100 protein-coding genes, 1 tRNA gene and 3 pseudogenes (2 of these 104 cut by a window edge) are annotated in these 115,343 nt (G+C 61.5%); 51 read left to right on the forward strand and 53 right to left on the reverse strand.

Annotated features, from left to right (window positions below):
* The 4 genes from prpC to OX459_RS08310 all read left to right on the forward strand — a co-directional run.
* Positions 1-1,134: the 3' portion of a 2-methylcitrate synthase gene (prpC, locus tag OX459_RS08295; RefSeq protein ID WP_251348232.1), read on the forward strand. 21 nt of this gene lie to the left of the window's left edge; only the last 1,134 of its 1,155 coding nucleotides appear in the window; its start codon lies beyond the left edge, outside the window; it ends in the stop codon at positions 1,132-1,134.
* A 23-nt stretch (positions 1,135-1,157) separates the two neighbouring features.
* Positions 1,158-3,752: a Fe/S-dependent 2-methylisocitrate dehydratase AcnD gene (gene acnD / locus OX459_RS08300; protein WP_289904834.1), complete on the forward strand. Its 2,595-nt coding sequence runs from the start codon at positions 1,158-1,160 to the stop codon at positions 3,750-3,752.
* 61 nt (positions 3,753-3,813) lie between these two features.
* Positions 3,814-5,019 carry a 2-methylaconitate cis-trans isomerase PrpF gene (gene prpF, locus OX459_RS08305; RefSeq protein ID WP_289904545.1) on the forward strand — a complete coding sequence of 402 codons (1,206 nt, stop codon included), beginning with the start codon at positions 3,814-3,816 and terminating at the stop codon, positions 5,017-5,019.
* A gap of 142 nt (positions 5,020-5,161) precedes the next feature.
* The gene (locus OX459_RS08310) at positions 5,162-7,048 is read left to right on the forward strand and encodes a propionate--CoA ligase (protein ID WP_289904546.1); all 1,887 of its coding nucleotides are present in this window, start codon (positions 5,162-5,164) and stop codon (positions 7,046-7,048) included.
* A gap of 44 nt (positions 7,049-7,092) precedes the next feature.
* Here OX459_RS08310 and OX459_RS08315 read toward each other — a convergent pair whose 3' ends face one another.
* Positions 7,093-7,806, reverse strand: coding sequence for a S24 family peptidase (locus OX459_RS08315; protein WP_289904547.1), 714 nt, complete (start codon positions 7,804-7,806; stop codon positions 7,093-7,095).
* Positions 7,807-7,955: 149 nt separating this feature from the next.
* Between OX459_RS08315 and OX459_RS08320 the strand changes: the two genes are divergently transcribed.
* The 17 genes from OX459_RS08320 (at position 7,956) to OX459_RS08400 (ending at position 24,471) form a co-directional block, all read left to right on the forward strand.
* Positions 7,956-8,366 (forward strand): hypothetical protein, encoded by a 411-nt coding sequence (locus OX459_RS08320; RefSeq protein WP_289897414.1) that lies wholly within the window; start codon positions 7,956-7,958, stop codon positions 8,364-8,366.
* A gap of 24 nt (positions 8,367-8,390) precedes the next feature.
* Positions 8,391-8,933, forward strand: coding sequence for a hypothetical protein (locus tag OX459_RS08325; protein WP_289897415.1), 543 nt, complete (start codon positions 8,391-8,393; stop codon positions 8,931-8,933).
* A 337-nt stretch (positions 8,934-9,270) separates the two neighbouring features.
* Positions 9,271-10,476, forward strand: coding sequence for a phage tail tube protein (locus OX459_RS08330; protein ID WP_289904548.1), 1,206 nt, complete (start codon positions 9,271-9,273; stop codon positions 10,474-10,476).
* Between the two features lie 75 nt (positions 10,477-10,551).
* Complete coding sequence (locus OX459_RS08335) at positions 10,552-10,995, forward strand: hypothetical protein (protein WP_070289666.1); 444 nt, start codon at positions 10,552-10,554, stop codon at positions 10,993-10,995.
* Between the two features lie 140 nt (positions 10,996-11,135).
* Positions 11,136-11,339, forward strand: a complete 204-nt coding sequence (locus tag OX459_RS08340; protein ID WP_289904549.1) for a hypothetical protein — start codon at positions 11,136-11,138, stop codon at positions 11,337-11,339.
* 68 nt (positions 11,340-11,407) lie between these two features.
* The gene (locus tag OX459_RS08345; RefSeq protein ID WP_289904550.1) at positions 11,408-14,677 is read left to right on the forward strand and encodes a hypothetical protein; all 3,270 of its coding nucleotides are present in this window, start codon (positions 11,408-11,410) and stop codon (positions 14,675-14,677) included.
* On the forward strand, positions 14,674-16,143 hold the full coding sequence (locus tag OX459_RS08350) for a hypothetical protein (protein ID WP_289904551.1): 1,470 nt from the start codon (positions 14,674-14,676) through the stop codon (positions 16,141-16,143). The genes OX459_RS08345 and OX459_RS08350 overlap by 4 nt, the downstream gene beginning before the upstream one ends.
* A complete protein-coding gene (locus OX459_RS08355; RefSeq protein WP_289904552.1) occupies positions 16,140-17,150 on the forward strand; it encodes a hypothetical protein in 1,011 nt (336 codons plus the stop codon). Before OX459_RS08350 ends, OX459_RS08355 begins: the two co-directional genes overlap by 4 nt.
* Positions 17,147-17,425 (forward strand): hypothetical protein, encoded by a 279-nt coding sequence (locus OX459_RS08360; RefSeq protein ID WP_289904554.1) that lies wholly within the window; start codon positions 17,147-17,149, stop codon positions 17,423-17,425. Before OX459_RS08355 ends, OX459_RS08360 begins: the two co-directional genes overlap by 4 nt.
* Positions 17,422-18,183 (forward strand): hypothetical protein, encoded by a 762-nt coding sequence (locus OX459_RS08365; RefSeq protein WP_289904555.1) that lies wholly within the window; start codon positions 17,422-17,424, stop codon positions 18,181-18,183. Before OX459_RS08360 ends, OX459_RS08365 begins: the two co-directional genes overlap by 4 nt.
* Before the next feature lie 7 nt (positions 18,184-18,190).
* Positions 18,191-19,021 (forward strand): hypothetical protein, encoded by an 831-nt coding sequence (locus OX459_RS08370; protein WP_289904557.1) that lies wholly within the window; start codon positions 18,191-18,193, stop codon positions 19,019-19,021.
* Positions 19,021-20,742 carry a tail fiber domain-containing protein gene (locus tag OX459_RS08375; protein ID WP_289904558.1) on the forward strand — a complete coding sequence of 574 codons (1,722 nt, stop codon included), beginning with the start codon at positions 19,021-19,023 and terminating at the stop codon, positions 20,740-20,742. The genes OX459_RS08370 and OX459_RS08375 overlap by 1 nt, the downstream gene beginning before the upstream one ends.
* 71 nt (positions 20,743-20,813) lie before the next feature.
* A complete protein-coding gene (locus OX459_RS08380) occupies positions 20,814-21,242 on the forward strand; it encodes a hypothetical protein (protein WP_289904560.1) in 429 nt (142 codons plus the stop codon).
* Between the two features lie 14 nt (positions 21,243-21,256).
* Complete coding sequence (locus OX459_RS08385; RefSeq protein WP_289904561.1) at positions 21,257-21,754, forward strand: glycoside hydrolase family 19 protein; 498 nt, start codon at positions 21,257-21,259, stop codon at positions 21,752-21,754.
* Positions 21,751-22,077, forward strand: a complete 327-nt coding sequence (locus OX459_RS08390) for a hypothetical protein (RefSeq protein WP_289904562.1) — start codon at positions 21,751-21,753, stop codon at positions 22,075-22,077. The genes OX459_RS08385 and OX459_RS08390 overlap by 4 nt, the downstream gene beginning before the upstream one ends.
* 128 nt (positions 22,078-22,205) lie before the next feature.
* Entirely contained in the window at positions 22,206-22,385 is a 180-nt protein-coding gene (locus tag OX459_RS08395; RefSeq protein WP_289904565.1) for a hypothetical protein, read from the forward strand.
* A gap of 586 nt (positions 22,386-22,971) precedes the next feature.
* The gene (locus OX459_RS08400; RefSeq protein ID WP_289904567.1) at positions 22,972-24,471 is read left to right on the forward strand and encodes a nucleobase:cation symporter-2 family protein; all 1,500 of its coding nucleotides are present in this window, start codon (positions 22,972-22,974) and stop codon (positions 24,469-24,471) included.
* A 42-nt stretch (positions 24,472-24,513) separates the two neighbouring features.
* Here the strand turns inward: OX459_RS08400 and OX459_RS08405 are convergent, their stop codons facing one another.
* From OX459_RS08405 to OX459_RS08415, 3 genes and pseudogenes are all read right to left on the reverse strand, one after another.
* Entirely contained in the window at positions 24,514-29,556 is a 5,043-nt protein-coding gene (locus OX459_RS08405; protein ID WP_289904568.1) for a diguanylate cyclase, read from the reverse strand.
* 239 nt (positions 29,557-29,795) lie between these two features.
* Positions 29,796-32,063, reverse strand: a complete 2,268-nt coding sequence (locus OX459_RS08410) for a phosphocholine-specific phospholipase C (RefSeq protein WP_251348252.1) — start codon at positions 32,061-32,063, stop codon at positions 29,796-29,798.
* A gap of 528 nt (positions 32,064-32,591) precedes the next feature.
* Positions 32,592-32,696 (reverse strand): annotated as a pseudogene (locus OX459_RS08415) (IS5/IS1182 family transposase); the annotation flags it as partial.
* 331 nt (positions 32,697-33,027) lie between these two features.
* Between OX459_RS08415 and OX459_RS08420 the strand changes: the two are divergent.
* Positions 33,028-33,411, forward strand: a pseudogene (locus OX459_RS08420) (capsid portal protein); the annotation flags it as partial.
* Complete coding sequence (locus tag OX459_RS08425) at positions 33,408-33,623, forward strand: hypothetical protein (protein ID WP_251348253.1); 216 nt, start codon at positions 33,408-33,410, stop codon at positions 33,621-33,623. The pseudogene OX459_RS08420 and the gene OX459_RS08425, both read left to right, overlap by 4 nt.
* Before the next feature lie 367 nt (positions 33,624-33,990).
* Here the strand turns inward: OX459_RS08425 and OX459_RS08430 are convergent, their stop codons facing one another.
* The 4 genes from OX459_RS08430 to OX459_RS08445 form a co-directional block, all read right to left on the reverse strand.
* On the reverse strand, positions 33,991-34,602 hold the full coding sequence (locus tag OX459_RS08430) for a hypothetical protein (RefSeq protein ID WP_289904572.1): 612 nt from the start codon (positions 34,600-34,602) through the stop codon (positions 33,991-33,993).
* A gap of 397 nt (positions 34,603-34,999) precedes the next feature.
* Positions 35,000-35,206, reverse strand: coding sequence for an ogr/Delta-like zinc finger family protein (locus OX459_RS08435; RefSeq protein WP_289904573.1), 207 nt, complete (start codon positions 35,204-35,206; stop codon positions 35,000-35,002).
* The gene (locus OX459_RS08440) at positions 35,203-35,391 is read right to left on the reverse strand and encodes a hypothetical protein (protein ID WP_035825591.1); all 189 of its coding nucleotides are present in this window, start codon (positions 35,389-35,391) and stop codon (positions 35,203-35,205) included. The genes OX459_RS08435 and OX459_RS08440 overlap by 4 nt, the downstream gene beginning before the upstream one ends.
* A 37-nt stretch (positions 35,392-35,428) precedes the next feature.
* Positions 35,429-35,632 carry a hypothetical protein gene (locus OX459_RS08445; protein ID WP_289904575.1) on the reverse strand — a complete coding sequence of 68 codons (204 nt, stop codon included), beginning with the start codon at positions 35,630-35,632 and terminating at the stop codon, positions 35,429-35,431.
* Between the two features lie 296 nt (positions 35,633-35,928).
* Here OX459_RS08445 and OX459_RS08450 point away from each other — a divergent pair, with 296 nt between their 5' ends.
* The 4 genes from OX459_RS08450 (at position 35,929) to OX459_RS08465 (ending at position 40,168) form a co-directional block, all read left to right on the forward strand.
* Positions 35,929-36,372, forward strand: a complete 444-nt coding sequence (locus tag OX459_RS08450; protein WP_289904576.1) for a helix-turn-helix domain-containing protein — start codon at positions 35,929-35,931, stop codon at positions 36,370-36,372.
* 540 nt (positions 36,373-36,912) lie between these two features.
* Positions 36,913-37,665: a DUF4145 domain-containing protein gene (locus tag OX459_RS08455; protein WP_289904578.1), complete on the forward strand. Its 753-nt coding sequence runs from the start codon at positions 36,913-36,915 to the stop codon at positions 37,663-37,665.
* A gap of 428 nt (positions 37,666-38,093) precedes the next feature.
* Positions 38,094-39,113 (forward strand): hypothetical protein, encoded by a 1,020-nt coding sequence (locus OX459_RS08460; RefSeq protein ID WP_289904580.1) that lies wholly within the window; start codon positions 38,094-38,096, stop codon positions 39,111-39,113.
* Positions 39,114-39,199: 86 nt separating this feature from the next.
* Positions 39,200-40,168: a hypothetical protein gene (locus OX459_RS08465; RefSeq protein ID WP_289904582.1), complete on the forward strand. Its 969-nt coding sequence runs from the start codon at positions 39,200-39,202 to the stop codon at positions 40,166-40,168.
* A 113-nt stretch (positions 40,169-40,281) separates the two neighbouring features.
* Here the strand turns inward: OX459_RS08465 and OX459_RS08470 are convergent, their stop codons facing one another.
* From OX459_RS08470 to OX459_RS08570, 21 genes are all read right to left on the reverse strand, one after another.
* The gene (locus OX459_RS08470) at positions 40,282-41,526 is read right to left on the reverse strand and encodes a phage late control D family protein (RefSeq protein WP_289904584.1); all 1,245 of its coding nucleotides are present in this window, start codon (positions 41,524-41,526) and stop codon (positions 40,282-40,284) included.
* Positions 41,523-42,131 (reverse strand): phage tail protein, encoded by a 609-nt coding sequence (locus OX459_RS08475; RefSeq protein WP_099388150.1) that lies wholly within the window; start codon positions 42,129-42,131, stop codon positions 41,523-41,525. Before OX459_RS08475 ends, OX459_RS08470 begins: the two co-directional genes overlap by 4 nt.
* Before the next feature lie 15 nt (positions 42,132-42,146).
* The gene (locus OX459_RS08480) at positions 42,147-45,017 is read right to left on the reverse strand and encodes a phage tail protein (protein WP_289904585.1); all 2,871 of its coding nucleotides are present in this window, start codon (positions 45,015-45,017) and stop codon (positions 42,147-42,149) included.
* On the reverse strand, positions 45,018-45,131 hold the full coding sequence (locus tag OX459_RS08485; RefSeq protein ID WP_071650284.1) for a GpE family phage tail protein: 114 nt from the start codon (positions 45,129-45,131) through the stop codon (positions 45,018-45,020).
* 8 nt (positions 45,132-45,139) lie between these two features.
* Positions 45,140-45,448 (reverse strand): phage tail assembly protein, encoded by a 309-nt coding sequence (locus OX459_RS08490; RefSeq protein ID WP_289904586.1) that lies wholly within the window; start codon positions 45,446-45,448, stop codon positions 45,140-45,142.
* A gap of 38 nt (positions 45,449-45,486) precedes the next feature.
* A complete protein-coding gene (locus tag OX459_RS08495) occupies positions 45,487-45,996 on the reverse strand; it encodes a phage major tail tube protein (protein ID WP_289904587.1) in 510 nt (169 codons plus the stop codon).
* A 58-nt stretch (positions 45,997-46,054) separates the two neighbouring features.
* Positions 46,055-47,230: a phage tail sheath protein gene (locus tag OX459_RS08500; RefSeq protein ID WP_289904588.1), complete on the reverse strand. Its 1,176-nt coding sequence runs from the start codon at positions 47,228-47,230 to the stop codon at positions 46,055-46,057.
* Positions 47,231-47,265: 35 nt separating this feature from the next.
* Entirely contained in the window at positions 47,266-47,748 is a 483-nt protein-coding gene (locus tag OX459_RS08505; protein WP_289904589.1) for a hypothetical protein, read from the reverse strand.
* Positions 47,749-47,750: 2 nt separating this feature from the next.
* Positions 47,751-49,313, reverse strand: a complete 1,563-nt coding sequence (locus OX459_RS08510) for a phage tail protein (protein ID WP_289904591.1) — start codon at positions 49,311-49,313, stop codon at positions 47,751-47,753.
* Positions 49,310-49,930, reverse strand: coding sequence for a phage tail protein I (locus tag OX459_RS08515; protein WP_289904592.1), 621 nt, complete (start codon positions 49,928-49,930; stop codon positions 49,310-49,312). Before OX459_RS08515 ends, OX459_RS08510 begins: the two co-directional genes overlap by 4 nt.
* Positions 49,923-50,834 carry a baseplate J/gp47 family protein gene (locus OX459_RS08520; protein ID WP_289904593.1) on the reverse strand — a complete coding sequence of 304 codons (912 nt, stop codon included), beginning with the start codon at positions 50,832-50,834 and terminating at the stop codon, positions 49,923-49,925. The genes OX459_RS08515 and OX459_RS08520 overlap by 8 nt, the downstream gene beginning before the upstream one ends.
* Positions 50,831-51,175 (reverse strand): GPW/gp25 family protein, encoded by a 345-nt coding sequence (locus OX459_RS08525; protein ID WP_289904596.1) that lies wholly within the window; start codon positions 51,173-51,175, stop codon positions 50,831-50,833. The genes OX459_RS08520 and OX459_RS08525 overlap by 4 nt, the downstream gene beginning before the upstream one ends.
* Entirely contained in the window at positions 51,172-51,834 is a 663-nt protein-coding gene (locus OX459_RS08530; RefSeq protein ID WP_289904598.1) for a phage baseplate assembly protein V, read from the reverse strand. The genes OX459_RS08525 and OX459_RS08530 overlap by 4 nt, the downstream gene beginning before the upstream one ends.
* Before the next feature lie 119 nt (positions 51,835-51,953).
* Positions 51,954-52,766 (reverse strand): hypothetical protein, encoded by an 813-nt coding sequence (locus tag OX459_RS08535; RefSeq protein ID WP_289904600.1) that lies wholly within the window; start codon positions 52,764-52,766, stop codon positions 51,954-51,956.
* Between the two features lie 116 nt (positions 52,767-52,882).
* Positions 52,883-53,380 carry a phage virion morphogenesis protein gene (locus OX459_RS08540; protein ID WP_289904601.1) on the reverse strand — a complete coding sequence of 166 codons (498 nt, stop codon included), beginning with the start codon at positions 53,378-53,380 and terminating at the stop codon, positions 52,883-52,885.
* Positions 53,377-53,568 carry a hypothetical protein gene (locus OX459_RS08545; protein WP_289904602.1) on the reverse strand — a complete coding sequence of 64 codons (192 nt, stop codon included), beginning with the start codon at positions 53,566-53,568 and terminating at the stop codon, positions 53,377-53,379. The genes OX459_RS08540 and OX459_RS08545 overlap by 4 nt, the downstream gene beginning before the upstream one ends.
* Positions 53,569-53,632: 64 nt before the next feature.
* Positions 53,633-53,842 carry a tail protein X gene (locus OX459_RS08550; RefSeq protein WP_289904604.1) on the reverse strand — a complete coding sequence of 70 codons (210 nt, stop codon included), beginning with the start codon at positions 53,840-53,842 and terminating at the stop codon, positions 53,633-53,635.
* Positions 53,842-54,345 carry a head completion/stabilization protein gene (locus tag OX459_RS08555; RefSeq protein WP_289904606.1) on the reverse strand — a complete coding sequence of 168 codons (504 nt, stop codon included), beginning with the start codon at positions 54,343-54,345 and terminating at the stop codon, positions 53,842-53,844. Before OX459_RS08555 ends, OX459_RS08550 begins: the two co-directional genes overlap by 1 nt.
* Before the next feature lie 108 nt (positions 54,346-54,453).
* The gene (gene gpM, locus OX459_RS08560; protein ID WP_289904607.1) at positions 54,454-55,170 is read right to left on the reverse strand and encodes a phage terminase small subunit; all 717 of its coding nucleotides are present in this window, start codon (positions 55,168-55,170) and stop codon (positions 54,454-54,456) included.
* Positions 55,170-56,189, reverse strand: coding sequence for a phage major capsid protein, P2 family (locus OX459_RS08565; protein ID WP_289904609.1), 1,020 nt, complete (start codon positions 56,187-56,189; stop codon positions 55,170-55,172). The genes gpM and OX459_RS08565 overlap by 1 nt, the downstream gene beginning before the upstream one ends.
* A 49-nt stretch (positions 56,190-56,238) precedes the next feature.
* Complete coding sequence (locus OX459_RS08570; protein WP_289904835.1) at positions 56,239-56,673, reverse strand: GPO family capsid scaffolding protein; 435 nt, start codon at positions 56,671-56,673, stop codon at positions 56,239-56,241.
* On the opposite strand from OX459_RS08570, the pseudogene OX459_RS08575 reads away from it, so the two are divergent.
* The 5 genes and pseudogenes from OX459_RS08575 to OX459_RS08595 form a co-directional block, all read left to right on the forward strand.
* Positions 56,584-56,958, forward strand: a pseudogene (locus OX459_RS08575) (capsid portal protein); the annotation flags it as partial. The gene OX459_RS08570 and the pseudogene OX459_RS08575 overlap by 90 nt on opposite strands.
* Positions 56,955-57,170, forward strand: coding sequence for a hypothetical protein (locus tag OX459_RS08580; RefSeq protein ID WP_289904611.1), 216 nt, complete (start codon positions 56,955-56,957; stop codon positions 57,168-57,170). The pseudogene OX459_RS08575 and the gene OX459_RS08580, both read left to right, overlap by 4 nt.
* 284 nt (positions 57,171-57,454) lie before the next feature.
* Complete coding sequence (locus tag OX459_RS08585) at positions 57,455-58,012, forward strand: hypothetical protein (protein WP_289904612.1); 558 nt, start codon at positions 57,455-57,457, stop codon at positions 58,010-58,012.
* Positions 58,013-58,022: 10 nt separating this feature from the next.
* Entirely contained in the window at positions 58,023-58,661 is a 639-nt protein-coding gene (locus tag OX459_RS08590; protein WP_289904614.1) for an SOS response-associated peptidase family protein, read from the forward strand.
* A 362-nt stretch (positions 58,662-59,023) separates the two neighbouring features.
* Positions 59,024-60,358, forward strand: coding sequence for a P-loop NTPase fold protein (locus OX459_RS08595; RefSeq protein ID WP_289904616.1), 1,335 nt, complete (start codon positions 59,024-59,026; stop codon positions 60,356-60,358).
* A 175-nt stretch (positions 60,359-60,533) separates the two neighbouring features.
* On the opposite strand, the gene OX459_RS08600 is transcribed toward OX459_RS08595, so the two are convergent.
* The 5 genes from OX459_RS08600 to OX459_RS08620 form a co-directional block, all read right to left on the reverse strand.
* Complete coding sequence (locus OX459_RS08600) at positions 60,534-61,541, reverse strand: site-specific integrase (RefSeq protein ID WP_289904618.1); 1,008 nt, start codon at positions 61,539-61,541, stop codon at positions 60,534-60,536.
* Positions 61,542-61,709: 168 nt separating this feature from the next.
* Positions 61,710-61,796 (reverse strand) — tRNA-Leu (locus tag OX459_RS08605).
* 102 nt (positions 61,797-61,898) lie between these two features.
* Positions 61,899-64,196 (reverse strand): TonB-dependent receptor, encoded by a 2,298-nt coding sequence (locus tag OX459_RS08610; RefSeq protein WP_289904836.1) that lies wholly within the window; start codon positions 64,194-64,196, stop codon positions 61,899-61,901.
* Between the two features lie 399 nt (positions 64,197-64,595).
* Positions 64,596-64,991 (reverse strand): nuclear transport factor 2 family protein, encoded by a 396-nt coding sequence (locus tag OX459_RS08615; RefSeq protein WP_289904619.1) that lies wholly within the window; start codon positions 64,989-64,991, stop codon positions 64,596-64,598.
* 11 nt (positions 64,992-65,002) lie between these two features.
* Positions 65,003-65,215 (reverse strand): hypothetical protein, encoded by a 213-nt coding sequence (locus tag OX459_RS08620; protein WP_010399127.1) that lies wholly within the window; start codon positions 65,213-65,215, stop codon positions 65,003-65,005.
* A 267-nt stretch (positions 65,216-65,482) separates the two neighbouring features.
* On the opposite strand from OX459_RS08620, the gene OX459_RS08625 reads away from it, so the two are divergent.
* Positions 65,483-66,820: a polysaccharide deacetylase family protein gene (locus OX459_RS08625; protein WP_289904620.1), complete on the forward strand. Its 1,338-nt coding sequence runs from the start codon at positions 65,483-65,485 to the stop codon at positions 66,818-66,820.
* Positions 66,821-66,850: 30 nt separating this feature from the next.
* On the opposite strand, the gene OX459_RS08630 is transcribed toward OX459_RS08625, so the two are convergent.
* The 3 genes from OX459_RS08630 to OX459_RS08640 all read right to left on the reverse strand — a co-directional run bounded on the left by OX459_RS08630 (position 66,851) and on the right by OX459_RS08640 (position 68,655).
* A complete protein-coding gene (locus OX459_RS08630; RefSeq protein WP_180278753.1) occupies positions 66,851-67,354 on the reverse strand; it encodes a DUF2939 domain-containing protein in 504 nt (167 codons plus the stop codon).
* 125 nt (positions 67,355-67,479) lie between these two features.
* A complete protein-coding gene (locus OX459_RS08635) occupies positions 67,480-67,926 on the reverse strand; it encodes a DUF2939 domain-containing protein (RefSeq protein ID WP_289904621.1) in 447 nt (148 codons plus the stop codon).
* Positions 67,927-67,962: 36 nt separating this feature from the next.
* Complete coding sequence (locus tag OX459_RS08640) at positions 67,963-68,655, reverse strand: hypothetical protein (protein ID WP_289904622.1); 693 nt, start codon at positions 68,653-68,655, stop codon at positions 67,963-67,965.
* Positions 68,656-68,882: 227 nt separating this feature from the next.
* Here OX459_RS08640 and OX459_RS08645 point away from each other — a divergent pair, with 227 nt between their 5' ends.
* Together OX459_RS08645 and OX459_RS08650 are read left to right on the forward strand one after the other, a co-directional pair.
* Complete coding sequence (locus OX459_RS08645) at positions 68,883-69,719, forward strand: hypothetical protein (RefSeq protein ID WP_289904623.1); 837 nt, start codon at positions 68,883-68,885, stop codon at positions 69,717-69,719.
* Positions 69,720-69,733: 14 nt separating this feature from the next.
* Positions 69,734-71,932, forward strand: coding sequence for an acylase (locus OX459_RS08650; protein WP_289904624.1), 2,199 nt, complete (start codon positions 69,734-69,736; stop codon positions 71,930-71,932).
* 12 nt (positions 71,933-71,944) lie between these two features.
* Here the strand turns inward: OX459_RS08650 and OX459_RS08655 are convergent, their stop codons facing one another.
* On the reverse strand, positions 71,945-73,126 hold the full coding sequence (locus OX459_RS08655; RefSeq protein ID WP_289904625.1) for a PLP-dependent aspartate aminotransferase family protein: 1,182 nt from the start codon (positions 73,124-73,126) through the stop codon (positions 71,945-71,947).
* A complete protein-coding gene (locus OX459_RS08660) occupies positions 73,123-74,502 on the reverse strand; it encodes a cystathionine beta-synthase (protein WP_289898406.1) in 1,380 nt (459 codons plus the stop codon). Before OX459_RS08660 ends, OX459_RS08655 begins: the two co-directional genes overlap by 4 nt.
* A 316-nt stretch (positions 74,503-74,818) precedes the next feature.
* Between OX459_RS08660 and OX459_RS08665 the strand changes: the two genes are divergently transcribed.
* Positions 74,819-75,367: a thymidine kinase gene (locus OX459_RS08665; protein WP_289904627.1), complete on the forward strand. Its 549-nt coding sequence runs from the start codon at positions 74,819-74,821 to the stop codon at positions 75,365-75,367.
* Positions 75,368-75,493: 126 nt separating this feature from the next.
* Here OX459_RS08665 and OX459_RS08670 read toward each other — a convergent pair whose 3' ends face one another.
* Together OX459_RS08670 and OX459_RS08675 are read right to left on the reverse strand one after the other, a co-directional pair.
* Complete coding sequence (locus OX459_RS08670) at positions 75,494-75,766, reverse strand: DUF2007 domain-containing protein (RefSeq protein WP_070256715.1); 273 nt, start codon at positions 75,764-75,766, stop codon at positions 75,494-75,496.
* A gap of 51 nt (positions 75,767-75,817) precedes the next feature.
* Entirely contained in the window at positions 75,818-77,788 is a 1,971-nt protein-coding gene (locus OX459_RS08675; protein ID WP_289904630.1) for a methyl-accepting chemotaxis protein, read from the reverse strand.
* A gap of 521 nt (positions 77,789-78,309) precedes the next feature.
* Between OX459_RS08675 and OX459_RS08680 the strand changes: the two genes are divergently transcribed.
* From OX459_RS08680 to OX459_RS08690, 3 genes are all read left to right on the forward strand, one after another.
* On the forward strand, positions 78,310-80,577 hold the full coding sequence (locus OX459_RS08680; protein WP_099667474.1) for a carboxy terminal-processing peptidase: 2,268 nt from the start codon (positions 78,310-78,312) through the stop codon (positions 80,575-80,577).
* Positions 80,578-81,100: 523 nt separating this feature from the next.
* Entirely contained in the window at positions 81,101-82,768 is a 1,668-nt protein-coding gene (locus tag OX459_RS08685; protein WP_289904632.1) for a ShlB/FhaC/HecB family hemolysin secretion/activation protein, read from the forward strand.
* Positions 82,769-82,802: 34 nt separating this feature from the next.
* On the forward strand, positions 82,803-89,690 hold the full coding sequence (locus OX459_RS08690) for a YDG domain-containing protein (protein ID WP_289904634.1): 6,888 nt from the start codon (positions 82,803-82,805) through the stop codon (positions 89,688-89,690).
* Between the two features lie 24 nt (positions 89,691-89,714).
* On the opposite strand, the gene OX459_RS08695 is transcribed toward OX459_RS08690, so the two are convergent.
* Positions 89,715-90,656 carry a LysR family transcriptional regulator gene (locus OX459_RS08695; RefSeq protein ID WP_289904635.1) on the reverse strand — a complete coding sequence of 314 codons (942 nt, stop codon included), beginning with the start codon at positions 90,654-90,656 and terminating at the stop codon, positions 89,715-89,717.
* A gap of 114 nt (positions 90,657-90,770) precedes the next feature.
* Here OX459_RS08695 and OX459_RS08700 point away from each other — a divergent pair, with 114 nt between their 5' ends.
* Positions 90,771-91,985: an MFS transporter gene (locus OX459_RS08700; protein WP_289904636.1), complete on the forward strand. Its 1,215-nt coding sequence runs from the start codon at positions 90,771-90,773 to the stop codon at positions 91,983-91,985.
* 163 nt (positions 91,986-92,148) lie between these two features.
* On the opposite strand, the gene OX459_RS08705 is transcribed toward OX459_RS08700, so the two are convergent.
* Positions 92,149-92,832: a pentapeptide repeat-containing protein gene (locus tag OX459_RS08705; RefSeq protein ID WP_289904637.1), complete on the reverse strand. Its 684-nt coding sequence runs from the start codon at positions 92,830-92,832 to the stop codon at positions 92,149-92,151.
* A gap of 308 nt (positions 92,833-93,140) precedes the next feature.
* Here OX459_RS08705 and alaC point away from each other — a divergent pair, with 308 nt between their 5' ends.
* A complete protein-coding gene (gene alaC / locus OX459_RS08710; protein ID WP_289897497.1) occupies positions 93,141-94,358 on the forward strand; it encodes an alanine transaminase in 1,218 nt (405 codons plus the stop codon).
* Between the two features lie 168 nt (positions 94,359-94,526).
* On the opposite strand, the gene OX459_RS08715 is transcribed toward alaC, so the two are convergent.
* Positions 94,527-95,279: an epoxyqueuosine reductase QueH gene (locus OX459_RS08715; RefSeq protein WP_289904638.1), complete on the reverse strand. Its 753-nt coding sequence runs from the start codon at positions 95,277-95,279 to the stop codon at positions 94,527-94,529.
* Positions 95,280-95,388: 109 nt separating this feature from the next.
* Here OX459_RS08715 and metE point away from each other — a divergent pair, with 109 nt between their 5' ends.
* From metE to OX459_RS08735, 4 genes are all read left to right on the forward strand, one after another.
* Complete coding sequence (metE, locus tag OX459_RS08720) at positions 95,389-97,674, forward strand: 5-methyltetrahydropteroyltriglutamate--homocysteine S-methyltransferase (protein WP_289904639.1); 2,286 nt, start codon at positions 95,389-95,391, stop codon at positions 97,672-97,674.
* A gap of 232 nt (positions 97,675-97,906) precedes the next feature.
* Complete coding sequence (locus tag OX459_RS08725) at positions 97,907-98,401, forward strand: hypothetical protein (RefSeq protein ID WP_289904640.1); 495 nt, start codon at positions 97,907-97,909, stop codon at positions 98,399-98,401.
* 11 nt (positions 98,402-98,412) lie between these two features.
* A complete protein-coding gene (locus tag OX459_RS08730) occupies positions 98,413-98,646 on the forward strand; it encodes a hypothetical protein (RefSeq protein WP_289904641.1) in 234 nt (77 codons plus the stop codon).
* Positions 98,646-100,235 (forward strand): TrkA C-terminal domain-containing protein, encoded by a 1,590-nt coding sequence (locus tag OX459_RS08735; protein ID WP_289904642.1) that lies wholly within the window; start codon positions 98,646-98,648, stop codon positions 100,233-100,235. Before OX459_RS08730 ends, OX459_RS08735 begins: the two co-directional genes overlap by 1 nt.
* Positions 100,236-100,247: 12 nt before the next feature.
* Here the strand turns inward: OX459_RS08735 and OX459_RS08740 are convergent, their stop codons facing one another.
* Complete coding sequence (locus OX459_RS08740; protein ID WP_289904643.1) at positions 100,248-101,456, reverse strand: MFS transporter; 1,209 nt, start codon at positions 101,454-101,456, stop codon at positions 100,248-100,250.
* Positions 101,457-101,612: 156 nt separating this feature from the next.
* On the opposite strand from OX459_RS08740, the gene OX459_RS08745 reads away from it, so the two are divergent.
* The 6 genes from OX459_RS08745 (at position 101,613) to OX459_RS08770 (ending at position 106,125) form a co-directional block, all read left to right on the forward strand.
* On the forward strand, positions 101,613-102,200 hold the full coding sequence (locus OX459_RS08745) for a TetR/AcrR family transcriptional regulator (RefSeq protein WP_289904644.1): 588 nt from the start codon (positions 101,613-101,615) through the stop codon (positions 102,198-102,200).
* A 97-nt stretch (positions 102,201-102,297) separates the two neighbouring features.
* Positions 102,298-102,648 (forward strand): VOC family protein, encoded by a 351-nt coding sequence (locus OX459_RS08750; RefSeq protein WP_289904646.1) that lies wholly within the window; start codon positions 102,298-102,300, stop codon positions 102,646-102,648.
* 182 nt (positions 102,649-102,830) lie between these two features.
* Positions 102,831-104,021: an acyl-CoA dehydrogenase family protein gene (locus tag OX459_RS08755; protein ID WP_289904648.1), complete on the forward strand. Its 1,191-nt coding sequence runs from the start codon at positions 102,831-102,833 to the stop codon at positions 104,019-104,021.
* 16 nt (positions 104,022-104,037) lie between these two features.
* A complete protein-coding gene (locus OX459_RS08760; RefSeq protein WP_289904650.1) occupies positions 104,038-105,183 on the forward strand; it encodes an acyl-CoA dehydrogenase family protein in 1,146 nt (381 codons plus the stop codon).
* The gene (locus OX459_RS08765; RefSeq protein ID WP_099667501.1) at positions 105,180-105,677 is read left to right on the forward strand and encodes a MaoC family dehydratase; all 498 of its coding nucleotides are present in this window, start codon (positions 105,180-105,182) and stop codon (positions 105,675-105,677) included. The genes OX459_RS08760 and OX459_RS08765 overlap by 4 nt, the downstream gene beginning before the upstream one ends.
* Positions 105,670-106,125, forward strand: a complete 456-nt coding sequence (locus OX459_RS08770) for a MaoC family dehydratase (protein WP_099667502.1) — start codon at positions 105,670-105,672, stop codon at positions 106,123-106,125. The genes OX459_RS08765 and OX459_RS08770 overlap by 8 nt, the downstream gene beginning before the upstream one ends.
* A gap of 319 nt (positions 106,126-106,444) precedes the next feature.
* Here OX459_RS08770 and OX459_RS08775 read toward each other — a convergent pair whose 3' ends face one another.
* The 8 genes from OX459_RS08775 to OX459_RS08810 form a co-directional block, all read right to left on the reverse strand.
* Positions 106,445-107,368 carry a diguanylate cyclase gene (locus OX459_RS08775; RefSeq protein WP_099667505.1) on the reverse strand — a complete coding sequence of 308 codons (924 nt, stop codon included), beginning with the start codon at positions 107,366-107,368 and terminating at the stop codon, positions 106,445-106,447.
* Entirely contained in the window at positions 107,365-111,834 is a 4,470-nt protein-coding gene (locus OX459_RS08780) for a PAS domain-containing protein (RefSeq protein ID WP_289904653.1), read from the reverse strand. Before OX459_RS08780 ends, OX459_RS08775 begins: the two co-directional genes overlap by 4 nt.
* A 233-nt stretch (positions 111,835-112,067) precedes the next feature.
* Entirely contained in the window at positions 112,068-112,430 is a 363-nt protein-coding gene (locus OX459_RS08785; protein ID WP_289904654.1) for a NirD/YgiW/YdeI family stress tolerance protein, read from the reverse strand.
* A gap of 27 nt (positions 112,431-112,457) precedes the next feature.
* Positions 112,458-113,030, reverse strand: a complete 573-nt coding sequence (locus tag OX459_RS08790) for a prepilin-type N-terminal cleavage/methylation domain-containing protein (RefSeq protein WP_289904655.1) — start codon at positions 113,028-113,030, stop codon at positions 112,458-112,460.
* Between the two features lie 77 nt (positions 113,031-113,107).
* Complete coding sequence (locus OX459_RS08795) at positions 113,108-113,830, reverse strand: hypothetical protein (protein WP_289904657.1); 723 nt, start codon at positions 113,828-113,830, stop codon at positions 113,108-113,110.
* Entirely contained in the window at positions 113,830-114,603 is a 774-nt protein-coding gene (locus tag OX459_RS08800; RefSeq protein WP_289904658.1) for an ABC transporter permease subunit, read from the reverse strand. Before OX459_RS08800 ends, OX459_RS08795 begins: the two co-directional genes overlap by 1 nt.
* Positions 114,603-115,319: a type II secretion system protein gene (locus OX459_RS08805; protein WP_289904659.1), complete on the reverse strand. Its 717-nt coding sequence runs from the start codon at positions 115,317-115,319 to the stop codon at positions 114,603-114,605. The genes OX459_RS08800 and OX459_RS08805 overlap by 1 nt, the downstream gene beginning before the upstream one ends.
* Positions 115,316-115,343, reverse strand: partial view of a hypothetical protein gene (locus tag OX459_RS08810; RefSeq protein ID WP_289904662.1) — the end only. 731 nt of this gene lie beyond the right edge of the window; 28 of the gene's 759 nt are visible here — the last part of the coding sequence; its start codon lies beyond the right edge, outside the window; it ends in the stop codon at positions 115,316-115,318. The genes OX459_RS08805 and OX459_RS08810 overlap by 4 nt, the downstream gene beginning before the upstream one ends.

Genomic DNA, 115,343 nt, shown 5'->3' on the forward strand with positions numbered 1-115,343 from the left:
ACTTTCAAGCCTAAAAAATCCGTTGCCCTGTCCGGCGTCACCGCCGGCAACACGGCGCTGTGCTCGGTCGGCAAGACCGGCAACGATTTGCACTACCGCGGCTATGACATCCTGGACGTGGCCGACAGCTGCGAGTTCGAGGAAATCGCCTACCTGCTGGTGCACGGCAAGCTGCCGACAGCCGCTGAACTGAAAGGCTACAAGGCCAAGTTGAAATCCCTGCGCGGCTTGCCGTCGGCAGTGAAACTGGCGCTGGAAGCGCTGCCGGCCGCCGCCCACCCGATGGACGTGATGCGCACGGGCGTGTCCGTGCTGGGCTGCACCCTGCCGGAAAAGGACGACCATAACGCGCCGGGCGCGCGCGACATCGCCGACCGCCTGATGGCGTCGTTCGGCTCCATGCTGCTGTACTGGTACCACTACAGCCATAACGGCAAGCGCATCGAAGTGGAAACGGACGACGACTCGATCGGCGGCCACTTCCTGCACCTGCTGCATGGCGAAAAGCCGTCGGCGTCGTGGGAAAAAGCCATGCACACGTCGCTGATCCTGTACGCGGAACACGAATTCAACGCCTCGACCTTCACCAGCCGCGTCATCGCCGGCACGGGTTCGGACATCCATTCCGCCATCACGGGCGCCATCGGCGCGCTGCGCGGCCCGAAACACGGCGGCGCGAACGAAGTGGCGCTGGATATCCAGAAACGCTACGACAACGCCGATGAAGCGGAAGCGGACATCCGCGAGCGCGTGGCCAACAAGGAAGTGGTGATCGGCTTCGGTCACCCCGTCTACACGATTTCCGATCCGCGCAATAAAGTCATCAAGGAAGTGGCCCGTTCGCTGTCGCAGGAAGCCGGTTCCACGAAAATGTTCGACATCGCCGAGCGCCTGGAGACGGTCATGTGGGAAATCAAGAACATGTTCCCGAACCTGGACTGGTTCTCGGCCGTGTCGTACCACATGATGGGCGTGCCGACGGCGATGTTTACACCGCTGTTCGTCATCTCGCGTACCTCGGGCTGGGCCGCCCACATCATCGAGCAGCGCATCGACAACAAGATCATCCGCCCGAGCGCCAACTACGTGGGTCCGGAAGACCTGGAATTCGTCCCGATCAAGGACCGCAAATAATGAGCACCGCAATGAGTACCCCCGTGAATACCTTGTACCGCAAATCCTTGCCGGGCACCCAGCTAGACTACTTCGACACGCGTGCCGCCGTCGATGCGATCCAGCCAGGCGCCTACGCCACCTTGCCCTACACCTCGCGCGTGCTGGCGGAAAACCTGGTGCGCCGGTGCGACCCGGCGACCCTGAACGCTTCGCTGAGCCAATTCATCGAACGCCGCCGCGACCTGGACTTCCCGTGGTTCCCCGCGCGCGTCGTCTGCCATGACATCCTGGGCCAGACGGCCCTGGTCGACCTGGCCGGCTTGCGCGACGCCATCGCGGCCCAGGGCGGCGACCCGGCCCTCGTCAACCCCGTCGTGCCGACGCAGCTGGTGGTCGACCACTCGCTGGCCGTCGAATGCGGCGGTTTCGACCCCGACGCCTTCGCCAAGAACCGCGCCATTGAGGACCGCCGCAACGAAGACCGTTTCGACTTCATCGACTGGACCAAGAAGGCTTTTAAAAACGTCGATGTGATTCCGCCGGGCAACGGCATCTTGCACCAGATCAATCTTGAGCGCATGTCGCCCGTGATCCAGGTGCAAAATGGTGTAGCCTATCCCGATACGCTGGTGGGCACGGATTCGCACACGCCGATGGTCGATGCGCTGGGCGTGATCGCCATCGGCGTGGGCGGCCTGGAAGCGGAAAGCGTGATGCTGGGCCGCGCCTCGTGGATGCGCCTGCCGGATATCATCGGCGTCAAGCTGACGGGTAAACCGCAGCCGGGCATCACGGCCACCGACACGGTGCTGGCGCTGACGGAGTTCCTGCGCAAGCAGAAGGTCGTCTCGTCATACCTGGAATTCTTTGGCGAAGGCGCTGCGCACCTGACCCTGGGCGACCGCGCCACGATTTCCAACATGGCGCCGGAGTTCGGCGCCACGGCCGCCATGTTCTACATCGACGCGCAAACCATCAAGTATTTGAAACTGACGGGCCGCGACGACGAACTGGTGAAGCTGGTGGAGCTGTACGCCAAAGAGACGGGCCTGTGGGCCGACAGCCTGGTGGACGCGCAGTACGAGCGCGTCTTGAGCTTCGACCTGTCGTCCGTCGTGCGCAATATCGCCGGCCCGTCGAATCCGCACAACCGCGTGCCGACGTCGGAGCTGGCCGCGCGGGGCATTTCCGGCGTGGTGGAAAACGAGCCGGGCAAGATGCCGGACGGCGCCGTCATCATCGCCGCCATCACCAGCTGCACCAACACGAACAACCCGCGCAACATGATCGCCGCCGGTTTGATCGCGCGCAATGCGAACCGCCTGGGCCTGACCCGCAAGCCGTGGGTGAAATCGTCGCTGGCGCCCGGCTCGAAAACCGTGGAGCTGTACCTTCAGGAAGCGGGTCTGATGCCGGAGCTGGAACAACTGGGCTTTGGCGTCGTGGCGTTTGCCTGTACCTCGTGCAACGGCATGTCGGGCGCGCTCGACCCCGTGATCCAGGATGAAGTGGTGTCGCGCGACCTGTACGCCACGGCCGTCTTGTCGGGCAACCGCAACTTCGACGGCCGCATCCATCCGTACGCGAAACAGGCGTTCCTTGCCTCGCCGCCGCTGGTGGTGGCGTATGCGATCGCCGGCACCATCCGCTTCGATATCGAGAAGGATGTGCTGGGCCATGATGCGGATGGCAAGCCGATTCTGCTCAAGGATATCTGGCCGTCGGACGAGGAAATCGACGCCATCGTCGCTTCCAGCGTCAAGCCGGAGCAGTTCCGCAAGGTGTACATTCCGATGTTCGCCGCACAGGCGGACGACGGCATCAAGGTCAGCCCGCTGTACGACTGGCGTCCGCAGACGACATACATCCGCCGTCCGCCGTACTGGGAAGGCGCGCTGGCTGGCGCGCGTCCCTTGAAAGGCATGCGTCCGCTGGCCGTCCTGGGCGACAACATCACCACCGACCACCTGTCGCCGTCGAACGCCATCATGCTCGATAGCGCGGCCGGGGAATACCTGGCGAAAATGGGCTTGCCCGAGGAAGACTTTAATTCCTACGCCACGCACCGGGGCGACCATCTGACGGCGCAGCGCGCCACGTTTGCCAACCCGACCCTGAAGAACGAGATGGTCATCGAGGACGGCAAAGTGAAAGCCGGTTCGCTCACGCGCATCGAGCCGGAAGGCAAAATCTCGCGCATGTGGGAAGCCATCGAGGTGTACATGGAGCGCAAGCAGCCATTGATCATCATCGCCGGCGCCGACTATGGCCAGGGCTCCTCGCGCGACTGGGCCGCCAAGGGCGTGCGTCTGGCCGGTGTGGAAGCCATCGTGGCCGAAGGTTTCGAACGCATCCACCGTACCAACCTGGTGGGCATGGGCGTCTTGCCGCTGGAATTTTTGGCTGGCGTGAACCGCAAGACCCTGGGCCTGGACGGCAGCGAAACCTATGACGTCGTCGGCGAGCGCACGCCGCGTTCCACCCTGACCTTGCTGATCCACCGCAAGAACGGCGAAACGGTCGAAGTGCCCGTCACCTGCCGTCTCGATACGGCGGAAGAGGTGTCGATCTACGAGGCGGGCGGCGTTCTTCAGCGATTCGCGCAGGATTTCCTCGAGTCGTCCAAGGCAGCGTAAGCAGTTCGTCATTCACCGGGTGGAGCGCAGGCGCGCGCTGCCCGGCTTTTCAGGAAATCCTATGACCCACGTACCCCAAATCAAAATCCCCGCCACCTACATGCGCGGCGGCACCAGCAAGGGCGTGTTTTTCCGCCTGCAGGATTTGCCGGCCAGCGCGCAAGTGCCGGGCGCCGCGCGCGATGCGCTGCTGCTGCGCGTGATCGGCAGCCCAGACCCCTACGGCAAGCAGATCGACGGCATGGGCGGCGCCACGTCCAGTACCAGCAAGACGGTGATCCTGGCAAAAAGCGCCAAGCTTGACCACGACGTCGACTACCTGTTCGGCCAGGTCTCCATCGACAAGCCTTTCGTCGACTGGAGCGGCAATTGCGGCAACCTGTCGGCCGCCGTCGGCTCGTTCGCCATCGCCAGCGGCCTGGTGGACCCCGCGCGCGTGCCTGCAAACGGCATCGCCACGGTGCGCATCTGGCAAGCCAATATCGGCAAGACCATCATCGCCCACGTGCCCATGACGCATAGCGAAGTGCAGGAAACGGGCGACTTCGAACTCGATGGCGTGACTTTCCCGGCCGCCGAAGTGAAACTGGAATTTCTCGATCCGGCGGCAGACGAGGAGGGCGGCGATGGGGCCAGCTCGGCTATGTTTCCTACCGGCAACCTTGTCGATGACCTGGACGTACCCGGCATCGGTGTTTTAAAGGTCACGATGATCAACGCCGGCATCCCGACGATTTTTGTCGATGCGGACGCCATCGGCTACACGGGCACGGAACTGCAGGACGCCATCAATGGCGATCCGGTGGCGCTGGCCCGCTTCGAAACCATCCGCGCGCATGGCGCCTTGCGCATGGGACTCATCGCGCATCTCGATGAAGCGGCGAAACGCCAGCACACGCCGAAAGTGGCAATTGTCGCCAGGCCTGCCGGCTATGTCTCGTCCAGCGGCAAGCAGGTGGCAGCGGGCGAGATCGACTTGCTGGTGCGCGCCATGTCGATGGGTAAATTACATCATGCCATGATGGGCACGGCCGCTGTCGCCATCGGCACGGCGGCAGCCATTCCCGGCACCCTGGTCAACCTGGCGGCCGGTGGCGGTCCCCGTAACTCGGTGCGCTTCGGTCACCCGTCCGGCACCCTGATGGTGGGCGCGGAAGCGGCGTTGGCCGATGGCGTGTGGAGCGTCACCAAGGCCATCATGAGCCGCAGCGCGCGCGTGCTGATGGAAGGGACTGTGCGCATTCCTGGCGACGCCTTTAGCGCATAACCCGCCCAGGCCGGACCGCAACTGGTCCGGCCGATACCTGCCCTGCAAGTGGCGGCACGGAGCGGAGGGTGCTTGCGCGAACAGATCACCAGAACAGGAACGAGCAGCAACTACAACAGATTGCAAGCCTACCGGAGGAGACATGAATTTCGCAGCATTTTATCAACGCTCGATCGACACGCCTGACGTTTTCTGGCGCGAGGAAGCGGACAAGATAGCCTGGCATGCCCCGTTTTCGCAAGTGCTCGATTATTCCCGCCCGCCGTTCGCCAAGTGGTTTGTCGGCGGCACCACCAATTTGTGTCATAACGCCGTCGACCGCTGGGTGGAAAGCCAGGGCGATGCGGCCGCGCTGATCGCCATTTCCACCGAAACGAATACCGAGCGCAGCTACAGCTCTCGCGAACTGCAGCGCGAAGTGGAGCGCTGCGCCGCCATCCTGCTGTCGCTGGGCGTGGTCAAGGGCGACCGCGTCCTGATCTACATGCCGATGATCGCCGAGGCGGCGTTCGCCATGCTCGCCTGCGCGCGCATCGGCGCCGTGCATTCCGTGGTGTTCGGCGGCTTTGCCGCCAATAGCCTTGCCAGCCGCATCGACGATGCGCAGCCCAAATTGGTGTTTTCCGCCGATGCCGGTTCGCGCAATGGCAAGGCGATTGCCTACAAACCGCTGCTCGACGAAGCCATCCGCATCGCCGCGCACAAGCCGCAGCGGGTGTTGCTGGTCGACCGCCAGCTGGTGCCGATGGAACTGACGCCGGGCCGGGACGTCGATTACGCTGCCCTGCGCGAGCAGCACCTGGATGCGCAGGTGCCCGTCACCTGGCTCGAATCGAACGAACCGTCGTATGTGCTGTACACCTCGGGCACGACGGGCAAGCCGAAAGGCGTGCAGCGCGACGTGGGCGGCTATGCGGTGGCGCTGGCGTCGTCGATGCAGTACACATTTTGCGGCAAGCCCGGCGAAACCTTCTTTGCCACTTCGGATATCGGCTGGGTGGTGGGCCATTCCTACATCGTGTATGGCCCGCTGATCGCCGGCATGGCCACCATCCTGTACGAGGGCTTGCCCATCTGTCCCGATGCGGGCATCTGGTGGAGCATCGTTGAAAAATACAAGGTCACGCGCATGTTCTCGGCGCCGACGGCCATCCGCGTGCTGCGCAAGCACCCGGTGGAACTGATGCGCAAATACGACCTGTCGTCATTGAAGGCGCTGTACCTGGCGGGCGAGCCGCTCGATGAAACCACGTCGCAATGGATCTCCGACGAACTGAAAGTGGACATCATCGACAACTACTGGCAGACGGAGACGGGCTGGCCGATCCTCTCGGTGGCCAAGGGTGTTGCCAACACGCCCACGCGCCTGGGCAGCCCCGGCCTGGCCATGTACGGTTACCAGGTCAAGCTGCTCAACGAGGCGACGGGCGAGGAGTGCGGCGCCAACGAGAAGGGCGTGCTGGTGCTGGAAGGCCCGCTGCCGCCCGGCTGCATGCAGACGGTGTACGGCGACGACGCGCGCTTCGTCGACACCTACTGGTCCACCTTCAGCGAACGGCAAGTGTATTCCACCTTCGACTGGGGCGTGCGCGACGCGGATGGCTATTACTTCATTTTGGGCCGCACCGACGACGTGATCAACGTGGCCGGCCACCGCCTGGGCACGCGCGAAATCGAGGAAAGCATCACCAGCCATCCGAACGTGTCGGAAGTGGCGGTGGTCGGCGTGGAAGACAAGCTCAAAGGCCAGGTGGCGATGGCTTTCGTGATCCTGAAGGACCCGCGGGGCTTCGACAGTGTCGAGGCGAAAGCGGTGCTGGAGCGCGAAGTGATGGCCGTCGTCGACCGCCAGCTGGGCGCCGTGGCGCGGCCGGCCCGCGTGCTGTTCGTGCCGCAACTGCCGAAGACGCGCTCGGGCAAATTGCTGCGCCGTTCGATCCAGGCCATCTGCGAAGGCCGCAGCCCGGGCGACCTGACGTCGATGGACGATCCGGCATCGCTGCAGCAGATCCAGGCGGCGCTGGCGTAAGCGCCCTGCCGTGAGCGAAGTTTATCGTTTGATAAACTTCGCTTTCAAATCCGGTCGCTTTCCTTGCGCACGACCCTGCCGACGATCAGGCATTCATTGCCGCGGCACAGCTTGCGGTGGTATTTGCGCTGGTCCGGGTTGTCCGACGTCAGCCACCATTCGCCGATATCGCGCGCCATGCGCTTGACCACCGGTTCGCCTTCGTAATTGATGGCAAACACGATGCCATCGGCCGGCCGGTTATCGGCCGTATTGATGATCACCACGTCGTCCTCGTACAGGGCCGGTTCCATGCTCTCGCCCTTGACCTTGATCGCCACCAGTTTTTCCGGGTGGTAGCCATTGCGCTCGATCCAGCTGCGCGGCACGCTGATGGTGCTGCCGTCGTGCGTTTCCGGTTCGATGGCAAAGCCCGTGATGCCCGCCGACAGGCGCAGTTTCACCTTGCGGATCGGGTAAAAGCGTTCATCTTCTCCATCTTCCACGACCACGGGCTGCACGCCGGCCAGCGTGCGTGCTGCCATGGCCGCCTGGTCGGGCGCCGCGCCCTGGTCGAAATACATGCTGTCCAGTTGCAGGTCCGCTTCCAGCTTGCGCGCGATCTTTTCGCTGAAGGCGCGCCCCTCGCGGTAGGTGGGCGAGAGGATTTGCGAGATGCGCGCCTCGCTCCAGCCGCTGACGTCGGAAATTTTCTTGCGCGTGTTGTCGTAGTGCTCGCGGATCAGGGCCAGCAGGCGGTCGCGTCTGTATTGATACATATTCATCTCCACATTAAACCTGAAATTTACCGTTTGATAAATTACCAAATGCTTGACTTTAACATTAGCGATTGATAAAGTCCACTCATTGCCTGTCGCAAACGCACTACAGCGTTTGCCGGCGGGCAGCACCACGGGAGGTCAGGCAGATGTTGAACAGCAGTCAGTTGGTTGAAAGCAGGGCGGCGCCACGGCAGGGGCGCCAGTTACAGGGACGCAGCAAGAAGTCGCAGCTGCATATCGCCCGCATCGCGCAGTACATCCGCGAGCAGGGCCAGGCCAGCGCGGCGCAGTTGTCCGCCTTGCTGGGACTCGATGCGGGCACCATGAGCCGCTATCTGCGCCACATGTGCGGCCTGGGACAGATCCACCTGGCGCAGCGCCATTGCACGGAGCCGGGGCGCCAGCGGCCCGCCCTGTACGCGCTGGGGGAACAGGACGACGACGTCGATGGCTGGGCCGAATTGCCGCCGCAAGTGCGCCGCACGGCCAGCTGGGCGCGTGGCGCGGCGCGCCGCGATCCGCTGGTGGCGGCCCTGTTTGGCCCGGCGGGTAACTGAAACAAGAATCAACGAGGAGAAATCATGGGGTTTGCAGAAAAATTCATCGCATCGCTGTCGTCGCAGAACCTGCGCGACGATGCCGTCCACCACGACCTGGACGTGATCGCGGCCGCCGCGCTGGCCGGCGACATGGGCGCCTTGCTGTGCCGCGTCAAATACGCGGACGGCACCGTCAGCCGCCTGTTCGAAGGCAATGCGGGCAACCTGGCCCAATTGCTGCGCGCCTGGACGGCGGCCGTGACGCAGAAGGGCCGCGCGCGGCGCTGGGTCAAGGCGCAGACGGCCTGGGATGCGCAGGCGGCCAACACCTTGTACCGCCGCGTGGCCGAAGCGTCGCTCGCGCATTGGCTCGACAGCAAATGCAAGGTCTGCCACGGCACGGGCGTCGTCGCTGCCATGCAGGCCGGCGCGCCGCTCGTCTGCCAGGCTTGCCGCGGCGCCGGCGAAGCGGCCATCAGCTGCTCCGGCGGCTTCGAGCTCGAACGCATCAAGGATATGGTCAGCGAACTGGAAGCCATCTTCCAGTCGCACGGCGCCCGCGCCATGCGCCGCCTCGGCCACTGAAATTTTTTTGCAATATGCCTGGCGCTGAAAAAAACGCCCCTACAATAGAGTCTCGATCACGCAGCAACGGCAACACAGCTAACACCCGCAGTACATCACATGCTTCTCCACTCGTAATAGACGCGCTTTCGGCGCGACACCGATAGGGGAAATCAGCGCAGCGAACGGCCTTCATGGCCCCTTCGCCCACCTTCCGTCCGGTACGGCCCCGCGCCATCCGGACGCAAGCCCGCCGCCTCACCGCGTGCGGGCTTTTTATTTTCCTGGTTATCGGCAGTTCCCCCCCCTCAAGACCGCAGATGCGGTCTTTTTTTTCATCCCACGAAAGGTATTACTTATGGCATCGACAGCAAACGGCATCGACAGCTTGATCGTTATCAGCAAACAAAGCGCCGAAGGCAGCAAGGCTGCCGCCGGCGGCGGCCAGATTTATCCCCGCGTCACGGCCACTTTCGACACGGAAGCGGACAAATACGCAAGCGCCGAAATCGACGCCAGCCAGCAGCAGGGCGATACCCGCCTGGGTAACTTCCGCACCACGGGCGCCATCAAGGCCGAAGCGGCGTGCGGCACGTATGCGCCACTGATGGCTGCGCTGCTGCGCCGCGACTTCACGGCCGGTGGCGTGGCTGCCGCGCAAACCACCATCGCCGCCGCCGCCACCGGCCTGACGCGCAGCGCCGGTTCCTGGCTGGCGGAAGGTTTCCGTGCCGGCAGCGTAGTGCGCATCACCGGTATGACGGCGCCCGCCGCTGCCAACAACGCGAAGAATTTCTTCGTCACGTCGGTGACGGCCACCAACCTGAATGGCCAGTTCATGGATGGCTCGGCGATGATCGTCAAGGCGGCCGGCGACTCGGTCGGCGTGGCGGCGGTCGGCAAGCGCAGTTTCACCCCGTTGACGGGCCACACCACCGACTGGTTCACGGCCGAAGTGCAGGATCCGAAGATCGGCGTGCACCGCAGCTTCGTCGACCAGCTGGTCAGCAAGATGGATATCGCCGTGCAGCCGAACGGCATCACCAGCCTGGACTTCACTCTGATGGGCAAGGCGGAAGGCCCGACCACGGCCGTGCCGTACTTCCCCACGCCGCTGGCCGCGCCGGGCACCGGTAAATTTTCGGGCGCCACGGCGATGCTGTCCGTGAACGGCATCCCGTCGCAGATCTGCACCGGCATGTCCGTCTCGCTGGACGGCCAGGTCAAGGTCGACCCGGTGATCGGCTCGAAGTACGCCACGGCCGCCTCGCGCGGCAAGGTAATGGGTTCGGGCCAGTTCACAGTGCTGCTGCAGGATGCCACCTACCTCGACTACTTCAAGTCCGAGACGGAAATCCCGCTGGCCTACGCCATGGCGTCGGGCACGGCGCCGACGGCCGACGTGCTGGCGCTGGCCATGGGCCGCATCAAGATCACCTCGGCCAAGATCGACGACGGCGAGAAGAACAAGATCGTCACCTGCGCCTTCGACGTCCTGCGCTACAAGGGCGCCGACGCGCAGCACGAAGCGACCACCTTGACCATCCAGGACAGCGCGCTGTAAGCGGCTGACGCTTGCACCGGGGCCGCCGTGATGGCGGCCTTTTTACTTTTCACCTTGATCAAGAAAGCAGCACACATGAACAACGCACAAAAAATCCAGGCAGGTTTCGACATTGGAAATATCCACGCGGCTGCCACTCCCGTCACCTTCGACGTGCCCGTCATCTTCGACGCGGATGGCGAAGCGGTGGCCGGCCTGACCATCGTCGGCAAGAACAGCGAGCAATATCGCCTGGCCAACAACGCCGTGCGCGCCGAAGGCTATAAAAAATCGGCGCGTCGCAAGACGGCCATCGACGCCTCCACCGACGAAGGCGCGGAACTGCTGGTGCAAGCCATCGATGGCAACCAGAAGCGCCTGGCCCTGGCCGTGGTCACGGGCTGGTACGGCTTCACCAGCAACGGTGCGCCCGTGCCGCTCGATGCCGCGCTGCTGGAAGCGGCCTTTGAAAAATACCCGACCTGGCAGGAAAAGGTCACCACGGCGCTGGAAAACGAGTCGAATTTTTTGAAACTCTGACGGCCAGCCTGCTGCGCTACGCCGGGCACCAGTTCGAGCGCGGCGCGAGGGCGGCCGATGGGCATGCCAAGGGCGAGCATATCGACGCGGCCCGGCGCCATCCGCTGTACCGCGCGCCGCCCGAGGAGGCGGTGCCACCCATGCCGTTCGAACTGACCCACGTGTGGGAGTGGTTCGCGCAATTGAACCGCAAGCGCCAGAACGGCATGGCCGTCAACCCCATCGCCAGCACGGAAATCCTCGCCTGGCAGGCGCGCCACGGCATCGCCATCGAACCGTTCGAGCACCAGCTGCTGGACCAGCTCGACGCGCTGTTCCTGTCGCACCAGCATGCGGCGGGCTGACCCGCATTTTTCAACCCGGCCGCCATGCGCGGCTTTTTTATGGGCCAATCATGCCAGAGATAACAGAATTGAAACTTGTCATTGACTTGACGAAGGCGACCGACACCGCGCAGGTACTGAAAGCAATCAGCGAGGCCAGCCTGGCTGCGGCCGAGGGCATGAAGGCGAGCAATACGGAGGCGGAATCGTCGGCGCTGTTGCTGCGCGCCCTGGCGGAGCAGGCACGCGATGCCACCGCCGCCTCGAAGGCCCTGGGGACATGGAATGCCGGCGAGGCGAAGTCGCTGGCCGATGCCTTCAAGGTGGTCAATGGCCTGGGCAATGCCTATACGCGGCTGGCGGCTTTCCGTGCCGCGGGGAGCGCCGCCACCGCCGGCGCAGGCGCCAAATATGGCGCTTTTGCGATTGAAGAGCAGCGCCAGGACAAGCTGGATACGGCAGGCAAAGAGGCCGCCGATGCCAAGGCAAAGGCAGCACCGGCAACTCCGGCAGCCCCTGCACGCAAATATAGCGAGGCGGAATGGAAGGAGGCGGGTGAATTTGCCAAGACGTTCGGTGAAAAGCTGGAGCACGCGTTTGGCAAGGTCGGCGGCACCATCGGAAAAATGACCACTGCCTTGCTGGGCTTCAGGAAGGCGCAGGACGATATCGATTTTAACTTCGCCAAGGAAGTGAAGGAAGACCCGTCCGAAAAAGGGCAGGAAAAGGCGCAGGAAAACAAGAAAAGGGCCACGGTCAAGCAGTATCACGACATGGCGACTGCCGCGAAAGGCTTTTTCAAAGAGAAGTCGGCCGGCTATGAACTCATGGAAAAGGTGGAAAAAGGCTTCCGTGCCTATGAATTTGCCATGAATGCCAAGTCGCTGTTTGAAAAGCTGACGAATATCACCCTGGTGACGACGGCGAAAACAGCAGCGACGACTGCGGAAGTTACAAGTACTGCTGCATCTGTCGCTCCGGTGGCTGCCGCGGAAGCGGCCAAGTCCAGCGCCTACGGAACGTCGGCCCTTGCCGCTTCGCTGGCTGCGCCATTTCCAGCCAATATCGGCGCATTCGCCATGGTGGCCGGCATGCTGATGGCCATCGGCGTCGCCGTTTCCGGCGGTGGTGGTGGCGATACCACTGCCAAGGACAGGCAGGCGGCAACCGGCACGGGCACGGTATTGGGAGACAGCAGCGCAAAGAGTAATTCGATCGCGAATTCGCTGGAAATCATGGAGAAAAACTCCGGACTCGGGCTCGCGTACTCCGCCTCGATGGCTTACTCGCTGCGCCAGGTGGTGGCGGGCATAGGTGGCTTGGGTGGACTGTTGGTGCGCAATTCCGGCGTGACGGGCGCCATGGCGCCGGATACCAAGGGCAGTGCGGCGACGTTTGGCTCTTCCGCACTTGGCGTTGCCATCACGGGCGGCGTCATTGGCCTGACACTCGATAAGCTGACAGGTGGGCTGGTAGGAAAAATCACGGGCGGCATCCTTGGCTCTATCTTCGGAGGTAAAACGACGACGATCGACACGGGCCTGATGTTGAACAAGGCTACGCTGGACGGCATTCAGGCGGGAGGCGTATCGGCCAGTCAGTACACGGATACGAAGACGTCGGGTGGCTGGTTTTCCCGTGACAAGAAACGTACGGCATTGAATGGTCTCGACCGCGAAGCGAACGATCAATTCAGCAAAGTCATTCTCGGCCTGTCCGACACCGTCAAGGCGGCGGCCGGCATGCTGGGAATGGGCGGTGATGCATTCAACGTACGGTTGAAGTCCTTCGTGGTCGATCTGGGCAAGATCTCGCTGAAAGACCTGAAGGGTGACGAGATTCAGAAAGCGCTGGAAGCCGCATTCTCCAAGCTGGGCGACGATATGGCCAAGTTTGGTGTGGGTGGCCTGGAACAGTACCAGAAGGTTGGCGAGGGTTATCTGGAAACCTTGGCGCGCGTTGCGAATGACTACATGCAAGTGACGGATGTGCTGGCCGTACTGGGCAAGTCGTTCAATACGACAGGCCTGGGCGCCGTGAAGTTGAGCGAACATCTGATCGATGCGGCTGGTGGCATCGACAAACTGACAAGTGGTACGGGGTTTTTCGTGGAAAACTTCCTGACCGAGGCGGAACGTCTGGCGCCGATTACCAGGTCGGTCAATGAAGCCATGGGCAAACTGGGCCTGGCTGGAGTGACGACGATGGATGGCTTCAAGGCTGCCGTGCTGTCGGCTGCCGATGGCGTGGCAACGGGCCAGGATGGGGCCGCGGAGCTGTACGCATCCCTGTTGGCCCTTGCCGAGCCGTTCAAGACCGCTGCCGACTATGCCGCCGACCTCAGCGCCGCCACGGGCGAGCTGGCCGCAGTGAGCAAGACGGCCAGCGACATCGCCAGCGAACGGCGCGACTTGCAACAGCAGTTGAACCAGCTGACGCAAAGCGAAGCGCAGTTGCTGGCTGCTCAACGCGCCAGCGTCGCTGAAGCGAATCGGGGGCTGTTCGACCAGATCCAGGCCGTGAAGGCGGTAACCAGCGCGAAGGATGCGCTGGCCAAGGCCTACGAGACGGAATCGGCGGCGGCCAAGTCGGCACTGGAGAAGTCGAAATCGTGGGTGACGACCTTGAACGGGCTCAATGCCAGCATGGCGTTGGGCGCCCAGTCGACGCTGACCCCGGAGCAGAAGTATGCGGAAGCGCGGGCCCAGTTCGAGAAAACCCTGGCGGCTGCGAATGCGGGCGATTCGACGGCGCAATCGGGTTTGTCCGCCGCCGAACAGGCGTTTTTGACGGCATCGCAGGTGGTCAACGCCTCCGACGCCCGCTATGCGGCGGATTATGCCCGCGTGGTGGAAGCGAACAAGGAAGCCTTGAAATGGGCTGCCGCACAGGTCGATGTGCAGCAGGCCAGCCTCGATGCGCTCAATGCCCAGGTATCGGGATTGATCAAGATCAATGACAGCGTGCTGACGGTGGCGCAAGCCATTGCCGGCTTGCGGGCAGCGATGGGCGGTGCGACAGATCTTGGCGTCCAGTTCAGCAATCCACCCGTGATCGCTGCACTGGCGGCGATGACAACCCCGGTCGCGGCGGCAGTCTTCGACCCCGTGCGCTACTCGTCGGCCGCGAACGTCGGTTCCGACGCACTGGTGGCCGAAATCCGCGGCCTGCGCGAAGACAACCAGGCCATGCGAGCCGAATTGGAAGGCTTGCGCGCCGACCAGCGGGCGCAGACGGGCGCCACCATCCAGGCCACCTTTGAATCGAACGCCAACGCCGCCAGGACGGTGGTCGATGGCGTGGACAAATCGTCCCGGGCATCCGCCTGGGCCAATGCAGTGAAAGGAGAATACGCATGACCGATGCGCAATTTCAGGATTGGCTGCAAAGCCCGTCGGCCATCCGCATGGTGCTGATCGAGGCGCAAGTGAATGTGGATGGCAGCGAGGTGACGCGGTATCTCTCTTCCCGACCCTACATCACCGGGCCGGTTGAGGTGCCGGCGAATACCGCGTACCAGCCGCTGGCCAAGGGTGGCCTGGCCTTCACGGAACAGGTCAGCCTGTCCGGCGAGGCGGGGCTGTCGGGCGGCGATATCGAACTCGATAACGCCGATGGCGCGCTCGATGGCTGGCTGGATGACGTCTGGATGAACCGGCCGATCAAGGCATGGGCCGGCGATCCTTCCTGGCCGCGCGCCGCCTTCCAGCTGGTCTTCGACGGCATCATCGCCGACGTGGCCAGTGCGGGACGCGAGTCGGTCAACCTGGTACTGCGCGACAAGCTGCAGCGCCTGAATACGCCGATTTCCGAAGCCAAGCTGGGTGGCACGACGCCGAACAAGGACGCCATCCTGCCGATGCCGTTTGGCGAGTGCCACAACGTGGCGCCCTTGCTGACCAATCCGGCCACCCTGGAGTACGGTTTTCTTGGCGCGGTCGAATCGACGTTCGAGGTGCGCACCAACGGCAAGCCGATCGCCGTGGCCTTGAATGACCAGGCGGGACGCTTCAACCTGACCACGGATCCGTTTTCCACCACGATCACGGCCAGCGTGCAGGGCGACAAGGGCGGCGGCTATGCGCCGCGCATCGCTCCGCTGGTGCAGCGTATCGCCACCGCCTACGGCAAGGCGGCCGACCGTTTTACCCTGGCCGACCTGGACCTGCTCAATCTGGCCGCTTTCGATGCGGCCCACCCGCAACCGGTGGGCCTGTATGTTGCGGACCGCACGAACCAGGCGCAGGCCATCCAGCAACTGGCGGCCAGCGTGGGCGCCCAGGCGATCATGTCGCGCACCGGCCAGCTGCGTCTGGTGCAGATCGCGCTGCCGGCCGCCGGCGTGCCGGTGGAAATCGGGCCGGAACAGATGCGCGAGCGTTCTTTGCGTCCCGCGCAACGTGTGCCCGTGACGGCCGCCGTGAAGATCGGCTTCGACCGCAACTACACGCTGCAGGCGGGTCTGACGACCAGCATTCCGCCCGCGCATGCGGATTTGTACGCCACGGAATGGCTGACGGAGACGGCCGTCGATGCGGCGGTGCGCACCCGTTACCGACTGAGCGACGATCCGGTGCAGATCGATACGTGCCTGAAGACGCGGGCCGACGCCCGTGCGGAAGCGCAGCGGCGCCTGGCCTTGAACAAGGTGCCGCGCACCATTTACGAATTCGATGGAGAACCCGAGATGATGATGCTGGAACTGGGACAGCCCGTACAACTGCGCGCTGAACGCTTTGGCTTGCAGGGTGGCGTACCGGGCGTGGTGGTGCTGCTGTCGCGCTTCTGGCTGACGGGCAGAGTGACGGTGGGGGTGCTGGCATGAGCGCGATTGTGGGGGAACGCGACAGGCTGATCATGAATACCGTGCCGCGCTTCGCGCCGGCCAACGATCGCGTGCTGCTGCTGGCTGCTACGGCACAGGCGTTCAAGGTGGCGGCCACGACAATTGCCGCTCCTGCCAGCATCGATTTCACGGCGGGCCTGGTGAACATGCAGGGTCAGGTGACATTCACCGTCAGCAACGCCAGCGTGCTGACGCGCGTCGGTAACGTGGCAACGCTGGCGTATGCCGGTATGGTGGGCGACAGCGTGACGGTCACGGCGACCATCGTGGTCGACGGCCTGACCTACACGGCCAGCCAGACGGTCAGCAAGATTTTCGACGGCGTGACGGGCAATTCGGCACGGATCTGCTATAGCAAGACCAGTTTGCTGTCCCTGGGCAACGCGCCGGCGACGCTCAGTACGGAGGGGGCAACATCCTATCCGCCGATTGATACCTGGGGCGCCGGCACGGTGTGGGAGGGTTCGCCGCCGCTGTTTGGCGCCGGCGAATCGCTGTACCGTTCGGATGGCATTTTTAATCCGGCCAGCGGCACCACCAAGTGGGCAGCACCGTACCTGAATGCGCTGAAGGTGGGACAGCTGAGTGCTATCTCAATCGACGCAGGCAAGATCGAGGCCGGCGAGTTCAAAGGCGTTAAGATTTACGGCGGTCCAGGTTATCCAACGGCCAGCTACGATTGGCCGTCGAACGGACTGGGGGGCTTCCACCTGAGCGCCCAAGGTTTGAAATTGGGCAATGCGTTAACTGGCGGGTATATCGAACTCAGGAGCGATGGCAGCATCTACATGCCCGGTTTTTCCATTGTGAACCGGCTGGCAGTTTTTTCCGGCGTTCTTTCTGCAGCCCGTGGCTCTTTCGATCTGATTCAAAGCCCGAATCGGCTTGCGGGCCATAATGAAGGATACGACCAGACTGGCGCAGGCCTGTATTTCTACAACGCCGACGGTAGTATTGCGATGGCGATTGGAAAGTGGCCGCGATGAGCATCTGGACATTCAAACCTGATGGTCGGCCCGTGATTACGCCAAACGTCGCCGGTGGAGTGTTCCTGAGCATGCATCAGCAAAACGTCGGTGATCCACTGGTTAAAACGTTTTATGGCGCTACAGGGCTGTCGCTGCGCGTCTACCAGCTAGGCGCTGGCAGTTTCACTTGGATAGCCGGCATCGATGCCGATGCCAATCCCACTCTGACATTCTCCCAGCTGTCTGCCACGCTCAACGGCGGGTCGGCGCTCTTATTGGTATTTGCTGTATGAGTATATTTTTTAATACGGCTGCCGGCCATCGACTGGTCGACGGCGTCAATCTGGTACCGGAGTTTATCGGACGGGTCACGCTTGGCCCGACTCCTATGGTGACAAGCGATGGCGCGGAGTCTGATTATTTGTCCCACTCCTATTCGGGGCGACTGCCGGCAACAAATGGACAACCTTATATGGTTTTTTGGACTTTCCCAGTGACCGACGCTGATATTTGGTGGTGGCCGCAGGATCAGTTTGGATTTGGTGGTTCTGCACTGATTTACACTGGTATCGTGGCGCTCCATGCTGCATCGACTCCAACGCCAAGCGTTCTTCCTGTTGGATATGTCTTCTCTTTGGGGCCAGTGGAAATATCATCGGCGAGTATGGCGACACGATTGTGGAATAGCTCCGGCCAGTTGCTTTTCGACAGCGGTAAGCTGCATTTGGCGCTGCAGCAAGTCGTGAGCGGGCTGGCAGTTGGCTATGCAGAATCAAGTATCGAGCTGCCAGGGATTGTAGCCAACCCTGCATTTTTAGTGCCGTCTATATATCGCGATCGCGAGACTTACAGCCGCGATGCACCACGTGCCAGTTTTACAGAATGGCTGGCCTGTTATCGCCGAACGGGAGCCAGGATTTCGTCTCGCATGGTGCTGGTAAATGATTTTCAGGTCCCGCCAAAGCAACGGGGTGGTTATTTCGAAGACCAAACTTATGGCAATACCAGCGGCCTGGTGCTGCCAGTGCTGGACGCCTCAATCTACGACTAGGAGTTGTATGAACAACTTGCGCATTATCTATGACAACGCCGTCGATCGCGGAGTGTTGACGGCGTCGAGCCAGGCCGGTGCGTTGGGGCCGGCCAATCTGCAGCGTGAAGGAAAATTCAATTTGCTGCGTTCGATTGGCACGGTTCTGACCGTCACGGCGACCTGGCCGTCACCGGAAATTGTCGGTGGCGTGATCCTGCCGTTTTGCAACCTGACGCCGACGGCGACGATTCGCGTTCGCGGCTATGTCGAGCCAGGTGACATCGTGCCCGATTTCGACACCGGCACCGTGCCGGCATGCGAGTACGCGCGTCTGGGCATGTGGAACTGGGGGGCGCTGCCGCTCGGTGTGAATGCATTCAGCTACGGCGGCGGCACGTATGGCCGCAGCTGGTTCCAGATGCGCAGCGTCAAAAAACTGGTGATCGACCTGGCCGACCCGGAAAACCCGGCCAACTACATCGAGGCCGCGCGCCTGGTGGCCGGTGCCTGGTGGAGCCCCGAGCAGAACGCATCTTACGGCGCCGGCGTCACGCCAGCCGATACCAGCATCCTGTACCGCAATAGCGCTGGCGAGCAGAAAGTCGAGCGCGGTGCACTGTACCGAAAACTGTCGATTTTACTCGACCACATGACGCCACTGGATCGGGCCGAGCTCTGGCGCATCATGCGCGGTAATGGCCTCTCGCGCCCGATATTCGTCAGCTTGTTTCCGGACAGCGATGACGTCGAGCTCGAGCAGGCTCACCAGGTGTATGGGCGCCTAGCCAACCTAGCCGCCATCACCACGCCATCTTTCCAGGCATATGCCACCACCATTGAAGTCGAGGAGCTGTAATGACTGATGTTTTTAAATATGGCCAGCAGGATCTGATCTATCAGCTGAACCAGTTGGCTAAGGCGAAGGATATTGTCGATATCCCACAGAATTCCGCGGCGGCGGCCGCGAGCGCTGTGGCCTCGGCGGCTGCAGCAACCGCGGCCGCTGAGTCGGATGGCACTGCGGCCATCGCTGCATCAAAGGCTGCGGCCGCGCTCAAATCGCTCGATGCGCGCTATCTCGGCGCCAAGGCGTTGCCGCCAAACGTTGACAATAATGGCGACTCGCTGCTGGCTGGCGCGACCTACTGGGACACGGTGCTGAACGGCGGCTGCCTGCGAGTATTCCAGGCAGGCGCCTGGGTGACGATCCCCACCAATGTGGCCTCGCAAGTTGTCAGCACGCCGGTGGGCGGAATCGTTGCGACGAACGTACAGGCGGCACTGGCCGAGTTGGATACCAAAAAAGCGGTACGCGCGACGACGCTGGCTGGCTATGGCATTACGGATGCGCTGCCGAACTCATATGTTACGGCTTGGGGCAGCATTACTGGTAAGCCACAGTTTGCAGCGGTGGCCACGTCAGGCAGCAAGGCCGATGTTGGCCTGGGTAGCGTGGACAATACCAGCGATGCGCAAAAGCCCGTCAGCACCGCGCAAAAAACTGCGCTGGACGGAAAGGCCGCTAAAGGCGACAAGGCTGATGCTGGGTTGGATAAAGTAGACAATACCAGCGATATGGCAAAACCCGTGTCAACAGCACAGGCAAAAGAACTTGCGCTTAAAGCGCCCATTAATAGTCCGGTCTTTACAGGAACCGTCCGAATACCGGCGGCCGGGCTGGACTTTGGTACCAGTGGAACGGGTATAAACGCCCCGGCTGCCGGTATGTTGACGATGGTGACGAATGGTTCTGAGCGTTTCCGTTTAACCGATACTGGTGGATTGACGTTCAGCAACTTGAGCTTTTTCCGTGCCAACACACCTGATCTGACGCTGACAGCGCCGTCGACGGCAACTATTATTTCAAGGGGGACCCTTGGGTACGGAACGTTCCTAGCGTCATCGTATGACACTTTACCCGCGATTTATGACTTTGCAAATTCTGCCACTGGAACAGCGGGTCGTATTCTCTGCACAAATGGTACAGAGGCAACGATTTTATGGCAGGTTAAGAAGGCCAACGTCCTCTCTGATGTCATGGCGATGAATGGTGCTTATTTATACCCCACTACAGACAACGCGACGGGGTGCGGCGGTCCTTCAAACCGATTCTCCGTCGTGTATGCCGCAACTGGCGCTATCAACACATCGGATGCTCGTCTGAAAACAGCCATCCGTCCAATGGATGAGGCAGAAATCAGCGCGGCTATCGCTATCGCTGAAAGTGTCGGCACATACAAGTGGCTGGATTCCATCCAGGCCAAGGGGGCCGACGCGCGCCGGCACATCGGCGCCACCGTGCAAGGCATCATGGTCATCATGGAGCAGAACGGCCTCGACCCGTTTGAGTATGGTTTCATCTGCTTCGACTCGTGGGGCGACGAATACGGTCATCGTCCGCCTGTCGACGGTGAAGGTGGCGGCGACGTGCGGGTGAGAGAAGCCGGGGATATCTATTCCTTGCGCAACGATCAGCTTAACCTGTTTATTGCGTGTGGCCTCATGGCTCGTATGGCCAAAACAGAGGCGCGTCATGCTGCGCTGGAGTCGCGCCTCGCGGCACTTGAAGCTATCTAGTCCATATCTTTCATATTTACCTTAAACCCGCCTTGGCGGGTTTTTTCATTTTCACCACCTGAAAGGCAATCATGGCCATCGAAACCACCGCCGCCGGCGGCGCATTGATCAAACTGTTTGGCGTGCCCGTGCTGGCAGGCGCCGCCGCCACGTCGCTGGGCTTCATGTTCATGTGGCCCCAGTCCACCAAGGAGGCATTCATTCGTTTCTGTTCCAGCATCATCATTTCCACCTTTCTCGGCCCCGTGCTCGTGGCCGCCGTGCTGTCGTGGTGGCCCAGCCTGTTCGACAGCGCGAAGACCGTGGCGGGCCTGTATGGCGGCGACCCGGCCACGGGGTTTTTGTTCATCGCCGCGCCGTTGATGGTGGCGGCCGGCTTGCCCGCCTGGTGGGTGCTGGGCGCCTGCGTGCGCTGGTTCGACAAGCGGCGTGGCAAGGATATCGGCGAACTGGCGGCCGATGCGGCCGCGACCGTCAAGGATGTGCGGGGCATGCTGTGACAGGCGCGCAATTGATGCAGATCATGCCGTTGGCCGGCCGCCGCGCTATGCTGTTCTTGGCGCCCTTGAATGCGGCGATGGCCGAATTCGGTATTGATACGCCGCTGCGTCAGGCAGCGTTCCTGGCACAGGTGGGCCACGAATCGGGACAGCTGCGCTATGTGCGCGAGCTGGCCAGCGGCGCGGCTTATGAGGGGAGGGCGGATCTGGGCAATGTGATTGCCGGCGACGGCGTGCGCTTCAAGGGGCGCGGCTTGCTGCAGGTGACGGGGCGCGCCAATTATGCGGCGTGCGGCGTGTCGCTTGGCCTGGACTTGCTGGCGGCGCCGCAGTTGCTGGAGGAAACGATGTTCGCGTGTCGCTCGGCGGGCTGGTTCTGGCAATCGCGAGGCTTGAACCGCCTGGCCGACGCGGGCGACCAGGAAAGGGTGACGCGCCGCATCAACGGCGGCGTGAACGGCATGGCCGAACGCCTGGCCTTGTATGCAGCAGCGCGCAAGGTGCTGGCATGAAGCCGTCGTTGAGCATTATGGCCATGCTGCTGTTGCTGGGGGCAGCCGTGTTTTGCGCGCAGCGCTGGGGACGCGAAGCCGGTCGCGCCGCGTGCGCGGCGCAAGTGCAGGAGGTGCAGGGCCTGTTCGGGCGCCAGACCCAGGCGCTGAATGCGATGCGGGAAGAGGGCGCACGCCGGTCGGCACAGGTGCGGCAGGCGCTGGCCACGGCGCAGGCCGGGCAGGCAGACGCCCAAGCTGCAGCGGCGCGCATCCTGGCGCTGCAGCCCGAAGGTGACGCCTGCCGTGCCGCCGAGGCGCTGATCGCCGGTGAAATGCCATGAGGCCGCCGCCCGCGAGTGCGGGGTGGCGGGCCAGGAGGACGGCAGGGCGGCGGAGTGCCAGGTGCGCCGCCGCACTGTTGCTGATGAGTTTATTGACCGGCTGTGCGGCATGGGCGCCGGCATCAAATGTGGAAACTTGGCCGGTCAGCGTGCCATGCATTGCCACGCGCCCCGCCGCTCCCGTCTTGCCGGCGGTGCCATCCCACGGCATCTTCGAGCAAGTGCAAGCCTTGCTGGCGCGCGAGCAATTGCGTGCCGTCCATGTGCGCCAGCTGGAAACGCTGCTTGATGCCTGCTCTGGTGGCTAAGCGCCTATCCTGGCAGGGAGCGTCTTCTGCTGGCAGCGCATCAGGAGCGCGGACAAGGCTGAGGGGGGACGCGTGGGATCAACGCAGTCCCCGCTTCCGAGTGGTGCCAGCAGGGGGGTATGCATCTACTGGGATAGGCTCTCAGCGCCAGTCGCCAGGTTCCAGCTTCAGACTCCAGTTCTCAACGCCAACGCCAACGCCAACGCCAACTCCAACTCCAACTCCAACTCCAACTCCAGCCATCAGCCATCAGCCATCCGCCATTAGCCATCCGCCATCCGCCATCCGCCATCAGCGGCCTGCCAGCCCCGTCGCCTTGTGCCGCCTTCTGGTGCAGGTGCGGGGCGGTATGCGAGAAAACGGTGCATCTATCGTTAAATTGCCTGATCTCTGCCGATTTTCGGCACGATTCCTGTATACAATCGGTGCTGGCACGATGCGTGCATGGCATACCTTGGTCGTCCCATCCAAGGAGCTTCGTATGCCTCATCCGCCGCCAGTGTCTTCCTGTCGTCCCGTTTCTCTCTTGCTTTTCCCTTTCACCTGCGTCCATCCGGGCCGCGGTAACCCAGGAAATGGAGCGTAAATGGCCACTCCCCGTCTGAAATCCATCCATCGCAGCGTGCCCGGCACGGTGCCTGCCGCGCCATCGCCCGTCGATGAAATCCTGCCGACCGGCAAACTGTTTACGCTGGGCTTGCAGCACGTGCTCGTCATGTATGCGGGCGCCATCGCCGTGCCGCTGATCGTCGGCCGCGCCCTCAAGCTGCCGCCCGAGCAGGTGGCGGCATTGATCAGTGCCGACCTGTTCTGCTGCGGCCTCGTGACCCTGATCCAGTCCCTGGGAATTGGCAAGTACTTCGGCATCCGCCTGCCCGTCATGATGGGCGTGACCTTTGCCGCCGTCAGTCCCATGCTGGCCATGGCGAACAATCCCGCCCTGGGCATCACGGGCATCTTTGGCGCCGTGATCGGCGCCGGCGTCGTTTCCATGCTGATCGCTCCCTTCATCAGCCGCCTGCTAGCCCTGTTTCCACCCGTGGTCACCGGCAGCATCATCGCCGTGATCGGCGTGTCGCTGATGCGCGTGGGCGTCAACTGGACCATGGGCGGGCCGCCCGCCATGGCGCAAATCGCCGATCCCGCCTTCCTCAAGATGGCCGCTGCCGCCACGGCGGCCGGCTTGCCCGCGCCAGCCGGTCCCGTGCCCCTGATCGCCAATCCCGGCTATGGGGCGCTGGATAACATGGGCATCGCCTTCTTCGTGCTGGCTGTCATCTTGCTGGTGGCCAAGTATGGCCGCGGTTTCCTGTCGAATATCGCGGTATTGATCGGCATCATTGCCGGCACGGCCCTGTCGTTTGCGCTGGGCAAGGCCGATTTCGCCAAGGTGGCCGGTGCCAAGGCCTTTGCCATCGTCATGCCGTTCCAGTTCGGCATGCCGACCTTCGACGTGGTCGCCATCGTCACCATGAGCCTGGTGATGATCGTCGTCATGATTGAGTCCTTGGGCATGTTTCTGGCGCTGGGAGAGATGACGGACAAGCGCATCACGCAGGACGACATCAGCCGCGGCTTGCGCGTCGATGGCCTGGGCACCCTGATCGGTGGCATCTTCAATACCTTTCCCTACACCTCGTTTTCGCAAAACGTGGGCCTGGTGGGGGTGACGGGCGTGCGCAGCCGCTGGGTCTGCGTGGCGGCCGGCCTTATCCTGCTCGTCATGGGCGTGATTCCGAAGATCGCGCAGACGGCCGAAGCCGTGCCGGCGTTCGTGCTGGGCGGGGCAGGGCTGGTGATGTTCGGCATGGTCGCCGCCACCGGCATCCGCATCCTGGCCGGCGTCGATTACAAGAGCAACCGCAACAACCTGTTCATCGTGGCCCTGGCTATCGGCTTCGGCATGCTGCCGCTGGTGGCGGAACAGTACGCGCAGCACATGCCGAAGGCTCTGTCACCGCTGCTGCACAGCGGCATCCTGCTGGCCGCCATCGTCGCCGTGCTGCTCAATCTGTTCTTCAACGGCTTGGCATCGCAGGAAAAGGCGCGGGAGCAGGCGCGCGAGCACACCCATGGCAGCGAGTGAATCGCCGCCCCGCGCCATGAAAAAGGGCGTGGGGCGCATGCGTCAGCCAGGCGGCAGAATCCTCAGCACCACGCAATTGCGCCCCGCATCCTTGGCCTGGTACAGCGCGGCATCGGCCAGCCGCAACAGGGCGTCAGGATCGGCGGCGCCCGGCGCCGACTGGACCGCGATGCCGACGCTGATCGTCACCTGCTGCGCTTCCGTACTCGCGTGGACGATGCCCAGGTCTGCGATGGCGCGCCGCAGCGCTTCGCCGATCTGGCGCGCTTCGTCCGCGCCCGTGTTCGGCAACACGATCGAAAACTCTTCGCCGCCGTAGCGCGCCGTCAGGTCGCCTGCGCGTCGCATGCCGGCCGCCAGCGCCTGCGCGACCCGGATCAGGCATGCGTCACCGGCCTGGTGGCCGTGGCGGTCGTTAAAGAGCTTGAAGTAGTCGACATCGAGCATGACGACGGCAAGCGGCTGGCCGACGCGCGTGGCACGCGCACATTCGGTGCGCAGCACGTCGTCGAAATGGCGCCGGTTCGACAGGCCCGTCAGGCCGTCGGTGATGGACAGGGTCGCCAGCTTGCGGTTGGCGTCTTCCAGTTGCCCGGTGCGCTCGGCAACGCGCCGTTCCAGGCTGTCATGCAGCCTGGCGCTGGAGATCGAGATCATCGCCTGCGCGCCGAGCATGCGCAGGAATGCGACGCGTTCTTCCGTAAACGAGGCGTCGGCCAGCCGGTTCTCGAAGTACAGGATGCCGTCGATCCGGCCGCCGTGCCGGATCGGCAGGCACATGACGGCGCGCGGCAGGTTCAGCTGCACGTACGGGTCGGCGGCAAAGCGAGAACCTCGCGTGATGCAGTCTTCGATCACCTCCGCGCCAGTGCGGATGACGTAGCGCAGCAGCGACAGCGGGAATTGCGGGTCGCTGGCGGCGTTCAGGTCCAGCGGGCGCGCCTGCAGGACGGTGACGCCATCGCCATCGATATTGGCCTCCAGCTGGTAGCTGCCTTCGGACAGCAGCAGCAGGCGCGCTACCTGCCCGCCGGCGTTTTCGCACACGATGGCAATGAGGCGTGTCAGCACATTGCGCAGGCCGACTTCGTTCGACAGGATTTGTGCCGCCTTCAGCAGCGACACCAGGTCGAGCGCGGAACTGCCGTGCGTGTGGGAGACGGAATGCCGCTGCGTGCCGCGGCCATCCATCCTCGACAGCAGCGCGGCATGGCGCTCCCGCAGCTGCGCCACCTTGCCCTCCGCGCCCCACTGGCCGTAATGCGCGATGGCGTCCCCGATGAAGACGGCGGCCACGCGCGGCTGCCCCTGGTCGCACCAACATTCGCCGCACAGTTCATTGCCCAGCGCTTGCATGTTGACGTAACCTGCCAGGCCAGCCGCGTCGATCGCCTGCTGGTAAAGGCGCGTGGCCAGCTGCAGATCGTCCCGGTAGCGTGCCATCTCGGCCATCACCAGCAGGTGCTTGGCAGCGCTGTTGTCCGAGCCTTGCCTGGCCCACTCGGCGAGACTCGCTTGCAGCGTGCCGATCACGGCGTACAGATCACCCGCATCGGTGCGCGCGGGAGCGCGCCGCAAGGCGCGGATCAGGATCAGCGCGGCGTAGAAGCTGCACTCGGCCACCTTGGCCTGGCCGCGCATGATCTGCGTGACGATGCCGAGCTGGCCGGCCAGCTGTTCGGCGTCGGCGTTGTCGAACAGGTAGGCGTTGCGTATCTTCCCTTGCAAGAAGTAGGCGCGGTACAGGTGCGAGTCGCCATACCGTGCGAGGAAGCCTGCCTCGCTGAAGGCCGCATCGTCGTAGCTGTCATGGCGCGGCAAGAGGCCCGTCAGGCACTTGATCGGCTGGATCGCGGCGGCGACGCAGCAATCGGCCATCGCCTGCTGGCCGTTGGCGCGCATCAGCGCCAGGTCGTGCTCGATGTCGTGCATCAGGTGCGGCAGGTAGTCGCCGAGGATGATCCGGTCGGTGGCGCGCACGGCGGCCACCACGCCGACCTGCACGAAATCGGCGATTTCCAGCGCCCAGCCAAACGCTTCCTCGTACAGGGCGTCGGAGCTGCGCAGCGGCTGCGTCCAGTGGTTGCTGAGCGCGCCGAACATCAGCCCCGTGAGCGTGCGCGTTTGCAGGTTGGTACGGCGCCTGGCCAGGGCCATCGCCATCGCGCCGAAGTGGTAGCCGCGCGCGATGTCGCCGCTGTACAGCGCCAGCATCATCGCGTAGCCGACATACGCGACAGCGCTGAAATCGCTGTTCCCCCGCTGCATGGACAGGCGCGTCATCGACACCACCATCAGTGCGCTGAGATCCTGCTGGCCGGCGTAGTAGCTGGCCATCCAGAGGCCCTGCATCATCTGCATCGCGGCCACCGCGTCCGGCTCGCACATGTCGGCCGCCGCCAGCAAGGTCTCGGGCGCATGCGCGCCGGGCTGCCGTCCGATGTCGGCGAGAATGTCGGCGAAGCGCGCCTTCATGCGCGCCACCTCGTGCGGAATGTCGATGTCCAGCTGCGCCAGGCCGTCGCGCTGCACGGCGATGGCGTCGAGCAGGCGGCCCTGCAACTGATACTGGTGCGCCTGGATGGCAATGCAGCGTACCTGCTGCAAGGGGCTCAAGGTATGGGCGCGCACCAGTGGATAGATCGTCTCGGCGGCATCGAACTGGCCACACAGGTAGGCCGCTTCGGCGGCGCCCAGCTGCAGCTCGAGCCAGAGGCCGGCGTGGACGTTCCATGCTTCCGCCGGCAGCAGGTCGAGACCGATGCGCATGTGCTCCAGGGTCGACTGGAACGCGGCGGAGCGCCGTGCCTTGACGCCGGCCTGGAGATTGAGCGTCGCCAGATGCACGCGCTCGCCCGCCTCGTCGATCAGCGTGCGGCCGGCGTTGAGCTGCTCGACGATGTCGAACAGCGTCTCGTCCTGGCGCTCCAGCGGCGTATGCAACAGGAGCAGGCGGCCGATGAGAAGATGGTTGGCCGCGCGCGCGCCGGCATCGGCGACCAGGTAGGCTGCCTGCTGCACCCGGTCGTGCAGGAAGCGGTAACTGACGCCGCTGTTGCCCGCGGCGGTGTCGCCATTGACGTATTTATAGCGTTCGTCGAGCGGCTGGATCAAGCCTGCCCTGAGCGCCGGCCATAGGTCTTGCTGCGTTTGCCGGGGAGCGCGGTCCACTGCCAGGGTGAGCGTGTCGAGCGTGAAGCGGTTGCCGCTGGAGGCGGCCAGTTGCAGCAGGTGCTGCGTCACGCCGGGCAGGCGGCGGATTTTCTCCAGCAGTACCTCGACCACGTTGTCGGCGTATCCGGCCTGTTCTATCGCGGGCAGGTCCCAGTCCCAGCAATCGTCGGCGGGCCGGTAGCGCAGGTGGCCCGCCTCGTTGAGCGCGGCGAGGAACTGGTTGAGGAAGAAGGGGTTGCCGGCCGTCTTGCGGTAGCAAATGCTGGTCAGTGGCGCGCAGTAAGGCGCCGCCACGCGCACGGTGGCCGAGACCATTTGCGCCACCTGCGGCTCGGTCAGTGCGCTCAGTAACAGCGTCGACAGGCGCACGTCACGGGCGAGCAGCTTGTCGCGCAGCGCGCTGAGCGGATGCGCGGGGCCCACTTCATTGTCGCGGTACGCGCCGATGAACAGCATGCAGCTCTTGTCGCAGGAGACCATCAGCAGCTCGATCATCCGCAGCGTGGCCGCATCGGCCCATTGCAGGTCGTCGAGGAACAGCACCAGCGGATGCCCGGCGCAGGCGAAGACTTCGACGAAGCGGGGGAAGAGGCGGTCCAGGCGCAGCTGGGCCTGTGCCGGCGCCGCCGCGGGCAGCGGATCGGTGGGGCCGACGATCAAGGCCAGTTGGGGAATCAGCTCGACGATCACGCCCACGCCGCTGCCCAGCGCTTCGTGCAGTTTTGCGGACCATTGCCGCAGCGTTTCTTCCGGCTGATCCAGCAACTGGCGTACCAGCCCCTGGAAGGCCTGGATCAGCGAGGCATACGGCACGTCGCGCTGGAGCTGGTCAAATTTGCCGGACAGGAAGCGGCCGCGCCGGGCGATGATGGGCTTTTGCACTTCGTTGACGACCGCCGACTTGCCGATACCCGAATGGCCGGCCACCAGCAGCATCTCGCGTGTGCCGGCGGCACTGCGCTCAAACGCCGCCAGCAGCGTGGCGATGGCATCCTCGCGCCCGTGCAGCGTTTGCGGCACGAGGAAGCGGCCGTCGTGGTCGGACAGCTTGAGCGCCTGCGCCGGCTTGTTCGCGCGGCAGGCTTCGAGGTCGCTGCGCAAGCCTTGCAGGCTCTGGTAGCGCTGATCGGCATTTTTTTCCAGCAGCCGCTGGATGATCGGCAGCAGCTGGCCAGGCAAGCTGGCCAGCGCCGGGTGCGACCAGTCCGGGCTGCGCGCAATGTGGCAATGCACGAGTTCCATCTCGTCGCCCGTCTCGAACGGCGCCTGGCCGGTCAGCATTTCGTACAAGGTGGCGCCGAGCGCATAGAAATCGGCGCGCCAATCGACCCGCCGGTTCATGCGCCCCGTCTGCTCCGGCGCCATGTAGCGCAGCGTGCCTTCCAGGGTCTGGAGATTGACGATGCCATGGCTTTCGTAGGGCAGTTCACAGGCGATGCCGAAATCGATCAGCTGCAGCAGGCGCCGTTCGGCATTCCACACCAGATTGGAAGGATTGATGTCCTTGTGGATCACGCCCTGACGATGGACCTCGTCCAGCGCCGCGCACAGTTGCAGGGCGATGTCGAAAAAATCATCCAGCGCCAATGCGGGCTGCGACGGAGTACTGCGCCCCGCCACCTGCGCGCGCAACACCTGGTCGAGCGCCAGGCCGCCGGTATCTTCCAGGATCATCGTCCAGCGCCCGCCGTGCAGCTGCAGCGCCAGCGGATGCGCCACGCCAGGATGGCGGCAGCGGCGCGCAATCGCAAATTCGCGCTTGAATTGTGCCAGCTGCTGAAAGGAGGGGAACGGCTGATTCGGCATCTTGACGATCAGCGCAGTGCCATCGGCGGCCCGGGCGCGGTAAACCCGCGAGCGGGCGCCGCTGTGGAGCTGTTTGATGATCTCGTGGTCGAAAAGGGAGCGCATGGGCTGGGCTTAGCGGTACACAGACGGTTGCGGGAGCCTTGAGGCGCACATTTCGGAGTACTAGTTGATTGTTAGTATTATATCAGTAGGGAGTCGAGGGGGGAGAGCGCGGGGCGATGGGGGCTGTTGTAAAAACGTCAGCGGGGGGGGATGGATCGAGATGACAGCAGGAAGCCGCGGCGCATCCCCCGTCGGGGGCATGCGCCGCAGCCTTGTCGATTCAGGAGCAATTTTTTGAGTTATGCACGTCCCAGGGATGGGTCGCTCACGGAATCCTTGCCATTCTCGATACGCCCTGCGACGCGGCGCCGGAAAGTCTTCTGAGTACTGCAGGTCACCGAGAAATCATACCAGTTGCCGCTGTCGGCCAACGACCAGTGAAAGGATCCCACCTCACCGGCACCTACCTCGATGGTCCAGGGGCCATCGCTTCGATAGGCTTCTGCCGAAACCGTGAACAAGCAACGCGCGCTGCTTTTGTTGTGCAGTTTGAGCGCGAGTTCAGTGGGGCTGCACGTCATGTAGCAGGCCTGAATTTCCGGACCTCTGGGGTCACCCTGTTCCTTGAGGTCACCGACAAAGTGGCGATGAAAGCCGTTCGGGCCGAGCACCCACAGGCGGTACGAACCGCCATCGGACGCCGCGTCCCAGTTGCCCTCCAGCGTCTTGCCGGCCTCTACGACATAGCGCCGCGGAATCCGGTCCAGATGCAACTCGTCATACACGTGAAATACCGCGCCAGCCTGGTTGCTGCTGTCGTTGGCAAACACCAGTGTCACTTTTCTTGTGCCGGCGTCGGCGCGGGCCGTTACATGCAATACATACGGCAGGGCACGCGATGGGCGGGTCCCTGCCGCCTGCACCGGTAACTTGGCTGTGGTAGACGCCAACGGCCTCGCCAGCGCGCGCGCCTTGCCCTGGCTTAGTGCCAGCGCATCCACCTCCGCCTTGCTGCCATGCCCGGTGAGCGTTGGCAACACCCCTGCATTCGGGTTGACAAAATTAAAACAAGAGCTCAGGTCGCCACAGACGGCGCGCCGGTAGGCGCTGATCTGCGGCTCGAGGACGCCGAATCGCCTCTCGAGAAATTGCAGTACCGAGGTATGGTCGAAGACCTGCGAGTTGACCCAGCCGCCACGGCTCCACGGTGACACGATCCACATCGGCACGCGCAGTCCTGGTCCGTACGGCCGACCATCAACGCCTGGCTGAAGATTGGTCGCCGGTTGGTGGTTGTGATATTCCACCGCGATATCGGCCGAGCTGAGCGTGGTGGCGCCTGCGACGCTGCCGTCAGGATTGAGCGATGGCGCGCACGGTGGTGGCAGGTGATCGAAGAAACCGTCGTTCTCGTCATAGTTGATCAGCAGCACGGTCTTGCTCCACACCTCAGGATTCGCCGTGAGCGCATCGAGAACCTGCTGGATATACCAGCCGCCCTGGGCCGGGCTGGAGTATCCCGGATGCTCGCAGTAGGCTGAAGGCGCAATGATCCAGGAAACGGCTGGTAGCTTGCCGTTGGAGATGTCTTCGCGGAAGGTTTCCAGGAAGCCGCGAGGCATGGTGTTGTGGAATCCCTTGGCCAACGGGCTGAGGGCGTCGTCGATGCCGGCGTCATAGAAGGGGCCGGCGCGGGTGACATCCTGTCTGATGTCGGAGGAGGGAGCATGGAGCGGACGGCGATTGGCGGGAAGTTTTTCAATTTCAGCACGCCAGTGGCGAAAACTGGTCATTTCGTTGCAACCAAAGTTGTCGACCAGGCTCTGGTACACCTTCCAGCGCACTCCGGCCTTTTCCAGGCGATCCGCATACGTCGTCCAGGTCCATCCTTCGCTCGAAGGTCCGATGTTGTTGCCGACGTTGTACTGGTTGTCGAGTACCGCTATCTCCACTTTCTTGCCATCGATGGGGTTCCGGCCGTTGGGACCGTTTGTGCCAGTAAAATAGAATAGCCGGTTTGCAATTGTCCCCGCGTGGATGCCACAGTGATAGTGGTCGCAGACGGTGAAGGCGTCGGCCAGCGCGCGTTGAAACGGCACCTCCGCCGTATCGAAATATCCCATGGAAAGGGAACCCTTGGAATCTGGCCAACGATTCATCCGGCCATGGTCCCACGCTGCCTGCGAGTCGCCCCATGAGTGCGGTGCGCTGCCAGCGCGTTGCGCATTGCCCTTGGTTTCATCAAGGTGGAAGGGGATATACGTTCCGGCAGGTTTGGTCTGGGTATGGGTCTGGTACATGATGTTGCTTCCGTTCGGCGACGGCGCGACGAATCGGTCACCGTAGCCCCGGACGCCCTTGAAGGTGCCGAAGTGGCTATCGAATGAGCGGTTTTCCATCATGATCATGACGACATGCTCAACATCATTGATCGTCCCCGTGACGTTATTGGCTTCGATCGCCAGGGCGCGCCGGATCGCCGGCGGGAATGCCGACAAGGCGGCAAGGGACGCCATCGTGCCGAACGAATTACGCAGGAACTGGCGTTTGGAATTGTTTGTGGACATGGTGGAGTGGCAGCAGCTAGCGATGTTGGGTGGATAGGTGGTCAGGTGGCGCAGGGCGCCTGGCGAAGCCCGCGCAGGCGGGCAGGTCGACCCTGGAGGTCAACCGGACGCCTGGCGTTCAGCATGTCAGGGAGCGGGGGCGCATTGCGACTTCTCGCACGTCGACGGAGGCGGAGGCTGGCTGGGGCTCAGGGTCGGAGCCGAGGCCGAAGTTCCACCGCCACAGGCCGCCAATGCGCACAGCCATGACAGGGACAGGACGAGCCGGAGGCGGTCACGCGACAGATGCAAGGTTGGGGAAGCTGTTTTCATTTGGGTAGGCAAAAGGTTGATTGCAAACGTAACGACCTGCCTGGATGTGCTGCGTGATCACCCAGTCTTGGCCACTGCCGCAGGTTTGTTCATGGGTATTCCACTGCAATACCCGGAACCAGGGAAGTGCCGCTCAATTCTTTATTAGCAAGGTTGACGTCTCAAAGGGCAGTTTGGCGAGCCGATCCAGCGCATTTGCTGTCGTGCGGTGCCGGGCAACTTGCCCCAAGGGGGCTTGCTGTCGATCAGGGACAGGACGCGGTCGCGTCGGATCAGCTTTTTCTTGGCGGGGGACTCAAGGTCGGAAAAGCTCTTTTGCATGATCGATGGCGCCCTGGGAGAGTATTTATATTGTCTCAGATGAACGCGCCGCAGGGAATGGCGGCCGATGAATTAATCAGTGCTTCTTGAGGAAATCGAATGAACTCTCTAAATCTCATGCAAGAAAATGCATGAACGGGTGAGCCGCAGAAAAAAGTTTGGCAAAGGGGCATGAGCACAATGTTCGTAGCGGTGCGCATTCAACTGCAACAGAGGCGCCAGCTCTCCATGCACATCATTGCTGCTGCTGCATGCATGGAAGTTTATTCGTCCTGCAATCGATGATGTTGATTAAACGCAGCTCTTTAGCATAGGAATCCTCTTATCCCGGGAGGTGGACCGCCTGCACCAGGCCATGCGCGACAGCAGGGGGGCGGGCAACTTCCGCAAGCTGTTCATGCACGCGCCGAGCGGCAAGAAGGACGGCATCCAGATTTTTCCGGTGTCGGACGTGGCTGCCAAGGACGAGTTTTTCAACATCAAGAGCATCACGCGCGACGGCCAGCTGGCCGCGCACCGCGTGCCGCCCCAGCTCATGGGCATCCTGCCGAACAATGCCGGCGGCTTCGGCGCCGTTGAACCGGCCGCGCGCGTCTTCGCGCGCAATGAGCTGGTGCCGCTGCAGTCGCAGTTCATGGCGATCAACGAATGGGCCGGCGTGGAAGTGGTGAAGTTCGCCCCGTATGAGCTGGCCAAGGCGGAGGGCGCGGCATGAGCGACCATATCGACAACACCGACAAGATCATCTTTGCCGAGGTGGCGCGCGGCCTGGCCGCCGTGCGGCGCCGGCCGGGTCTGATGGCGCATGGCTGCTGCCACTACTGCGACGAGGCGCTGGCGCCCGCGCTGCTGTTCTGCGATGTGGATTGCCGCGATGACTACGACAAGGAGCAGGCGGCGAAGGCGCGCGTCGGCCGCCCAGGATGACCGCCACGCCGCGATAGGCCAGCCGCGCCGGAGCGCCCCAGCCATCCCACAAGCCGCCCACGAGGCGTTTTTTTCACGTCCCAAGGATTGATGTTGTACCAGAAGCAAGAAAAAAGCCCATTTCGGCCCGGCGCGCGCAGTTGTCCCTCCTCCACACCTGCCCGCTAGTTAAGGGTCTTTTGACTCAAATTTTCGCCATGGCCGAAGGCGCATGAGGACTGGTGCGGCGGGGCGAAGTGGTGGCATGCGATTTGACGCATTTTGACGCACATTGAGCGGTTTTTATGCGGGTGGTGCGATGGCGTGGGAAGTGCCGTTTCTGTGCCCTCCTTCATGCGTGTTCTGACTCAGCGTGCTCGCGCCCCGCTTACCGGTAAATAGTCAGGTATTTCGCGGGAATATCGAGCGGGTGGAGCATGCCAGCTAGCGCCAGGTTGATCAGCAGGGCGACCACCAGGCCGGCTCCTGCCGGAACGCCAATGGCGAGCCTGCGCACCATTGGCGAGCGCGCTTCGACTTGCCAATATGCGGCACAGCCCAGGTGCGTGAATAGGGCATACACTGCGAAAAAATAATACGGTGCAAAGAACAATTCATATGGCATCAGCACAAAACCGGCTGCGGCATAGTAAAAATTGGTGTCGAGCTTGAGCGCGGCGCGGCCGAACAGGACCGCACCGACATGAAAAAGCAGGAACAGGGCCAGATAAATCCCTGAGCCGGCCTGCAGCCACGCTACGAACCCGCAGCGTTTTTTCCATCCCCGCAGCACCATCCATATTCCGCTGCCACATTGAAACAGCACGCACGCCAACAGCACCGGCTCGACGACGGCATTTCGATAGAGTGGCCGTGTCGCCTCCATGAAGGCGATGTGCGCATGGGCGCCGGCAATGGCCATTAGGTGATTGACAATATGCAGCAATATATAGGCCGCCAGGACACATGCCGACAGGCGGTGAAATTTACGCATTGACATATGAATCCATGAGTGAGTGTGATTTTCCCTATGTTGCGCTGGGGCTCCATACCTCATCGAGGGCTACAGATACTGCACCGAAAATTTTCATTTATTAGTAAATAGGCAATATCGCGCAAGGCGGACATGGCAGCGGTATTCATGAGACTCCCTCGGTTGGCATCAGATGGAGGTAGTATCGTTTGGTTGCTTAAGCAGGTCTTGAACGTTTGCGACACGCAACAATATTTTTATGACGCTATCGGATGCTGTCCGCCTTGTTGCCTGCGCGTGGCGCTAGCCTCTTGTGTCCGAGCCTCGTTGGTGCGCAGCACCGTTTACTTTCCACCGTTGCCGCCAGCCACCGGTGAAAAAGCGGGGCCTTTGACGCGCACTATTTGACAAAAGGACTTGCCGTTCAAGACGGTATCTGACGGATATCCGGCTTGGGCATGGCGGACAGCGAGAGGGTGCGCAGTACTTCCAGGCCTGCCACGAAGGAGTGCCCGCAGTCGGGGTTCTGGCACATGCAGGTGATTTCCTTGAACATGGCGGACATCGTGCGGCTCTTGACGGCGCGGACGGTGTTTTCGCAATGCGGGCAGGGCAGGCCGATGACTCTCATTTCAGCTTTCTTTCCACTTGGTACAGGGCGCGACCGCGACCTGTCATGTTTTTCGACTGTATGCGTAAGCGCGACTTGACGAGCCATTCAGCCGCCTGATCGATACTTGCCAGCCCCTGGCGTTGGCGCACGAGTTCCAGCACCGCGCGCTCTTCGTCATTGAGGTGAATTTGATGGTCTGGCATTTTCTGTAACTTTAGAGTTGCTCAAAAGTGACTCGGTTTAAACGCTGCGACGCTGTACGCTGTCGATAGTGGCGTCATCCAAGGCGATCACGGCCAGGGCTTCACGCATCACGATCTGGCGCACCAGCACCGCAAGCTCTTCGCCCTGGTAGTTGGCGATCGAGGAAACGAGCTGGTGCTCGTAATCGTCCAGGCGCAGCATGACGCGGTGGCTGCGGATACGTTTTGCATCGGGGCACATGACGTTGTCCTTAGTGGGGGGATTGGGATGCGAGTTCGCGCTTGTAGTCGGCGAGGCCCCGCAGGATCAGAAAGCAAAGAAACCAAGCCCTGGAGAGTTCAAGTTTCTCTGCGTAGCCCTCGACCTCGTCCACCTCATCAGGCGTCAGGCGGACGCCGAGTGGCTTAGTCGTGACACCCTTGGCAGTGCGCCTCGCTATGGATACGTTTTTCATAATGTTATGATCTGTAATCGCTATGGTATGGCATAACTATAGCTCTCAAATGAGAGTATTGTAAAGAAGAATTTGCGCACAAATGAGATCAATTGGTGAAATACTAAAAGAAGAGCGTCAACGCTTGGGCATGAATCAAGAAGATTTTGCTGCCGTCGGCGGGCTGAAGCGACGCGCACAAACGCTGTATGAGCAAGACGAGCGTGCCCCGGATGCGCTTTACTTACGAGCGCTGGCAGGGATCGGGGTCGATGTCCACTACATACTTACGGGTGAGAGATTGCAATCAGCCGTTACCTCGGATGAGCGAGAATTGTTGGATGGCTATAGAAGTATGGATGTTCGCGGGAGAGCAGGCGTACTTGGGATGATTGGCGGCATGCGCTCACCAACGCCCCCAGCATCCCAAGCAGGGAATGCACCACACGTTGAAACTCACGGGAAGATTGGGCAAAATTTCGTGGGGAATATCATTGGGCCGCAGACTTTTAATGTGGCCGGCAGTGGACGAAAAAAGGAAAAATAGTCTGCAAATGATTTACCTTCTTATGCTTATTGTAATTGCTGCTTGTTTTTTCTGCATATTACGCATACCGATCAGATGCCTGTAGATGACGTAACGTCAATGTTTGAGCAACTTCGGCTGGATTCGGCCTATTGTGTTGAAAATGTCGAGCGGCAACCATTTTGGGATGTCTGAGACCTCCAAGCAGTCGGTGATCGTTCAATAGCGGCGGTTCTGACCAGTCGAGGCTGTCAGGATTTCTATCTAAACGTCAACGTACCCGCGTTTTTCAACACACTAGGCCAAAACCAGCCATTCACACCAACGTGACAATGTGTGAATTTTCCCTCTTGGCAATTTGTTATTCTCTATTGCTGTTCGTAACCACGAGCCCCAAAGAGCGCGACGTGACGGTATCGTCTTGCGTCTACCTGTTTGTGAAAATTAGCAATGTAACTAACCGAAGACCTTGCATTGTCGCTCCCCTAGGTGAACGGTGATTTACAGTTCACATTAGGCATCGAATCCATCATCTGACATATTTCATAGAAGGATAAAATTTTGTTCAATCGCGATTTATGGGCGGGCGCTTATGCTCGCAATGCTTTCCCAAAGTTTGCGTGCCCTAGGTGCGCTAATGGCCGACTGATCCTCGACGAGGCGAGCCTTGCGGTAAAAGAACCAGCATACTCGGTGGCCGCCAACAAGCACCCTGATTGGGAGCCTGATTGGGAAACTGAGCGCTTCAGCCTGAGGTTGATATGCGATATGCCGGAGTGCGGCGAAGTTGCGCACGTTCTGGGCGACACAACCGTCGCCGAATACTACGATGAAGAGCACAACGCCTGGGGCTTGGTATCGCTACTTCGCACACGAGCGTTCTTTCCCCCGCCTCCTATTATTGCGATCCCAAAGGAAGTTCCTTTCCTTGTGAGCACTGAAATTGATAAATCTTTTGAGCTTTTTTGGGTCGATTTAAGCTCGAGTGCAAATCGCCTTCGTATCAGTGTTGAACTTCTGCTTGACAACTTCAAGATTCCACGAAGCAAGATCGACAAAAGTGGGAAGTCGACCCGCCTTGATTTGAATGCACGAATTTCACTATTCGAGAAAGCTGATCCTGAGCATGCGGCCACGCTTACTGCGTTGAGGATGATAGGGAACCTTGGCTCTCACGGTGGAGAAGTAAACCGAACGCCTCTGCTTGATGCTTTTGAGATCTATGAGGACGCGCTTGCCGAGCTGTGTGGACAAAGAAAGGCTAGGATTGAGCAGCTTCGCCAGAAGCTGATATCGAGTAAAGGCAAGTATTAACAATCACCAGTGACAGCTGACCTTGCGTCCACTCTAGGATGGCGGGGGCAGGTCTGCCATTCAGACATGATCTCAGCCTTGGCGTCTAGACTCACAGCAAACTGTGATGTACTAATTGTAAATACGGCATGACTACCTATGCTGCTTATGCGTGTTGACGCTGAGTTTACGTAGAGACTTCAGCTTGAGGATTCGCATAGCTGGGCCTGTGGCGGAATGGCAGAGCTGACCCTGAAAACCCTGCGAGAGCTTTGGAAAAACATTAAGTCCACCGATTGAGAATAGTTTCAATAAAGTCACTTTTTCGATCCTCCATATTTTGGATTTTGGTTTGAGATTTTACAGAAGCCTAGGTCGTTGGATTGTTCGGTGCATGATTTAAAATGTTAAAATTTGAGCAATATCAAATTGAGAAGAGGAGTTGAAAATTGGACAGTCCATTAAATTCAATATGGAAAGATCGGCCTGATCTTATTCGTGGATACTACGAAATGCTTTCAAATCATCAACGTCTTTGCGATGAGGTTCAATACATTCTTGAGAAAAAAATAAAGCATCTAGGGATTGAGATTGGTAACTTAAGTTCTAGGGCGAAAACTTTGGCGAGTTTTTGTGAAAAAATAAAACGAAAAACGTATGCTAGGCCGTTGGAGGAAATAACAGATTTGTCGGGTGTGAGAATTGTTTTTTTGTACGCTTCTGATAGATTAAAATTGGAGCAGCTAGTTGAACGTGAGTTTGATATTTTAGAAAAAGTTGATAAGCTCAGTGATCAAGGTTTTGAGAAGTTTGGATATGGCGCACTTCATTATATTGTTAAATTAAAGAAGCAGCATGCGGGTGCGAGATATGATGATCTAAGGGAATTTCGTTGCGAGATACAGATTCGGACAATTCTTCAAGATGCTTGGGCAATAGTCGCTCATCATTTATCTTACAAGCATGAAGAGGATATTCCTAAAGAGTTGAAGAGAAAATTATATGCATTGGCTGGTCTATTCGAGACGGCAGATGATCAATTCGAAAGAATAAATTATTTGAGAGGAGAGTATCAAGAAGGCGTTAAGAAATCCATGATCGATAATTCTGAGCTATCGTTGGATGTTGATGTGAATCTTGATAACTTGCTTGGATACATATCGTGGAAATTTCCAGATAGAAGAGAATCCACTGCGGAATCAGCTTCTTCATTATTGGAAGAGTTGAATAATTTTGGATATAAAAAATTAAAAGATATTGATAGTGTGGTTAATGAAACTTGGGATGCCGTTTTGGCTCGAGAGACGAAATATCCACCGCATGAGACAGATAGCGATGAGATAACAAACTATGTTGGAGTCGGGCTAATAAGAAGTGCGTTGGAGCTTGTTAATAAGGAATATCTTAAGTTTAGAAATCCTGATGGGGAAGATGAAACGGTAGATGAATTTTTGGGTTTTATTAAATAATTTTTCGGATGAATTTCAATATTCCTAAATTTTTAGTGGAAAATAGAGAATTGTTTAAATGGTTTTAGAGATTGAGGTTTGATAATATGAATCCCTATTTTAAGACAATGAGCCTTTTTGGTACTTCAAAAATTTCTGAAAAGGATGATAAATATAAATTCATACACGAATATATGTACTTCAGGTCTCTTGAGGAATCAGTTCGGGATAATCACAAGAAGTTGCTGTTAGATTTTGATACATTGGGGAATATTAATTTATCTTCAAATTTTGTTTTGGTTTTTACAATTAAATATCGGCTGCAAAATTCTATTCTAAATCTTCTTAATTCCCATAAAATATTTCTTGATTTTATCGATCGGAGATACAAAACAGATAACGGTAAATTTTTCAAGCGGTTTGGAAAAATAAAATCTTACTATTATGATAATAATTTTGATTATAGGTTTTTAGAGGTTATTAGAAATTATTGTCAACATGCTCGCACTCTGCCATTGGATATTCACGCCGACCTAGAAGGTCGATCTTATTTGTTTGTGGATAAAGCGGAGTTGAAGAAGGATAAGCAAGCTTATGGGAAGATAAAGGCTGAATTGGATGGAAGTAATTTTATCGAGCTAAAATCAGTAATAAGGGAGTGGATTGAGGTTGCAGATCATATCTATGGATTGGTTTTGGATTATTTTGCATATATGGCGAAACCGAATTTAGATGATTATATGGTTAATATTAGTAGGGTGATAAATAGAGGCAAATTTAGTGAGGATGAAGAAGAAATACTGAAAAAATGCAAAGTATTTGTGGTGAATAAAATCATGTATTTTCCAGTTGGTGTAGATACGATATTTCTCTGTGAGGAAATATGCAAACGGTTAGATGGAGGTGACCATAAAAAAAGATATTTAGATGCAAGGGATATTTTTCTATCAATAAGGAGTATGTCAAATACAAATAGAAAATTCAAGTTAATTGGCGTAGATGTCGATAAATTGAAATTTGATACTTTGACAAATAAAAATATGAATAAATTCATGAGATCTGAAGATTTATTTTAGAGTGTTGGTAGGGGTGGTGCGCTAGTTTTGATTTATTAAGTATTTTAATTTTTATGTTGTAAGTTATTTGATTTTTTAAAATGGTGAGCTAAATCAAATGAGCATTAGTCTATTTATATGGATTTCCAAGGTTCATCATTATTCTCGCGGATAATTTCTCGTACTTCTTCAAGACGTTGCCATGTATGTTTGGCAGCCCGCTTGGCCGCCTGCTTACTTTTATAAAGATGATCTAGTGTTTTTAGCTTAATTTTGGTGCCGGCAATTTCTTGACCTGTCTTTTTCTTCTTCGAGGCCACATCTTTCCAATTCGCAAGCACGCCTGTGATACCGTCATCCGGGTCACTTTCCAACTCGCGCTCCGCCTCGACTGCTTCCGTCTTCGTCTCAAACTCCACCCGCGAGGTAAAGCCGTTGCCGCCCAGGCTGTGCGTGACCTTGACCGATAGCCATTCGGTGGCGTCGATCTCGGGCTTGAAGCCCCTTACGGTGACGGGCGATTGCGGGAACACGGCCGGGTTGCCCAGGGCCAGGCTCATTTCGAAGGTGGCCAGGCCGCGCAGGATGCGCTGCCATTCGGCCACGGCCGCCGCGCGTGCGTCCGTTTCGTTGGCGAAGGTGGTGCGTAGGCGCTTGCTGTTGCCGGGCACGCCGGCCACGACGCTGCGGCGGCGCGCGTAGCGTTCGTCATGCCAGAAGGCGCGCACGCCTGTGTAGGCGTCGCTTTCGGCGCTGTGGTAGCGGTGGCCGTCGCCCAGGGCGCGCGTAATGTCGATCACGGGCAGCGCCTTGCCGCTGGCGGTGCGGCTCTGGTTGATGGGGATGAAGAGCAGGGTGTCGTTCTTGACGGTGGCCACCGCGTCGTATTTCCTGCCCAGCCGGCGCAGGAAGGCCGCGTCGCTCTCGTGCGTCTGGTCGATGTGCTCGATGGCCGTGTCGCGCAGGCGCGCCGACACGCCCGATGCCAGCTCGTTGCGGAAGGCAATCGCCTCGATGATGGCGCCCAGGGTGGTTTTGTGAAAGCTGTGCTCCTGCTGTTGTTTAAACGTGTCAATCAGGTTGGCCGACCTAGCGCGCAGGGTGATGGTGTCGGGCGCGCCGCTGTGCTCCACCTCGTCGACGGTGAACTTGCCCATGTCCACCAGGCCGGACGCTTGCCAGCCCAGCGCCAGGGCGATCTGCGCGCCACGCGGTGGCAGGGCCAGCTTGCCGTCGCTGTCGTCCAGTGCGATGTCGAGCTGGTCACTCTCGTCGCCACGGCATAGGGTCAAGGTCAGATTGATCAGCCGAGGCGAGACGATGGCCGTCAAATCCTTGTCCTCGATGCTGACCTTGAAGGCGGGGATATGCTCGCTCATTTGAACTTATCCGCCGCGCTGCCGATGGCGCCGCTGATGCTGCCGCCGATCTTGTCTTTCATCTCGCTGACGACGCCGCCATATTTCGACGTGATGCCGCCGACCACGTTGCCGACTACGCTGCCCACTGCACTCTTGGCTGCGCCCGCGATGCTGCTGGTCATGCCGTCGATGCTGAGCATGTTTTTCAGGTCGCCGATGTCGCCCAGGCCGACCATGGCCAGCACGCCGTCGTCATCGCGCTTGAGTGCAATCGAGAACTCGACGCGCCGCGCGCCGCCGCTGCCGTCGAGGATGGTGCGGCCCTCCGTCATGCTGGTGATGCGGTACGAACCGAGAATGCGGCCCGTGCCCTGGATCAAAATCCACGATTTACCCGTGTCGGCCATCATGCGCAGCGCGTCGAGCGAATACAGGGAGCCGGTCAGTTCCGGCGCCACCCAGCCCGATAGGGTGATGGTGTCGTCGCCTGGCCCCACGTACTGGTGCGCGTCACGCAGGCCCACGCGGGCCGTGCTGGCGTGCTTCCATTCCGTTTGCCGCTGCAGCTCGTGATACGCCAGAGTCGGCAGGCTGAACACGAACATTCCTAAAATCATCATCATGGTGGTTATTCCTTCTTAATCGTGGTCGCGCAGGGACGAGCGGATGCGCGCCGCCTTTTCGCGGTCGCGCTGATCGAGCGCCACACTCACGGCGCGCGCGATGGCCTGGGGATCAGTGCCAGCCTGCACGTGGAAGGTGATTTCGATCTTGTCGCCCTGAATGGTCATGCCGGCGCCGAACCCGCCTTGTGACAACGGCGCGCGCGTGTCGAAGGCGCTGGCTGGCAGGGCGGTGGCCGTGCCGATGGCGATGCCGGCGCCCAGTTGCGTGAGGCGCTGAGCCAGGCCCGACACCTTGGCAATCGGCGCGCCCTCGCTGTGGTCCAGGCCCACGGCCAGGCCTTGCATGGTGTAGTCGCCGAGCTGGGCGAACACGCGGCTCGGGCTGTGGATGCCCAGCTTTTCCTTGAACCAGGCAATGGTGCTGGAACCGGCATTGCTGATGGCATCCTTGACGGCGCCCATGGAGCCGGTGATGCCGTTGACCAGGCCGCGCAGGATGTTGGCGCCGAACTCCGTGAACTGGGCCGGCAGCTTGATGCCGAACCAGCTCATGACGCCAGCGAACGCCTGGTAAAACATGCCGGCCGGCGACCAGTTAATAATCAGAGCCGTGATACCGGCCATGCCGCCGCTGAAGGTGGTTTTCAGCTGCGACCACAGACTTGCAATGAAGCCTGTCAGCGGCGCCAGTCCTTCGACAATGCCGTGCCGGATGTTGGCGGCAAAGTCGGTGAACTTGGCCGGTAGCGCGATGCCGAACCAGCCCAGAACGCCCGCGAAGGCCCGATAAAACAGGCCCAGCGGCGACCAGTTGGCGATCAGGCTATTGATGCCGGTAAAGCCGCCGGCAAACGCCGTCTTGACGTCAGACCACAGGCCGCGAACGAAACCCTTGATCGGCTCCCAGTATTTATAGATCAGAAAGGCGGCGCCGGCGATGACCGTGATGGCAATGCCAATCGGATTCATCAGAAGAGCGCGGCTCAGCCACAGCACGGCCCGGCCCGCCCACATGAAGGCGCCGCCCAGGTTGCGCAGGATGGGCGTGAGCACGCCGCCCGTCACGCCCATCTTGGCGAACATGACGTGCAGCATGGCGTACGGGCCGATCAGGGCGGCAATGCCCAGCATCAGCGGGCCGAGCACCAGCAGCAGGCCGGCGAGGACAGCAAAACCGGCGATCATGACCTTGGCCACGGTCGGGTTGCGCTCCATGAAGCCGTTCAGGCGTGTAATGGCGCTGATCGCCAGTTCCAGCCCCTGTGCATACAGCGGCAGGATTTTCTCGCCCATGGTCAGTTTCAGGTTGGCTAGCCTGGCTGTCGCTTCCAGTTCGGCGCCGCCGGCCTGCTGCTTGCCCAGGTCGTATATCTGCTCGATGTCATACGCGCCTGCGTTCAGCTTGGCATTCTTGTGCATCTGGATGCGCTGCCGGAACATGTCCAGAAACTGATTACCGGCCGTGCGGTTCGAAAACAAACTGCCGATGGTGTCCTCAATTTGCTTGGGATCCGTAATGCCCTTTTTTTCCAGTTGTGGCAACAGCACCTGCTCCAGCCATTCAAACTGGCTGCGTCGGAAAATGTCACTGCCCAGCAGGGCGCCAGGGCCAAGGGTGGCACTCTGCGCCACTTTGTCGTGCTTGACCTGACCTCGATCTTTAATCAGCCCCAGTTTTTCCATGTTGCTGACGGCGCGTTTGGTGGTACGCCCCTGATACAAGTTCGTATAACCGGACATCAGGGCCGTGCCGGCGCGGTGGCCGCCGACCTCCTGCACCAGCGGTTCCATCTGATAATAGAACTGCTTGTCATCCATGATCTTGGCGGCGATGCCGCCCGTCTTGATGAAGTTCAGCCATTCCGTCGGCCCCACGCGCCCGCCTGTGGCCGTGATGACCTTTTGCATCATGTTGGCCTGGTCGTGGAATTTCTCCGAGCTGGCCGTGCCGCCGCGTTGCTCGATGACTTTGAGCAAATCCATGAAGATGCGCTCGTTCTCTTCGCCAGATTCCTTGCCGAAGAATGCCTTGTTGGCAAACTTCATCTTGGCCAGGGTGGGCGCGACCATTTCCGCGTGGTGCAGATCGCCAAAGATCGACATCGCGTCGCGCACCAGTTCCAGGTTTTCGTTCTGGCTGGTGCCGTAGGTCTTCATGTTCTTGGCGAAGGTGATCGCCTGCTGGCTGGTTTCCGGCCCCAGCCCCAGGGCATTCACGCGGGCCTTTTCCAGCTGGTAGTGCTTCGCCTCGTGCAGCCCCTTGGTCACGGGCATGGCCATGACCGCGCCGGCCGCTGTCGCGCCAGCGCCGGCCATGGCAATACTGCCCGCCTTGCTGCGCAGCTTGTCCGCATGCTGGGTGGCGTTGGTGACGCGCTGCTGCTTGGCGGCTGACGCGGCCAGGCGCTTTTGTTGCGACGCCAGCTCAACGTTGGTCAACTGAATACTGTTCTTAAGCCACTCCTGGGCCTTGCCCAGTTGGCGCGTGTCGATGCCGGCCTCCTTGAGGCTGGCGCGCAGGGCGCGGAATTGCTGGCTCTGCTCTCGGCCTTTCAGCGTCAAGGCCTGCGTGACCTTCGTCGCCGCCTTCAAATCACGCGTCATGGCGCGTGTAGGAGACTCGGTCTGTTTTATGCTTGCGGCCAGCTCTTTTACTTTTTTTTGAGCTTCTTTCAGCTCAACCCCCGTCGTTCGAATACCGCTATGCAGTTCGCGGAATTTCCCCAGGTTTCTCTGCTGCGTGTTCAGTTCGCGCAAGCGGTCGCTGGTGGCCTTCAATGCCTTGGCCGTGTCGCTGGAACCGCCCATGATCTTTTTCAGCGGGCCGGTGATCTTGTCCAGTGCCGCAAATACCACCTGTAATTTCAAATCCCGACCAGCCATTTATTCCGCTCCGCTTCGCTGCCGGGCGCGTTCGCGCCAGGCCATCAGTTCATCAATCGTAAAGCCGTCCATCGCTGCCGGCGTCCAGTGGAAGACGCCGGCAATGTCGGCCATGGCGTCTTCTACTTCGCAGGGGATACCGAAAGGCGATCTGCTTTGCTCACCAAAAAAGCGCCCACCTCCGCGCCTACGCTCAGCAGGTCGGCCGGGTCCATGTTGGCGACGTCGTGCGCGGTCAGGGTTGGCTCGGTGATACGCGGCAGCACCATCTGCAGTGCGGTGACGCTCAGGTTGGCCAGATCGATCAGGGACACGCCGCGCAGGGCGCCCGCTTTGGGCTTGCGCACAGTCAGCGAGGTGATGAATGTATCGCCGCGCTTGATCGGCTCGTCCAGTTCGATGACGGCGCTGTTTTGGGTATCGTTTTGCATGGTGTTGTCCTTGTAGGGTGGTGGTGAATTAAAAGGGGTTACAGGCCGATGGCCTTGCGGATGGCCGCGTTGGTGTCGCCGCCGCCGAAGTTCTCGGTGCCGCTCATGAAGTCCAGTTCGATGATGGTGGCGCCGTCGATCATCAGCTTGTAATAGCTGCACGCTATGGTGTATTTGTGGGTGGTGTCGTCGCCCATCTTGGCGCCGCCCATGTCGATTTCCTTGTAACGGCCGCGCACGACCACTTCCACGGCGGCGACCGTGCTGTCATCGTCTTCCTGGTACGCGCCGGCAAAGCGCAGCTGCACGGCGCCGTGCGAGTGCGCGCCGTACTGTTTCAGCGCTTCGGCGATCAGGCCGCCTGCGCTCCATTCCAGCGACAGCGCCTCGTTGCCGAAGTCGACGGACACGGGGCCGCTCATGCCGCCGGCGCGGTACTCTTCCATCTTGCGGCTCAGTTTCGGCAAGGTGACTTCGGGCACCATGCCCATGAAGGACACGCCGTTCTGGAACAGGTTGAAGTTTTTCAGTTTGCGGGGCAAGCCCATAATTTCTCCAGTAGTTCAATGCGCCCGCGCTGGCGCGGGCAGGGTGGTGATTGGACGGTTACGCGGCGATGCGCGAGGCGAAGTCGGCCAGGTAGCGGTCGGTGATGCGCTGCTGGAATTTCAGGTTTTCCAGCGGCGGCACGGGCGTGTAGTCGTAGTCGATGGCCAGCTTGCCGTCTTTCAGCGCTTCCTTGCCGTTGTATTGCTCGTCATACCAGGCGTGGCCGTCGATGATGTAGCCCTGCAGTTTCAAGTCGCGGAACTTGGCGTTGATGCTTTCCAGCAGGTCGCGCACCAGGGACGGATGCAGGGGCAAATCGACAAAGGCGAAATGCGCTTCGGCGATGGTGTCGGCCAGTACCTGGGCCGTGCGCGTGTAGCTCTCGAAATAGAAGAAGCCGCCCGGCTCCTCGCAGGTGCGCGAACCCCAGAAACGGTAGCCGCCCATGTTAATCAGGGTGGTCACTTCCTTGGCGTTGAGCATGCCGGCGTCGGTGGCCGGGTCTTGCAGGTCGAAAAACACGTCCTTGCTGATGCCGGTCGGGCCATTGACGACCACATTTGACAGCGTCTTGTGCCAGCCCGTTTCCTCGTCGATCTTGGCGCGCAGGCCCATGGCATAAGCAACGGCGGAGATGCTGGCCTCTTCGTTGGTGGCGGTATTCCAGTTCACGAAGTCGGGCCAGATCATCATCACTTCACGCTGGCCGAACTGGCCGCGATAGGCGGTGGCCGCGGTGACGGTGGCGCAGCCATAGGCGGACGCATACACGAAGGCACGCAAGCGCTGTGCCACGCTGGCCAGGGCATTGGTGACGGCCTGGGTGTCCAGCCCCGGCGCGCCCAGGATGCGCGGTTTCACGCCGAGCCTGCTTTGCGCGGCCAGCAGCGCCTGGGCGCCCAGGTATTTACCGTCCGGCGACACGCCGCCCACGGCGTTGCTGGTGGTTTCCGCTTCCGTTTCGCCTTCGGCCACGCGTACTACGATGGTCAGGGGTTTGGTTTGCGCGGCGATGGCCTGCAGGCTGCGGTACAAGGTGCCCGTCTTGCCGGCCTTGCCCATGGCGGCCAGGACATTGGTGACGAGCACGGGCGTGTCGAGCGGGAAGGATATGGGGTCGGCATCGTCGGCCGTGGCGATCAGGCCCAGCACAGCGGTGGACACGGTGCGGATGGGGCGCGAACCTTCGTTGATTTCAATGACGCGCACGCCATGGTGGTAGTCGGTGGCCATGTTGCTCTCCTGGTAGGTGGTGAATGTCGGGGGTATTACTGGGTGCTGCCTGCATCATCGAAGGCACGCCGGGCCTCTTGCAGCAAGGCGTCGGCGATGCGCTGGAATTCGGCGCTGACGGCCGCCTGCAGGGCGTCCATATCCTGTGCGGCGGCGACCGTCGCGCAGATGGTGATGTCGAGCAGGCAGGTGCGCGCCGTGGCGATGGCTTGCGCGGTTGCGGCATCGCCGCTGGCCATAGCAGCAAAGCCGATACCGGCCAGGCGGTTGAGGATGCCGTCACGGCGCGCGCGAACGGTATTGAGGTAGATGGCACACACCTGGCCATAGGGAATGGCTGGGGCCGGCGTGATGCGCAGCGTCCCTTTGATAAACTTGAACGATCCGCCGGATGCGCAGGCGGTATGGGCGGCCAGGTGGTCAGCCTCGGATACCTCAAACACATCGGACGGGATGTCCTGGTAATCGATGTTGACGGGGTAAAAGAAACCTGTACTCGGTGAATATCTGACGGGCATGATTAGTTTCCAATCGCAAAATAGGATGGGGTGATGCCGGCCGAAAGCGCATTCCCGTTGTAGGTGTACAGGCGGAAGCCCGTTTTTGTCCTCATACCGGCGTTGATGTTGCTGGGCAGACTGGACCCGCTTCCACCTTGCCCTTCATATCCAGTGAAGACGTGAAAACACGCGTTTGGAAACGGAATCGGAAAGATCACGTCGACATAGCCAGATTCCGGTGTCTGCGCTCCGCCGCCCCATTGCAGGATCATGCCGCCGGGTTGTTTCTGGTAACCGCTCGAAGACACCATTGCCGCAAAGTCGGCATTGCGCCACAGCTCGGCGGTGGAGTCGATGACTTGCCATACAACATCGGACGCTGCAGTGAGCGTGAGGTATTGCCCCGTTTTCAATTCGATGAAAGGGACGCCGCCCACAATGAAGCTGATATTGGCACCCGCTCCTGGGACGATTTTTGCCGTATTGCCACCAAAGCCAAAGAAGTGAATGCACTTGCCTGAATTTGTTGATAAACCAAGATCGCGAGGCTTAGGCAATGTAAAAATCACGTTTGGCGCCGAAAAGTACAGCGCTTTACCGATATCATCAGGAGTCAGGCTGCGGTCCATTCCCACAGCATCATGCCCAATAATATTGCCTTGCGATTGCTGCACAAACTCGGCATTGGCCAGTTTTTTAGACGCGTCGAACTTCGGCAGCGTCGCCACTTCCTTCATGCTGTATTGCGGATGCGGATCGGCCGCCGCTGCGTGCTTGGCCAGCTGCTGATCGCCATAGGCGCGTGCGCTGTTGTCTTGCTGATCGACATAGGCGACCTTGGCCAGGAGCGGATGCGGATCGGCGGCGCCCTGGTGCTTGGCCAGTTGCTGATCGCCATAGGCGCGTGCACTGGTGTCTTGCTGATCGACATAGGCGACCTTCGCCAGCAGCGGATGCGGATCTGCAGCAGCCTGGTGCTTGGCCAGTTGCTGGTCGCCATAGGCGCGCACACTGGTGTCCTGCTGATCGACATAAGCGACCTTGGCCAGCAGCGGGTGCGGGTCAGCGGCGGCCAGGTGCTTGGCCAGTTGCGCATCGTTGTAGGCGCGCACGGTAATGATCTGTTCATCGACATACTGGCGCGTGGCCAGGATGATGGACGGATCGATTTTCAGTTCGATGGCGGCCGTGCTGGCGACGATCAGCACAATGCGCACCACTTGCATGCGGCCGCTGCCCTCGGTCATCAGCGGCTTGTAGCTGGGCGGGCAGTTGGCCACCGCGCACAGGTCGCCGGCTTCGTCGTAGATGCCAAGTTCTCGCATCCACCATCCGCCCACGTTCTCGGGCAATACTTGTTCGGCAATGATCTGGCTGGCGTTGTCCGGGTCTTTGTCCAACTTGTTCAGGTCGGCGCGGTGCACCTCGCGCACCAGCGCCTTTTGTCCTCGGTCGGGAGTCGGCAGGGTGCCGTTGCCGTCGCCCACGGCCATTTTTTTTAGTTTCAGGGTTTGCCCCAGGGCGATGGCGTTGGCCAGCTTGGCCTCGCCCACGTGCGTCAGGATAGCGAAATATGTGCTCATGGATAGATGGTCAGGGTGTCGATGGTATGGGATGCGCCGGCCTGCAACAGCGTGCCGCGCACTTCGATGGTTTCCGCGATCCACGGATAGACGGTCATGACGTCACCGTGGTACGCGGCAATGCCGGTGGAAACCGTGCCGCGACTTTCCAGATAAATGGCCAGGCCGGTCATGTGGCGGCTGACGGGCTTGGCGTCGGCAATCAGGCGTTCCATTTCCTGAAACATGGCGTCCGTGATGCCCGAGTCCAGCACGCCCACATCGAGGCGGAAGGTGCCCGGTACGCCCGGCGGCGTGGTCTGCCACCATTCGGTGATGCGGATCAGGTAGCCCAGGGACTCGACCACGCGGCGCACGGCGGCAATCGTGCCCTTGTGCTTGTGGATGAAATAGGCCGCCTTGATGGCGCCGCGCTTGATCGACTCGGGCCAGGTGTCATCCCAGCGGTCGACGGAACAGGCCCATGCCAGAAACGGCAGCAGGGCAACCGGGCAGCGGTCGGCGCTCCACAGGTCGCGCAGCGGCACGGGCACGTTGACCAGCTCGGCGCAGGCCACGGCAATGGCGCGTTCCAGCGCCGTGGTATTGGGCGGCAATGTCGGCACGGTCTTATTCATCGAGCACCACGACATTCAACTTGATGGCGGTGCAGCGCGCGGCCTGGGTGGCGTTCAGTTCGATATCGGCGGCCGGGCTGGTGAGCACGACCTTGCGCACGCCCTCGACGTGGACGGCGGAGCTGCAGGCGGATCGATAGATGCTGTGGCCAAGCGGGCGGCGCGGCTGCGACACGCGCACGGCGGTGGCGCGAGCGGCGTCCAGCAGAATCGGTACTTCCGGGCCGACGCCGATAAACAAGGTGGCCTCGATTTGGTAATCGATGACCTGAGCGGCCTGCACGCTCAAGCGGTCGCCCAGGGGGCGTACTTCCTCGGCGTTGAGCGCGCGCGCCACCGTGGCCAGCAGCGCGGCGTCGGCGATGCCCGTGTCATTGTTGGCCAGCACCGTGACGATGACGTGCGCCGGCGCGGGGCTGGTGGCGCTCGCGTCCTTGACGCGCCCGTCGCTGCTGCGGGCGTGGAATTCGTAGGAGGCTTTCGGGCCGGCCACGGACAGGCCATCCGGCGCTTCCTGGATGCGCAGGCGGTAGGCATCGTTGTCTTCCATGACGGCGGCCACGGGCGGCAGGGCGTTGGGATTGGCTGGCGTGATGACCAGGCGCGCTACGTTGACGTTGGCACCCAGCTGATCGAGGTCGCCATCGAGGGCAAACGCCAGCATGACGGCCTTGCCGGCCTCGTTGACGCGGTTGCGCAGGATGGTTTCTTGATAGCTGTTCTCTTCCAATAGCTTGGTGGCCGGCTCCGATTCCAGCTCCAGCAGGGCCGTGACGGCCGCCCGCTCGCCTTCCGGCAGCAGGCTGACCAGGTGGGCTTTGCGTGTGGCCAGGACGGCTTCGAAGTCCAGCACCTCAACCACGCTGGGCGCCGGCAATTGGGTCAGGTCGATGGACGTGCTCATACAGTGCTCCCTTGCTTGACGGGCACGGACAGGGTGATGCCCTGGCCATTCGCCGTGCCATCGAGCAGCAGGGCGATGGCGCCGTCCGTGTCGCGCGTGAGCTGCACGCTGGACAGTTGCAAACGCGGTTCCCAGCGGCGCAGGGCAAAGGCGGTGGCGGCATAGATGCGCAACTGCGTCGCGCTGTTCAGGGGCTGGTCAATCAGTTCGGGCACTTCCGAACCATAGCGGCGGCGCCGGATGCGCGAACCCATAGGCGTCGTAATAACGTCGGTGACTGACTGGTACAGGTGGTCCAGGCCCGTCAGGCTGCGCCCGGTGGCGGCGTGCATGCCCATCATGCTTGCGGCCCGCCCGACTGGTCGCCGCCGGCTTTGACGCCGCCGTGCGTGTGCTTGGCCAGGCTGATGGCGCCGGCCAGCACGTCGTCGGTAGCTTTGACAGTCCCTTGCACGGCCATGGCCACGCTGCCAGCGGCGCCGGCCTTGGCGTTCACGCCACCGTTCAGGGTAGTTGCGCCTTCCACGGTGGTGGACTGCTTGACGATCAGGTTTTTCATGACGATCAGGTCGCCCGTGCAGATGGTGCTGGGCGCGTTCGATGTCACCTTGTCGGCCGCAATGGTGGCCGTGCCGCCGGGCAGGGTGGCCGTCAGGGCATGGGCCGCGTGGTCGTATTGCACCACGGTGCCGTCAGGGTAGTGCGTGGTGTAGATGGTGTCGCTGATTTCTGGCGCGTCAAACGCCTGCGAGTACAGAGCGGGCAGGATGATGCCGCGTGTCAGGTCGCCGCCAGGGGAAAAGACGATCACTTGTTCGCCGACAGTCGGCGCCGACCAGGTGCGCGTATTGCCGGCGCGCGGCGTGACCCATTTCAGCCACTCGGTGGTGAGCGTCGGCCCAAGCCGCACGCGCGCCTTGGCCCCTTTGACCTCGGCGATGGTGCCCAGGCGGATCAGGTTTTGTAGCAAGCGGGTGAGGTCGGACAGGTCGGCGTTCATGCAATGCATGTTGCCGAAGTCCGCGTGCGGATGCACGCGGGGGCGGGTTGATATACGGCTTTGTAACTAACTTGCTTTTATTGCGTTGAGGGCACCCGATTTATTTCATATCATTATTCTCAATTTTTACTGCTAGGCGCCTTATATTCATGCGCTGTAAAGTTTGGCGGGTAAGGTGGTCGCTCGGGATTCCAATCGCAGGATTCTTGCATTTGCTTTAGAAAAGAAATTGATGCATTATTGATGTTTGCCAAAATTCCAGAAATTCTAGTCGGATCGATTGTGTTGCTTTCGATGTTTAAATAGTCCATGTTCGAAAAAACACTTTCATTAATTATCATTTTCTCTGCTGTTTTTTCCGTTCTGGCAAGGAGATTTGCATACTCATCACGCAAAAAAGTACATGATGCTACTCCGCTAATACGATCCTGTTCTAACATAGTGGTAAAGTTTATTAAACACAAATATTGAAGTTGCGTATCTTGTGGAATAATTTCAATGTTTTCCCATATTTTCCCTGCATGTTCAGGTATGGTGATGATAAGTTCGGCATAACGTTTAAAGTGAATTCTATTTAATTTATATTTTTTTGTGTGCTGATTTAAATCATAAAGTCTGACATGGCTTTGCTGTCTTAGTGTTTCTGCAATAAGAATCATATTCATTCTTATATTTATTTTTTTCTCATCATCGTCTTGTGAGTTCCTTCGAAAGGTTTCTGCGGCGGCTGCTGAGCTTGCGTAGAAAGAATACAGACTTGCAGCGAGTACCGCCAATCCACCAAGGAATGTCTGAATATCTTTTACCTTTCCACGCATTCCATATATATCAAAAATTGCTAAGATCACAAGGAAGGAAATAGCTACGGAAAGACCTATTCCAGCCCAAAGCGCGTATTCTCGAAATTTAGTGGTTTTTTCTGAAAATTTCATATTTAATTAATTGTGAGTTTTATTCTGAGAATTGGTTGAGAGGTTGAAATAACTAGCATCACACAACTCTAACTCATTTGATAACTGATGTCAGTTGAAGTTTGCATTGAAGCATCTTAGTTTTTTTCCATGTGACGCAGCAGCGATTCGCGTATCAACGTCCGATCCGGTTCACTCAAACCCAGAAACGGCCGCTCCGGGTACTTGTAGACGGGCCCTTTTTTGGTAACGCGGTCTGGCTGGCCAAATTGATGCACATGCGCCACGCGCGCCACCCAGCCAAAGAACCCGACTTCGATCTGATTTCCGGTCGCCCTTACTTTCAGGTGTTTGGTGGTGCGAATCTTGGCGAACATCGCCGCTTTCTGCCGCTTGATGCGCCCGTTCTTCCCCTTGAATTCCTTGCGCCGCTTGCGTGCCGGATAGGCCGCGCCGTCCGGTCCCTGCTGGGCCTTGATGCGCTGCGCCTGGCTGCGGCGCAGGTCGATTGCCACCTTGTGATTGATGGCGCGGCGCTGGGCTGGCTGAAGCTTGGCCAGCAGGGCGCCGGCCCAGGCTTCCAGCGTGTGCAGGGCGCCGGCCCAGGCTTCCAGCGTGTGCAGGTCGCCGCTCATTGCGTGGCCTCGGGCGTGCGCCATTCGGCCAGCAGCTTCTCGCCGGCATACAGCTTCCAGAACTCGTCCGCATAGGCGGGCATGTGCTGTATCTCGGCCAGCATGGCGGCGCCGACCATGCCCAGCGCCGCCTTGAAGCCGTACAGTTTGACCAGGGTGGCGAAACCACCAAACGATTCTGCGGACATTGCTTGATTCTCCGGGGTGAGGGGTGAGAGATTTTTCATGATGGATAAAAGGTGGATTGCTGCGTTAATCCCATAGCTGCACGATGTCAGCAAGCTGGCCCGTGCTGGGCGCCGGCTCGGGCAGGGTGACGACCAGGCCGGCCGGCAGCACGGCGCCGTGGCGCGCCAGCGTGGGATTCATTTCCAGGGTGTGCTCGACGTATCCCGCGCCGTCGCCCAGGTAGCGCCACACCAGGGCGTCTACCGTGTCGTGCTGCTGCGTGCGTACCTGCATCAGATCAATTCCACGGTCAGGTGCGTGCGCCCGACGATATCGGCAATCGCCCATTGCGCGTTGCGCCGCTGCGCGCCGGGCGCCTCGTCCAGCCATTCCATGCTTTTCTTGTCGCTGACGGAGGTGGCCGTGCTGTCGTAGTCGCGGTAACGCTCGATCAGATCGGCTTTCGCCGTGCTGTAGACGGCGCGCCGGTACTGCGCCAGGAAGCGGGATTCGCGGTTGATGCGCGTGGCCGGCACATCGACCAGGGCGGCGATACCTGCGGCGACGTGCATGCCCTGCCAGTCGGCCAGCTCGCGGTTGACCTGCAGGATGGCATCGACCACGGCTTGTACCAGGCGCGCGTCGGTGACGGTGCCGTCCAACCGCATGGCGTCGCGCATATCGGCCAGCGCGATATCGGGAAACCAGCCGTCGTTTTCGATGATGCCTACGGCCGGCGCTGGCGGCGCCGGGGCGGTGCCGGGCGGGATGGACGGGGGCAGGGCCATGAAGGACATACGGGACGCTTTCAAAAATGGGGCGGTGGACGGGGTTCATCAGGCCGAGATTGTTGCCAATGCGTTAGCCAGAATCCCCCCGTGCCGCCGTGCTGCGGGGGATGCTCTTTACGTGGAACCGGCCGCGCGCTTGAGGCGCCGCTCCAGCCGTTCCATATCTTTCTTGACGCCGCAGGAATCCGACAGGGCGCGTGCGCGTTTCAGCTGGGCCATGGCCGTTTCCGCCTGCGCCTCCAGTTCCGGGGCGATGTCGGTGTCGTCGGCCTGATCCAGCACGGCGATCATGGCCAGGCCGATGGCCTTGTGCAGCTTGGCCCGCGCCTGGTCGGGCGCGTCGCTGGCGGCCGTCAACTGTTCCACCTGGCCCAGCACTTGGGCCGCATGCTGCGGGTCGCTGGCCAGCTTGCCGTGCAAATAGCCTTCGGCGAACTCGTCGAGCATCAGGGTGGCGATGTCGCGGCTGTAGGTGTCGGGCAAGGTGAATTTGTGCGCCGGCGCGTATTCGGCCATGACCAGGGCGCGCGCGTATTCGCCCGTGTCGATGTGCCACACCAGCAAGGTGGCAAAGACGTCATCCTGGGCGCCCTTGCCGCCGGCCAGAACGCCGTCGATCCACTGCGTGTAATCCGGCAGCAAGGTGGCCTTGACCTCGATCTTGCGTTCCACGGACTGGATGGATTTCAGGCGGCGCCGGTCGTCGGTCAGCTTGTAGAGCATCATTTCGTAGGCCGTGCCGGTGGTGACGCCTTGCGGCGCGGCGGCGCCGGCCGTACGCTCGGCCAGCATGCGCGCGCGGTGGCGCAGGGCAGGGGACTGGTTGCTCATCACTTGTCTTTCAGCTCGATGTTTTCCACCAGCGCGGCCAGGCCCAGGTCTTCGATCACATAGGCGTCGTTCGACGACTCGTAATTTTCGATGCGGTCGCGCTTGGGCACGTCCTCGACGCGGCGGCGGCGCGCGCCTTCCTGGAAGTAGATCGACAGATTGTCGAAACGCGTGATGAGGATGGCGTTGTCCGGGAAGTAGGGCACGCGCGCGGCCGGCAAGCCGCCGATGCGTTTCTGGCTGATGATAATGTCGGCCGCCAGGGTTTCTGTGGGCGCCTGCTTTGCGTTGACCAATGGGAAATACTTGTCGTTCAGCAGCTTGCGTCCGACGATGGCCACCAGGTTGGTGTCTTCCTGATACCACGGGTCCAGCAGGTTGACGGCATCGGTGACGGCCGCGTCCAGGTTGGCATAGTCCGCATCGGCCGCGTCGCCGATGATGACTTTGCCCGGCATGCCTGCGGCGACCAGGCCCAGCACGCGCTCGGGAGCCAGCTCGCGCAGGTGTTGCAGCCAGCCCTTGTTCACGTCCTGCAGCAGCGGGTTGGCGTCCAGATCGGTGTCGGCCATGGCTTTGACGCCATTGAAGCCGATGACGATGCGATCTAACGCTTGGCGCGTCAAGATGGCATTGGCCACGCGCGACTGGAAGTCGGGGAACTTGGCCCAGGCGTCCAGCTTGGCATAGTTCAAATGCGTGTCGAAGTTGGTTTGCTCGCAGCGGTACTTGGTGCCGTCCAGGGTGGACAGGTCGCGCGTCTTGCGTTCCTTGTCCTTGGTGTTGGTGCGGCCGGCAATCGGGCCGGACACGCCCAGGCCCAGCTTTTCGCCTTCCTGCTCGGCCACGCCGATGATGTTGACTTTTGAGAGGAACTCGCTCGATTCCTGCATCTTCGTTTCCAGCTTCTGCTGCACGTTGGGCGTGACGCTGAAGGTCTTGGCCACGTTGTCCGTGTCGTTCAGTTGGCCCAGGCGGGTTTCATACTGGCCAAAGACCTGGCGCGTTTGCTTTTTCATAAATCATTGCTCCGTTGTTGAATGGGGTGTTGGTGGATGGCGCGGGCGCTTAAAACTCGATCTGCACGGCGCCGTCGTTGCCGGTGGCGGCCGGGCGGCGCGGGCCGTTGCCGGGCGCCTCGTCCATTTGCGCCTTGAAGGCGGCCAGCTCGTCCTGCGTGGCCTTCAATGCCGTTTCGGTTTTTTCCAGGCGGGACATGGCGCCCGTGTAGTTGTCGTTGGCGGTGACGACATGGCCGGCCAGTTCCTGCACGGCTTCGCTGATGTCGGCGAACTGCGCGGCGTCGGCGCCGGATTTATTCGAGAAGCGCGACAGCAGGTTTTTCACGGCGTCGGCCAGCTTGATGCCCTGCAGCTCGTCAAATTCCAGTGTGACCTCGACGGCGGCGGTAACCTGCGCCAGGCCATGCGCGACAGCAAGGGGCCGGGCAACTTCCGCAACCTGTTCATGTACGCGCCGAACGGCAAGAAGGACGGCATCCAGATTCTGCCGGTGTCGGACGTGGCCGCGAAAGACGAGTTTTTCAACATCAAGAGCGTGACGCGCGACGACCAGCTGGCCGCGCACCGCGTGCCGCCCCAGCTGATGGGCATCCTGCCGAACAATGCCGGCGGCTTCGGCGCCGTGGAACCTGCCGCGCGCGTCTTTGCGCGCAATGAGCTGGTGCCCCTGCAGGCGCAGTTCGAAGCGATCAACGAGTGGGCCGGGGTGGAAGTGGTGCGCTTCGCCCCGTATGACCTGGCCACGGGCGGGGAGGGTGCGCAATGAGCGACCACGTCGACAACACCGACAAGATCATCTATGCGGAAGTGGCGCGCGGCCTGGCCGCGGTGCGCGGCCGGCCCGCCCTGGTGGCGCACGGCTGCTGCCACTACTGCGACGAGGCACTGGCGCTCGCGCTGCTGTTCTGCAATGTGGACTGCCGCGACGACTACGACAAGGAGCAGGTGGCCAAGGCCCGCGCCGGCCGCGCAGGATGATCGTCACGCCGCGATAGTCGGCGGGGCAGGGCTGCGACAGCCCAGCCGCGCCGGAGCGCCCCAGCCACCGCACAGGCCGCCCACGAGGCGGCTTTTTCACGTCCCGATGAACAATGTTGCATCGGAGGCAAGAAAAAGCCCCATTTCGGCCCGGCGCGCGCAGTTGTCCCCCCTCCACACCTGCCCGCTATATAGGGGTCTTTTGACTCAAATTTACACCATGGCCGAAGGCGCATGAGGACTGGTGCGGCGGGGCGAACAGGGGGCATGCGATTTGACGCATTTTGACGCACTTTGACGGCTTTTTCGTGCGGGTGGTGTTGCGACGTGGGAACAGTGTTGTTTTCGCGCTGCGCCGCGTCCTGGCGCGGCTCTGGGCTATGTATGGCGTCTCTATGCTGATGATCATTCATCTTCACGCCGACGCATCATCGCCGCGTATTGCGGCCTCAAGAACTCTTGATATGCTGTATGTATGTACAGTATTTTATTTGGGTGTCATGACGATTGTTAAAATGTTAAAGATGCGCCTTGCTGGGGTGGAGGTGCCCAAGCGACGGCTGCATGACCGCTACAACTCGGCACGGCCCGGCACGTTGGAAGTCGTTGAAACGACAGACCAGGGCTTGCACCGGTTGGTGAAGCTGGCCCGCTTCACTTACGGCGAGAGCGGCAAATACGTTGACACACTGTTCGATGTGAATTTGCTCTGGTATCGGGACGGGCGCATGGTGTTGTCAGGGTTTGAGCGCAGCAAAGTGGATATGCAATTTTGCGACTATGCGCAGTCCTGGCTGTGTTTTGTCGGGACGGAGCCGCCGCCAATGCCGGAAGGCAGGTAGAATAAATTGCATGTGCGCCGACTATACCCCCAGCCGTAGCGATCAAATCGAACAGCATTTCGCTGTCCGCTCCCCCCAGTTTGACCTGCCGCCGGAAGCCTGGCCGGGATACATGGCGCCGATCATTCGCGCCTCGCACGAGGTGCCCGGCGAGCTGGAAGTCGCGCCGGCATGTTTCGGGATGGTGCCACATTGGGCCGATATGAAACTGGCGCGCCAGACTTATAACTCCCGCACCGAAACGGTGGCGCAGAAGCCATCCTTCCGCAATACCTGGAAGCGCAAACAGTTCTGCATTATCCCCGCCGATAATTTCTTCGAACCTTGCTATGAGACTGGAAAGCCTGTTCGCTGGCGCATTGAGCGTGCCGATGGGATGCCGGCCGCCATCGCCGGGATATGGGAGTTCCGGCCGCAGGATTTGCTGTTGTCGTTCTCGATGCTGACGATAAACGTCGATGGGCATCCGCTCATGCAGCGCTTCCACAAGCCGGATGATGAAGAACGGATGGTAATGCTTCTCGACCCGGACCAGTATGATGGCTGGCTCGATGGCTCTCTCGTGACCGAAGCAGATTTGTTCCAGCAGTATCCGGCAGAGCGCCTGGTGGCTGTAGCTGATCCGCTTCCGCCGCGTGTGAAAAAATGAACGCGAGCCCGAGCGCTTGAGGTTTCTAGTGACCACGATGAAAGAAATAGCTATTAAAATATGTCGTTTTTCCATTACTAGGTTAAAACATTAAAAAAATATAAATAATGACATTTTTCTTCTTGCGAACTATTTAATTTTCAACAGTTCAGTGCTGGAAATTGAGAGAATCTAACCCTCGATAACAGGCATCACAATTCTTGATGCTTATGAATTCCTGAATTTTTCAGTGAGCGTAGAGCCATTTTTCAATGTGGGTATGGCAATAAAGCTCTGCATGTCTAAAAGCGAGGTTGATATGCCAGCAGCGCACTAATTTTGCATATCTATTTTTTTGTAATATTTTATGCTTGGGAGATTTTATGAATTTTCAGCAATATCCTTTGTCAGTCGTGCGGAGTGAAATGGTTGGGGATGCCCCATTCGAAAATGATAAATTTGGTTTTGAGAATTTAGCAGTAAGAATGGCCGGTTATTTGGATCGTCTAAATGGCGGTGCCGTATTATCTATTAATGCTCAATGGGGGCAGGGAAAAACATATTTCGCTTTAAATTTTTCAAAATATTTGGAAAATAATGGAACTAAAGTAATATATCTTGATGCGTTTAAAAATGATTATGTGGATGATCCATTCATAGTTTTATCTTCTGAAATATCTAAAGTTATATCTAAGGATAAAAGTTCCATTCAGAAATTTCATAAAAAAGCAGGGGCTGTTGCATCTGCACTATTGCCTGCTGCGACTAAGGCAATAGCCAGGTTGGCAAGTAAGGCGATTACGGGTTCTGCTAATTTCTCCGAGGAGGTAATGGAGGAAGTGAGCTCTGCATTAAAGGAGGGTGGGGATTTTGCAGGAAAATGGGCAGAGGATGCGATTAAAAGACACGAAAAAGAAAAAGAATCTTTTGAAGGTTTCCGGGAAATACTTAGATCTTATACTGTTGATGTTTATAATTCAACCAATAAGCCGGTAATATTTTTTATTGATGAATTGGATCGGTGTAATCCAATATTTTCGGTTAAGGTTTTAGAGAGGATAAAGCATTTTTTTGATGTGCCGAATTTGATTTTTATACTTTTAATTCACAAGGATCAATTGGAAAATGCAATAAAAGGTGTTTACGGAAACAATACTAATGCACATTTATACCTAGGTAAATTTCTAAATTTTTCATTCGATCTTCCTTGGATTGGGCGTAGTAATGCCCCATTATTTGATTTTTGCAAGACGGAATTTGATAAGTATAGATTGCCTAATGAGCCCGACATGCATGAATTTATAAGTGTATTTACTTTCTTTGCTCGGCAATTTTCTTTGAGTTTGCGTGAAATTGAAAGAGCAGTGAGTCTATTTGTTTTTTCATTGCCATTGGAGTATGATTTTGAGAAGCTTGCATATTTAATTGTTTTGAAAATAAAATATGGAAATGCATATTTCAAATCTTTAATTGAACGAGGTTTTGATTCGCATGAGTTGGCTATAAGTAGAATTAAAGACCTGAGTAGGGTATATAAGCAAAACTCAACACGTGAAAATAGAGATATTTATGATGAATTAATTAATTGGCATCGATCAATTATTTCTCCAGATGCACAAGAATCCATTGCGTATTTGGGGAAGGTGGGATGGGGGCAAAATCAACAATTTGTTCTGCTGGATGAAATGGCGAAAAAAATTGATTTAACTTTGCGCTGAAGTGTGAGCAGTCTTTGTCGGCATGAGTTCATAACTTAGCAGGATTTCTTCGCTGAGTTGAAAGGAGTTAAAGCAAAAAAGGGCCGTCTTTGGATGGCCTTTTTGCTTTAACTGTTGAAAGCTCACCATCCCCAGAGTCGCCCATGCCAGGAGCTTCTTCCCGTATGTCCGCCCCCTATCCGAGCTTGGCTGCCATATCTTCAGCGCTCTCGTTGTAATAGACCTGGAGCATACGCAAATCTCTGTGGCCGACCATGCGCGCCAGGTCCAGCACGTTCAGTTTTTTTGCCAATCGCGTGATGGCTGCATGCCGGCTGTCGTGGAAGGTCAGTCCCTCGATGCACGACCGTTCGCGCGCCTTGCGGAATAGGGCATCGAGCGAGGCAGTCGAAATGCCGAACAATGGCGCCTCGCCGGAATCCGGCAACAGGGCCAGTAGTTCCAGCGCGCGTTTCGATAGCGGCACGTCTCGCCGCACGCCGTTCTTATTGATAGCGGCGGGGAGGCGGGCGACGGCGCCATCCACCCAGGCAGGCATCAGTCCGCAAATTTCCCCGGCCCGCATGGCCGTCTCGATGGCAAAGAGATAGGCGACCGCCACGGCCTGGCTCTTCGTCGTCACCGGCTCGTCGGCAAAGCCAAGTGCGTTGCACAGGCGCTCGATTTCATCATCGGTTGGAATGCGTTCGCGTGCGGCGGCAGGTTTGGGGCGGCGCACGTCGCTGGTCGGACTGTCCGCAAGCCATTTCCATTCCTTGCGCGCAGTTGTAAAGACGTGGGAAAGCAAGTTCAGCTCACGATTCACGGTGGCGCCACTGACCTTGCTTTCCCCGGTCATGCGCTGATCGCGCCAGGCGCCGAGCAGTTCAGGCGTCACGTTGGCCAGTTTTATATCTCTAATTTTCTCGCGGCCAATGACCACTTCGCCGATGGCATTGAGGCGCAGCCGCTCCCATCGCTCGCCACGTTTGTGGATCGAGACTTCTTCCAGATACCTGTCGAATGCGTCGCCGCAGCTTTTCCCGATGACGATGCCATTGTCGGCGCCGCGCCGGATTTCGGTTTCGCGTTCCGACGCCCAAGCCGCAGCCTCGGCCTTGGTGCTGAATGTTTTAGATTCCCGAGTGCCGTGGATGGCGATCTCTGCCCGCCAACCGCCAACCCGTTTCCTGAATGAAGCCATGCATCCCTCTCGTTGAGGCGTAATCATGGCGTAAATTTGGCGTAATCGCTACTGGTTTTTGTCGGTTTTAATCTGGATTAAGTCGAATTTCCGGACGTAAAAAAAGCCACTAACCCGTTGATTATATAGGGTTAAATGGCTTTTTTGATGTTTCTGAATTCTGTGCGCTGGTGCCCGGAGCCGGAATCGAACCGGCACGCCCTTACAGGCGGGAGATTTTAAGTCTCCAGTGTCTACCAGTTTCACCATCCGGGCAGCGCGGCGAGATTCTAGCACAGGTGATGCCCATAATGCCATCTTGTGCCTGAGCCATGCTGTCCGGTTTGCACCGGACAGCATGGTTTTATCTGCCTGCCGTCAGAACGTCGCCTTGAATTGCACCCCGTACGTGCGCGGTTCGTTGATGATGCCCGTCAGGTTGTCAAAATCGATGGCGCCCAGCGACTGGATCTGGTTGGTGATGTTGCGGCCGTAGGCGGAGATTTCGTATTTGTCCCATTTGTAGCCGACGCGCAAGCCGCCTTCCAGCAGTTCCTTGGCCTTGTATTCCTTCGCTTCATACAGGAAGAAGTTGTAGCTGGTGCGATAGGCCCAGTCCGTGTAGGCGTAGAACTCGCCATTGGCGAGGGGAATGCTGTATTTCAGGGTGAAGTTGGTCTGCCACTCCGGCGCGCGGGGCAGCGGGTTGCCGTCGATGTAGGCCGTACCCTTGAACGGACCGACGGGATCGGTGACGGTGCAGCCGCTGGCGGGGTTGTTTTGTGCATTGCCGCAGCTTTGCACGAACAGTTTCTTGTCCTGGATTTCCGTGTGGTTGTAGCTGCCGCCCAGGGTCATGCTGAGCGAATCGCTGAGATTCGCCTGGAAATCGAGTTCCACGCCACGGCCCGTGGCCTTGTCGGCATTGATCAGCTGGTTCATGTTGACGGCGCCGCTGCCGGCCGTCAGCTGCTTGTCCTTGACGCGGTACTGGAACACGGCCACGCTGAGGCGCGCGCGCTTGTCGAACAGGTCTTGCTTGATGCCCGCCTCGACGGACAGCGCTTTCTCGGCGCCGGCAAACGAAGGGCGGTCAGCCAGGCCGTTCAGGCGGCCCTGCATCGACGGCGCGCGGTAGCCGGTGGCGATGCGCGCGTAGGCATTGGTTTCCGGCGTCAGTACATAGGTGCCGCTCAAGTCCCAGCTGACGTTGTGCGAGGTGTCATGCAAGTTGAAGGGGCCTGCCGTGGTCGCTTCCACGCGCTTGGCCGAGAAATCCTTCTTGTCGCTCGTGTAGCGCAGGCCGGCGCGCAGTTTCAGGGCGTCCGAGACCGTGTAGTTGAGCGAGCCGAAGGCCGCGTAGGACTTCGAGCTCTGGTTTTGCGTGGCGTAGGCGCTGTTTTGCGGATTGCCGGGCGCCAGGCTGTCAAAGCTGATGCTGTCGATCTGGATATCTTCCTTGAAGTAGAACAAGCCGCCTATCCATTGCAGCGGGCCGCGGGCAGACGATTCGGCGCGGAATTCCTGCGAAATCTGCTTGTGGTTGGGGATCACGTCGGCCGTTTCCACGACGAAGGGGATGAAGCCAGGGCCCATCGGCGGGGCGTACACGGCGCCATAGCCGCCGTCGACGTCGGCGCGGCTGAAGAAATCGAGTTTTTCGTAGCCGGTAATCGAATGCAGGGTGACGCCGGGCAAGTCCCATTTCAGGCGCATGCTGCCGCCCTTGGTTTTCAGGTGCTGGCGGTTGATGCCATCGGTCGGGTAGGAGTTGTAATCGAAGTTGTCGACCAGGTCATTCGTGCCCTGTTTCAGGATGTTGGCGCGGAACAAAGTGGCCGTGCCGTCGAGGTTGCGCGCATGCACGTTGAACAGGGCGGTGAAATCGCGCGTGGGCTTGACCAGTACCTGCAGGCGGGCGGCGCTGTCTTCATAGCCTTCGAAGTCGCGCGTGCCGGTAGGGCGCGGGTTGTGCACGCGGTCGTCGCGGCGCTGCGTCTGGCCGGAAAAGCGCAGGGCCACCGTGTCGCTGACGGGCACGTTGAAGGCGCCTTCCAGGTTCTTCATGCCATCCTTGCCGAAACCGCCGCTCAGGTAGCCTTCCGTCTTGAAGACGGGCTTGGCGGAGTCGAACTTGATCACGCCGGCTGGCGAGTTGCGGCCGAACAAGGTGCCTTGCGGGCCGCGCAGCACCTCGACCTGATCCACGTCAAACACGGGAAAACCTTTCAGCATGGCGTTTTCCTGCACCACGTCGTCCATCACCAGGCCCACCGGTTGCGAGGCGTTCAGGTCGAAGTCGGTATTGCCCAGGCCGCGAATGTAGAAACGGGGAAAGGTGCGGCCGTAATCCGATTCGACGGAGACGCTGGGCGAACGGCTGTTGAGGAAGCGGATGTCGGCGCCGCCGGCCGTCAGGGTGTCGAGCTTGTCGCCCTTCAGGGTGGCGATGGACATGGGCACGTCCTTGATGTTTTCCGCGCGCCGCTGCGCCGTCACGATCACCGTTTCCAGCTGGCCAGGACCGGCTTGCGCCACCGGAGTGGCAGGCGCGTCGGTGGCTGGCGGCGGGACGCTGTCCTGCGCCATCGCCTGCAGGGGGAAGGCGGCAGTGATTGCCAGGGCAATCAGGGTGTGGCGTATTGTGCTGGCGCGTGTGCTGGCATGCGGTGTCATCATGAAACGGCTCCTGTCGGTGAAGGTTGTTGGGGCGCTGCAAGCTGGCGCTGGCCAGCTGGACGAAAAATCATGCTAGCACGGAAAGTTTTGGTATTCATGCCATTTTTCAGGCGCGCTCATTCATATGTTTTTCGACTGAATACGCGAATAAAATCGTATTTGTCGTCAATATTTGGCGGGTGCATAGTGGAGTGCCGGCAGGCTTGCGCGAGCGCAAAGTGGCCTGGCATGGCGATGGCGGTTTCCTGCGGAAACGCAAACAGAGGGAGGGCTGTTGCCGTGCGGCCCGCGCCCGGGCACTGGAAATACAACAGCTGCCGCGGATTTTTTTCGGCAGGGGCGTGTTGTTGCTGCGCGACAGGGGATAGTGCCGGTGGCGGCCATCCCCTGTGCTGATCAGCCGGGAATCGGCGTGCCCTGGTGAAAAATCATTTGCCAGCGGCCATCGCGCCACTTCCACAGCGAACTGCGCAAGCTGGCGCTGGCGGGCAGGGCGCCGCTGGCGTGGCGCTGCGAGCGGTAGGTCACCAAGGCCACATCCTCGGCCAGCAGGCGGGCTTGAAAATCGCTGATGCTGCGCGGACAAAAATCTTCTGCCGGCAAGTCCGCCAGGGTCGCGGCGCGTGTCCAGAGCTTGCTCGAGCTGCCGAATTCGACGAACTCGTCGGCTAGCAGCGCTGCCAGCCTGGCGCTGTCGGCGCGCACGGCCTGGCTTTGCAGCGCCGCTTCCAGCGCCTGCAGCTGCGCCGCCAGGCGTGCGCCGTCCTGCGTCTGGTTCGGCGTGTGGTCCATTGCCAAGGTCTTCAGATGGGAAACGCGCCCGCGCCCGACACATTCAGGCAGGCGACCTTGTCGCTGGAAAAATACTTGATTTGCCCAAGGCCGATGGCGTAGCAGCCGTCGCTGAGCGGGGAAATGGGGCCGGTGAGTTTTTCACCGCTGATCAGGGTCACCACCCAGGGCGTGGTGGCTGGTTTGCCCGCATGGGCCAGTGCGTGTTGTACCAAGTCTGACATGGAGCCTCCGATGGAAATCAAAGCTCGATGATAGCAGTGCCGCGCGGGCTTGGGCGATGCCGTGCCGGCCTGGCGCGCGGGCCGCGCCATGGCTGCAGCGGAAGGCATGACCGGGCGTCATTATTTATTTGCATAATGGCAATTAAGTGATATAGTTGACAAGCACTCCTGGCGAAAAAGCTTGGCAAGGCAATGTTGATTGATCCTTTTCTGCCGTGCAGCGTTTGTTCCGCCGGCGCCGCGCGCACTACTTTTGAAAGCCGCACCATGTCCAGCCAGTACCCTGACGCCCCGCCCCGCTTTTCCATGCCCCCGCCGCCAGTCACCAATACGCCGCTGGAATTCATGCCCACGCACGATCTGTCCTTCTGGGACAGCGATGTGACGTCGGGCTGCATGGTGTCGCTCGATGCCGCCGTGTCGTTCAAGGGTGGCTACCCCTCCTTGCGCATCGACCTGCCAGCCGGCTTGCCTGCCGGTACCGTCGTGAAAGTGGGCACGACAGGCGCTGCCGGCAAGGGCCAGCCGCGCATCCCGTTCAACTGGGACTTGCAACGCTTTTCCTTCGCGCTGCGCTCGACGAATGCCGCCATCATGCAGACGGGGGGCATGATTTACCTGGGCAACAGCGATTACAGCAGTTTCTGGTCCGGCTTCCTGAATGCCTTGCATTACGGCGGTTCCGCCGCCGCCGACACCTTGATGTTCGTCAACAATGAGTGGTGGGTGCCCAAGCTGGCCACGCCGCTCGATAGCGAGGGCACGCCCACGGCACAAAACCTGTCGCGCGGGAAATTTACCGTGCAGCTGACCGCCGCCACGACGCAGCCGGAAACCATCTGGCTGGGCATGGTTGCGGCGTTGCCGAAGCGTAAATTGCCCACCGTCATCTTGTCTTTTGACGATGGTTATGCCTCCTGGGATACGTATCTGATGGAGCGGCTGAAATACTATGATTTGCCGGCCTCGTTTGCCATCGTCACGTCCCTGCTGGGGCAGCCCGACTACATGTCGGCCGAGCGCATGAAGGTGCGCTTCGACGATCCGTCGCGCCTGTTCGACTTTACCCTGCACCAGAGCGTGCACGACAATGTGGCGGTCCAGGGTTCGGCCCAGTACGTCACTGCGCTGCAGGTGGGGCGGGACAAGATGCGCGCTGCCGGTATCGGCGGCGATGGGCCATCGCACCATGCTTGGGTCGAATCGCTGTGGACGAACACGGCCATCAACGCGATGCGCGCCGCCGGTTTCCTGTCGGCGCGCGGCGCCGGTTATACGGCCGAGCGCGGCTTTGACCAGATGTTTTTCACTGGCAACGACAAGGATGCCTACATCCTCAACACCTCCACGGTCAACCTGACAAACGACGCCAGCTTTGCGCAAGTCCAGGCGGCGATCCAGACGGCGGTGGGCGACGACAGCTTTGTGTTTGTCAACGGCCACGATATCGTCAGGACGCCAACGTCCGACTACCAGACCTCGTATGCGGTCATCGATGAATTGCTGGCATGGCTGGCGGGGCAAGTGGCTGCCGGCGCGCTGCAAGTGGTGTCGCATAGCCGCTGGTTTGCCGATACGACGGGCAGGGTGACGGACCGGCGCTGATCGCCCCGGGAGCAGGGCTGCGCCGGCGCCTCAGGCATCGGCCAGCAAGTTCTTCGGCAGGGCCACCGACACCAGCTTCCAGTGCCACAGGCCGTCGCGCGCCAGGGTCAGTTCGCCGATATGGCTTTTGCTGTGGGCGCGCTGCACCACGACGCTGTCCCAGGAGGTGTAGCGCAGTTTGTAGTCGGGCTTGGTATTGCGCTTGCGGCCGCTGATGTCGCTGACCTTGGCGAGCGGTTTTTCGTAGCGGTCATTGAGCTTCATCAAGGCGACGATGCCCTCAGGCATCAGCATGGTATCGAGCAAGGGGTCGATGACGTCGGGACTGATGTCGTCGGCCACTTCGGGCGCCGAGAACAGGGTGTGCAGTTGTTGCCCGAGGCTGCCGCGCAACTGGGGCAGGTCGATATGCGCAGCGAGGGCCTGGGTATCCTCGTCCATCGTTGCCGTGCGAATCTTGTTCATGGTGAAATACGGGCTGCCATAGAAGACGCCGGCCAGCGCGACCAGTGCCACTACAGCGAGAAGCATCATTCTTTTCATCGTGCGATCTCTCGGATGCCTGGCGACCCGGTGCGCCTGAAGTGTTGGCATTCTACATAATATTTCCCAAAATCAATATAGAGGTTTAAGTAAGTGTTGTTTTAGATCAAGTTTCTTTAAAGTAATTCCGGCGGCAAGGTGATGTCCGTCAGTTTCCAGTCCCAGATGCCATGGCGGCGCAGCAAAAACTGGCTGGCGGCGGGCCCGCCGCCGCTGCGCCGCAGCACCACTTCGTTCCATGAGCGGTACGCCATGCCGAAGTCGTGGCGCTTGCCGTCCGCCCCGTGCTTGCCATGCAGGATCAATACCGTGATGCCGGGCGGCGAGACGATGGCGTCGAGCATTTCCTTGAAATCGTCCTCATTGGCCGTTTCGCCGGCTGCCCGCAGCTGGCGCGCCACGCTGGCGCGCACGGCGGGCAGGTCGGCCTGCTGCGCCAGGTTTTCCAGGCGCACGGATTTCGCCGCCATGCTGATGCGGTACATGGCGACGTAGGGGCTGACCCAGGTGAAGCCGATGGCGGCAACGGTAAAAATGATCGCGGTGGCGTACTTTCTTTTCATGCTATATCTGCTCGGATCGCAGCTTGCTCAAAAGGGTCAATAGCCGCCAAGGATCTGGTATTCCAAACCTTGATTTCCTGCGCTGCGTATCTGGATCCGGATTTTCCGGAAGGTGACTTCCGCGGGAAAACTGGTGATCTCAAACGACAAGTCTTGCGCAAACGACGGCCGTGCCAGGTCGCCCGCATATTCTCTGTAGGCAATGCGCAAGGTGTGATTGCTGTAGCCCTGGTATAGCAACTGCGAATTGATGGACCTGTCGATAGGTGCGGTTTCCACTCCCGGGCCGAATTTGATGCCGGGATTGACATCTTCGTGTAACCACATCAGATCGCTTGCGACCATCACCTGGTCCAGCAGGCCATCATTGTTGCGGTCGGCAAAACAGGCATTCCTGGTCATCCCGGGCAGCAGCATGTTGAAGACCTGGCGTTCGGTGCAGTAAGCGGGCTTGCCTTCAATATCGGCGCGGTACAGGAAGTCGCCCTCGATGACGGCAACACGTCCTCCGCCGATGGACACGGCGCGCCCGTCGTAAATCTGATACCCCGTTTTGCTTGTGTACTGGAAGGTGGACAAGAGTGCTTCACCAGCAGTGACCTTTGAAACGATGTTCAGTTGTGGATCATGGCCGATGCGCTCCATCGTGCGGGTCGTCTCGCGGACTTCCATGGTGGCGCATCCGCTGAGTAGCAGCGCAGCGATGGCGACGCGGTATAACTTTTTCATTGATTTCCTTGTTTGTCTTGGGCGCGCTCATGCACAAGCCGGCGCGATTAAGGGGAAGGGTAGCTAAATATTGCCAAATGATAAGTTCAGTTGTCTATGAAAGAAAGGGAAAATGCGCTTTTTTCCATTGTGACGGACGATGGCGGACCTCGATCAGCTGGATGGGCGGCGGATGGTGTAGCATTCGTGCCGGCGCGGACCATCGCGCCGCAATATTGAGGACAACCATGAATATCACTATCAATCAGGTGCTGCAGTCGTATATCGACCCGCTCACCGCCAGCGAGTACGCGGCGCTCGAGCGCAGCCTGCTGGCCGAAGGCTGCCGCGATGCGCTGGTGCTGTGGAACGACGTGCTGATCGACGGGCATAACCGCTACGCCATCTGCCGCCAGCACGGCATCGAATTCAAGACCATCCAGAACACCAGCTTTACCTCGCTCGACGATGTCATGCTGTGGATGATCGACAATCACCTGGCGCGCCGCAGCGTGTCGGACTTCCAGCGCGGCGTGCTGGCCCTGCGCAAGAAGGAAATCGTCGCCGCGCGCAGCCCGGCGCCCGTCAGCGCCCAGGATGCGCCGGATGGCGAAAACGCGCCGAAGCCGGCCATGAGCACGCGCGAAGAGGTGGCCAAGGCGGCGAGATTGAGCAGCAACCAGATCAGCCAGATCGAGAAGATCCAGAAGGCGGCGTCGCCGGAACTGGTGGAAGCCGTCCGTTCGGGCACGATTTCCATCAATGCGGCGGCCACCGTGGCATCCCTGCCGCCGGAAGAACAGGTGGCGGCCGTCGCCGGCGGTAAAAAACTGCTGCGCCAGGCGGCCAAGGAAATCCGCGAACAGCGCGCCGCCACGCGCACGCCGCGCGAGCCGAAGGTGCATGTATCGCAGGACACGCCGGAAACGGGCAACGAGCCGTGGGCCGAGAACGCGGCCCAGGCGCCGTCCGAAACGGAACGCCTGCGCGGCGAGATCGCCAGCCTGAAACAGAAGGTGGCGCAGCTGCAGGCGGAAAATGTGGAGTTGAACCAGCGCATCGCGGCCCTGATTGACGCATCCTGATCTGGAGTTTTGGCATGTTACATAGCAGTGCCCTGTTTGCCTCAGTTGCTGTCGCCAGTATTCCCGTGCTGGCCGCACCCGCTGTTTCTGTCAAGGACATGGCCCGCTGGCAGGCGCAGGCGGCCAATGTCAGCATCGCGCGCGACACCTGGGGCGTGCCCCACGTGACGGGCAAGACGGATGCGGATGCCGTGTTTGGCCTGATGTATGCGCAGGCCGAGGACGATTTCCCCCGCGTGGAACTCAATTACATCAACGCCATGGGGCGCCTGGCGGAAGTGGAGGGCGAACGGGAGCTGTACCGCGACCTGCGCATGAAGCTCTTCATCGACCCGCTTGAGCTGCAGGCGCAGTACCGCGCCAGCCCGGCGTGGCTGCGCAAGTTGATGGACGCCTTTGCCGATGGCCTGAACTTTTACCTGGCCACGCATCCGCAGGTCAAACCGCGGCTGATCGCGCATTTCGAGCCATGGATGGCCTTGAGCTTCAGCGAAGGCAGCATCGGCGGCGATATCGAATCGATCAACCTGACGCAGCTCGAAGCGTTTTACGGCCAGCAGGCCAGTCCTGCCGCCGTGGCGCTAGCCAGCATCGAGACCGGGTTGGACCCCGAGCCCAGCGGCTCGAACGGTTTCGCCATCGCGCCCGCCATCACGAAAAATGGCCATGCGCTCTTGATGATCAACCCGCACACCTCGTTCTACTTCCGTCCCGAAGTGCAGGTCACCAGCGGCGAAGGCTTGAACGCGTATGGCGCCGTCACCTGGGGCCAGTTCTTCGTCTACCAGGGTTTTAACGAGCGCCTGGGCTGGATGCACACCTCGGGCGGCGGCGACGTCATCGACGAATACCTGGAAAGCATCGTCGACAAGGACGGCGCCTGGTTCTACCGCTATGACGGCGGCTTGCGCCCCTTGAAAACCGTGCCCATCACCTTGCCCTACAAACTGGCCGATGGCGGCATGGGTTCGAAAACCATCACCGTCCACTACAGCCACCACGGCCCCATCGTGCGTGCGCAGGATGGTAAATGGGTGGCCGTGCGCCTGATGCATGAACCGTTGAAGGCTTTGATGCAGTCGTACACGCGCACCAAGGCGCGCGATTATGCTGCGTTTTATCAAACGATGGAATTGCGCACGAATTCGTCGAACAACACGGTGTATGCGGATGCGGATGGCAATATCGCCTACTTTCACGGCAATTTCATCCCCGTGCGCGACCCGCGCTTCAACTGGAAGCAGCCCGTCGACGGCAGCGACCCGGCCACGGAATGGAAAGGGCTGCATACTGTGGCGCAAACCATCACCCTGTTCAATCCGAAGAATGGCTGGATCCAGAATACGAACAACTGGCCGTATTCGGCGGCTGGCGCCCACAGCCCGCGCCAGAGCGACTATCCCGCCTACATGTCCGTGTATGGCGAAAACGCGCGCGGCCTGCATGCCGTCAAGGTTTTCCAGAACAGGACGGGTTTTACCCTGGACAGCCTGATCGCCGCGTCCTACGACAGCGAACTGACGGCGTTCGAAGCGCTGCTGCCGCCCCTGTTCGCGGCATACGATGCGCTGCCGGCGGGCGACGCGCACAAGCTGGCGCTGGCCGACAAGGTGGCCTTGCTGCGGGCCTGGGACTGGCGCTATGCGCTGGACTCCACCGCCACCTCGCTGGCCGTGTTCTGGGGCCAGGAGCTGGCCGAGCTGGCAGGAAAACAGGCGCGCGAGCAGGGCGTGTCCGTCGTCGATTTCCTGGCGACGGACAAGGTCACGGCGGCGCAGCGGCTGGCTGCGCTGGCGACGGCGGCCGATAAACTGCAGCGCGATTTCGGCAACTGGCAAACGCCGTGGGGGGAGATCAATCGCTTCCAGCGCCTGACGGGCGGCATCGTGCAGCCGTTTGACGATGCGCAAGCCAGCCTGCCCGTGCCTTACGCGTCGGGCAACTGGGGCGCGCTGGCCGCGTATGGACAGAGCAGCAAGAGCACCACGCGCAGGATTTACGGCGAGCGGGGCAACAGCTTTGTGGCGGCCGTGGAATTCGGCCCCCGCATCAAGGCGAAAAGCATCCTCGCTGGCGGCCAGAGCGGCGACCCGGCATCGCCGCACTTCCGGGACCAGGCGGCCATGTATGCGCGCGGCGAATTCAAGGACGTGCTGTTTTATCCCGAGGACGTGGCGAAGCACCTGGAGCGCAGATACCACCCCGGAAAATAGCCGCCGGGCGTATCAAATCGCGTCGAGCGCCGTGCGCAGGTCATGGCGTAAATCCTCGATATCCTCGATCCCCACCGACAGCCGGATCAAGCCATCGCCGATGCCCAGCCTGGCCCGCTGCTCGGCCGGGATGCTGGCATGCGTCATCAGGGCAGGGTGCTCGATCAGGCTTTCCACGCCGCCCAGGCTTTCGGCCAGGGCGAACACCTCGCAGCGTTCGAGGAAGCGCCGCGCGCCCGCCAAATCCGTATCGAGGTCGATCGAGATGATGCCGCCGAAGCCATCCATCTGGCGCTGCGCCAGCGCATGCTGCGGGTGCGATGCCAGGCCCGGATAAAACACCTTGCGCACTTCCTTTTGCTGTTCCAGCCACTGCGCCAGGGCCAGGGCGCTTTCGCAATGGCGCTGCATGCGGATGGCCAGGGTCTTCACGCCGCGCAGGGCCAAAAAGCTGTCGAACGGCCCGGCAATCGCGCCCACGGAGTTTTGCAAAAAGCCCAGCTGCTCGCGCCATTCCGCCTGGCGTTCTTCCGCGCCGACGATGGCGATGCCGCCGATGATGTCCGAGTGGCCGTTCAAATACTTGGTGGTCGAGTGCACGACGATGTCGAAGCCGTGTTCCAGGGGGCGTTGCACCAGCGGGCTGGCAAATGTGTTGTCCGCCACGGCGATGATGCTCCGTTCGCGGCAGATGTCGGCAATCGCGCGCAAATCCGCCAGTTTCAGCATGGGGTTGGTGGGCGTTTCCACCCATACCATCTTCGTTTCCGGGCGCAGCGCGGCCAGCAGGTTTTCCGGATTCGTCAGGTCGACATACGTGAATTCATGACCGGCCGAGCGGCGGCGCACGCGCTCGAACAAGCGGTATGTGCCGCCGTACATGTCGTCGCCGGCGACGATATGGCTGCCCGCATCCAGCAATTCCAGCACGGACGAGATGGCGGCCAGGCCCGAGGCGAAGGCGAAGGCTGCGCTGCCGCCTTCCAGGTCGGCCACGCAGCGCTCCAGCGCCCAGCGCGTGGGATTGTGCGAGCGGCCGTAGTCCAGGCCTTTATGTACGCCGGGGCTGTCCTGCACGAAGGTGGAGGTGGCGTAAATGGGCGGCATGATGGCGCCCGTCGACGGGTCGGGCGACTGGCCGGCGTGGATGACGCGGGTGGCGAGGCGGCTCTTGCGGGGCGTTTGTTGGCTCAAGATAGTGTCCTGCGTAAGTGGTTGAGAAGGTCGAAGCGGGTGATCAGGCCATAGAAGGCGCTGTCGTCGGCGACGACGGCCGTCAAGCCCCGGTCCAGGGTGGCGCGCAGGGCGGGCAAGCCGCTGGACGGTGCCAGGGTTTCGATCTGCGTCGTCATGGTGGCGCCCACCAGCGAGGCGAAATGTGCGGCGTCGCCGGAGACGTGCAGCAGCAAGTCCGATTCGTCGAGGATGCCGACCAATTGGCCGCCGTCGATGACGGGCAGCTGCGCCAGGTCGCTGGCGCGCATGCGGTTGAAGGCCGTGAGCAGGGTGTCGCCCGGCGCCACGCTGACGACGTCGCCCTCGTCGTAGCGGCGTCCGATCAGGTCGCGCAAGTCGCCGGACAAGGCCCGCTGCAACAGGCCCTGGTCGCGCATCCAGCCGTCGTTGTAGACTTTCGACAGGTAGCGCGTCCCCGTATCGCACACGAAGGTGACGACGCGTTTGGGCGTGGTCTGTTCGCGGCAGTACTTGAGCGCGGCGGCCAGCAGGGTGCCCGTTGACGAGCCCCCTAAAATGCCTTCGGCGAGCAGCAGGGCGCGCGCGGAATCAAAGCTTTCCTGGTCGCTGATGGTGTAGGCCTTGGTGACGCTGTCCATGTCGGCAATCGAGGGAATGAAATCTTCGCCGATGCCTTCGACGGCCCACGAGCCGCTCGTGTCCGATACCTTGCCCGTGTCGATGTATTCGGTGAGGATGGAGCCTTGCGGGTCGGCCAGCACGAATTCCAGCTTCGGCTGGGCCTTGCGGAAGTAGCGCGTCAGGCCCGTCAGGGTGCCGGAGGAGCCGACGCCGACGACGATGGCGTCCACGTCATGGCCGCTTTGCTCCCAGATTTCGGGCGCCGTCGTCGTTTCGTGGGCCAGCGGATTGGCGGGATTGTTGAACTGGTCGGCAAAGAAGGCGCCCGGCAGTTCGCGCGCCAGGCGCGCCGCGTAATCCTGGTAGTACTCGGGGTGGCCCTTGCCCACGTCCGAGCGCGTGGTGTGCACTTCGGCGCCCAGGGCTTTCAGGTGCAGTACTTTTTCCGTCGACATCTTGTCGGGCACGACAAGGATTACGCGGTAGCCCTTGATGCGGCCCACCAGCGCCAGGCCGATGCCGGTATTGCCGGCCGTCGCCTCGACGATGGTGCCGCCCGGCTGCAAACGGCCGTCGGCTTCGGCCGCTTCGATGATGGACAGGCCGATGCGGTCCTTGATGGAACCGCCGGGATTTTGCGATTCCAGTTTCAGGAACAGCTGGCACAGGCCCGTGTCGAGCCTGGTCACTTCGACCAGTGGGGTGTTGCCGATCAGCTTGTATAGCGCTGGCGGCTGGGATGGGGATGGCATTCGATCATTCATGGTGGCTCCTGTCAGAGAAACAGCCGCTCCGGATTGTGTCCCGAGCCGCCTTCCGTGCCGCGCAGTGTAGGCGGGTGCACGGGTGCGGCGAACGAATGTTTGCATGCTTGCATATGCGGCTTTCGCATATCAGCAGCAGCGCGGCTACAGCGTGCGCGCTTCGAGTATGCGCCGTTTTTTGCCCGCTTGCCGCGCCAACGGCACGACTATTAAGCTGCCGCAAGCCCGCCATTGCGATTTATAATCACGCCTCGAAAAGGAACTAAACAGTATCCTGAAAACCAGACGAACAGGGCAGGCGGCAGTGGCAAAACTTTATTTCCGGTATTCCGCGATGAACGCGGGCAAGTCGACGGCCTTGTTGCAGGTCGCGCACAACTATGAAGAGCAGGGCCAGCAGGTGCGCCTGTACACGGCCGCCATCGACAGCCGCTACGGCGTGGGAAGGGTCACTTCGCGCCTGGGCCCGCAGCGCCAGGTCGATATCTTCCATGCCGACACGAATTTCCTCGACGCAATTCCCCAGGTCGCTTGCCTGCTGGTTGACGAAGCGCAATTTCTTAGCACGGCACAAGTGCAACAATTGCACCAGCTGGCGCAAGTGAAGGGCGTGCCCGTCATCTGCTACGGCTTGCGCACGGATTTCAAGGGCGAACCGTTCCCCGGCTCGGCCTATCTGCTGGCGCTGGCCGACGATATCGAGGAATTGAAGAATATCTGCATTTGCGGCAAGAAGGCCACGATGAACATCCGTGTGGATGAGCAGGGCCGCCGCATCAAGGAAGGCGAGCAGATCAGTATTGGCGGCAACGAAAGTTACCGCCAGGCTTGTGGGCGCTGTTTCTATGCCTGATTTACAACGCCTAGCAAAACCGTAGCGAGCGGAAGGAAGTTGTGGTTGAGAAGCGCAACTGTACGAAGGTACAGTGAGCATCGCAGACCGCAAATTACGACGCGCAGTAGGTTTTGACAGGTGTTCTTATTCGGCGACGGGCGCGCCCACATCGGCATCATCCGCCAGCGCCAGGTCGCCCCGCTCGAAGGCGGCGAGGATGTCATTCGCGCGCGCCACGTCGTGTTCGCGCACCAGCACGCGGGCGCCGCCGATGGCGGCCGCCAGCAGCATGTCGGCCTGCATGTGCTGGTCATCCGTCAGCAGCACGTCGATGCCGGCGGCGGCCAGGCAGCCGCGGATGACGTGCGCATCCGTGGGGATCATCAGCCGGGCAATTAAAACGTAGTCGTCGTGCATGGTGCCTCCTGGCAAGGTAGATTCATCCCCATCTTAGCACCAGGCTAGCCCTTACAGCTTGAACACGCCTACCACCTGGTTCAGTTCCTGCGCCTGCTCCTGCAAGGCGTCCGCCGCCGCGGCCGCTTCTTCCACCAGGGCCGCGTTCTGCTGGGTCACCTGGTCCATCTGGGCGATGGCCTGGTTGACTTGCTCGATGCCGCTGCGCTGCTCTTCGCTCGCCTGGGCGATTTCGGCCATGATGGTGCTCACTTGCTGCACGCTGGCCACCACCGTGTCCATGGTGGCGCTGGCCTGGCTCACTTGCGCATGGCCCAGGTCCACCGTGCTGGCGGACGCCTGGATCAAATCCTTGATGTCTTTCGCCGCTGCCGTCGAGCGCTGCGCCAGGGTGCGCACTTCCGTGGCGACGACGGCAAAGCCCCGTCCCTGTTCACCGGCGCGCGCCGCTTCCACGGCCGCGTTCAAGGCCAGGATATTCGTCTGGAAGGCGATGCCGTCGATGACGCCGATGATGTCGGCGATCTTGCCCGAGGAGCTGCGGATGGCGTCCATGGTGCTGGCCACTTGCGCCACGGCCGCGCCGCCTTCCGCTGCCAGGCTGGACGAGTCATGCGCCAGTCGGCTTGCCTGTTGCGCGTGATCAACGTTCTGGCGCACGGTGGAGCTCAGTTCTTCCATCGAGGCGGCCGTTTCTTCCAGCGAGCTGGCTTGCTGTTCCGTGCGGCTCGACAAATCCAGGTTGCCGCTGGCGATCTCACCGGACGCCGTGGCGATCTGCCCGGCGCTGCCGCGTACATTGCTGACCACTTGCGACAGGTTGTCGCTGATGCGGTTCATGGCGAGCAGCAGGCGGCCGATTTCGTCCAGGCTGCTGGTATCGAGGTGCACCGTCAGGTCGCCGGCGGCGATTTGCGCGGCGGCCGTTTCGGCGGCGGCCAGCGGGCGCGACACGAGGGTGCGCACCAGCCAGTACAGCAGCAGGGCGAAGACGAGCAGGGCGATGAAGCCGGAAATGGCCAGCTGGTTGCGCATCTGGCGTGCTTCCAGGGTGATTTCGTCCGTGAACGTGCCGCCCGCGATGATCCATTGCCAATCCTTGAATTGACGGTAAAACAGCTGCTTTTCGCGCGCGCTGGCAGCCGTTTCGCCCGGCGCCGTCCACGTATAGCGCATGGCGCCATCCTTTTGCGCCAGCATTTCCTGGATGAACAATCGGCCGTCGCTGGCCTTGAACTCGAGCGCGCTCTTGCCTTCGCTGTTCGGGTGCAGCACCAGGTGGCCGTAATTGGCGCCGGGCGCCGTGTCGACGATATAGATGTAACCCGTCTGGCCGATCTTGACCTGGCGAATCTTCTCTTTCAGCATGGCCAGATTCTTGCTGATATCGAGGCCGATGAACAGCACGCCCACCACCTTGCCGCCCGCATCGCGCACGGGGTCGTATTGCGTGATGTATTGCTTGCCAAACAGGGTTGCCATGCCAACGAAGCGCTGGCCGGCGCGCAGCGGCGCATAGCTGGGATGGTTATGGTCGAGCTGGGTGCCGACGGCCCGTTCGCCATCCTGTTTTTTCAGCGAAGTGCTGATGCGCACGAATTCATCGCCGTTGGCGGCGAAGATGGTGGCGATCACGCCCGTCTGGGCCGTGTAGCGGTCGACCAGGGACGTGTCGAGGTTGAGCACCCTGTTGCCGTTGGCCAGGGCCGGCGTGGCCTTGCCGGCCACGGCCACCATGGCGCCCGTATCGACCGAGAACGGGCCGGGAAATTCGGCCGCGAACAGGCGGGCAAAGCTGGCCGCCTCGTTGACCATGGCGGTATGAAATACTTCCGTGGTCGTCATGACGCTATTGAGTTCGCTGGTGACGGCCGCTTCGGCGCGCTGTTCCAGGGCATTGGAGGTGCGGATGCTGGTCAAGGCCGTCAGGCTGGCGAGGATCAGGCTGACCAGCGCAAACGTGAAAATGGTGATCTTGCCGCCGACACTCCAGTGGCGGGGGGAGAAGGAAATTGTAGGCATAGTGTGAGTCTGGCAAAGGGTAATCAGCTCGGCCATTCCTGGTCATGACATGACACGCGGGGAGGGGATCTGGTGGGGAATGCGCTTGAAACGGAGGCGCGCAGGCTGTCGGGCCGCGCACAGGCAAGCTGAATTTCAGGGCGCGATGATAGCATGTTGCTTGTCTTTTGTTACTAAGTGTTTCCCGCAGGAATCATTTCTTTTGCGTAAAAACATCATCTGCATCAAGGATTGCAAAGACTGGCTATTGACTTTTTTGATTTCAGTAATGAATGTTTCTGTTCGTCACTGGCGGATGATGCGATTTTTGTCACGAATGTTTCACTTTGTAATGAATGACACGCTGCCTTTAATCCGCGTTTAAGCTTCCAGGAAGAAACTGATATTCCATGGGAGACTGCCAGGCCGTATCCTGTAGAATAATATGCAGACCAGTCGTGTATTCCCCTTACTGTCTTGCTGGCTGGCGCATGCCTATCTGCGCCGCCTGGAATTGATTCAACTAATTTTCGGAGAAGCCGATGAAGAAGCAAATGATGCTGGTCACCCTGGTGCTTGCCCTGTCAGCCCACGCTGGCGCAGCCCAGACGGACAAGAGCGCCGCTCCTCCGCTACCCATGAAGCCGCTGGCCCAGCAAACGCAGGCCGCCTTGTGGGCATCGCGCGTATTGACACGCGTCCATTACAAGGCCATGCCGCTCGACGACGCCATGTCGGAGAAAATCTTCGATCGCTACTTCAAGTCCCTGGACGCGGAAAAACTGTTTTTCGTGCAAGCCGACGTCGACCGTTTCGCGCCGCTGCGCACCAAGCTCGATGACGCCATCATCAATGAAGACTTGACGGCGCCGTTTGCCATCTACAACCTATACCAGCAGCGTTTCGACGAGCGCATGGCGTATGCGCGTGAATTGCTGAAAACCAAGTTCGACTTCACGGCCGACGAGAGCTACCAGCTCGACCGCGAAAAGGCTGCCTGGCCGAAGAACGACGAGGAAGTGCGCGACCTGTGGCGCAAGCGCGTCAAGAACGACTGGCTGCGCCTGAAACTGGCGGGCAAGGAAGACAAGGCCATCCGCGAGACCCTGGACAAGCGCTATGAAAGCTACACGACCCGTTCGCGCAAGCTCAACAGCGAAGACGTGTTCCAGATTTTCATGAATTCGTATGCCATGTCGATCGAGCCGCATACCAATTACCTGGGCCCGCGCGCGTCGGACAACTTCGACATCGCCATGCGGCTGTCGCTCGAAGGCATCGGCGCCGTGCTGCAGACGCGCGACGAATACACGGTGGTGCGCGAAGTCGTGCCGGGCAGCCCGGCCGGCCTGTCGGGCAAGCTGAAAGTGGGCGACCGCATCGTCGGCGTGGGGCAGGGCGAAAGCGGCCCCATCACCGAAGTGCTGGGCATGCGCATCGACGACGTGGTGCAGCTGATCCGCGGCGCCAAGGATTCCGTGGTGCGCCTCGACATCCTGCCGGCCGACGCCGGCCCGGACGCCAAGCACGTGGTCTTGCCGCTGGTGCGCAAGAAAATCAGCATGGAAGAGCAGGCGGCGAAGAAATCGATCATCGAAGTGCGCGACAACGGCGTCAAGCGCCGCATCGGCGTTATTTCCCTGCCGACGTTCTACCAGGACTTCGAAGCGCGCCGCCGCGGCGACAAGGACTTCAAAAGCGCCACGCGCGACGTCAGCCGCTTGCTGGCCGAGTTGAAGAAAGACAAGGTCGACAACGTCCTGATCGACTTGCGCAACAACGGCGGCGGTTCGCTGAACGAAGCCGTTGAACTGACGGGCCTGTTCATCGACAAGGGCCCTGTCGTGATGCAGCGCAATGCCGAAGGCAAGGTCGAAGTGGAAAGCGATACGAATGCCGGCCTGGCCTGGGACGGCCCGATGGGCGTGCTGATCAACCGCGGCTCGGCTTCCGCTTCCGAGATTTTCGCCGCCGCCGTGCAGGACTATGGCCGTGGCGTCATCATCGGCGAAGGCAGCTTCGGCAAGGGCACGGTGCAGACCTTGTTCAACCTCGACCGTTTCGGCGGCAGCGAGAAAGCCCGTTTCGGCGAACTGAAAATGACCATCGCCCAGTTCTTCCGCATCAATGGCGGCACCACGCAGTTGCGCGGCGTCACGCCAGACATCAAGCTGCCAGCCATGTCGGACGCGGAAAACTTTGGCGAGTCGAGCTATGACAATGCCCTGCCATGGGTCGCGATCAAGCCGGCGCCCTACATACCGACGGGCGACCTGAAGGAGATCGTGCCGCTGCTGGACAAGAAACATGATGCGCGCGTGGCCAAGGACAAGGATTTCCAGTACTTGCTCGATGACATAGCTCTCGTCGTCAAGCAGCGCAAGGAAAACCAGATTTCGCTCAATGAAACCGTGCGCCGCAAGGAGCGCGATGCCCAGGAAGCGCGCGCCAAGGCCCGTGAAAAACGCCTGATCGCGCAGATTTCGAACCCTGCCGACGACCTGGTGGTGATTCCGGATCCGAAAGACGTGCTGAAGGGCGCGAAAGCGGCCAACAAGACGGCCAAGCAGATCGCCGCCGTGAAGGGCGCCTTGCGCACGGACGACGGCTTGCAGGGTGACGAACGGGCGCTGAGTGCCGAACTGGACGCTGAAACGGCCGCGAAGAGCGCCAAGGATGTGCTGCTGAACGAAGCGGCGCGCATCCTGGCCGACGAAGTGGCGCTGATCAAGGCCGATAGCCGCATGGCGTCGAAGGTCTTGCCATATGGCGCGGACAGCAAGGCGACGCCGGTGACGGCAGCGAAATAAGGCTTGTGGTCGCGTAAGAAGCCGGTTCCTTGCGGAGCCGGCTTTTTTTTGTGCCATCAGTTATCTGTCTGGTGTATTTCTATCATTCCAACAATTAATTGGATTGATATGCCGCGACGCAGCATAATGCACTTGTCTCCTCTATTCTCCTCCAAGAAAATAGATTCAGCCCGCTCCCGCAGCGGGCTTTTTTTGCCTTGCTTTTTGCGTGGCGCCCGCCGCATTCCCCAAGTTCCCTCATCTTCATGCCGCTGCGAGCCGCAAATCCCGACTGAATTTGTCGGGAATCGCTCAGATTTGCTCCGTTATACATTTTCCATTCTTGTTATATTCCCACAAAGAAATTTTCTTTGGCTTTCTGTAATGGCAGCGCGGTCTAGCGCGGCAGCAAAGCGCGTTATCCGCCACGCAGTGCGCCGTCCCATGGCTGCCTGTGCCTGATGCATAGCGCCCGACGCCGGCACCGCATGCTTTTTCCTTTATTCATTCCGTCATGCCGCCAGCGGCGACCGAGAGGCTTATCTTGCGTTGTAAACTTCTTCCCCTGACCCTGCTGCCCTTGCTGGCGCTGATACAGACCGCCTGGGCCGTCGATCCCCCCGGTGCCGGCAGCCAGCTGCAGCAGATTCCCGTGGCGCCCTCGCTGCCGAAAGCGCCGCCTGCCATCCGCGTGCAGCAGGGCAATGTGCCCGCCACCACGGTGGGCGACACGACGCGCATCACCGTGCAGCGCCTGCAGATCACGGCGCCGCCAGTCTTCACCGAGAGCGAACTGGTGGCCGCCTCGGGATTTACTGCGGGAAGCGAGCTGACCCTGGGCGAGTTGCGCGCCATGGCGTCCAACATCGCCAGCTATTACCAGAACCGCGGCTATTTCCTCGCGCAAGCCTATTTGCCCGCGCAAGATATTAAGGATGGCGTCGTCACGATCAGCGTGTTGCCAGGCCAGTATGGCCAGGTGCAACTGCGCAACCAGAGCAATCTGTCCGACGGGCTGGCCGGCACCGTGCTGGCGGGCCTGGACGGGCAGGTGATCGCCACGGCGCCGCTGGAACGCCGCTTGCTGCTGCTGTCGGACTTGCCGGGCGTGCAGGTCAGCTCGACCTTGGCGCCGGGCGCCTCGCTGGGGGCGTCCGACCTGATCGTCGACGTGCAGCCGGGCTCGCGTTTCAACGGCAGCATCGACCTGGACAACCAGGGCAACCGTTACACGGGCCGCAACCGCATCGGCGCCACCCTGAATATCAATGAACTGGCCGGCATCGGCGACGTGGCCACCGTGCGCGCGTTCACCTCGGCCGACGGCCTGAACTATGGCCGCCTGGCCTACCAGGGGCAGGCGGGCTTGCTGCGCCTGGGCGGCGCCTACACCTATATGGACTACAAGCTGGGCAAGGAATTTGCCGTGCTCGACGCCAAGGGCACGGCGAAGATCGCCAGCGCCTACGGCAGTTATCCGCTGCTGCGCTCGCGCAGCAACAACCTGTATGCACAGGTCAGCTATGACGACAAGACCTTCCAGGACCGCACGGAGTCGACGGGTAGCGTCAACGACAAGAAGGCCAAGGTGTGGATGCTGAATCTGAATGGCGACAGCAAGGATGGCTGGGGCGGTGGCGGCGCCAGCACGTATTCGCTGACCTTCACCACGGGCAAGATCGATATCGGGACGCCGGCAACCCTGGCGCTTGACCGCGCGACGGTGAACAGCAATGGCCACTTCAACAAGCTGGCCTTCAACGCGGCGCGCGTGCAAAGCCTGGGCGGCGAGACGAGCTTGTTCGGCACCGTCAGCGGCCAGGCGGCGTCGAAAAATCTCGATGTGTCGGAAAAGATGGGCATCGGCGGCGTGGGCGGCGTGCGCGCCTATCCGGGCGGCGAGGCGTATGGCGACCAGGGCTATGTGCTGAATGTGGAGCTGCGCCAGAACGTGACGGCGTTCACGGCCTTTCCCGGCCAGCTGCAAGTGCTGGCGTTTGCCGACACGGGCACCGTCAAGCTGAACCGCGATGCCTGGAGCGCCGGCGAGAACCGCCGCACCCTGAGCGGCGCGGGCGTGGGCGTGACGTGGACGGGCGCCAACGCGCTCGTGCTGAAGGCGTATTACGCGCACAAGCTGGGCAATGCCAAGGCGACTTCCGCCCCCGATGCGGCAGGACGCTTCTGGTTGCAAGCCGTCAAGTATTTCTAAATTACTACATCAATAAAAACATCAGGACACTGCCATGAACCGCATCTACCGCTCCATCTGGAACCAGGCCACCGGCGCCTACGCCGCCGTTTCCGAAAACGTCAAATCCGCCGGCAAGCGCTCGATGCCGGGCAGCAGCGGGGGCGGCGCGCATTTCGCCCTGACCGGCATGGCGGCGGCGCTGATGCTCGGTTATGGCTCCCTGGCCCTGGCGGGGCCGGCGGGCGGCACGGTGGTGGCGGGCCAGGCTTCCATCAATGGCGCGCCGGGCAATACCGTGATCCAGCAGGGCAGCCAGAACGCCGTCATCAACTGGGCCAGTTTCAATATCGGCAAGGGCGAATCGGTGCAGTTCCAGCAGCCCAACAGCAATGCGGTGGCCCTGAACCGCGTGCTGGGCAGCGACGGCACGACCATCCTGGGCAAGCTGTCGGCCAACGGCAAGGTGTTCATCGTCAACCCGAACGGTGTGCTGTTCGGCCACGGCGCGTCCGTGAACACGGCCGGCCTGGTGGCCTCGACCCTGGATATCAGCAATGCCGACTTCATGGCGGGCAAGTATCAGTTTTCCGGCAATGGCAGCGGCAAAGTCTTGAACCAGGGCAACATCAGCGCGCCGGGCGGCTATGTGGCCTTGTTGGGCGCGAACGTATCGAACGAAGGCACGATCCAGGCACGCCTGGGCTCGGTGGCCCTGGCGGCGGGCCGCGCCATCACGCTGGACGTGGCGGGCGATGGCTTGCTGAACGTGGCGGTGGACCGGGGCGCCGTGGGCGCGCTGGTGAACAACGGCGGCTTGATCCAGGCCGATGGCGGCAGCGTCGTCCTGACGGCGCAGGCGGCGGGCGACTTGCTGAAAACCGTCGTCAACAACACGGGCGTGATCGAGGCGCACAGCATCGACACGCGCGGCGGCACGATCAAGTTGCTGGGCGACATGCAAAGCGGCACGGTGAACGCGGCTGGCACCCTGGACGCCAGCGCGCCTGCGGGCGGCAATGGCGGCTTCATCGACACTTCGGCCGCGCACGTGAAGATCGACGATGCGCTGAAGGTGAGCACGGCCGCGACGAAGGGCGCGACGGGCATGTGGCTGATCGATCCGACCGATTTCACGATCGCGGCCTCGGGCGGCAACCAGACCGGTGCGTTTTACAGCAATGCGCTCAAGTCCAGCAATGTCACCATTGCAACGGTCGCCAGCGGCGGCGCGGCAGGCGATATCCATGTCAACGACACGATCAGCTGGTCGGCCAACAAGCTGACCTTGACGGCGCACAACAATATCAATATCAATGCGCCGCTGCGCGGTTCCGGCACGGCCAGCCTGGCGCTCGAGTATGGCCAACGCGGTGTCGCCGCCGGCAATTTGTCCACCTACAACGTGAAGGCGGAAGTGGACTTGCCATCGGGTAATAACTTCAGCACCAGGCAGGGCACGGATGGCGCAGTCATCAGCTATACGGTGATCAACAGCGTAGGTACTGCTGGCAGCCTGAGCGCAGCCGATTTGCAGGGCATGAATGCTAACCTGGGAGGCAACTATGCACTGGGCCGCCATATCGACGCCAGTGCCACGCTCAACTGGGGCGGTGGCACGGGCTTCGTGCCTATCGGTGGCACAGGCACGCCATTCACGGGCAGGCTTGACGGCCTGGGCCATGACATCACGGGATTGTCTCTCACCCGGCTGACGGACTATGCCGATGTCGGCATGTTTGGCGCCATCGGCGCTACGGGGGTGGTGCGCAACCTCAATCTGGTCAATACCCGGATACAGGCGCCGGAAGGCAAGTACGGGCAGATCCGGATGGGCATGCTGGCGGCAAGAAACGCGGGCTTGATCGATAACGTCAGTGCGTACGGCGAGCTGAAGCTGACGGGGTATATTTACGCGGGCGGCCTGGTGGGCGTGAATGGCGGCGTGATCAACAACAGCCGCAGCAGCGGCAGTATCGAACACACTCCCAATTACGGTGGCGGAGCTGCCGGGCTGGTTGCTGAAAATGAACGTGGCGGCAGCGTCAGCAACAGTAGCAGCAGCATGAAGGTGACCGTAGTCAAGGGGACGGCCGGCGGGCTGGTGCTTGAAAACGCTGGCACCATCGCGAAGAGCTTTGCCACGGGCGACATCGCGGGCGATGTCTTTACGGGCGGCCTGGCGGCATTCACCTCAGGCAATATCAGCGACAGCTATGCGACGGGCAGCGTGACGGGCAGTTCCATCGCCGGCGGATTGGCTGGCCGGCTGGGCGGGATGATCAGCAACAGCTATGCGACCGGCAATGTCTACTCTTCCGGCGATGTGCAGTCCGAGCAGGGTTTTGGCGGCCTCGTCGGTGATGTTTATGCGGGCAGGATCAGCAACAGCTATGCCACTGGCAGCGTCAATGCGGGCAACTATGCGGGCGGCATCGTCGGCCGGAACCGGGGGACTGTGGACAATGTCTATTCCTTCGGCGCGGTCAATGCGCAGCACGATAACCGGGGCGGCATCGTTGGCTACAATGATTTCGGTGGCAACGTGAGCAATGCCTATTACAACACCAGCGCCAACCACGGCCTGACGGGCCTGGGCCAAGGCAATGGCAGAACGAGCAATATCGTCGGCTTGACGGACCTTGCAATGGGTGATCCTGCAAGTTATCCAACATTCAATTTCACGACGACGGCTGGCGCCACGGGCAACAATTGGGTGACGGTGGGATCGAACGGCGGCATGAACGGCAAGGGCGGCACCTTGCCGATGTTCAGCGGCGAGTACTCGACCACCATCAATTCCGCGCACCAGCTGCAACTGATGGCGATGGACAAGACGGCAGCCTATACCCTGGGCAGCAGCTTCAGCGCGGGGGCGACGGCCGGCGGCGATATCTGGCTCGGCAAAGGCTTCGTGCCTGTCGGTGACGCCGCGTCGCCGTTCACGGGCAGCCTCAATGGCGCCGGCCACATCATTTCCGACTTGCGCATCTTCCGGCAGGGGAGCGCTGCAATCGGCCTGATCGGCAGTCTCGGCAAAAATGGCAGTATCTCGGATCTGGGCTTGAGCGACGCCAGGATCACCGGCGGCAGCGATGTGGGCGCGCTCGCCGGCGCGAACGCGGGTAAAATCAGCGGCAGTTTCGTTACCGGCAATGTCACGGGCGATGCGCAGGTCGGCTCCCTCGTGGGCAGCAATACGGGCGAAATTGTCGACAGTTACGCGCTGGGCAGCGCGACGGGCGGCGTGAATGTGGGCGGCCTGGCTGGCGACAGCCGCGGCGGCAGTATCCGTAACAGCTATGCGGCCGTTGCCGTCAGCGGCGCAGCGGGGCTGGGCGGGCTGGCAGGCGGCGCCTCCGCCGCCGATGCCACGGGCAGTTACTGGGATACGCAGATCAGCGGGCAGGCCGGCAGCCAGGGCGGCACGGGCTTGAGTTCGGCCGAGTTGAAAAAACTGGCCAACTACAACGGCAGCAACGGCGCGGGCAGCCCGGCGTGGGACTTGAGCAATACCTGGGTGATTTACGAAGGACAGAGCACGCCATTGCTGCGTTCCTTCCTGACGCCCCTGGTGGTGACGGTGTCGCATAGCAGCAAGGTCTATGATGGCCTCGCCAGCGATCCCGTCACCGTAAGCTATTCCAGGGTGGTCGATCCTTCCCTGCTGCAAGGCTCGTTGACATATGACAATGCGTCCGGCAGCCCGGTCAATGCCGGCAACTATGTGGTGCGGGCCAGCGGCGTGTATTCCACGGCCCAGAATGGCTACCTGATTAGCTATGTCGATGGCGGCGTGACCATTACGCCGCGCCAGATCAGTCTGAATGGCGTTTCGGCGGGCAACAAGGTGTATGACGGCAACACCTCTGCCGTGCTGGCTGGCGGCAGCCTCAGTGGCGTGCTGGGCGATGACGTGGCCAAGCTGAGCTTTTTGCTGTCCGGCGCTTATGCCAGCAAGAATGTCGGCAACAATCTGGCCATTACGGCCAGCGCCACGCTGGGCGGCAGTGCGGCCGGCAACTACACGCTGGCGCCAATCGGCAACTTCAGCGGCGCGATCACCAAGGCCACCATCAGCAGCGTGACGGGCATCAAGGCCGATGACAAGGTCTATGACGGCGGCCTGGGGGCCAGCCTGAGCGGCGCTTCGGCGGTCTTGCACGGCATGGTGAGCGGCGACAGTCTTGCCGTGGTCACTGCCAGAGGCAATTTCGCGGACAAGAATGCGGGCAGCGGCAAAACGGTGTATGTCAGCGATATCATGCTGGCCGGCGCCGACAGCGGCAACTATATCCTGGCCGCCACGGACGCCGTCATCACGGGCACCATCCGGCCCAAGGCGCTGACGCTCGGCGGCGTCGCGGCGCAAGATAAAGTCTACGATGGCAATGCCGACGCGCGCGTTACGGGCGGCGCATTGAGCGGTTTCGTCGGCTCGGAAAACGTGATCTTGTCTGGCCTGAGCGGCTATTTTTCGGACAAGAACGCCGGCAACAGCAAGGCCGTGACGGTGGGCGCCGTGCTGGCCAGCGATACGGGGCTGGCCAGCAACTACACGGTGGCCAACCCGGTCGGCTTGACGGCCAGCATCACGCCCAAGGCCCTGACGGTGACGGGCGCGGTGGCGGGCGACAAGGTCTATGACGGCACGCGCCTGGCCAGCGTCAGCGGCGGCGTGCTGTCCGGCCTGGTGGAAGGCGAACGCCTGGACATCGCAGGGATGGCGGGCAGCTTCGGCGACAAGAACGCGGGCAAGGCCAAGGCGGTGACGGTGACGGGCACGACCCTGGCCGACACGGCCAGCGGCTTGGCCGGCAACTACACGGTAGCCGACCCGAGCGGCTTGACGGCCAGCATCACGCCCAAGGCCTTGACGGTGACGGGCGCGGTGGCGCTCGACAAGGTCTACGATGGCACGCGCCTGGCCAGCGTCAGCGGCGGCGTGCTGTCCGGCCTGGTTGAAGGCGAGCGCCTGGACATCGCCGGCATGACGGCCAGTTTCGGCGACCAGAACGCGGGCAAGGCCAAGGCGGTGACGGTGACGGGCACGGCCCTGGCTGACACGGCCAGCGGCTTGGCCGGCAATTACACGGTGGCCGACCCGAATGGCTTGACGGCCAGCATCACGCCCAAGGCCTTGACGGTGACGGGGTTGGTGGCGGGCGACAAGGTCTACGACGGCACGCGCCAAGCCAGCGTCAGCGGCGGTGTGCTGTCGGGCCTGATCGAAGGCGAACGCCTGGACATCGCCGGGATGATGGCCAGCTTCGGCGACAAGAACGCGGGCAAGGGCAAGGTAGTGACGGTGACGGGCACGACCCTGGCCGACACGGCCAGCGGCTTGGCCGGCAACTACACGGTGGCCAGCCCGGGCGGCTTGACGGCCAGCATCACGCCCAAGGCCTTGACGATAATGGGGGCGGTGGCGGGCGACAAGGTCTATGACGGCACGCGCCTGGCCAGCGTCAGCGGCGGGGTGCTGTCCGGCCTGGTGGAAGGCGAACGCCTGGACATCGCCGGCATGGCGGCCAGCTTCGGCGACAAGAACGCGGGCAAGGCCAAGGCGGTGACGGTGACGGGCACGACCCTGGCCGATACGGCCAGCGGTTTGGCTAGCAACTACACGGTAGCCGACCCGAGCGGCTTGACGGCCAGCATCACGCCCAGGGCCTTGACGGTGACGGGCGCGGTGGCGCTCGACAAGGTCTACGATGGCACGCGCCAGGCCAGCGTCAGCGGCGGTGTGCTGTCCGGCCTGGTCGAAGGCGAACGCCTGGACATCGCCGGGATGACGGCCAGCTTCGGCGACAAGAACGTGGGCAAGGCCAAGGCGGTGAAGGTGACGGGCACGGCTCTGGCCGACACGGCCAGCGGCTTGGCCGGCAATTACACGGTGACCGATCCGAACGGCCTGACGGCCAGCATCACGCCCAAAGCCTTGACGGTGACGGGGGCGGTGGCGCTCGACAAGGTCTACGACGGCACGCGCCAGGCCAGCGTCAGCGGCGGTGTGCTGTCCGGCCTGGTCGAAGGCGAACGCCTGGGCGTGACCGGGATGACGGCCAGCTTCGGCGACAAGAACGCGGGCAAGGCCAAGGCGGTGACGGTGACGGGCACGACCCTGGCCGACACGGCCAGCGGCTTGGCCAGCAATTACACGGTGGCCGACCCGAACGGCTTGACGGCCAGCATCACGCCGGCGGCGCTGACGGTGGGTATCACGGGTGTCAACAAGGTCTACGATGCGAGCGTCGCTGCCAGCGTGAACTGGCGCGACGACCGTCTTGCCGGCGACCAGCTGAGCATCAGCAGCAATGCTGCCCAGTTTGCCGACAAGAATGCGGGACAGGGCAAGACGGTGCGCGTGGATGGCATACGCTTGAGCGGGCTGGACGCCGGCAATTATGTGGTCAACACGGCGGCGTCGGCGCGGGCCGATATTACGCAGGCGAAATTGACCGTGACGGTGAACAATGCCGAGAAAGATCAGGGGCGCCCTAATCCTGTCTTTGACGTCGGCTATGCGGGCTTGCTGGCAGGCGACAGCGTGGCATCGGAACTGCGTGGCGAATTGCTGTTCAGTACGGAGGCTGGCGCGGGTTCGCCGGCCGGCAACTACAAGGTTGCCGCCGCAGGGCAGACGTCGAACAACTATGCGATCGGCTATGTGGCCGGCAGCTTGAAGGTGAAGCCGGCCGAAGCCTTGCGCAATGCGCTGACGGCAGCGGCCGCTTCCGTCGCCGCCGTGCCGTTGGCGGGCAATATGGTGGTTGCTGAACATGCCCATGGTGGCAAAGCGGCGGCCGCGCCAGCCGCGCCTGTCGTGGCCGGCGTGGCCGGCCCGGCATCCCGCCAGGTGCTGCCGGGCTTGCAATTGAGCGTGCTCGACGGCGGCATCCTGTTGCCGGCCGGCATGACCAGCGGCCCGGCCATGCCGTAACAGCCAGGGTCGTGCTTGCCCGGGCTAGCCGGCCCGTGCGGCAGCCTCCCTGGCAGGCGGCTGCAGATCCATATTGGCTTCGAACAGGGCCGTGATCCAGCCCGCAAACGCCTGCAGCTTGGGCGTGGCCAGCCGGCCTTGCGGCGTCAGCAGGGACATGGGCATCGGTGTCGGCGGGTGATCCGCCAGCACGGCCACCAGGGCGCCGCTGTCGAGGTGCGCGCGCACCTGGTACACGGCCGCCTGCGCCAGTCCCAGTCCCTGCAGCGCGCAAGCGACGCTGGCGTCGGCATCGTTGACGGCGATGGGGCCGGCCATCTGTACGCGCACCACTTCCTTGCCTTGCAGGAAATCCCAGTCGAAGGCGCGTCCCGTGCGGCCCGAGTAATGCATGATGCCCCGGTGCGCGGCCAGGTCCGCCAGGGTGTGCGGCGTGCCGTGCCGCGCCAGGTAGGCGGGCGAGGCGCACGTGACGAAGCGCATCAGGCCGACCTGTTTGCCGATGAAGGCGGAATCCTGCAAGGTGCCCACGCGCAAGGCGCAATCGATGCCTTCCTGCGTCAGGTCGACCAGGCGGTCAGTCAAGCTCAGCTGCAGTTGCACGTCCGGCCAGGCGGCGTGGAATTGCGCGATATGGGGCATGACGAGGCGCCGGCCCACCGTGTTGGGCAGGTTGATGCGCAGCAAGCCGCGGGGTTTTTTCGCGTCCGGGCCGCGGAACGCCAGTTCCGCCGTGTCGACGGCTTTCAAAATATCGAGGCAATGGCGGAAATACTCGGCACCTTCCGGCGTCAGGGACAAACGGCGCGTGGTGCGCTGCAGCAGTTGCGTGCCCAGGTAGGCTTCCAGCTTTTGCAGGGTGGCCGTCAGCGCGGCGCGCGGCAAATTCAAGGTTTCGGCCGCCTTGGAAAAACTGTTGGCCTCGACGATGCGCACGAAGGTCTGCATGGCCTTGATCTTGTCCATGGGATAGCTTTCATTGTTCATATTATGTGAAAAGTGTAGGGCGATTATGCCCTAATTATCTTTGCCCCGGTTTTGCCTAGAATGGCCACATCCCTACCGAACCGAGGAAACAACATGAACAAGGCCTCACCTTCCGCTCCCCACGACATTGCGCCCGCCATGGTGCTGCTGCTGGCCATCGCTTCCGGCCTGATCGTCGCCAATCTGTATTACGCGCAAACCCTCGTCGGGCCCATCAGCGCCTCCACGGGCCTGTCGGCCAAGGCGGCCGGGCTCATCGTCACCCTGACGCAAGTCGGCTATACCCTGGGCCTGCTGTTTGTCGTGCCCTTGGGCGACTTGCTGGAAAACCGCCGACTGATCGTCACGGCCTTGCTGGTGACGGCCACGGCCCTGGTGGTGGCGGCCCTTTCCACCGGCGCCATCGTGTTCCTGGCCGCGGCGCTGGCCATCGGCCTCGGTTCCGTGGCGGCGCAAGTGATCGTGCCGTTTGCCGCCCACCTGTCGCAGGAAGCGACGCGGGGGCAGACGGTGGGCAAGGTGGTCAGCGGCTTGTTGCTGGGCATCATGCTGGCCCGTCCCGTCGCTTCGCTGGTGGCGGCCCATGCGAGCTGGCACGTGGTGTTTGGCGGCGCCGCCGTGCTGATGGTCTTGCTGGCGCTGGTGCTGCACCGCGCCTTGCCCGTGCGTCAGCCCGTGTCGAGCATGAAATATCCAGCCTTGATGGCGTCGCTGTGGCATTTGCTGCTGGGCACGCCCGTGCTGCGCCGCCGCGCCGCCTATCATGCGGGCCTGTTCGGCGCCTTCAGCCTGTTCTGGACCGTCACGCCGCTGGTGCTGTCCAGCCCCGCGTTCGGCCTGTCGCAAACGGGCATCGCCATCTTCGCCCTGGTGGGTATGGCGGGCGCCGTCGCTTCGCCCATCGCCGGCCGCCTGGCCGATGCGGGCCACACCTTGCCCGCCACGGCCGCCGCGCTGGCGCTGGGCATCGCCGCCTTTGCCTTGCCGATGTTTGCACCCGAGTCGAAACATGTGGCGCTGGGGCTGCTGGTCATCGCGTCCATCGTGCTCGACATGGGCGTGGCGGCGAATCTGGTGCTGGGCCAGCGCGCCATCTTCAGCCTGGGCGCGGAAGTGCGGGGCCGCCTGAACGGCCTGTATTTCGCCCTGTTCTTCGCCGGCGGCGCAGCCGGCTCGGCCATCGGCGCCTGGGTTTATGCCAGCTATGGCTGGCAAGCAACCTTGCTGACCGGCATGGCGTTTCCGGGCCTGGCCCTGCTGGTATGGCTGGGAGAATTTCTGCCGCTGGCCGCGCGCCGCACGGCTTGAAACCCTGATGGCGACTCATTATCACTGACAGGAATTTCTATCATCATGAATATAAAGTGGCGTGATATGCCGCGATGCCGCAAGATGCACTTGTCTCCTCTATCTCCTCCAAGGAAATAGATTCAGCCCGCTTCCATAGCGGGCTTTTTTTTGCCTTTTTACATTAAATCACCACCAGATCGAGCGCCCGCATGAAGTTGGCCGCCTGCGCATGCGTGATGACGGCGCCTTTCAGCAAGGACGCTTCGTTCAATTTGAATCCGTCGATATCGGCGCCGCGCAAGTCGGCGCCCTGGAACTTCGCCAGTTTGATGGTGGCATTGCGCAGGCTGCCCCCTTCGAAGACGGCTTCGCGGAAGTCGCAGCCGGCCAGGTAGGCGTCGGAAAAGTCCAGCTGCTTTAATATTGCCTTGCGGAACGAGAAGCCGCGCAGGTCGGCGCCCACCAGCAGGCTGTCTTCGAAGGTGAGGCCCAGGTGGGCCACTTCCTCGAACGAGGCGCCCGTCAGCTTGCAGCCGCGGAACGTGACCGAGGCCAGCTTGGCGCGCCGCCATTTTGTGTTGTTCAGGTCGCAGCCTTCAAACGTGGCGTCGACGGCATCGACGGATTCGAAATCGGCGCTGCCGGCGCGGCAGCGGCGCCAGGTGCTGCGCGCCAGTTTGCTGGCGAACAGATTGGTTTCGGCAAAGGTGCAGCGCTCGAAGGTACAGCCCTGCAAATCGAGGCGCGACAAGTCTTCGCCGTCGAACGCACAATCGATGAAGTGGCGCACGGGCAGGGCCAGCTGCTGCTCGATGCCGGCGCGGTCCAGGGTCATGTTGCTTACTGCGGTGTCGTGTGTTGCCATCCGTTTTTATTCCTAATCAAAGCAGGGGAGGAATGGCGCGGCGGGAAAATGCACGAACCAGAACACCTCCCCGGCTGGTGTAACAGCCAAGGGTCAGCGCCGTGGGTCCGCGTGGGCGGGAGCATGCCGGACGGTGCCGGGCACTTACCGGGTTACCAACCGGTGCGCTCATTTTCGATCAGCGCGTATTGTAGCTTGTCCGAATCGGCCTTGCCAGTTCTTGCGAAGCCGGGTTAGTATCGTTGCAGGCGCAGCCACTGCGCCAACGTCGCTCGGACGGATCCGGGCGCTTACGTACAGAGATAACCATGACCGACAGCCAAGCTCCGCGCAGCTTTTCGCGCATCAATCGTCTTCCCCCCTACGTTTTCAATATCACCGCCGAACTCAAGATGGCCGCGCGCCGCCGTGGCGAGGACATCATCGACATGTCGATGGGCAATCCCGATGGCGCCACGCCGGCCCACATCGTGGACAAGCTGGTCGAGACGGTGAAACGCCCCGACACGCACGGCTATTCAGCCTCCAAAGGCATTCCGCGGCTGCGCCGCGCGATTGCCCACTGGTACAAGAAGCGCTACGAGGTCGACATCGATCCGGACAGCGAAGCCATCGTCACCATCGGCTCGAAAGAGGGCCTGGCGCACCTGATGCTGGCGACGCTGGACCGTGGCGACACGGTGCTGGTGCCCAATCCCAGCTACCCGATCCACATCTGGGGCGCCGTCATCGCGGGCGCCGATATCCGCTCCGTGCGCATGGGGCCGGGCGTGGATTTCTTTGCCGAACTGGAACGGGCCATCCGCGAAAGCTACCCGAAACCGAAGATGATGGTGCTGGGCTTCCCGTCCAACCCCACGGCGCAATGCGTGGAGTTGGAATTCTTCGAAAGAGTCGTCGCGCTGGCGAAACAGCACAATATTCTGGTGGTGCATGACCTGGCGTATGCCGACATCACCTTCGATGGCTGGAAGGCGCCGTCCATCATGCAGGTGCCGGGCGCGCGCGACGTGGCCGTGGAATTTTTCACCATGTCGAAAAGCTACAACATGGCGGGCTGGCGCATCGGCTTCATGGTGGGCAATGCGGAACTGGTGGCGGCCTTGGCGCGTATCAAGAGCTACCACGACTACGGCAGTTTTACTCCAGTGCAAGTGGCGGCCATCGCCGCGCTGGAAGGTGACCAAAGTTGCGTGACGGAAATCTGCGCCCAGTACCAGCGCCGCCGCGACGTGCTGGTGAAAGGCTTGCATGAGGCGGGCTGGATGGTGGAAAAACCGAAGGCCTCGATGTATATCTGGGCGCATATCCCGCAAGCCTACCGCCACCTGGGTTCGCTGGAATTTGCCAAGCTGCTGCTGCAAAAAGCGAAGGTGAGCGTGTCGCCCGGCATCGGCTTCGGCGAATACGGCGATGAATACGTGCGCTTCGCCCTGATCGAAAACGAGGCGCGCGTCCGGCAAGCCTTGCGCGGCATCAAGAATATGTTGCGTTCCGGCGACGCAAAAACGGAAACGGCAACGTAAAAGTTGCCGTATGGAATTGTCTGTTGCCCCTAATATCACTGCCGCGTATTTCTGACATCACGAATATAAAGTGGTTTTATATGCTGCAACGCGGCATCATTCATTTGTCTCCTCTATCTCCTCCAAGGAAATAGATTCAGCCCGCTCCCGCAGCGGGCTTTTTTTTGCCTATTTTTCCGTGCCGTCGTCCTTGACCTGTGTATCTTCCGTTCCATCGTTGAGGCCGTAGAACTTCACGCCCAGGTGGATGCGTTCGCGGCCCATGGCCACCCGGTGTTCGTTGCTGTCGCGCAGGGAATAGATGCAGCCGCAGTACTCTTGCTGGTAGAAATTTTCGCGCTTGCTGATCTCGATCATGCGGGCCGAGCCGCCACCCTTGCGCCAGTTGTATTCCCAGTACAGCAGTTCCGCATAATGGGCGGCCGCGCGCACGCCGCTGCCGTTGATCTGCTGCATGTCTTTCCAGCGCGAAATACCCAGCGAGCTGGTGATGACAGGGAAGCCGTGCTCGTGCGCATACAGGGCCGTGCGCTCGAAACGCATGTCGAAGCACATGGTGCAGCGGATGCCCCGCTCGGGCTCGTTTTCCATGCCCTTGGCGCGCGCGAACCAGTTGTCGCGGTCGTAATCGGCATCGATGAAGGGGATGCCGAATTTCTCCGCGAACCGGATGTTTTCATCCTTGCGCAGTTCGTATTCCTTCAGCGGGTGGATGTTCGGATTGTAGAAGAAGATAGTGAAATCGATGCCGGACGCCAGCATCGCCTCCATCACTTCGCCCGAACACGGCGCGCAGCACGAGTGCAGCAGCACCTTGTTCTTGCCTTCCGGCCAGGCCAGCCTGGCGCGTTTGAAATTGTCCTGCAAGGTGGCCAGGTCGGCCGCTGCCAGGGTGCTGTCGCTCATGTCGGGTGTGCTCATGGATGGGTTCACATGAGTATTAATAATGGATGAATGAAATTTTACCATTATTTTTCATGGATGGAAGCCACTATGATGTCTCCATACTTCACCAGGAGGAACTACCACCATGACCGTCACGACACACAATCTGGGCTATCCGCGCATCGGCGCCAAACGCGAACTGAAATTCGCCCTGGAAGATTACTGGAAGGGCGGCAGCACCTTGGCCGCGCTGGAAGGGCAAGGTGCCGAATTGCGCCAGCGCCACTGGCAAGACCAGGACGCGCTGGACCTGGCGCCCGTCGGCGACTTTTCCTTCTATGACCAGGTGCTGGACTTGAGCTTTACCGTCGGCAACCTGCCGCAGCGTGTGCGCCACTTGACTGGCGCGGCGCTCGATAACTATTTCCGCGTCGCCCGTGGCCGCTCGGCCAGCGACAGCGATTGCAGCTGCGTCCACGCCGGCGAAATGACGAAATGGTTCGATACCAATTACCATTACATCGTGCCGGAATTCGCGGCCGGCACGCAATTCAAGCTCGACAGCAGCCGCCTGTTGCAGCAACTGGCGCAGGCGCGCCAGCTGAATGTAAGGGCCAAGCCCGTGCTGATCGGTCCCGTCACCTATTTGTGGCTGGGCAAGGCCAAGGACGACTCCGACAAGCTGGCGCTGCTGCAAGGCTTGCTGCCCGTCTACGTGCAATTGCTGCAGGAACTGGCCGCGCAGGGCGTGGAGTGGGTGCAGATCGACGAGCCGATCCTCGTCACGGAACTGGGCGGCGCCTGGCAGCAGGCGCTCGTCATGGCCTACGCTGCCTTGAGCAAGGTCAACAGCATCAAACTGCTGCTGGCCACGTATTTCGGCAAGCTGCAAGACAACCTGGAACTGGCGTGCACGCTGCCCGTGCAGGGCTTGCACCTGGACGCCGTCAACGCCCGCGAGGAAGTCGAACATGTGATCGCCCAATTGCCAAGTTCCAGCGTCTTGTCGCTGGGCGTGGTAAATGGCCGCAATATCTGGAAGACGGACTTGAACGAGGTGCTGGCGTGGCTGGAACCCGTGCACGCCAGGCTGCAGTCGCGCCTGTGGATCGCGCCGTCGTGTTCCCTGCTGCACGTGCCCGTCGACCTGGACAGCGAACAAAAGCTCGATGCCGATATCCAATCCTGGCTGGCCTTTGCCCGTCAAAAGCTCGATGAAGTGCACACCATCGCCAGCGCCCTGAACCAGGGCCGCGCCTGCGTGCAAGCGGCGCTGGACGCGAATTTCGCCGCCGTGCAAGCGCGGCGCCAGTCGCCGCGCGTGCATAATCCTCAAGTCAAGGCGGCCGTGGCCCGCATCGACGCCAGCCTGGGCCAGCGCGCCAGCGGCTATGCCGCGCGCGCCGCCAAGCAAGCCGCGCTGCTGCAACTGCCGCTGTACCCGACGACGACCATCGGCTCGTTTCCGCAGACGGCGCCAATCCGCCAGGCCCGCAGCCAGTTCCGCAGCGGCCAGCTGGACGAGGCCAGCTATAAAAAACTGATGCGGGCGGAAATCGCCCATTGCGTCCAGGAACAGGAGGCGCTGGGCCTGGATGTCTTCGTGCACGGCGAAGCGGAACGCAATGACATGGTGGAATACTTCGGCGAACAGCTCGATGGCTACGCCTTCAGCCAGTTCGGCTGGGTGCAGTCCTACGGTTCGCGCTGCGTGAAACCGCCTATCCTGTTCGGCGACATCAGCCGCCCGCGCGCCATGACGGTCGAATGGAGCACCTATGCCCAGTCGCTGACGGACAAGCCGATGAAAGGCATGCTGACGGGGCCCGTCACCATCCTGAACTGGTCCTTCGTGCGCGACGACCAGCCCCGTTCCGTGTCGTGCCACCAGCTGGCGCTGGCCATGCGCGCCGAGGTGCAGGACCTGGAACAGGCCGGCATCCGCGTGATACAGATCGATGAAGCGGCATTGCGCGAGGGCTTGCCGCTGCGCAAATCGCAATGGGCGGAGTATCTGCGCTGGGCCGTCGAATCGTTCCGCATCACGGCCAATGGCGTGGCCGATGAAACGCAGATCCACACGCACATGTGCTATTCGGAATTCAACGATATCATCGCGCAGATCGCCGACATGGATGCGGACGTCATCACGATCGAAACGTCGCGCTCCGACATGGAATTGCTGGACGCATTCGATGATTTTAACTACCCGAACGAAATCGGTCCCGGCGTCTACGATATCCACTCGCCCAACATTCCGAGCCAGGAACAGATGGTCAAGCTGATGCGCAAGGCGGCCGAACGCATCCCCGCGCACCGCCTGTGGGTCAACCCCGATTGCGGCCTCAAGACGCGCGGCTGGAAAGAAGTCATTCCCGCGCTGGCCAATATGGTGGCGGCGGCGAAAACCTTGCGCGGCGACAAGGTCTGAGGATGGCGGGGCAGGGGAGATCTGTTGAGATATAGCGGGATCGTATTTCTATCATCACAACATGCAATTGGATAATGATGCTGCGATGCGGCATCATTCACCTGTCTCCTCTATCTCCTCCAAGGAAATAGATTCAGCCCGCTTCCGTAGCGGGCTTTTTTTTGCCCGTTTCCATCGGCTTATCGCTTACCATACCTTCACGTAATCCTACCCTCCAGAAGGAAACCGCCCGATGATTTCTCTGCTACGCGCCGCCGGCATGCTCGCGCTGACGGTGCTTGGCGCCTGTTCGGCGGAAAAGCACCCGTTCGACCGCCATCTGGCCCAGTTGCGCCCGGTCACGGTCGCAGCGTTGCCCGACATGGGGTGGCCGGCCGGCACGGCGCTGTGTCCGCTGGGTCTTTATCAGAGCGAGCTGAGCGAATCGGCGCCTCAGGCAGACCGCGTCAACGCCTTCCTGAAGCAAAAGCAATTTCTCGGTGATGAAGGCCATTGGTCGCTCATCGTCGTCAAGCCGTTGCCGGCGGGGGACGCCGGTATCGAGCAACTGTTTTTCAAGCGTGCAGACTATGACGTGCTCAATGATCCGCAAGTCATCGCGCGAGATGTGGAGACCGTGCCGGCAGGGTTTGCGCCGCAGACTTGCGTAAGCGTGGAGCAAGCCCGCGTGCTGGTGACGCGCGAACAACGATCGCAGCGAAAACTCCTCATTTTTGGAACGGCTTAGGTCAGATATTGATGAAACATATTTCCATCATCACAACATGCAATTGGATTTATATGTTGCGATGCGGCATCATTGCACCTGTCTCCTCTACTTCCTCACAGGAATTAGATTCAGCCCGCTCCCGCAGCGGGCTTTTTTTTGCCCGTTTTTCATGCACAAAGCTGCGCACGCTTGCTTGCCATCATCGCCATCGTGTTGCTTTTGTGCATGCTAAACTGGGCCTTCCCCAGACCAAGGTTGCCTGATGCTTCAATTATTTCGCCACACGCTGGAGTCCACGCCCATCCTCGCCCTGTTTCTCGTCATCGGCGCCGGTTATGCGCTGGGGCGCATCAGCGTGTTCGGCTTTTCGCTGGGCGTGGGCGGCGTGCTGTTCGCGGGGCTGGCGCTGGGTGCGTTTGCCCCCGGTGCCGTGCCGCCGCCGATGGTCGGCTCCATCGGCTTGCTGCTGTTTCTGTATGGCATAGGCGTGCAGTATGGCGTGCAGTTTTTCGCCGGCTTGCGCGGCGCGGGGCAGAAACATAACCTGATTGCCTTTGCCGCCGTCATGGGCGGCCTGGCCGTGTCCGTCTGGGGCGGGCAGTGGATCGATATCTCGCTGCGCATGGCCAGCGGCGTGTTTGCCGGCGCCATGACCAGCACGGCCGCCCTGCAGGCGGCGCTGGAAGCGTCGCACGGCAATGGCGACGCGGCCGTCGGCTATGCCGTCGCGTATCCGTTCGGCGTCGTCGGCCCCATGCTGGGCCTGTACCTGGCGGGGCGCATATTAAAACCCGTGCTGACGCCGCCGCCGGCACCCATCGTCGTGTCCGAAATTACCATCGATGAAGCGAAATTGGCGGGGGCGGCCCTGTCCGAACTGGCCGATGGCCCCCTGGCGGGCGTGCAAGTGATCGGCGTGCGCCAGGGCCACCAAAACCGCTTGCCCGATCCGGGCCTCGTGCTCGGCGTGGGCGATGCGCTGATGGTGTCGGGCACGGTGGCGGGCGTGGAAGCGGCACGCACGGCGCTGGGCCACCTGGATCCGGGCCGCCTGATGAAGGACCGCAGCGCGTTCGATGGCACGGAAGTGTTCGTGTCGGACGCGGAAATCGTCGGCGTGCCCCTGGGAGAATTGAACTTGGGCAAGGATTTCCCCCTGCAGATCGCCTTCATACGCCGCGGCGACGCCATGATCCTGCCGCACCCGTTCCTGACCCTGGAATTCGGCGACAGGGTGATGGCCATTGCACCGGCGAAACATGCGGCCGACGTGCGCAAGCTGTTCGGCAATTCCATCACGGCCACGGCCGAGTTCAGCTATGTCTCGCTGGGCATGGGCATGGTATTGGGTGTATTGCTGGGCCTGGTGCCTATCCCCTTGCCGTGGATCGGTTCGTTCAGCCTGGGCCTGGCGGGCGGCCCGCTGGTGATGGCGCTGATCCTGGGGCGCCTGGGCAGGGTCGGCAAGATCAGCTGGCGCTTGCCGCTGTCGGCCAACCTGGTGATGCGCAACTATGGCTTGACGATTTTCCTCGCCTCAGTCGGCATGGCGTCCGGCTTGCCCTTCGTGCAGCAGGTGGGCGCCGATGGCTTGCCCATGCTGGCGCTGGGGGCCGTGACGGTGCTGGTGGTGGTGGCATTGGTGGTGATCCTGGGCAAGGTCTTCCTGCGCCTGCCGTTTCCCGAGCTGCTGGGCATCGCGGCCGGCGCCACGGGCAACCCGGCCGTGCTGGTGTTCGCCAACCGCCTGGCCAAGTCCGACCGCCCGAACCTGGGCTACGCCATGATTTTCCCCAGCATGACCATCGTCAAGATCGTGGCCGTGCAAGTGCTGCTGCATCTGTACGGGTGATGGCGGCCAGCGTCAATCGCTTGCAGGGCGAAGTTGCTTGTTGGCCTCAATAAAACGGATGCCAAAAGACAGCAGCAAGGCAGCTGCGGCGCATCCTGCGGCAAGCCAGAGGTTGGCTGAGAGGCCCAGCCTGTCCACGGCCTGGCCACCGGTCCACGCCCCGAGCGCAATGCCGATATTGAAGACGCCCACATACAGCGCGGCGACGATCTCCACGGCTCCGGGCGCCGCCTTCATCATCAAGGTCATCAGGCCGACCGATACGCCACCGTAGGCCAAACCCCAGGCCAGCAACACCACGCCGCCACCGATGCCGGAATCGCCGACAGCCAGGAACAGCAGCGGCGTGAGCAGAAGGCCGCCCGAGATGGCGATGATGGTAGTCGCCGTGCGCCGCACGGCAACCACGCCCACCAGGAAGTTTCCAATGATGCCCGCGCAGCCATAGGCAAACAGCAGTGCGCCCAGCCATTGCGCATCAAACCCCGAAATCGACAGCAGTAGCGGGCGCACGAAGGTAAAGGCCATGAAATGGCTACTCACCAGCAACAGAGTCAGAAGCAGCCCCGCTTGCAACTGCCTGTTGCGCAGCTGTTTGCCGAATTGGCGCCAGGTCGCCGCACCGGCCGCGGGCAGTGCGGGAATGACAGCCAGATGCAGCGCCAGTACCAGGCTACTGAACAGCGCCATGACGCCGAAGGCCCAGCGCCATCCCGCAACGTCGCCGATTTGTGCGCCTAGCGGCACGCCCAGCACGGAAGCTGCCGCCACGCCACCGAAGATGATTGACGTTGCCAGGCCGGTCGAGTGGGCAGGAACCAGGCGGGAAGCGAGGCCGCCGGCGATGGCCCAGATGCCACCCATGCAAAAACCGACGAGCACACGGGCAGCCAGCATCCACGCCATATTCTGCGCCAGGGCCGAGGCAATGTTCGCGATCACCAACAGACTCAGCAAACCACAGAGAATCATGTGCCGGTCCAGGCTGCCCGATGCGACCACGACCAGCGGCGCAAACAAGGCCGCCAGCAATGCTGGCAGCGAGATCATCAGGCCGGCGGTTCCCGTGGAGGTGTGCAGCGTGTCTGCAATCGGCGTCAACAGGCCGACCGGGAGCATTTCCGTCGTCACGACCGAAAAGGTGGCCATGCCGACCGCGCCGACCGCCAGCCATGGGTGGCGGACAGCGGTTTCTGTGGCAACGTGGGGAGACGTACTCATGGTTCATATCCTTCATGTGATCATTCGATAAGCGGCGCATGCCCTGCTTGCAATGGAGATACGTCGCAGTGATAATACATACATCGCGTATGAATAGTATATATTCATACGCACTGTATGTAAATAATCATACGCTACGTATGTAAGGAGCAAGCAATGGTTCGCCGCACCCGTGTGGAAATGGAAGAAACCCGTGCATCGTTGCTGGCCACGGCCCGCAAAGTGTTTAGCGAGCGCGGCTATGCCGACACATCGATGGACGACCTCACCGCGCAGGCAGGGCTGACGCGTGGCGCCCTGTATCATCACTTCGGCGACAAGAAGGGCTTGCTGCTGGCCGTGGTGGAGCAGCTCGACGCGGAAATGGATGGCCGCCTGCAAGCCATCTCCGACAGCGCCGCAGACTCGTGGGAAGGCTTTCGCCAGCGCTGCCGTGCCTATCTGGAGATGGCCCTGGAGCCGGAAATTCAGCGCATCGTTTTACGCGATGCCAGGGCGGTTTTAGGCGGCGCCTCACCGGATTCGCAGCGCCATTGCCTCGAGTCGATGCAAAAGCTTATCCAGCAGCTGATTCAGCAAGGCATCGTGGTTGACGCTTGCCCACAGGCATTGGCTTCGTTGATCTACGGCAGCCTGGCAGAAGCGGCGTTCTGGATCGCAGACGGTGACGAAGGCAATGCGCGCCTGATAAAAGGAGTGGCGGCGTTGGAATTGCTGCTGCGGGGGATGTTGCTTCAAAGGTAATTGTGTACAGTGGCAATCTCGCCAGAAGCGGACACGTCTGGAGACGTGGATGACGATATTGAGCAGGGTTGGACTTATATAGACATGGAGGAAAAATATGCAAGTCAAGCGTATCGTTGCAAATTTCCCGGCGTCGGATCCGGGCCTGGCGCGGACTTTTTACGAGGACGTGCTGGGTCTGAGCCTGTTGATGGACCATGGCTGGATCATGACGTATGGTTCGCAAAGCGAGATGAGCGTGCAAGTGAGCTTCGCGACGCAAGGCGGCTCGAACACCGCTGTGCCCGACCTTTCCATAGAAGTCGATGACGTGGATGCCGCATTGTCACGCATGCGTGGAGCAGGGTTTCCCATTGAATATGGTCCTGCCGATGAACCTTGGGGTGTCAGGCGGTTTTTCGTGCGCGACCCTTTCGGCAAGCTCATTAATATCCTGTCGCACATATAGGCGAAGTGCCTGCGGCAGCAGGCAGTCAATTCCGCCCGCTTCCCTTGCGCGCCAGCCTTTGTAAAACCCCTGGCGCCGCTCCCAATCTGTTGTACAATCCTTGAGAACGGTCGTGCTTTTTTGTGCGCTGAGCTTCCTTGCGTGCAGTCATCACGGCAACCGATAAGAACAAGGAGACAGACATGGACCTGCATTACACGGCCGGGGAGACGGCGTTCCGCGACACGGTGCGCGCCTTCCTCGACACCCATTTGCCGGCGGACCTGCAGCGCAAGGTGCGCCAGCATCTGCGCCTGAACCGCGACGATTACGTGCGCTGGCACAAGATTGTCGCAAAGCAAGGCTGGGCCGCGCCGGCCTGGCCCGTCGAACATGGCGGCACGGGCTGGACGGCCGTGCAGCGCCACATCTGGGAAGACGAGTGCGCGCGCGCCGCCACGCCGCCCATCCTGCCCTTCGGCGTCAACATGGTGGCGCCCGTCATCATGGCCTTCGCCAACGCCGAACAAAAAGCCTATTATCTGCCGCGCATCTTGAACTGTGACGACTGGTGGTGTCAGGGCTACTCCGAGCCGGGCGCCGGTTCCGACCTCGCTTCCCTGAAAACCACGGCCCAGCGCGATGGCGACCATTACATCGTCAACGGCCAGAAAACCTGGACGACCCTGGGCCAGCACGCGGACATGATCTTTTGCCTGGTGCGCACGGATAGCACGGTGCGCAAGCAGGAAGGCATCAGTTTCCTGTTGATCGACATGAAAACGCCGGGCATCACCGTGCGTCCCATCATCATGCTCGATGAAGAACATGAAGTGAACGAAGTCTTCTTCGACAACGTGCGCGTGCCCGTCAGCAACCTGGTAGGACAGGAAAACAAGGGCTGGACCTACGCCAAGTATCTGCTGGGACATGAGCGCACGGGCATCGCCGCCGTCGGCCGCTCCAAGCGCGAATTGACTTTCCTCAAGCAGCTTGCCATGCAGCAAACCAAGCGCGGCGCGCCGCTGCTGCACGATCCCGCCTTCGCGGCCAAGGTCGCTACCCTGGAAATCGAATTGATGGCGCTGGAAATGACGGTCTTGCGCGTCATCAGCGATGAAGGCAAGGGGCCGGGACCGCAGGCATCGATGCTGAAGGTGCGCGGTTCGGAACTGCAGCAGCAACTGACGGAACTGATGGTGGAAGCCATCGGCCCGCAAGCCTTGCCCTTCGATCCCGCTTTCCTCGATGGCGGCGCGCCGCACAGTGCCGCCGGCGACGACCTGGCAGCGCCCTTGGCCGCGTATTACTTCAATTACCGCAAGACATCGATCTATGGCGGCTCGAATGAAATCCAGAAAAATATCATCACGCAGATGATCCTGGGCCTGTAAGCCAGAAGGAGACGACATGGACTTCCATTTTAATCAGGAACAGCAGCAATTCGCCGATGCGCTCCGGCGCTGGGTCGACAAGGATTACTCGTTTGAAACGCGCAAGCAGATCATCCACTCGGCCACGGGCGTCTCAAGCGCTGCCTGGGCCACCCTGGCGGAGCTGGGCATGACGGCCTTGCCGCTGCCGGCCGCGGCGGGCGGCTTCGACGGCACGGCCGTGGACATGCTGCTGGTGATGCAGGAACTGGGACGCGGCCTCGTGGTCGAACCGTATTTCGCCACCGTGCTGGGCGCGCGCTTCCTGACCCTGGCGGGCGGTCATGACGCCGTGCTGGAGCAGGTGGCCAGCGGCAGCCTGAAGCTCGCGTGTGCGCTGGGCGAACGCCAGTCGCGCCATGATCTGCATGACATCGCCACCACGGCAACCGCCAGCGGCGACGGTTTCGTGCTGGACGGCGAGAAAACCGTCGTCATCCACGGCGCGCAGGCGGATTCCCTGATCGTCTCGGCCCGCAGCGGCAGCGGCCAGGACGACACGGATGGCATTTCGCTGTTCCTCATACCTGTGGATGCACCGGGCGTGACCGTGCGCGACTGCCGCACCATCGACGGCCAGCGCGCCGCCACCGTCACCCTCGTGCAAGTGGTGCTGGGGCATGACACGCTGATCGGTCAGCCGGGGCAGGGCTGGGCCGTGCTGGACGCGGCCGTCGATTACGGCGCCGCCCTGCTGTGCGCGGAAGCCGTGGGCGCCATGGACGCCATCTTCGCCGCCACGCTCGAATATCTGAAGACGCGCCAGCAGTTCGGTGCGCCGATCGGCAAGTTCCAGGCCCTGCAGCACCGCATGGCCGACATGTTCATCCACCTGGAACAGGCGCGCTCGATGGCCATGCTGGCCGCCGCCAAGGCCGACAGTGTCGACGCGGCCGAGCGGCGCCGCACGGTCTCCGCCGCCAAGGCGAGGGTGGGCCTTGCCGCCACCTTTGTCGGTCAGCAAGCCGTGCAATTGCATGGCGGCATGGGCGTGACGGATGAATTGCCTGCCGCCCACCATTTCAAGCGCCTTTCCATGATCGCCCTGACCCTGGGCGACGTGGAGCACCATATCGAGCGCTTTATCGCCCAGCCGGGCTTTTTGCCGACGGAGACCGCATGACCGCATTGACCGGAATCAAACCCAAGCACTGGTATTTCGAAGATTTTACGCAAGGCCTGGAAATCGACCTGGGCCAGCGCCACGTGACGGAGCGGGAAATCATCGCCTTCGCCACGGATTTCGATCCGCAGCCGTTCCACGTCGACCATGCGGCCGCCGAAAAAACCATCTTCAAGGGCGTCATCGCCAGCGGCTGGCACACCTGCGGCATGATGATGCGCCTGGTGGTGGATAACCTGCTCAAGCACTCGTCCAGCATGGGCTCGCCCGGCCTGGACAGCATCCGCTGGCTCAAGCCCGTGCGCGCTGGCGACACCTTGCAGCTGACCTACCAGGTCAAGGAAGTGCGTCCATCCACGTCGAAGCCGGACCGCGGCATCGTCATTTCCGTGTGGAGCGTGCGCAACCAGCATGGCGAAGTGGTGACGACGGTGGAGGGCATGGGCATGTTCGGCCGCCGCCCGGCGGAGCCAGCGGAGCAACACCATGCGTGATATCGCCGGCATCGCCGGTTTCCAGGCCCTGGCGGGACAGCACGTGGCCGTTTCCGACTGGCTGACCATTACCCAGCAGCGCATCGACACCTTTGCCGACGCGACGGACGACCATCAGTGGATCCACGTCGACGCGGAGCGCTGCGCGCGCGAGTCGCCGTACGGCTGCACCGTGGCGCACGGCTTCTTGACGTTATCGTTGCTGCCGGCCATGCTGCAGGGTGCCTTGCACATGGCCGGCATCCGCATGGCCATCAATTATGGGCTCAACAAGGTGCGCTTCCCCGCGCCCGTACCCGTGAACAGCCGCCTGCGCGCGCGCCTCGACATCGTCTCCGTCGACGACTTGCCGGAAGGGGCGCAAGTCAACTGGGCCGTCACCATGGAGCGGGAAGGCGACACGAAACCCGTGTGCGTGGCGGAGTTTTTGATGCGGTGTTATCCCTGAGCAGCAAGTTGAACCCGCTTCGCCGGCCGGCCGGCAGTCGTGCGCTTCTGCGCGTGCGCCGGGTGTACGCTGGTGGCGCGCCGGCGTTTTCCGGCGAAGGAGGCGATGATGTCCAACAAGGCAAACAGTGGAAATAGCGGCGCTGGCAAGGGCGCCACGGGCAGCGGCAAGGCGGCCGCCGGGGGCAGCGGCGCTACGGGCAGAGGTCCTGGCCCGGGAAATGCGGGCGGCTGGCCCAGCACGACGGGACGGCCATCGGGGACCAATCGTTCCAATGCCGCGCCGGCAAGGAGCCGCTAGCCTGCTCACTCATCTTCCCTCACTCCTCTTCCGACGCGCAATACCTGTCCCGCCCCGTATGCTTGGCGCGGTACAGCAGGGCGTCGGCGGCGCGGATCAGGGTGCTGGGGTCCATGCCTTCCGTGGGCATGACGCTGGCCATGCCCAGGCTGACGGTGACGTGCGGGCCGACGCTCGATTTGGCGTGGGGAATGTCCAGCGCGCGCACTTCGTCGAGGATGCGCTGGGCCACCACTTCGGCGCCGTCGCGCGTTTCCTGCGGCAGCAGGATGATGAATTCCTCGCCGCCATAGCGCGCCAGCAGGTCGGGCGGGCGCACGGCGCAGCGGCGCAGGGCGGCGCTCACCTGCTGCAGGCACAGGTCGCCCGCCTGGTGGCCATACGTATCGTTGTAATCCTTGAAATGGTCGATATCGGCCATGATGATGGCCATCGGCACGCCGTCGCGCGCGCAGCGCCGCCATTCGCTGTCCATCGTGTCGTTGAAACTGCGCCGGTTGGCCACGCCCGTGAGCGAATCCGTCAGCGACAGTTCGCGCATGGCGTCGGCCTGCCGCTTGATGGTCAGCTGGCTGCGCACGCGGGCGCGCACGACGGCCGCGTTGAACGGTTTCGTGATGAAATCGACGGCGCCCGCTTCCAGCGCCCGCGTCTCGTCCTCGGGCTGGTTCAGGGCCGTGACGAAGATGACGGGGATGGCGCTCAGCAGGGCCGATTCGCGCAGCGCGCTGCACACGGCATAGCCATCCATGCCGGGCATGACGGCGTCGAGCAGGATCAGGTCCGGCAGTTGATTATGCGCAATTTCCAGCGCCTTCACACCGCTCAGGGCGAACAGCACGTCGTGCTCCTCGCGCAGCAGCTGGTGCAGGATCTGGATGTTTTCCATGGCGTCATCGACGATGAGGATGCGCCCGTTCATGGCAAGGTTGGTCCAGCTCACTTGTTTTCCTCTCGTTTCAGCTGATCGAGCACGAGTTTTTCCGCCTCGGCAAAATTCAGCGTTTCAATCGCATGTGCCATCGCCAGGGCCGCTTCCCGGTCTGACTGTTGCAGGGCGGGGTGCAGCGCGTGAAATTGCGCCAGCGCTTTCAGGTTGTTGTTGCGGATCAAGACCAGCAATTCGGCCAGGCCGGCGTGCAGGTCGACGGGCCCGCTGCCGGGCGCGGCCGCTGCCGGCTGGCTGCGCCGCAGGGGCGAAGGCAGGGTGCGCGCCGCTTCGATGACTTCGGCCATCGCCTGTTCCAGGCGGCCCAGCATGGCGGCCGTGGCGTGCGATTGCCCCGTTTTCAGCGTTTTCTCCGTCTCGGCGGCCAGGCTGGCGATCTGCGTGGCGCCCAGGTTGGCCGCCACGCCGCACACGCGGTGCAGCAGCTGCGCCGCCTGCTGCACCTGGCCGGCGGCCAGCAGGCGCCGCGTTTCCTCGACGGCATCGCCTTGCGAATTCTCAAAGCGCTTGAGCAGGGCCAGGAAGGCGCCATAGTCGCCGCCGAAGCGGTGCAGGGCCGCCGCCAGGTCGATGCCGGGCACCGTGGCGGGCAAGTCCAGCGTCCGCGCGACGGCATCGGCTGCCGGCACGGCGCTATCGCCCCCCAAGGGCGCCGGTACCAGCCGGGTCAGCGTCTGTATCATCTCGTCAACGTCGATGGGCTTGGCCACATGCGCATTCATGCCGCTGGCGATGGCGCGCAGGCGGTCTTCGTCCATGGCATTGGCCGTCATGGCGATGATGGGCAAGTCCGGCAAGCCCAGGGCGCGGATGGCCAGGGTGGCGTCGTAGCCGTTCATGACGGGCATCTGCAAGTCCATCAGCAGCACGTCCCAGGCGTCCGGCGTGCTGGTGAGCAAGTCGACGGCCAGTCGGCCGTTGGGGGCCACGGTCACGCGCGCGCCCGAGTGCAGCAGGATGTATTGCGCCACTTCCTGGTTGATTTCATTGTCTTCCACCAGCAGCACGCGCATGCCTGTGAGCAAACCCGACAAGGGACTGGACACGGGCAGCGCAGAAGGCGTGCTGCGGCCTTCACGCACGGCCGTCACGGCCGCCAGCAGGCGCGCCGGGGTGGCCGGCTTTGAAACGATGCCTGCCAGCATCAGGCTGTCGGCCAGGCGTTCGAGGTTTTCGCTATCCTGGTCGGCCACCAGCATGATCACGGGCGGCAGTACCAGGCGTTCGTCTGCGCGCGCCTCGGTGAGCATGGAAATGCCATCCATGCCGGGCATGGCCGCGTCGAGCAGCACCAGGTCCGCCGCCGGCCCGCCGCTGCTGTGGGCGCGCAGCAGGGCCAGGCCGGCCGCGCCGCTGTCGGCGCTGCGGCTGTGCCAGCCCTGCGCCGCGCACCAGTCTTCCAGCATGGCGCGCACGCTGGCGTTGTCGTCGATGATCAGCAGCGACTGGACCCTGGGCGCGCTCTTGCCGGGCGGCTCGGGCGGCGGCGCCACCTTGTCGAAGCGGCAGCGGAAGCGGAAGTCGGAGCCCTTGCCCAGCGTGCTTTTCACGCTGAGGGTGCCTCCCATCAATTCCACCATGCGCCGGCAGATGGCCAGCCCCAGTCCCGTGCCCCCATATTTGCGGCTGGTGCCGCTGTCGCCCTGGGAAAACGCGTCGAAGATGCGTTCCTGCTCGGCCGCACCGATGCCGATGCCCGTGTCGCGCACGGAAAACTCGAGGGTGGCGCTGTCCGCATCCTCGGCCACCTTGTCGATCGACAACACCACTTCGCCATGCGAGGTGAACTTGACGGCGTTGCCCATCAGGTTGATGAGGATTTGCTCCACGCGCAGGGCGTCGCCGATCAGCTCGTCCGGCACGCCGGGGGCGAGCACGAACACGGGCTCCACGCCGCGCGCCCAGGCGCTGCTGGCCAGCAACACGCCCACGCTGCCCAACATGCGTTCGAGCTGGAAGCGGCGCTGTTCCAGCACCATCTGTCCCGCCTCGATCTTGGAAAAATCGAGCACGTCATTGACGATATTGAGCAGCGACTGCGTCGCCATCTGGATCTTGCCCACATAGCTGCGCTCGCGCCGTTCCAGCGGCGACTCTTCCAGCAGGCGCGCCAGGCCGATGATGGCGTTCATCGGCGTGCGGATTTCATGGCTCATGTTGGCGACGAATTCGCTTTTCGCGACGCTGGCGGCCTCGGCCTTGTCGCGCGCGCGCACCATCTGCTCGTTGAGTTCATGCAGGCGCAATTCCGTGCGCTTGAGTTCGGAAACGTCCGAGGCCAGCACGAAGAAGCCGCGCACGCCGCCGCCGTCGTCGAAATCGGGGATGTAATTGGTCCACGTGTGGCACACCTGGCCGCCGGGATCGAGCAGGTCGCGCTCGAAGCTTTGCGGCCGGCCCGCCAGCACGCCCTCGACGTGGGGCGCATACACGTCGAACAGTTCCTGCCCCAGCAATTCGCTCATGTGGATGCCGGCCAGCTCGGCGCTGCTGCGGCCAAACCATTCGTTATAGAATTTATTTGCAAATCGGCAACGCAAATCGGCGCCCCAGTACGACACCATGCCGGGCAGGTTGTCGGTGACGGTGCGGATGAAGCGTTCGTTCTGTTCCAGGCGCCACGTGGTGGCGTGCAGCACCTCGGTGGCGCGCTTGCGTTCCGTGATGTCGATCGATACCCCCAGCACATGGCTGGCGCGCCCCGCATCGTCGCGCAAGACCACCTTGCGCGTGGTGAAGTGGCGCGTGGTGCCGTCGGCCGTATTGATCGCTTCCTGTTCGATTTCCACCATCTGCCCCGTGGCCAGCAGCTTGCGGTCGGCGCTGACGAAGGCGGACGCCTGCTGCGGCGGGAAGAAATCGTGGTCCGTCTTGCCCAGCAATTGCTCGCGCGAGCGCCCCAGGGTCAGTTCCGCGTGGCGGTTGACCATTTCAAAGCTCAGCTTGTCGGCGCGCTTGACGAAGACCATGGCCGGGATGTTTTCGATGATGGTGCCAAACAGGTGTTTCGAGCGGCGAAACTCCGCTTCGCTGCGCTTGCGCTCGCTAATGTCCAGCCACAGGCCCGATACGCCCAGCAATTGCTGTTCCGGGCCGAAGATCGGGTGGTACGAGACGATCCAGTGACTCAATTGCTCGCGCTGCTGGCCGCTATGGCCCTTCAATTCGATGTCGACGATGGGTTGTCCCGTCCCGAGCACCTGGCGCACGCAGCGTTCCACCTCCGCCCGCACGGCGTCGTCGAACAGCATGGCGCCCACGGGACGGCCCAGGTGCTGCGCCACGCTGGCCCCGTTGATGGCGGCCAGGTAGTGGTTGATCATGACAATGCGCAAGTCCAGGTCCACGAACAGCATGCCGATCGGCGCCGTCGCGTACACGGTTTCCAGCAGGCGCGTGGACTTCCCCAAGGCCAGCGTGCGTTCGGCCACCAGGCTTTCGAGCTGCGTGCGGTGACGCCGCAGGTCGCGCTCCAGCGCGCCCAGGGCGCTGGCCATGTCGGCCGATTCGCGGTCCGCGTGCCGGTTCGAGAGCAGGGGTTTGCCTTGCGCCAGCGCATGGATCTGCTGCGTCAGTTCCTGCAGGGTGCTGGCCAGGCGGCCGCCTACGCGCCAGGCCAGGGCGAAGCCGGCGCCCAGCAGCAGTGCCAGGATGAGGGAACCCGTGACTACCGAGCGCAGCAGGGCTTGCGCCACCGTGCTGGTGCGCATGGTGACGGCCACCGTCCAGGCGGCGTCCGGGGCGCGGCGAAAGCCCGTATACACGTCGATGCCTTCCAGCGTGGCATGGCGCAGCACGCCTTCGCGCGCCTGGCGTATCTGTTCCAGCAGGGGCGCCGCGCTGCGCTGGCCCACATAGCGCTGCGGCGCCAGCGTGCGCGCCACGTTGATGCCGTCGGCATTGATGATGGCCGCGCCCAGGTAGGCTGGCAGGTGCAGCTCGCGCAGCAGCACGGCCAGGTAGTCGGGCGGGTACAGGGCCGTCAGCACGTAGGCGCTACCCTGGCTGCGCGGCAAGGGCAGGTTCAGGGCCAGCTGCGGCAGGCTGTCGGGCGCCTTGGTCAGGCTGGTCAGCCGCGGCTTGCCGGAGTCGCGCGTGCGCTCCATGCTGGCGGCCCATTTTTGCGGCAGGGGAGGCGGCGCCTGGCTGGCGGGCAGGGTCGTATTGATCAGCTGGCGGCCCTTGGCGTCGGAGACGATGAAGGCGCTGACGGCCAGGCCAGGCTGCAGCAGGCCGGCGGCCAGGGCCCGCAGGGCGCCGATGTCGTCCGCTTGCAGGGCGGGCGAGCCGGCCAGGATGCGCGCGGCCATCTGGGCGCCGTTCAAGTCGCGTTCGACGGCGGCGGCCACTGCGCGCGCCGCCTGCGCCGTTTCGCTGACGACATGGTCGCGTTCGCGCGTGTAACTTTGCGCCACGAGCAGGAGAAACACGAGCGCCGTCGGAATGACCCAGGCGAGCACCAGCCATGAAATTCTTGAGCGTATCGAAGGCAAATCTTGCACCCGGAAAGCTCCCAGAATGGATGAGTCGACAGGCAGGCTCACGCTGGCGCTGGCTGACCTTGAATGAAAAGATGCTAGACGAAATTGATTCTTCTGACAAGCCTAGTTTCTGGAATGGAAAAAAGGTTGCGCAAGGCATACAGAGGAGGGGAACACCCATCCCGCCGTGGCGGCGGGATGGCAAGGCGGCTTTACGGTACTACGGTCAGCGCGTCGACATCGATTTCCGGGCTTTCCATGAAATCTTTCTCCACTTCGCCGCGGATTTCCACTTGGGTCTTGGCGTCGATCTTGCGGTTCATGAAGACCTTGTCGTCGATGTCCACGCGGATTTCCGCCGTGCCGTCGGAGAACGTGTATTTCTCCTTGCCCACTTTGCGCAGCAAATGGCCGCGCAGCACGACGGCCTGGTCGTCGACGGGATTTTTCAGGATGGCGGCCACGCTGCTGGGCGCGGCCGGGCCGGCCGTCGGGCCCACGTATTGGGCGTGCGCGCTGCCGGCCAGCAAGGCGCAGGCGGCCAGGGAGACGATGAGTTTGCGGTGCAGTGGCATGGTATTCCTTTGATAGTGACTGACGGCTCAGAAGAAGACGGCGGTGCGGGGGATGATAGCACCGGCATTGCCATAGGGCATGTTCGCCCGAACGCTGCCCGTGCTGGCCACGCCATCGTCGAGTTTGCTGTCTATCTGTTCCGCGTAACTCTCGGGCAGATTGTCGAAACGGATGCCGTTGCCGGCGCGCCCGCCCACTTCATCGTTGTACAGGTAGACGGCGCCGCCCTGGGCGCTGGTCATGAATTGCGAGGTGCCGTTGAACGAGCCGGTGATGAAGCCGCCCAGCGCCAGGTGCTGCGGCGCCAGGGTGAATTCGCGCGGCTGGCCGTCGCCGATCTGGCCGTCGCCATTGCCGTTGCCGGCCGAGTTCGGCACGTGCGTGGTGCCCTGGATATCGTCGCCGGGCAGGGCGCGGAACTTGTCCTGGTAGGCGTTGACGGCGGCCGTCAGCGCATTCGATTGCTGGATGATGTTTTTCACCTTGGCGCTGTCGATCAAGCCTTGCCCCTTGAGCACGCCGCCGAGCAGCAAGCCGATGATGACCAGGACGATGGCGATTTCTACGAGCGTAAAGCCTTGCTGGCGGCGTGGGGGCATGGGATTTCCTTGGAAAAAAAGTGCGACAACTTGGGTTGGCAGTTTACTGCATTTGATGCCGGGCGCGCAGGGCAGGGTCATGGCGTGGCCTTTGCTTTCTTCTTGGCAAGTTCGTCGAGCCGGCGCGCGAGGAAGGCCAGCTCGTGCGGATCGCTGATCTGGCCGCTGGCGAGCAGGCCGCCGATCACCAGGCGGGCGCTGTCGAGCTGGTCCATGTCTTCCAGGATGAACGCTTCCATCTCGCGCACCCAGGATGGCACTTGCGGCCCCGTCGCCAGCCGCCGCAGTTCACGCGCATACGACAGGGCCAGCGGCAGGTCGTGCAGCTGGTGCTTCGCCACCAGCGCCGCCTGCGCCATGGCGGGCCAGCGGCGCTGCGGGTCGGCCGCGAAGCTGGCGGCGACAAAGGCCAGCATGCGCCGCACGCGCAGCGGGTCGGCCACGCCCGCGTACACTTCGCTGGCGGCCACCAGCGCATACTGGCTGCGCGGATCGAGCGTTTGCGCCGTTTCCAGCCAGCCGGCCAGGCGGTCATAGTCGAGCTGGCGCCACGGCAGGCTGACGCCGGCCTGGTCTTCGAACGACTGCAGGTACAGCAGCATGGCTTTCGACATGGCCAGCGGCTCGCCCAGGCTGGCCAGGCGCGCCACGCCAGCCGGCGGCGCGGCGGGCAGGGGCCGCGCCTGCGCCGGCGCTTGCTGCTGCGCCAGGCGCCAGCCCAGCTGCAGCAGCAGGCATGCCGCCAGCAGCCAGCACAGGGGGCGCGGCACGCTGCTCCAGGGGCGCTGGGCGGCGGCCATCAGATGTTCCTGCGGTAAAAGTCGCACAGCGCGCAGCTGGCCAGCAAGGCCACGTAGATGCCGGTTTGCGCCGCCACATTGGCCAGGGCTGGCCAGTCGCCGGTGGCGTACAGCAGCCATTCCGTGCGCGCAAAGGCGTCCAGGCGGGGCAGCAGCAGGGCCAGCACGTCGATGGCGCCGGCCGTGGCCCGCTGCACCAGCGAGTCGCCCGCTTGCGGGCCGTGCGCCAGCAGTTGCAGGCTGCCCAGCATGCGCGCCAGCACGTAGAAACCGCTGGTGGCGGCCAGCGCCGGCAGGGCCTGCTGCAGGCTGGCCGCGCACAGCAGGCTGAAGGCGGTGACGATCCACAATTCGCCCAGCAGCGACAGCGCCCACAGCGCGCTTTGCGCGGGCGCGGCGAACAGCGCCATCAGCAGGCCGAACAGCACGGCGGGCACGGCTGCCAGGGCCCCGTAGCCCAGCAGTTTGCCCAGCAGGTAGGCGGCGCGCGGCATGGGCAGCGCCAGCAGCAGTTCCAGGCCCCGGTCGGCCGCTTCGCGCGCCATGCTGGTGATGATGAAGGTGGCGAGCAGGAAGACGCCGGCCAGGCGCAAGGCGGCCGCCAGCAACGCCGCCTGCACGGCGCCGCTTTCCGTCAGCGCCAGTTGCTGCAGGAAGCCGGCCAGGGCGGCGGCGCCGCAGGCGGCCAGCAGGAACAGCCACGGCAGGCGGCTGCGCAGCGCTTCGAGCAAGGTGTAGCGGGCGATGGTGGCGGCGGGCGAGAGCATGGACATCAGCGGGGCAGCCTTTGCGCGGCCACCATGCGGTTGAACAGGATGTTTGGCGACAGCCAGGCGACGATATCGTCGAACTCGCCGCCGGGCTGCTGCGGGCCGCTGGCGGCGCGGCTGATGACGGTGGTGGCGTTCGAGGCATTGTTGCGCTCGTCGACATTGTTGCCGAAAGGCACAGCCTGGCGCTGGCCCTGCACGCCCGTGGCGCCGAAACCGTTCTTGCCGTGCGACATGATCATGGCGGGGATGTCGTTCAAGGCCGTCGCCTGCAGCAGCGCGCCGCCATTGCGCGTGACGATGCTGATGTCGCGCGGCGTCGACAGGCTGAAAAGCTGGCCGCTGTCGCTGAAGGCCGGCGTCACGCTGTAGCGGAACAGATTGTTCCAGCTGTCGCCCTGGCGCAGCCCCAGGGTGGCCCAGGGCAGGAAACCGGCGCGCTTTTCGCCCGTGCAGCGGGTGCCGCGCCGGTCTTCCAGGCCGCTCATGGCGGAGATGGCGGGACAGGGCAGGTAGCCGTAGCGCAGCGCGTAGCCCGTCAGCGCTTCCTTCGCTTCATTCAGCGCCTGTTGCGTCTCGGCCACCTTGCGCTGTTCCAGTTGCACCGTCAAGGGCGTGACCAGGCCGCCTATCATCAGGCCCACGATGACGAGCACGATGGCGATCTCGATCAGGGAAAAGCCGCCCTGGCGGCGCGATGGATGCAGGAGGGGGCTCATGGCAGGTTGCGCGCGGCGCGCATG

Source organism: Janthinobacterium sp. SUN026 (genome assembly GCF_030397625.1).
Taxonomy (GTDB): Bacteria; Pseudomonadota; Gammaproteobacteria; order Burkholderiales; family Burkholderiaceae_D; genus Janthinobacterium; species Janthinobacterium kumbetense.

Excerpts from the sequence above, each read along its gene's own strand:
- prpF (WP_289904545.1), top strand. The coding sequence starts at position 3,814 with ATGACCCACGTACCCCAAATCAAAATCCCCGCCACCTACATGCGCGGC.
- OX459_RS08310 (WP_289904546.1), top strand. The coding sequence starts at position 5,162 with ATGAATTTCGCAGCATTTTATCAACGCTCGATCGACACGCCTGACGTT.
- OX459_RS08315 (WP_289904547.1), bottom strand. The coding sequence starts at position 7,806 with ATGTATCAATACAGACGCGACCGCCTGCTGGCCCTGATCCGCGAGCAC.
- OX459_RS08320 (WP_289897414.1), top strand. The coding sequence starts at position 7,956 with ATGTTGAACAGCAGTCAGTTGGTTGAAAGCAGGGCGGCGCCACGGCAG.
- OX459_RS08325 (WP_289897415.1), top strand. The coding sequence starts at position 8,391 with ATGGGGTTTGCAGAAAAATTCATCGCATCGCTGTCGTCGCAGAACCTG.
- OX459_RS08330 (WP_289904548.1), top strand. The coding sequence starts at position 9,271 with ATGGCATCGACAGCAAACGGCATCGACAGCTTGATCGTTATCAGCAAA.
- OX459_RS08335 (WP_070289666.1), top strand. The coding sequence starts at position 10,552 with ATGAACAACGCACAAAAAATCCAGGCAGGTTTCGACATTGGAAATATC.
- OX459_RS08340 (WP_289904549.1), top strand. The coding sequence starts at position 11,136 with ATGCCGTTCGAACTGACCCACGTGTGGGAGTGGTTCGCGCAATTGAAC.
- OX459_RS08350 (WP_289904551.1), top strand. The coding sequence starts at position 14,674 with ATGACCGATGCGCAATTTCAGGATTGGCTGCAAAGCCCGTCGGCCATC.
- OX459_RS08355 (WP_289904552.1), top strand. The coding sequence starts at position 16,140 with ATGAGCGCGATTGTGGGGGAACGCGACAGGCTGATCATGAATACCGTG.
- OX459_RS08360 (WP_289904554.1), top strand. The coding sequence starts at position 17,147 with ATGAGCATCTGGACATTCAAACCTGATGGTCGGCCCGTGATTACGCCA.
- OX459_RS08365 (WP_289904555.1), top strand. The coding sequence starts at position 17,422 with ATGAGTATATTTTTTAATACGGCTGCCGGCCATCGACTGGTCGACGGC.
- OX459_RS08370 (WP_289904557.1), top strand. The coding sequence starts at position 18,191 with ATGAACAACTTGCGCATTATCTATGACAACGCCGTCGATCGCGGAGTG.
- OX459_RS08375 (WP_289904558.1), top strand. The coding sequence starts at position 19,021 with ATGACTGATGTTTTTAAATATGGCCAGCAGGATCTGATCTATCAGCTG.
- OX459_RS08380 (WP_289904560.1), top strand. The coding sequence starts at position 20,814 with ATGGCCATCGAAACCACCGCCGCCGGCGGCGCATTGATCAAACTGTTT.
- OX459_RS08385 (WP_289904561.1), top strand. The coding sequence starts at position 21,257 with ATGCAGATCATGCCGTTGGCCGGCCGCCGCGCTATGCTGTTCTTGGCG.
- OX459_RS08390 (WP_289904562.1), top strand. The coding sequence starts at position 21,751 with ATGAAGCCGTCGTTGAGCATTATGGCCATGCTGCTGTTGCTGGGGGCA.
- OX459_RS08400 (WP_289904567.1), top strand. The coding sequence starts at position 22,972 with ATGGCCACTCCCCGTCTGAAATCCATCCATCGCAGCGTGCCCGGCACG.
- OX459_RS08405 (WP_289904568.1), bottom strand. The coding sequence starts at position 29,556 with ATGCGCTCCCTTTTCGACCACGAGATCATCAAACAGCTCCACAGCGGC.
- OX459_RS08410 (WP_251348252.1), bottom strand. The coding sequence starts at position 32,063 with ATGTCCACAAACAATTCCAAACGCCAGTTCCTGCGTAATTCGTTCGGC.
- OX459_RS08425 (WP_251348253.1), top strand. The coding sequence starts at position 33,408 with ATGAGCGACCATATCGACAACACCGACAAGATCATCTTTGCCGAGGTG.
- OX459_RS08430 (WP_289904572.1), bottom strand. The coding sequence starts at position 34,602 with ATGTCAATGCGTAAATTTCACCGCCTGTCGGCATGTGTCCTGGCGGCC.
- OX459_RS08435 (WP_289904573.1), bottom strand. The coding sequence starts at position 35,206 with ATGAGAGTCATCGGCCTGCCCTGCCCGCATTGCGAAAACACCGTCCGC.
- OX459_RS08440 (WP_035825591.1), bottom strand. The coding sequence starts at position 35,391 with ATGCCAGACCATCAAATTCACCTCAATGACGAAGAGCGCGCGGTGCTG.
- OX459_RS08445 (WP_289904575.1), bottom strand. The coding sequence starts at position 35,632 with ATGTGCCCCGATGCAAAACGTATCCGCAGCCACCGCGTCATGCTGCGC.
- OX459_RS08450 (WP_289904576.1), top strand. The coding sequence starts at position 35,929 with ATGAGATCAATTGGTGAAATACTAAAAGAAGAGCGTCAACGCTTGGGC.
- OX459_RS08465 (WP_289904582.1), top strand. The coding sequence starts at position 39,200 with ATGAATCCCTATTTTAAGACAATGAGCCTTTTTGGTACTTCAAAAATT.
- OX459_RS08470 (WP_289904584.1), bottom strand. The coding sequence starts at position 41,526 with ATGAGCGAGCATATCCCCGCCTTCAAGGTCAGCATCGAGGACAAGGAT.
- OX459_RS08475 (WP_099388150.1), bottom strand. The coding sequence starts at position 42,131 with ATGATGATGATTTTAGGAATGTTCGTGTTCAGCCTGCCGACTCTGGCG.
- OX459_RS08480 (WP_289904585.1), bottom strand. The coding sequence starts at position 45,017 with ATGGCTGGTCGGGATTTGAAATTACAGGTGGTATTTGCGGCACTGGAC.
- OX459_RS08485 (WP_071650284.1), bottom strand. The coding sequence starts at position 45,131 with ATGGCCGACATTGCCGGCGTCTTCCACTGGACGCCGGCAGCGATGGAC.
- OX459_RS08490 (WP_289904586.1), bottom strand. The coding sequence starts at position 45,448 with ATGCAAAACGATACCCAAAACAGCGCCGTCATCGAACTGGACGAGCCG.
- OX459_RS08495 (WP_289904587.1), bottom strand. The coding sequence starts at position 45,996 with ATGGGCTTGCCCCGCAAACTGAAAAACTTCAACCTGTTCCAGAACGGC.
- OX459_RS08500 (WP_289904588.1), bottom strand. The coding sequence starts at position 47,230 with ATGGCCACCGACTACCACCATGGCGTGCGCGTCATTGAAATCAACGAA.
- OX459_RS08505 (WP_289904589.1), bottom strand. The coding sequence starts at position 47,748 with ATGCCCGTCAGATATTCACCGAGTACAGGTTTCTTTTACCCCGTCAAC.
- OX459_RS08510 (WP_289904591.1), bottom strand. The coding sequence starts at position 49,313 with ATGAGCACATATTTCGCTATCCTGACGCACGTGGGCGAGGCCAAGCTG.
- OX459_RS08515 (WP_289904592.1), bottom strand. The coding sequence starts at position 49,930 with ATGAATAAGACCGTGCCGACATTGCCGCCCAATACCACGGCGCTGGAA.
- OX459_RS08520 (WP_289904593.1), bottom strand. The coding sequence starts at position 50,834 with ATGAGCACGTCCATCGACCTGACCCAATTGCCGGCGCCCAGCGTGGTT.
- OX459_RS08525 (WP_289904596.1), bottom strand. The coding sequence starts at position 51,175 with ATGATGGGCATGCACGCCGCCACCGGGCGCAGCCTGACGGGCCTGGAC.
- OX459_RS08530 (WP_289904598.1), bottom strand. The coding sequence starts at position 51,834 with ATGAACGCCGACCTGTCCGACCTCACCCGCTTGCTACAAAACCTGATC.
- OX459_RS08535 (WP_289904600.1), bottom strand. The coding sequence starts at position 52,766 with ATGAAATTTTCAGAAAAAACCACTAAATTTCGAGAATACGCGCTTTGG.
- OX459_RS08540 (WP_289904601.1), bottom strand. The coding sequence starts at position 53,380 with ATGAGCGGCGACCTGCACACGCTGGAAGCCTGGGCCGGCGCCCTGCAC.
- OX459_RS08545 (WP_289904602.1), bottom strand. The coding sequence starts at position 53,568 with ATGTCCGCAGAATCGTTTGGTGGTTTCGCCACCCTGGTCAAACTGTAC.
- OX459_RS08550 (WP_289904604.1), bottom strand. The coding sequence starts at position 53,842 with ATGCAGGTACGCACGCAGCAGCACGACACGGTAGACGCCCTGGTGTGG.
- OX459_RS08555 (WP_289904606.1), bottom strand. The coding sequence starts at position 54,345 with ATGTCCTTCATGGCCCTGCCCCCGTCCATCCCGCCCGGCACCGCCCCG.
- gpM (WP_289904607.1), bottom strand. The coding sequence starts at position 55,170 with ATGAGCAACCAGTCCCCTGCCCTGCGCCACCGCGCGCGCATGCTGGCC.
- OX459_RS08565 (WP_289904609.1), bottom strand. The coding sequence starts at position 56,189 with ATGAAAAAGCAAACGCGCCAGGTCTTTGGCCAGTATGAAACCCGCCTG.
- OX459_RS08580 (WP_289904611.1), top strand. The coding sequence starts at position 56,955 with ATGAGCGACCACGTCGACAACACCGACAAGATCATCTATGCGGAAGTG.
- OX459_RS08590 (WP_289904614.1), top strand. The coding sequence starts at position 58,023 with ATGTGCGCCGACTATACCCCCAGCCGTAGCGATCAAATCGAACAGCAT.
- OX459_RS08595 (WP_289904616.1), top strand. The coding sequence starts at position 59,024 with ATGAATTTTCAGCAATATCCTTTGTCAGTCGTGCGGAGTGAAATGGTT.
- OX459_RS08600 (WP_289904618.1), bottom strand. The coding sequence starts at position 61,541 with ATGGCTTCATTCAGGAAACGGGTTGGCGGTTGGCGGGCAGAGATCGCC.
- OX459_RS08610 (WP_289904836.1), bottom strand. The coding sequence starts at position 64,196 with ATGACACCGCATGCCAGCACACGCGCCAGCACAATACGCCACACCCTG.
- OX459_RS08615 (WP_289904619.1), bottom strand. The coding sequence starts at position 64,991 with ATGGACCACACGCCGAACCAGACGCAGGACGGCGCACGCCTGGCGGCG.
- OX459_RS08620 (WP_010399127.1), bottom strand. The coding sequence starts at position 65,215 with ATGTCAGACTTGGTACAACACGCACTGGCCCATGCGGGCAAACCAGCC.
- OX459_RS08625 (WP_289904620.1), top strand. The coding sequence starts at position 65,483 with ATGTCCAGCCAGTACCCTGACGCCCCGCCCCGCTTTTCCATGCCCCCG.
- OX459_RS08630 (WP_180278753.1), bottom strand. The coding sequence starts at position 67,354 with ATGATGCTTCTCGCTGTAGTGGCACTGGTCGCGCTGGCCGGCGTCTTC.
- OX459_RS08635 (WP_289904621.1), bottom strand. The coding sequence starts at position 67,926 with ATGAAAAGAAAGTACGCCACCGCGATCATTTTTACCGTTGCCGCCATC.
- OX459_RS08640 (WP_289904622.1), bottom strand. The coding sequence starts at position 68,655 with ATGAAAAAGTTATACCGCGTCGCCATCGCTGCGCTGCTACTCAGCGGA.
- OX459_RS08645 (WP_289904623.1), top strand. The coding sequence starts at position 68,883 with ATGAATATCACTATCAATCAGGTGCTGCAGTCGTATATCGACCCGCTC.
- OX459_RS08650 (WP_289904624.1), top strand. The coding sequence starts at position 69,734 with ATGTTACATAGCAGTGCCCTGTTTGCCTCAGTTGCTGTCGCCAGTATT.
- OX459_RS08660 (WP_289898406.1), bottom strand. The coding sequence starts at position 74,502 with ATGCCATCCCCATCCCAGCCGCCAGCGCTATACAAGCTGATCGGCAAC.
- OX459_RS08670 (WP_070256715.1), bottom strand. The coding sequence starts at position 75,766 with ATGCACGACGACTACGTTTTAATTGCCCGGCTGATGATCCCCACGGAT.
- OX459_RS08675 (WP_289904630.1), bottom strand. The coding sequence starts at position 77,788 with ATGCCTACAATTTCCTTCTCCCCCCGCCACTGGAGTGTCGGCGGCAAG.
- OX459_RS08680 (WP_099667474.1), top strand. The coding sequence starts at position 78,310 with ATGAAGAAGCAAATGATGCTGGTCACCCTGGTGCTTGCCCTGTCAGCC.
- OX459_RS08690 (WP_289904634.1), top strand. The coding sequence starts at position 82,803 with ATGAACCGCATCTACCGCTCCATCTGGAACCAGGCCACCGGCGCCTAC.
- OX459_RS08695 (WP_289904635.1), bottom strand. The coding sequence starts at position 90,656 with ATGGACAAGATCAAGGCCATGCAGACCTTCGTGCGCATCGTCGAGGCC.
- OX459_RS08700 (WP_289904636.1), top strand. The coding sequence starts at position 90,771 with ATGAACAAGGCCTCACCTTCCGCTCCCCACGACATTGCGCCCGCCATG.
- OX459_RS08705 (WP_289904637.1), bottom strand. The coding sequence starts at position 92,832 with ATGGCAACACACGACACCGCAGTAAGCAACATGACCCTGGACCGCGCC.
- alaC (WP_289897497.1), top strand. The coding sequence starts at position 93,141 with ATGACCGACAGCCAAGCTCCGCGCAGCTTTTCGCGCATCAATCGTCTT.
- OX459_RS08715 (WP_289904638.1), bottom strand. The coding sequence starts at position 95,279 with ATGAGCACACCCGACATGAGCGACAGCACCCTGGCAGCGGCCGACCTG.
- metE (WP_289904639.1), top strand. The coding sequence starts at position 95,389 with ATGACCGTCACGACACACAATCTGGGCTATCCGCGCATCGGCGCCAAA.
- OX459_RS08725 (WP_289904640.1), top strand. The coding sequence starts at position 97,907 with ATGATTTCTCTGCTACGCGCCGCCGGCATGCTCGCGCTGACGGTGCTT.
- OX459_RS08730 (WP_289904641.1), top strand. The coding sequence starts at position 98,413 with ATGAAACATATTTCCATCATCACAACATGCAATTGGATTTATATGTTG.
- OX459_RS08735 (WP_289904642.1), top strand. The coding sequence starts at position 98,646 with ATGCTTCAATTATTTCGCCACACGCTGGAGTCCACGCCCATCCTCGCC.
- OX459_RS08740 (WP_289904643.1), bottom strand. The coding sequence starts at position 101,456 with ATGAGTACGTCTCCCCACGTTGCCACAGAAACCGCTGTCCGCCACCCA.
- OX459_RS08745 (WP_289904644.1), top strand. The coding sequence starts at position 101,613 with ATGGTTCGCCGCACCCGTGTGGAAATGGAAGAAACCCGTGCATCGTTG.
- OX459_RS08750 (WP_289904646.1), top strand. The coding sequence starts at position 102,298 with ATGCAAGTCAAGCGTATCGTTGCAAATTTCCCGGCGTCGGATCCGGGC.
- OX459_RS08755 (WP_289904648.1), top strand. The coding sequence starts at position 102,831 with ATGGACCTGCATTACACGGCCGGGGAGACGGCGTTCCGCGACACGGTG.
- OX459_RS08760 (WP_289904650.1), top strand. The coding sequence starts at position 104,038 with ATGGACTTCCATTTTAATCAGGAACAGCAGCAATTCGCCGATGCGCTC.
- OX459_RS08765 (WP_099667501.1), top strand. The coding sequence starts at position 105,180 with ATGACCGCATTGACCGGAATCAAACCCAAGCACTGGTATTTCGAAGAT.
- OX459_RS08770 (WP_099667502.1), top strand. The coding sequence starts at position 105,670 with ATGCGTGATATCGCCGGCATCGCCGGTTTCCAGGCCCTGGCGGGACAG.
- OX459_RS08785 (WP_289904654.1), bottom strand. The coding sequence starts at position 112,430 with ATGCCACTGCACCGCAAACTCATCGTCTCCCTGGCCGCCTGCGCCTTG.
- OX459_RS08790 (WP_289904655.1), bottom strand. The coding sequence starts at position 113,030 with ATGCCCCCACGCCGCCAGCAAGGCTTTACGCTCGTAGAAATCGCCATC.
- OX459_RS08795 (WP_289904657.1), bottom strand. The coding sequence starts at position 113,830 with ATGGCCGCCGCCCAGCGCCCCTGGAGCAGCGTGCCGCGCCCCCTGTGC.
- OX459_RS08800 (WP_289904658.1), bottom strand. The coding sequence starts at position 114,603 with ATGTCCATGCTCTCGCCCGCCGCCACCATCGCCCGCTACACCTTGCTC.
- OX459_RS08805 (WP_289904659.1), bottom strand. The coding sequence starts at position 115,319 with ATGAGCCCCCTCCTGCATCCATCGCGCCGCCAGGGCGGCTTTTCCCTG.